Raw genomic sequence first — 115,343 nt, 5'->3', positions numbered from 1 at the left:
ACCTATTTTTCAACTGCTTGTAATGCTTGGTTATTATCCAATTGAGATTTACCAGCTTTTCCGTGCTTTTGCAAGAAGTACATTCCAAGCCACAATAATAGAACTGAAATAACCATAAAGATGCATAAGATACCAATTGAATGCCAAACCTGACCAACCCCTAATCCAGATGTCATCGCTTGACGCAATCCAAGAATTGAGTATGTCATTGGTAGGAATGGGTGAATGACATTATAGAAATTGCTTGTCATTTCCATTGGGAAGGTTCCACCAGAACCACCAAGTTGTAGCATCAAAAGTACCATTGCAAGGAAACGACCAGGGTTATCAAAGACCATTGATAGGAACATAACGATCGCCATCGAAGTCAATGAGAAAATAATCGTTACCATAAACATCTGTACTGGATGCTCTGCCTTTAATCCAGCCAACATCATTAAGAGTGGCTCAATCACTGCCATTGCAATTGCCATAATCGTTCCGATTGTCACCTTACTGAAGAACCAAGCCGTAGCTGATTGCCCCGGAGTTGAAACCTTACGAATTGGGAATGCAAAGTTAAAGACAATTGCTCCAACGAACAAAGCAAGCGACAAAACATATGGTGCCAAAGCATATCCATAGTTTGGTACTGAACTATACTTCGAATGTGATAGTTTAGCAGGTGAAACGAATTGCTTAATATTACGGTCTGTAATCTTAATACCACCCGCTTTATCAGCTCCTGCTTGAAGAGCTGAAGCTAAGGTTCCGTTTCCATCCTTCAATTGGTTCGCACCATCTAGCAAAGCGTCAGAATTATCTGCTAATTGACTCGTTCCAAGGGCTAATTGATCAACCCCAGAAGTTAGGGTTGGAATTTGAGCTTGTAATTGACTCAATCCACCATATAAGATATTGGATCCAGCAGCTAATTGACTAACACCAGACGTCAATTGTGGTACTTGTGCATTTAATTGACTCGTTCCAGTAGCTAATTGTTGTGAACCATTAGCTAGTTGGCTAACACCAGACATCAATTGTGGTACTTGTGCATTTAATTTCTTCGTACCGTCTGCCAACTGTTGTGACCCTGAAGTTAATTGACCATTGTTAGCTGTTAATTTAGCAGATCCCTTAGTTGCCTCAGAAACACCACCAGTATACTTTGCCAAACCGGCTTGTAAGGTAGCTGATCCATTAACAGCCGTTTTCAAGCCATTATTAAGTTCGTCCATACCAGCAACTAATCCCTTTGGAGCATTAAATTTTTGACTCAAAGTTTGAACTTTTGTCAACAACTCCTTAGTTTGATCAAGATTAGTTTGCATTCTGGTTAAGTCAGCAGAACTAATTTTGGAATTCATTTGAGTTTCAACACCAGTTTTAATGTTGTTCCCGACGGCTGTCCCATACGCTTGATATGATTTTTTTGATGCTGATTCAAACGCCGTTTTTTGTTCAGCTGTCAATGGATTACCAGCATCAGCCATGGCTTGCTCTACATCACTAATATACGTCGAAGATGGTGTGGCCATCACTGAGATTGCTACCAATCCGCTCAAAGTTTTGTCCAAATTAGCTAACAATGGTGTTAACTCATTTAACTTATCTTGCATAAATTGAACTTCACCTAATGAGTGATCAAAAGGAACTGCATTCAGTTCGCCCTGAATTTGCTTCAGACCATCATCCAGTTGTTGACTTCCGGCTTGTAATTTATTTGAACCATCACTTAATTCTTTTGCACCTGAGTTCAAATCACTATTATTAGCATTTAATTGGTTTAGTCCCCCATTAAGATTCGAAACACCCTTGGTGTATTCACTTAATCCTGAATTTAATTGACCCGCTCCGCCAGCCAATTGGCTCGCTCCACCAGCTAATTCACCAGTTTTACCATTTAAGGTTTGCAATCCCGCATTCAATTGACTCGCTCCGCCAGCCAATTGGCTCGCTCCACCAGCTAATGCGCCAGTTTTGCTGTTTAAGGTTTGCAACCCATTATTCAAGGTACTTGAACCACCCGTTAATTGATTAACACCACTAGCCAAAGGAGAAACCCCTAGCTTCATAGTCATAATTCCATCATTAACTTGAGCTACTCCCCCAGTATAAACATTTAACCCATCAGATAGCGCGATTGAACCATCATTTAACTTTTGGGCTCCCGTAGCTGCATCTTTAAAGCCTTTTCCAGCTTCCATCACCTGATCGAACATCACCTTCGTGTATGCTGTGGTGACAGCTTCTTTAACTTGACTATTTAATTGTGCAGCCCCAGTATCACTGACCACTGTGGCAATATAATTCAAAGAATCATTCGTCTTGTATTTGATTTCCATCTTTTTAGGATGAGCATCTAATACAGTAGCAGCGTTAGCAGAGAAGTCCTTGGGAAGGGTCACAACTGTATAATACTTTTGCTCCTTCACACCTTGATCCGCTTGCTCCTTAGAAACAAAGCGCCATCCCAATTGATGATTATTCTTCAATTGTTTGACCATATCGGCCCCGGCATGCATATTTTGACCTTGGTAGGTCACTGGCTCATCTTCATTCACCACCGCAATGGGTAAGTTTCCCGTACTTCCATACGGATTCCAAACTGAACGTAAGAAGAACACACTGTATAAAAATGGAATAAACATAATTGCAATCAGTGATATTCTAATTAATCGGTTTGCGAAGATAAATTTGAATTCATTTTTAATCATCTTCATGATTTGTTACTCTGTCCTTTCTCACACTTAAAATTGATGTTTGTTTTCATCATAATCAACAGCTTAGTCCATTTTATTCCAAAGATCAAGTGAGAATTCTATTACACTTTTTGAACTCTTCTAATTGGCAAAACGTTATACATCAACCCTTCAGCGGTCGAAAACAACCAAATTAAAACGTTTTTATTATCGAAATATTCGTAAAAATTATATTTCGATAATGGTAGCGTTTCGGTGCAAAAAACGGTGTGAATAATATTTATTAGCTAAATGAATTGATAAAAATAACAATAGATATCATTATACCGCCAAATGAACGAACTTCATATCACAAATTGATGATTGCTGATTTATCTTTCAATTAGTTTAAACTTTGAAAGAGGGCTCCTATGTCAATAATTCGGACATAAAAATACGAATAAATTTTGAAAAACGTTTTAATTATTTAACGTACTGGTAAAGTATGTGATTTATCTAAAAAAGTGCATCCTTTAATGTTTCCATGCCATTCTAAACAACCCGTCTATACTTATCGTTTTAAACGGGATATTAATATGATTTATTTGTAGCTACGCTACAAGGGAAATTCGATCACTGTTATACCAGCGAATATAGCTATCAATGCCAGCTATTGCTTCATTAATTGTCTTAAATTCTTGAAAATTAATGTATTCACGCTTCAAAATTGAGTGAAAGCTCTCAATTCTTGCGTTATCACCAGGTTGTCCTTTACGAGAATAAGAATGCTTAATCCCAAAACGAGTTAAAGTACTTTCAAATAAATCGCTTGTATACTGACTCCCCATATCGCTATGAATAATGCTTGGTTTAACAGACTTTACTGCGACTTGATTAATGACGTCGGTTGCTAATTCCTTAGTCATATGACTTCCAACTTTATAAGAAATAACCCGCCGGGTTACGGGATTGTACACACTAGCTAGATAAACCCAAGTATTTTTAACGGGAATATACGTAATATCTGTTAAAAGAATATTGGATTGATCAGGTAATCCTTTAATTAGATTTGGTCGTTGATCATATTCAGTATGTGTTTTAGGCTTATTAATTCGTTTAGTCATCCTAGACCTAATTTTTAAAGCGTACATCTGTTTATAAACCATACGCTGGCTAATTTTAATTTTTAACTGACGATTTAATAAAATTGTTAATCGCGGGTATCCATACATAGGATATTTTAACCATGCATCTAATACCTTTTGCTTAATGAAATTGCGACGAAGAAGGGTTTTACCAGGCTTCCAATGTATATAGCCATAATAAGTCGATCGTGGAATTCTGAGGACGTTCAAAATTTTAGTAATGCGGTGCCCAACCTGTAGATTGTCATTAATAATTTTTAAGGTAGGAATACGTCCTTTGATGATCAATTTTTCGCCATAAGCACCGCTGCTCGTTTTAAAATATCAAGTTCTTCTTTTAGTTGTTTATTTTCTTTAATCAATGCCCTTTCATTTGCTGACAATACTTTCGTATTGTTAGGATCGGCTTGATTAACCCATTTAGAAACCGTTGAAACACTAACGTTGTATTCTTTTGCTAATGAATTAGCTGAACGACCAACTTTATGCAAGCTTACGATCGATTCTTTAAAGTCATTTGAATATTTGATAACCATAATAAAAAGCTCCTTTATGATGTATTATATCGAACAATTTGTCCGTAATTCCATCATAGGAGCCGAGCCTTACTGATCAGACAGTTTGTAAATATATAGGAAGTAACGTACTTACTTAACCACTTAAAGTTTAAATAATTATATATTTTTATGAAAAAAACTAACGAAAAGCATGGAGTACGCTATAATGAAAAGCAAGATTTGAAAATCTAATTTCGATTTAAGGTAACAGGTGATTTTACATGACTGATGAACAATTCCAACAATTAAAACGCTACAAGGAGCTGTTGGATGTAGGCGTCCTAGCACCCAGTGAATATGAAAAATTAAAAGATCGCTTTTTGCAAGTAGAGATGATTGCTCTGGATCTAGAACAAGCTCAAAAGCCCCAGCCCATTACGGAGTCTCGTAATAAAACTCAAGCCCGCCAAAAAAAAGGGTTACCCTGGCTTAAGTGGTTGCTTTATTTATTACTACTTCTCCTTCTTTTGCTAGGTGGTTATGCGTATTTGCAATGGCATCAAGATAATGGCAAAAGACTCATCCAAAAGAATGAGCAAAATGCAGTTGCTCAAACCCAAACATCTACCAAAAAAACAACTAAAGTGGCAAGTTCAACCAAGAAAGAGTCGGCTGATACATCAAGCGCTAGTTCTACTACAGCTGATTCAACTTCGGAAACTACCGCAGTAGATGCCACAAGTGCCCAAAGTGCCTTGACTCAAAATGATACAACTGGCGTAGCCTGGACCTATCAGAGTGATACCGGTAATGGCTTTGTATTCGTCGGACCAACGAATGAAGATGGTTCATATTCCAAGGCTTTGGTCACTGATCGTGCTGACGGACAGAATGTTGAGATTCGAACTGGAACTGTTGATCCTGAAAATGGTTGGACGGTGAGTGATGATGTTACCGTACCTTGGTAGTAATTAGTTAATAAAAAAGAGTTTCTTGGCGCCCATTTTTTAGATGGTAGACCAATTGAAGCTCTTTTTTATTATCAGTAGATTCAAGGTTACTATTCGAGCACAAATTCAAATTCATGATCTTCTTCACCAGAAATTCGGTACTCTGATAGAACATCTGCCCCCCAACTATCAATTCCACCGACACCGCGTACCGCGCCTAAAATACTGAGCACCGTTTTACGTGGCAAAGGTAGTTCTTCTTGATGGGTTGCATTTTCTAATTCTGCGGCTGTATATGGTAAACAACTAAAAGCAAAGGTTTGATTCGTTTGTCGGATCTTTAGTTGGAATGGTTCAGTCAAGCGTACGACATTGTTTTTTGTGGTGGTACGTTCTATAGTCAGATCCTGCGTTTCCATGTGGACCCCATTATCTTGTGGAATCAAATACGGTGTTACCGGCAACCCTTGGATATGATAGGTTCCAAATTGACCCCTTGTTTGCGATCAGGATAAGTTTCACCTGACAAACCAGTATATGTAAAACGATTAGCTAAGGTTGGAATCAAAAATCGTACGCCAAAAACTGGTAAATCAGGTAAGCCCGGCTGACCAAAATAATGCACTTTGACGGTCAGTTGACCAGCAGTATTAACGTGATATAGAATTTCTACTGTTGTTTGGGGCTGAACTGCCAATTGGTATTCATATAAAATTGCCACTTCGTGCGCCACCTCATTACCAAAATATTGATTATTTGAGGGTGCCATTGGCAATGTAATCGCTTGTTGATCAACCCAAATGGCTTGAACCCTTCCCTGCTGAAATAAGTCAGCGCCTAACCAGGCAGCTGATTTTTGAGCAAATCCTGCTCCGCGATCATTATCTGTCGTTGCCCGCCAAAAAATAGGTTTAACCGGTTCTGATAGCCACTCTCGTTGTGCGATTCGAATCGACTCTAGCCCTTGTTTATCATAACTAAATAAATATTCATGATCCAAAGTAGATACCCCTAAACCGACATCGCCAAAAACAAGTTTTAATTTACTCTGTATATTTGCCATATTGATATGCTACCTCCTGCATAGCTGGTTTAACTCGCCGATTCGCAAATAAAAGTCCATCTGCACTAAAACCATAGTCTGACGGCCGGTCATCAAAATCACCCCCATAACGTAAGACTCTCTGTCCAGAAATTTCATCTTCTACCCATAGGGCTTGATCAATATAATCCCAAATAAATCCACCCGCATAATTATCAAACTCATCAAAGAGTTGCATATATTCTGCAAGACCGCCCAAAGAATTTCCCATATCATGCATATATTCACATAACATAAAAGCTTTTTTAGGATTTTGTTGTAAATAGGTCCGAACTTCCTTGGGACTCGCATACATTCGACTCTCAAAATCGGAAATTTGATCTTCAAATTGCCGGTCCCAAACCACTCCTTCATAGTGCACTAACCGGGTTGGATCCACTTCATGATAATAAGCTTGCATAGCCGCTAGATTGGTGCCTACAAATGATTCATTTCCAAGCGACCAGAAAAGAATCGACGGATGATTTTTGAAAATTTCATAATTTGTTTTAGCACGATCTAGCACAGCCGCTTGCCAAGCTGGTAAACTACCAGGTACGTTATATGAGGGTTCCAATTTCCCCATTTTTTGCCACGATCCATGCGATTCTAAATTAGTTTCCGCCATCATATATATTCCATATTCATCACAGAGCCGATACCAACTAAGTTGATTCGGATAATGCGAAGTTCGAACAGCATTAATATGATGCTCTTTAAATATTTTCATATCCGTTAACATATCAGCAATTGTTATTACTCGCCCGTTTTCCGCATTCCACTCATGTCGATTAACACCTAACAATTTTAAACGTTGACCATTTAATTTAAGAACTTGTTGATCAATTTCAATTTTTCGAAAACCAAAGGACGTTGTAGCAACCTCAATGAGCTGCCGCTGACTGTCTCTGATAATTAATTGCATTTGATATAGTTGAGGTGTTTTATGATTCCATAACTGCATATCGTAAAACTTGATTTCAGGTAATGTAATTTCCTGATTTAGATTGGGCTGACCTTGAAAAACAATTTCTCCTTGGGGATTAATAATTTTAATCTCTAACTGATGATTTTCAAAAGTGCCCGCCATTTTAAATTGCCCAGTTAATGTGCCACTTTGGTAATCTGTATTCACCCTTGGAGCTAAAGTCATATCGATAACATGTACTTCCGGCTGTAACAATAGCGTGACATCTCTAAAAATACCAAAAAAACGAAAAAAATCCTGATCTTCAATAAAACTTGCAGTACTGTGTTTAAACACCTGAACAATGATCTCATTTTCACCCGTTTGATCCAAATATGGGGTTAAATCAAATTCAGAGGGCGTAAAGCTATCTTCTGCATATCCAACAAAGTGACCATTTAACCAGAGATAAAAGACCCGTTCTACACCCGCAAAATTAATATGAACTCTCTGTTGCTGCCAATCCGGTGCAAGGTGAAAAAACGACGATATGTACCGACGGCATTATCTGTTGCTCGGCTAAATACTCCCGGTAATTGTTCATCCTGTTGCGTAAAAGGCGGGCGGCGATAGGTTCGAGCATCCCAGGGGTATTGTGTATTAACATACTGAATCGGTGCGTAATTAGCTAACTCAATATGCTTGGGAACCTCAATAGATTCCACAACAGTAACTTTTTCAAAGTCTGGGACCGTTAGTTGAGCTGGGAGTTGCTCCAGTTGATCCTGATAATAAAAATCCCAAGTTCCGTTTAAACTTTGCATCAGTGAACTTTGTTGTTGATGAGTTTCAATTAGGTTGCGATAAACTTGATGATCACTATGTGCTGGGAGTTGATTGACACGAAAAATTTTTGGATCATCTAACCATGCTAATTGTGGTTGCATTTCAAACCTCCATCCCGTTTCCATAAAATAAACACGTTCAATGTAAGCGCTTACCTTGCGCTAATTCCCAGTTTATCACGCTTTGATAAATTTGTATAATTTCAAGGTACTTGCGTTAATTGGATTCAAATGCCAAATTATTATACAAAAAAAGCATTGAAATACTCACGTATCCAATGCCTAATTCTTTTATCTGTTTTAATTAGTTTTCACTAGTCAAAACATCCTTTGATAGAACTTTCAAATCTTGGTCAAAATCGTAAACTAATGGTTGACCATTCGCAATCTCAACACCCAAGATATCATCATCTGAAATATTTTCAATATGCTTAACCAAGGCACGCAATGAATTACCATGTGCAGCAATCACTACATTTTTCCCGGCAGCCAAGTCCTTTGAAATATTAGTTTCCCAAAATGGCAAAACACGTTCCAAAGTAACCTTCAAATTTTCTCCAAATGGTAGTTGACCTTCTGGAACATCTGCATACCGACGATCAAAGGCAGGATAAGTCTTTCCCAAAACTTCAACAGTCTTTGTTTGCTCCGTCAAAAGAGGAGGTAATACGTCATATGAACGACGCCATTGATGCACTTGTTCATCCCCATATTTAGCTGCAGCATCAGCCTTATTCAAACCTTGAAGGGCACCATAATGCCGTTCGTTTAAACGCCAAGACTTAGTCTCTGGAATAAACATTTGCCCTGCTTCTTCCAAAGCATAGTGCAAAGTCGTGATAGCACGAGTCAAGACTGATGTATATGCTTGGTCAAATTCGATTCCTTCTTTGGCCAACATTTCCCCAGCAGCTTTAGCTTGTGCAATTCCTTTATCTGACAACTTAGTGTCAACCCATCCATTAAATAAATTCAATGCATTCCATTCTGATTGACCATGACGAATTAAAACTAATTTAGCCATTAATAAATACCCTCTTTCAAAAATTAATATGTGAACATTATAGCAAAATTTTGTGTCGAATGCGAATAATTAGATTTTATATCCATTATTTTTCGATATGCAGCTGCCCGTCTTTGATTTTAATGCTTGAAGAATGTAACACCCCTTGATGGGTTTGAAGATATTGATCAATAATTGTATTAATGGCTACAGGGGCGTCCCCAAATCCTGTTACAATTAATTCCGCTTTGTGTTCAAATTCAGCGGCATCCCCAATTGCAAAAACCCGTTCAACTGAAGTCCGCATATTTTGATCAACCACCATTTTTTGGCGAGCCATTACCGGATCAATTGACCAACCTTCAACAATTTTATTCTCAGACTGAAACCCATAGCTAACAATAATGGCATCGGTCGTTAGTTGTCTCTCTTCATGGCCGCGTGTGGTTTGTAAGTCTAATTTGAAACTTTGATCCGCTTGTCGCGCAATGCGTTGAATAGTATATGGTGTCATTTTATGCACTTTATTTTCTGCCAAAGTCACCAAAGCATGTTCCAAAGCCCGAAAATTATTCCGTCGATGAACAATGGTTACATCTTTTGCAATCGTGCTCAGTTGATTGGCCAAATCAACCGCAGAATCTCCGCCCCCAAGCACCGTGACCCGTTGATTTTTAAATTGCTGTAAATCTTGCACAAAATAATATAAACCATGATTTTCAAAATTTTGTTCTAAATCACTCGTCAATCTTCGAGGTTCAAAAGCACCTTTACCCGTCGCAACTAGGACAGCAGCCGCTTTAAAATCAATTTGTCGATCCGTTTTAACCAAGACCGCCTCAGTGAGATTTGAAACATTTGTAACGGTTGTTCCTAAATATACTTCTGGTTGTAGCTGTTCCATTTGAGCTTGGAGTTGACTCGTTAAATTAGTTCCATCTAATCCTAACCAGCCGGGTACATCCAAAATTTGTTTTTGGGGATATAAATTTTGAGGTTGTCCACCAGTAATATCAAGACTTTCAATAAGAACGACATTTAATTCTCTCAATCGGGCGTAAAATGTCGCAAACAGGCCCACGGGACCGGCACCAATGATTACTAAATCCACTTCTTTGGTCTTCACCATTTTAGCCACCTTTTCTGATTTTACATTTGATATTGATAAAAAGCTTGGAATTCACTCAAATCTAGACCAGCGATTTCTTGGGTTAAGACTACTTCACCGGTGATTTTTTCACCCAGTGTCTTGGGGAAGACGTCCTTGAAATTTGGAATTTGGTCCTTCACCTGGCCCAAGTCCGGTCCATCTAATAGTAATAAGAAACGTCCTTGTCTTCCGCCAGCTCCCTGCATCCAAAGAAGATACATTTTATCCACAATTCCCTTTGCATCATCTGCCAAGCCCATTAAATTAGCTTGTAATTTCGTTGGTACTTCGTCGGGAACCCGGATTTCAATCGCTTGATCAGTACCTGGCTCTGAATTTTCCATCATATTTTGAATGGGTTGTGGCTCACCTTGATGATATTCATAATTTTGCATTAAATATTCAATATTATCGCGACTAATTTGCAATGTCTCTTGCGAAATAAACGGATTCATGACTAAATTTTGTAAAGTAGCATCTTTTTTAAACATTTCAATAAATTGAGTAAATGGAAATTCTACCACCATAATATTCTGTTCCCAATGATCAGGATTTTTTTGATAATTTTCATTATCTGTAAAGATTGGTAAAAAATTTTCTTCATTTGGATCGATCAATGAAACAAAAGCTAGCTGTTGACCAGCTGCTAAATTCAAATTTCCCTCTGCATCAGGAACCAAATTCTCCGGAGCTTGGACTGGGACTAAAAAATGCGCATTCAAAAGGGCCAATTCAAATTGTGTTTGCAATTCAGGGGTCTGAACCGTTTTAAAATTAGCAAATGCTGTTTTTAGCTCAGTGTTATCTAAATTAATGACTGTCATAGTTGTCTCCTCGTTTTTACGTTCCTTCCCATTTTAGCATGAAAATATGAACTCATCGTATATTTAAAGCCAGAGTTGCTGTTAAAATTTTCGTAGTTCTATTCCTGAATCGTTTTTGCATTGAGTATCATCAATTCGACCATCCATGATCTTTTAAATTATTATTAACAAAAAAACAAACTCCAAAATTAAGGAATTCGTTTCATCTAAAATTAATTTAATTTGCTCAATACTATAGTCGAAAACTAATTGTACTGGTCAGCCCAAGTATGAATCGCTGACATCATTGGACGCATTGCCTCACCCCGTTCAGTTAACTGATAAGCATGGCGCGTTGATTCCGATACAGGGATTCTTTCAATAATCTGGGCTTCTTCAAGTTCCTTCAGACGTTCGACTAACACGCGGTCGGAACATGTTTCAATCGCCACAGCCAAGTCTTTAAAGCGTTTGGGTCCATCAATAAGGAGCACCTCAACAATTAAGCCGTTCCATTTACGACCTAATATTTCAAAAGTGGCAATAAACTTTGGACAAATACTAGCCGCTGTTTTAGTTTCAGCTGATGCCATTATGATTCTCCTCCTTAATGCACTCACGTTTTTAAGTTATTACAATTCACGTTTAATCCAATGTAAAGTTTTCAAGGCTTTAAAACGATCCACAACCGGATTAAAGAAATCCATCACTGCAGTTTCATCATCCACCAAATTAAGTAAAAGACTCTCCCAATAATGAGGCATTGCCCATGTGGAACCCCACATATGTTTCAAAATGATATCTTTTTCCATATTTGATAGGGGCGTTATTTTTTCAGCATTTCGCAGACTTACCCGCGGATGAATAAAAGCATGCGTTCCAAGTTCAAATTTAGTTTCACGCCAATCATAATAAAACAAATCATGTAAGATCCCAGCCCGGGCCAACGCCGTAGCATTCAAACCCAACCGAAGTCCTAAACGATAGCTCCAATATGAGACCATAATCGAATGCGTTAAACGATCCGAATGATGATGTTGTGTATAATTTGCCAACTCTTGTACGGCTGGCTGCTGTAATAAATCATCGACAATATCGCGATAAGCGCGATCACTCTGCCAGGCATCTTTTTGCACGCTTTGCCTCCTCGTTAGCAATGTTAAAAATATAACATTGTCATCTTAGACCATCCACTAGCTCAAATTAACTTCTATTAAATCATTTTAAAATTAATGCTTCAGGGTAAACATCGCTACCCCAGCTGCAACCCCTACATTCAAAGATTCAGCATGACCACTCAGTGGAATATATAAGTTTTTACTTGTCATATCTGCCAAATCATCAGCCATACCCTGACCTTCATTCCCCATCACCAGCGCAAAGTTTTGTGCTGGGATCGTTTCGAAGATATTTGCTGCTTCTGGATTTAATTGCGTTCCATATACTTGGAAATCATTCCGAACAAATTCAGGAATCCATTCGTGTAAATCACCATTTGCTAGCTGCAAGTGGAATTGTGATCCCTGCATAGCTCGAACGGCCTTAGGTGAATAAGGATCAACAGATCCTTGACCAAAGACGACTCCTGTAAATCCAGCTGCATCTGCCGTTCGGATCATTGTACCGACGTTTCCTGGATCTTGAATCGCATCCAAGAATAGCCATGCTCCTTCATGAATATACTTTGGTGCGCGATTAAAGTTTGGTAAGGAAACTTCAGCAAAAATTCCTTGCGGAGTTACTAAATCTGATAGTTTTTTAGCAATATCGTCGTAAATTACAAAAACGGGAACCCCAAGGGGAAGTTCTTCTTGATGTAATTCATACTGACTTTCGGTCGCAATAATCGCCCGAATCTTCCCATCAGCGTGAATCGCCTCTTGAACCAGGTGCCAACCATCTAACAAATAAGTTTGACTAGCTTGACGTCCTTTTTTCGTTTGTAACTTGGCCCATGCTTTAACACGGGCATTTTGATTTGAGTTTATTTTTTCCATAATCTTATTATACGCTATCCGTCGGCTAAACCCTAGGATTACTTACTTTACATCCGTTAGATCCAGATCGAAAAAACGGTTACAATGTCCCCTCTGCCCCAAAAATTATATTAAATCTACCTAATCAACTCTGACCAAACTCTTTACAAATTAAGACATATTTCCAATTTAATATTGATATTATGCTAAAATTAATTACTATAAAATACAAAAGAAAAGAGATTATCATGCCAGTTTTAGATTTAAATGATAGTGTTGCAGTTGAAAAATACCAAAATTTTATTCAAAATTCAGAATTTGGAAGAATTACCCAAGATCTTCGCTGGTCACATGTTAAAAATAATTGGGAACCACGTTATGTCTATTTAACCGATGCAACCGGAGCGATCACAGCTGCTATGTCCATGCTTTTGAGCACGGTTTCAAATGGTAAAAAGTTTGCGTATGCTTCCAAAGGACCAGTTGTAGATATTAATAATACTGAAATGCTACTAGAACTGGTTGAAGAGGCCAAAAAAGCTTTAAAAAACGATAATGTCTATCTTCTTCGCTTTGACCCTGAAGTCGACTTTTCACAAGAATTGAATGATACTTTACAAGTCCATGGCTTTGTTACACGGAACCGTAATGTTGATGCATTAGGCATGCACGGTACCATTCAACCACGTCGAAATATGGTAATTGACTTAACAGAATGGCCTGATGCTAAAGAAACCTTTGACCTCTATCCATCAAAAGTAAAAAGTAAACTCAAGCGGCCAATTCGCGATGGGGTTACCGTCCGATTTGGAAACACAGATTCTGAATTAGATGCCTTTTTCACCTCATATTCTGAAATGGCTAAACGTCATGGTATTTCATACCGCCCAAAAAGCTATTTTGAACGACTCCTCGCTTCATTTGGTGACAGTGACGTAATGCGAATTTATTTAGCTGAACGCGAAGGTGAATTATTATCAACTGGGATTGGCTTTAACTATGGTAATAGAATCTGGTATATGTACGCCGGATCTGTGGATGGAAATACTTATTATGCCCCTTATGCTGTCCAGACAGCCATGATTCAATGGGCCCTTGATGAACATTTGGCGGCTTATGATATGGGTGGAATCGGCGAGGCAGATAATTCTGATGGATTATATGCTTTCAAGCATAATTTTGTCAAAGCTGAACCACGTGAATATATTGGTGAAATTGATGTCGTCTTTGATGAAGCAACTTATCATGAGATGGGCTACTAATTGTTCGAGCTATGTAAATAAAAAAAGCTTACCAAACTGGTAAGCTTTTTTTATTATTCTGGGTTTAATAAACCTAGTTTCCACTGTAAATATGCATTCATAAACCCATCCAAATTTCCGTCCATCACACCCTGTGGATTTCCATTTTCATAATTAGTCCGATGATCTTTGACCATCCGATATGGCTGAAAAACATACGACCGAATCTGTGATCCCCAGCCATTATCCAAGTGATCACCTGATATTTCAGCGCGTTCAGCTTCTTTTTTGTCCATCTCCAATTGATAAAGTTTGGCTTTCAACATACCATAAGCTGTATCTTTATTCTGAAATTGGGAACGCTGCTGTTGTGATGCAACAACAATTCCCGTGGGCAAGTGGGTCAAACGAACCGCTGAAGAGGTTTTATTAATATGTTGACCACCAGCCCCCGACGCCCGATAAACATCCATTTTAACATCAGCTGGATTAATATCAATTTCAATCGATTCATCCAATTCTGGCATAATATCGACCGACACAAAAGAAGTGTGACGCCGTCCAGCAGAATCAAAAGGGGAAATTCGTACAAATCGATGAACTCCACGTTCAGACCGTAAATAGCCAAAAGCGTTATGCCCCGAAATCTTTAATGTCACCGAATCAATTCCTGCCACATCCCCCGGATGATAGTCTAAGATTTCCACATGGAAACGATGCTTCTCAGCCCAGCGGGTATACATCCTTTGCAAGTTTGCCCCCCAATCAGCAGACTCAGTTCCCCCTGAGCCCGGATGAATTTCTAAGATCGCATTATTAGCATCATACGGCTCGTTGAGTAGTTGTTCTAAACGGTATTGCTCTAGTTGACTTTGTAATGCTTGAAACTCAACTTCCAGCTCCGTTTCCATTTCTGGATCAGCAACTTCACTTAATAATTCAAGTGAAGTTTCCACTGATTCAATCCCGTTTTGCAACTGGAGATAATTATCTCGTCGCTGTTTCACATCGTTGTTTTCATCAATTAAAGCCTGGGCCGCCACATTATCATTCCAAAAATCTGGCTGCCCCATCAGATCTTCGTTGGCCGCAATTTGATCATTTAAGGCGTCTAAATCTAGATTTTCACCGAGATTGGTAACTTCTATTTTAATGACTTCCAGTTCATGCCGAATTTCAACTAATTCCATTCCTAAATTCCCTTCTAATTTGATCAATAAGGGGGTTGGGACACTAAATGTTCCAACCCCCTTATTTAATTTCATCAGTCTTCTTTCGTTTAATGGTTCTTTCAAACAATGCTCACTAAACGGTTAAGTTTTGCCGGATTTCCGCCTTCATAAAGAGTCGGGTAACCTCATATTCAATACTTGAGATCATTTCCTCAAACATAGCGAAGCCTTCATTTTGATACTCAATTAATGGATTTAATTGACCATACCCACGTAATTGAATGGAATCGCGCAGTTGGTTCATCGCTTCCATGTGATCAGTCCATTGTTCATCTAAGACCCGTAAAATGACAACTCGCGTAAATTGCAATAATTGTTCCTCATCTCTCAGGGCACTAACTTTATCCGCATAAACCGTCAAAGCTTGATTATTCAAGTATTCTTTCAGTTCATCTTTGGTCTTATTCTCTAATTGCTCAACATGGACCATTTCTTCCGGCATCAAAACCGCTCGCATAAATTGCGCAATGACATCTAGATCCCATTCTTTAGTAGTACCCATCGTATTAGCATCTACTACTCGATTAATAGTTCGTTCTACCATGGGTAATAACACTGCTTCCAGTGATTTATCAGCATCAATCACGGCATTTCGATCACGATAGAATACTTCTCGCTGTTGTGACATGACGTCATCATACTGTAAAACGTTCTTTCGAGCATCATAATTATTTCCTTCAACCCGTTTTTGTGCTGACTCAACTGAACGTGTAATCAAACGGTTTCGAATCACGGCGTCTTCGTCTTCCAAGTTCATTCGATCCATCATCGCTTTAATTTTTTCCCCACCAAAGCGGAGCATCAAATCATCTTCCAAAGAAAGAAAGAATTGCGAATAACCTTGATCACCTTGCCGGCCAGAACGTCCTCGTAACTGATTATCAATACGCCGCGATTCATGTCGCTCAGTACCAATGACAGCTAAACCACCTAGATCAGCCACACCAGGACCCAACTTGATATCTGTTCCACGTCCAGCCATATTTGTAGCAATTGTCACAGCACCACGTTGTCCAGCATTTGCAATAATTTCGGCTTCTTTAGCGTGATTTTTAGCATTCAAAACATTATGCGGTACATTTAGACGATTTAATAACTGCGCTAATAATTCAGATGTTTCCACCGCAACCGTACCAATCAAGATCGGTTGTCCTTTAGCATGAAGCTTTTGTACTAATTCAATCACCGCTTTAAATTTCGCTTGTAAATTAGGATAAAGTAAATCAGGCTCATCTACTCGGGCATTTGGTCGATTAGTCGGAATGCTGACAATTTCCATATTATAAATTTCGCGGAATTCTTCAGCTTCAGTCTTGGCTGTTCCCGTCATTCCAGAAAGCTTTTTATAGCGACGGAATAAATTTTGATAAGTAATCGACGCCATCGCACGATTATCCTCTTGAATTTGTACCTGCTCTTTAGCCTCTAGTGCCTGATGTAGTCCGTCTGAGAAACGGCGCCCATCTTGAATACGTCCAGAAAAGGCATCGACCAACATGACTTCGCCATTTCGCACGACATAATCTTTATTATTTTCCATCGTGTAATTGGCACGAAGCGCTTGATCTATATGGTGCGTCAATGCGATATTGTCTGAACCATACAAGTTTGGCAAATTGAAATAACGTTCAGCCTTAGTAATCCCCTCATCATGAAGTAAGACTGCCTTAGCTTCCAAGTCAACTTCAAAATCAACATCTCGAATTAAGGATTTAACAAATCGATCAGCTCGAACATATAACTGAGTTGACTCTTGGGCTGGCGCTCCTGAGATGATCAAAGGAGTTCGTGCCTCATCGATCAAAATCGAATCGGTTTCATCAACCAACGCAAAATTCAATAGCCGTTGGACCCGATCTTCACGCCGCGAAACCATGTTATCGCGCAAATAATCAAACCCGATTTCAGAATTGGTTGAATACGTAATATCCGCTTGATAGGCTGCCCGTTTTTCATCAGCGGATTGATCAGCTAAATTAATTCCAACCGTTAGACCTAACCATTGATAAAGTTCTCCCATTTCGGTTCCATCACGTTGTGAAAGATATTCATTAACTGTCACAACATGTACCCCTTTTTGTGGGAGTGCATTTAAATAAACAGCCATTGTAGCTGTTAAGGTCTTACCTTCACCAGTTTTCATTTCAGCAATGTTTCCTTGGTGCAACGCAATAGAACCCATGATTTGCACGATAAATGGATACAAACCTAAAATCCGGCGGGCCCCCTCCCGTACAACAGCAAATGCTTCTGGTAAAATTTCATCCAAACTTTTACCATTTGCTAATAATTCACGAAAATATGGCGTCTTAGCTTGTAATTCTTCATCACTTAACGCCTCCATTGCACTGGAATATGAATCAACTTTAGTTGCAATGTGTTTTAAATGGCGGAGCGTTCCCCGATCACTTTCTATCATTTGTCTTACTGGATTTGCCATTTTTTAATTCACCCTTTTATCATTATTTTTTAGTTGGTGACAATTGATACTTACGGGTTGATAACTTGTATCCAAGCCGTGCTAACCCCATAATCAGTCACTATTAATATGATCAATTGTAACACACCAACAACTACTTTAACACCACATCGGATACCACAAAAGACACCAAATTTGGACATAATTGTGCCCATTTTTAAAATCTCAAAATTTAATTCGTTAAGACTTAAATATTATGTGCTAAAATTAAAGAATAGTTTATCATCCTTACGATTTGAGAGGTTTTTGGCAATGGTCACTGAACTTAAAGCTGATATTTTACATGAGGTCATCCAAAAACGACCGGTCACAACTAATAAAACCAATTTTGGAAATATTCTTTTAATTGGTGGAAATGAACAATTTGGTGGTGCCATTTTGATGGCTGCTTCCGCAGCCGTCAGTTCGGGTGCAGGCTTAGTCACTGTGGCAACACACAATACCAACATCACCCCTTTGCATATTCGCAATCCCGAAGCTATGGCACTCGACTGGGATAATCATGGCACTGTTTTAGAACAGGTTCGCAAAAGTTCCGTTGTCTTAATCGGACCAGGACTGGGCAACTCTGAAGATGCAATTGAGTTACTCCGATCAACTATGCGCGCGATGCGGGAAAATCAAACTTTGATACTAGATGCCAGCGCGCTTGGGATCATTGCAGATAAACATGTTATGATTCCAACAAACGTCTTTACTATCGCAACACCTCATCAAGGTGAATGGGCTCAGTTATCAAGTGTCATGATTCCATACCAAGACTCGATGGAATTAAATGATTTACAACGAAAAACATTAAATATCGATGTATTAGTTCTTAAAAAGCACCACACAGTAATATTAAGCGAAAATCGTCAAATGGAGTTATTACTGGGTGGCCCATATCAAGCTACTGGTGGCATGGGCGACACTCTTGCAGGTCTGATTGCTGGTTTTGTAGGGCAATTCGCCGAACCACGCCGTGCCACTGAAGCAGCAGTGTACGCGCATAGTGCCATTGCTCAAGAATTAGCCGAACATAATTGGGTTGTCCGCCCAAGCTTCATTGCTGATTTTGTGCCTAACTATATGGCCCGCATTAATACAAATCTCCCGGAAGTCGATTAATCCCGGGTATACAATGCTAGTCAAATAACAAAAAAAGCTGAATACTAGAAGTATTCAGCTTTTTTTTGCAATTAAAAACACGCCGGTACATTGACCCGCGTGCCACTTTAGAAAATACGTGATTGATATTTTCAAGGAAGGACTATTTACCACCCTATATTCAATTGTCATTTGATAATACCAAAGGTCTAGGCTGCAGTCCTAAACACCTGTCGTTGATATTACCTAAACCAAATCTACTTCAACAAGTCCCACACTGACACATCTTAATCAAAAATAATTAAGTCATATCCGGAGCAGTTTATTATCGAAAACATATACTTACATCATTCTAGGCGTAAAGCTGTATGACTATGATGTTTGGTAATAAATCTGATTGCTAATGACATTAGGTTGACCTACTCATGGCCTGATGTTTATCTTTAAATGATACGCTATATCCTAATTCATTACTGTGATATGCTCCTGTGTAAGAATGGTTTAGTTAAAGTCGATTCAGTTGAAGTTTTAGATTCTTCCAAATTCTTTACCACCTTTCTTTGGAATATCTATATTATAGCATCCTTTGTAATCGCTTTCAATAGTTTGATCTCATTTTTGCTTCGATTTTTTAATTTATTTTTAATCAAAAAGGCAACTTTTCCAAGTTACCTTTTTGTGTTCAATTATAGGTTGCTAATTATTGTGTCATGCTCCAGTCGATACTCTTGCAAAATTCCTTCACGAACCCCTGATGATGAAAAAATCACTTTCGTCGTCCCTGTGACTTCGACAAGCTGCATTAGTGGTAACAAACCACTGATAATAATGTCAGCTCGATTCGCTTCCGCCCCCAATATGGCGGCGCGTTCCTGATGATTCATTTTACGTAAATCATCAAAGATCGTTTGCACTTGATCAACTGCCATCTGATAGCCGTGAAAACTTCCATAATCTTCATAACCTTGTCTCATCCGATCTAAACGTGCTAAGGTCCGATTAGCCCCCCCTAGTAAAATAATGGGTTGTTGATCACATTCTAGCCAAGGTAAAACATCATATTCCTGATCTATATATTGCTCAGCCTCAGTGAGAGCCACGCCATCAATGGATTCGGGACCATTAAGATTAAACCGTTCCGCTAAATTAACTGCCCCAAAGGGTAAACTAATGAAATTAACGGCCATTCGATCCTCAATCCCAACTAATTCAATACTAGCCCCGCCAGTATCCAGAAGCCAAGCATTGTTAATATGATTCAAGGCAGACATCGCTCCTAAATAATCATAGTACGCCTCTTGATCACCGGTCAGGACCCGAATTTCAAATTGGTAATTTTCTTGTAACCGTTTGACAAATTGTGCCTGATTTTTGGCCTCGCGAACGGCGGCAGTAGCTATCCCGATGATTTCTAAATCTTGATAAGTCTGCACAATTGCTTGAAATTCGGCGACCGCATCGAAAACTCTCTGCATCGCAACTTCTGTTAATCGTCCGCCGTTTTGTTCCATGCCTTCAGCCAAACGAGTGTCTCTTTTAATGCGCTCAATCTCTTGAAAAGTCCCATCCGCCTGTAATTTTTCAATTACAAAACGGGTTGAGTTTGAACCTAAATCTACAATTGCTAAATAACCCATGTTATTACCTCAAATTAAATTTAATTCCAGTATTCAATCCCCATTGCTTCACGAATTTCATGCATTGTGGTCTGTGCTGTCTGGCGCGCTCGTTTTGATCCTTCTGCCAGCATAGCTAGGACCGCTTCGCGATCTGCCGCAAATTCAGCCCGGCGTTCCCGAATTGGTGTTAGTTCAGCATCTAAAACTTCAAATAGATATTTTTTTAATTTCATATCGCCTAATCCGCCCTGTTGATATTGTGCCTTCAACTCTGCTACCTTACTAGTATCAGGATCAAAAATATCAAGATAAGTAAAGACCATATTCCCTTCAACATGACCTGGATCATCCACTTTAACATGGGTTGGATCAGTATACATTGACTTAATTTTATTCCATAATTCATCTTGAGAATCGCTCAAGTAAATAGCATTCCCTAAAGACTTAGACATCTTCACACCATCTAGTCCCGGAATCCTTCCCTGCCCCTTTGGCGGAAAAATTCCTTGCGGTTCTTTTAGAATATCAACATCGTAGGTTCGATTAAAAGTTCGAATTAATTCACGGGTTTGCTCCAACATTGGTTCCTGATCATCACCTACTGGTACCACTTCACCCTTAAAGAGCGCAATGTCGGCAGCTTGTGATACAGGATAAATAAAGAAACCTGCCGGAATTGATTCACCAAACCCTTTTTGTTGAATTTCCGTTTTAACAGTTGGATTCCGTTGTAGGCGTGCAATAGAAACTAAGTTTAAAAAATATTCCGTTAATTCAGACAGTTCTGGAATCGCAGATTGGACAAAGATCGTGGTTTTTTGTGGATCAATCCCCACAGCTAAATAATCTAATGCCACTTCCAATAAAGAATTATGAATTTTCTGTGGATCACGAGCATTATCTGTAAAGGCCTGCTTGTCAGCAATCATAATATACGGATTATATTCGCCTGAATTTTGCATTGCCACCCGATTTTTAAGCGAACCCACATAGTGTCCTATGTGTAATTTACCAGTTGGCCGGTCTCCAGTTAATAATACTTTTTGCTCAGTCATATTTTCCTACCTTCTAGACGCTCTCGTCCGTTATAAATTTTTAATAATAATATATGTTTAATCAAAGCCTAAACTAACTGCTAACGCAGTACGTACCGCAGCCATTTGAGGCTCGGCTAACCTGCCTAAACGATCCTGCAATCTTTTTTTATCAACGACCCGAATTTGTTCTATCAACAAGGTCGAATTTCGATTAATGCCCGTTCCTGTTAATTCGGCCGCTAATTTCACATGTGTTGGAAGACTTTTTTTAATTTTCTTAGTCGAAATCGGGATAACAATCGTAGTTGGGGCATATAAATTCCCCACATTATTTTGCACAATTAAAACCGGTCGAATGCCACCTTGCTCAGAACCAATGCGGCCATTTTCCAAATTAGCGTACCAAATTTCACCCCAACGAATTTCTTTGATTTTCTGCTTATTCTCCTGCATTTTATCCCTCATTTATTAATTAATCAACTAAATACCGGGGCAAGCGCACAGATAAACTCGTCGCAACTTCATACGGAATGGTGCCCAAACGATCAGCTAAGTCTTCTAACGTCACATGCTGATCGCCTGCTGATCCAATTAATGTAATCACCGTCCCAACCGGCATTTCTTGGGGTAATGCCACCATTAACTGATCCATCGCAATCCGTCCGATCACTTCCACATGACGCCCATCTGGTAAGAGAGCGTAGCCCCTTGAAGCTTACGTAAATACCCATCGGCATACCCTAATGGAACTGTCCCTATCCATGTTTTATCTTTAGTTGTATATGTCGCTCCATATGAAACCGAAATACCGGCTTCCACTTGTTTAACTTGTACTAATTTAGCTTTTAAGCTCAAAACGGGTTTTAAATCACGATGGGCTAAGTTGCCTTGTGAAGAATCGAAACCATACATTGCTGCACCAATCCGTATAACATCAGTCGAAGGATTGGAGTGCCACAAAGCTGTCCCGGAGTTTGCTAAATGGCGCCAAATCCCTTCTGGCAAATCGAGATCATCGGTTAGAACATGCCAACGTGCTAATTGCTTTTCAAAATATGCCTCATTCTTAGTATCAGCAGTTGCAAAATGCATTCCGATACTATGCAACTTCAATCGTTGATCGGCATTAATGGTTTTCAAAGTCTGATCTAATTCGACTGCCGTTCTAATTCCGATTCGAGTCATACCTGTATCTACTGCTAATGCTATCAGTAATGGGCTACCACCTACTTCGTCTGGTAACCACTTCTGTGCAGCGTTTAGCCATGCTAAATTAGCCACTGGAACAATAATTTGATGTTGTCGAGCTAACTGAACTTGTTCGGGTTCGATAATTCCTAAAACAAGAACTGGTTCTTGAACTCCAAAATGACGTAACCAAATTGCTTCATCTAAAGTCGCTACTCCAAAAGCATCAGCTCCTCCATTCCGCGCAGCTTCAACCATTTGTGGCATTCCATGTCCATAAGCATTCGCCTTTAAAATGGCCATAAAGCGTTTGGCGCCACTAATTTCTTTGACCATCTTAATATTATGGGCCACCGCCGCCTGGGAAACTTCAATCCATGCCGAACGATGGGTACTGATCGGGATTTCTGTATTTGGGAAATTTTCAAGTAATACTTCCGTTTTAACTAGATTACCGGAATGCGAAATCGAAAGGTGCACAATTAAATCATTGTGCCGGGGGTGCATTTTAAAATATGGCTTACCATGTTCATCATTTAAAACTTCTAACTGTTGCCAGTTCACCTCAGCGCCTAATCCCGTCCCAAGAGCTTTGCTGTATGCCTCTTTAGCAGCATAGCGTCCTGCTAAAAATTCTGCCTGGTGCTTTCCCGACTTATCCGCATACAAATCTATTTCAGTGGGTGTTAAAATTTTTTGAATAAAGTTTGGCTGTCTCAATGCTAATTCTTCTACTGCCGATATTTCTTGAATATCAATCCCATTACCAAATATCATGAAATTTCCCCTTATTGATCATCTTAGCGTCATCGAATCAATTGAAATTGATCAACGCTATTAATCGGATTTAATTACTCAATTTTATCATATTTTCAACGGAAGATTCGGCTAGAATTTGCTAATCAGCCCTTATTTAAATTCTCAATTATTCCACAAAAAAAGCCCTACCATCAATGTAACACATTGAAATAGTTGAGCCTCTGTTATTAGTTAATTAAAAGTTTATTTATCATTCTCGCGAATTACAAACTTACGACGTCCAACTGGGCGTGAACCACGTTGTGAACGGTCTCCTGATCCAGTCCGTGAACCACGGTCATATGACTTACGACGTTCTGAATCATGACCACCACCACGGTTACCATTTTCTTCACGACGACCACCGCGTGATCCACCACCACTACCAGAACGACGATTGCCACCACGGTAGTTACCGCGTGATCCACCACCACGTGATCCACCACGACCAAAGCGTTTGTTTGGCAATGGACGTTCACGGGTCAAATCAAATTCAGCATCAATTTCAGCGATATTAGCTGAAGCAGCCAATGCAGCTGCAGCCAAAGTACGAATATCATACTTTTCTAATAGCTCATCAACTTCTTCTGAAACTAAGTTTGCATCAACCGTTTTGACCACAGCATCCACATCTTGGACTGCAGTCTTCATTCGAGCAGCCACAGCTTCTTCATGTGAGTAAGGCTTCAAGGCCAACATCCGCTTCTTAGTAAGCTTCTCAATGTCCTTTAAGTAATCTAATTCAGAATTAGTAACAAACGTAACTGAAGTTCCGTGAGACCCAGCACGTCCTGTCCGACCAATTCGGTGAACGTATGATTCTGATTCTTGTGGAATATCAAAGTTATAAACGTGCGTTACACCAGAAACATCTAATCCACGTGCAGCAACGTCGGTTGCCACTAAGATTTGAATCTCACCAGCTTTGAAAGACTTCAAAACTTGGGTACGCTTTTGTTGCGTTAGGTCACCGTGAATTCCTGAAGCTTTAAAGCCGCGTAATTCTAGGCCACGAGTTAATTCATCAACTCGGCGCTTTGTCCGACCAAACAAAATTGCTAATTTTGGTTGTTGCACAGCCAAAATATTAGTCAAAGTATCAAACTTTTCCGGCTCGCGTACTCGAACATAGTATTGATCAACTAAGTCCGTTGTCAATTCTTTAGCAGCTACTTGAATGTGTTCAGGTTCCGTCATGAACTGAACACCAATCCGCTTGATTGCCGGTGGCATCGTTGCTGAGAACAACAAAGTTTGTCGTTCACTTGGCACAGCCTTCAAAATTGATTCAATATCTTCCAAGAATCCCATATTTAACATTTCATCAGCTTCATCCAAAACTAAAGTCCGGACATGTGAAAGGTCAATGGTTCCACGACGGATATGGTCAATTAAGCGACCAGGAGTTCCAACAACGATGTCGACTCCCCGCTTCAAACCATCAATTTGGCGGCGAATATCAGCTCCACCAAAGACAGCTTGCACGCGGACACGCTTGTCGCGTCCTAATTTAAATAATTCTTCTTGCGTTTGAATCGCTAATTCACGCGTTGGTGAAACTACCAAAGCTTGAACTTGACGACTACTATCAATCATCTCTAAAATAGGCAACCCAAACGCAGCTGTTTTACCAGTTCCGGTTTGAGCTTGACCGATGACATCCTTACCGGCTAGCGTTAAGGGAATTGTTTCGGCTTGAATTGGTGTTGCCTCGACATAGCCATGTTTTTCAATGGCTGTAAGTAGGTCTTTTGTGAGACCTAATTCTGAAAACTTCAAAATCTTCCTCCAATTGCGATAAATCTCGTATCGCGTACTAAATGAAAATGCTTTGAACAAAGAGTCAACCTGGTCACAATCCGGTGACTTAATAACGAATTGACCTTTGGCAAGGCATTTTTTACAACCTATTTAGTTTACCCTTTATAATCACAAATTACAAGGTGTTTTAATCATGACTGGCTAAATCGCAAGTAAATAAGCATGCTCATTTCGATGCATCATTGTTACATAGTATAAAAGAGATCGTTTCCAAAGAAACGACCTCTTTTTTTAAAATTTATGATTAATGCATTGGTTCATCTGACTCTTCAATCCGAATATCACCATTTAATTGCGTTATTTTTTGAATCAAACGGTCATATCCGCGCAGAATGTGCTCAGAATTTTTAATTACCGTTTGACCATCCGCCATCAAACCACCGATGACTAGTGATGCCCCTGCTCTAATCTCGGCCGCCGAAACACTATTTCCCATCAACTGAGTGCTAGGTCGAATTGCAATTAACCCATGAGAAAGATTATCAATATCCATCCCTAATTTATTCAACTCTGGAATATGCCGTGTCCGTTCTGGATAAATTTCTTCAGTGATTACACTTTCTTTATCCGCTAGGGTCAATAAAGGTGTAATGGGTTGTTGCAGATCAGTCGCAAATCCCGGGAAAGGTGTCGTTTTAATTTTAATCGCATTAAAATGGTCTGTCTTCGGAACATAAATACTATCTTCATGGACATCCAATTTCACACCAGCTTCAATCATTTTAGCAATGAAAGCCTCCAAGTGTTCTGGAATAATATTCTTTACTAAGACTCCATCGCCCTGCGCCGCTGCCATGGACAAATAGGTTCCCGCTTCGATCCGATCAGGGATCACTGTGTGAACGTTGTTTGAGATCAACTTTTCAACACCAACAATACGGATTGTATCCGTTCCAGCTCCACGAATTTTAGCTCCCATATTATTTAAGAAAGTCGCTAAATCAATAATTTCAGGTTCTTTAGCAGCGTTCTCTAGGATGGTCGTTCCCTCTGCCTTAACAGCTGCCAAAATCGTGTTGACCGTCGCTCCCACGGAAACCATATCCATATAAATACGTGTCCCATGCAATCCATTGGGTGCAGTAATACGTACTGTATCATCGTCGTATTCAACTTCAGCCCCTAATGCTTCAAATCCCTTAACGTGTTGGTCAATTGGACGTGGACCAATATTATCACCACCTGGGAACGTCACAACGGCACGTCCAAAACGTCCTAATAAAGAACCCATGAAGTAATAAGAAGCCCGAAGACTCTTAATTGCTGTTGAAGGGAGTTCTGCTTCTTCAATTGCCGTTGGGTCAATCATTAGTTCTCCATTAGCAAAACTTGATTGAACATTCATTGAGCGCATAATAATTTGAAGGTTATAAACATCCAAAATATCCGGTACACTATCAAAATTAACAACTGAGTCTGCCAAAATTGATGCCGGAATCAAAGCAACCGTTGAATTCTTTGCTCCACCAATGGTTACTTCTCCACTTAATCGGCGTCCGCCGTGAATAATTAATTTCTTCATTCCAAAACCTCAAGACATTTAAGTGACTGCTACATCAGTTAAATGGATTTATTTTAATTTTTATTGAACTAGTTAAAGTACACGCGATAATCCTTAACCATGTTGATGGTTTGATTAAATTCATGACTGGCTAATTATCAGACCAAGTAAGTTTTAAACATTACCTTAGTTTTAAGGTCCATGATTTTAAATTTATTATTTTTCATTACTGACTCTTATTTTACAATATAATTACAATAGTAACAACCTGTAACTTAAAAAGTAACATTAAAACCTTTTTTCATTTATTATTCATTCATATCAACAGTATTATATATAATTCAATTTATATTAAATAATCTTTTGATTTACTGATAGATTACTACTAATGACCCATACCTTATTAACTTGAAAAAATTCATAAAAAAGCAAGAGGCGATGTTTTAAATCACAACGCTTCTTGCTTTAAAAATTGATCGAATTAATGGTGAGCTAACGCAGCTTTTACAAAGGCTGCATAAAGTGGTTCTGGTCGATTAGGTCGTGAGATAAATTCTGGATGGTATTGTGCTGCGATGAAGAAATCATTACTTGGCAATTCAATAATTTCCATCAAACGATCATCAGGTGAAACTCCGGCAAAAACCATTCCTGCGGCTTCGAATTCAGTCCGATATTGCGTATTAAATTCAAATCGATGCCGATGCCGTTGTTGCACTTCATCCGTTCCATAAATCGCTCGCGTCTGAGTACCTTCCTTAAGTGCTGCCGGGTACAATCCCAAACGCAAGGTCCCACCACGCTTAGTAACTTCTTTTTGATTGTCCATTAAAGCAATCACCGGTGTATCAGTATTTTCATCAAGTTCAATAGAATTAGCTTGGGGATGTCCAAGTACATGACGCGCAAACTCAACTGTTGCTAGTTGCATTCCTAAACAAACGCCCAAGAATGGCACATTATTTTCACGTGCATATTGAATCGCTAAAATTTTACCTTCCGTTCCCCGCGGTCCAAAACCACCAGGAACCATAATTCCATCTGAATCACTCAAAAGCTCAGTCACATTATCAGCCGTAATTTTTTCAGAATTTAAGGCGTTAATCTCGACCTCAGTATCAACAGCATAACCACCAGCTCGCAATGCTTCATTGACAGAAATATATGCATCTTGCAAATCAGCATATTTTCCCACCAAAGTGATTTTGATATGATTTGATAGATTTTTAATATTATCAATCATTGTCGTCCAATTAGTTAAGTCAGCCGGTGCTGCTTGTAGCCCAAGATGATTTAACACAACATCATCCATACCTTGAGCTTGCATATTATTAACAATCTCATATAAAACATCAACGTCCAATGATTCAATGACTGCTTCAGGCGCTACGTCAGTGAATAATGCCAATTTTTCACGCATTTCTTGAGAAATAGGATTCTCAGTTCGAACTACTAACATATCAGGCTGAATTCCTAATGAACGCAACTCGGCAACTGAATGTTGAGTTGGCTTAGTTTTCATTTCGCCAGCTGCTCGTAAAAACGGAATCAAAGATGTATGAATATAGAAAACGTTTTCAGCACCCACTTCTCGCTTCATTTGTCGCAAAGCTTCCACGAATGGAAGTGATTCAATATCACCAACCGTTCCACCTACTTCAGTAATTACAATATCGGCGTCCGTTGTTTCGGCGGCACGCATCATTTTTTCTTTCAAAGCATTGGTAATATGCGGAATGACTTGGACAGTGGCCCCGTCATAGTCACCATTCCGTTCCTTTTCCAAAACTTCAGAATAAATTCGTCCTGAAGTAATGTTTGAATATTTGTTTAAATTAATATCAATAAATCGTTCGTAATGACCTAAATCCAAATCCGTTTCCAGGCCATCTTCTGTTACGAAGGTTTCACCGTGTTGGTACGGTGACATGGTTCCAGGATCAATATTGATATATGGATCAAATTTTTGCACCGCAATTTTAAAACCGCGATTTTTCAATAAGCGTCCTAATGATGCTGCTACAATTCCTTTTCCTAATGATGAAACCACACCACCAGTAACAAAGATATATTTCGTCGCCATAATTCCCTCCGTTTAACCCTAATTGTTACGTTCTTAATTCGTGTGTTGGGGATTTTACTCGTTAAAATAAAATAAAACTCCCATTGCTAAGTTAGCAGTGGGAGTCTGATAGTTAATTTAACCGTCCTTGTAAACAAACAAGAGCCCGGGACTTTATTATACGCAATAATTACGTAAAAGTCAAAAACTAATATTACTTTTCAATATCGCCTGAACCATAGTCGTCGTCAACATCTTTCCCAATGCCAGCAATATCATCACCGATTCCATTTGAAACTTCAAATTCGTCCTTTTCAGCAACATCATCGTCTTCATCTTCGTCTGCTTCGACTTCAACTTCATCATCCGTTGATTCAGTTTCATCAGCTGGAGTTGGCTCTTCTTCAAAGTCATCTTCTTCAGGATCATCATCCCAACCAACAACGTCGTCATCATCAGTATCAAGCAACGCGGCGGCTTTTTTGGTAGCCTTCTTTTTCTTCTTCGTTGCGGCTTCTTCTTCAAGATCCAAATGAATTTCTTCGTTAATTGAATCAAAAGGATACCATGAACGAAGTCCCCACATATTATCACCCAAAGAAATAAAAGATCCATCAATATTTAAATCTGTATAAAACTGAGGTGTTCGAATTGCGAGTTCATCGGCACTCTGCCCAATAAATTCTGATACTTGTTTCAATAAATCATAGAAATCAACAGTCTCATGACGCTCATGTAATATTTCACGTGCCACTTCAATCATCGAAAGCTCTGATTTTTTCTGATTGTCAAATTTTGATAATGCCAAATCACGCACATCCTTTCAAGGGTTTACTAACAATTAATATTACTTTATTTTCTTAAATTATTCAATGACTAATCTAAAATTTCATTCTCAATTTCAGTCAAAGCCCCATTATGAACATATCGTTGAAATTCTTGATAAACAGGTGCCATTAAATCACCCGTCGTTTGCTCCATTAACATCTCAGCTGGGAAAAAGTAGCGAGCATTACCATAACTGCGACCGGTCAAGGCTTGAACTAAGGGACTCTGAGTCGACAGCTCAGCCAAAGACCCATCAGGTTGTAACATTTCAATTTGAGTTTTTGCATGCTTCGCTGTCGGGTGATAAAGATCATAAGCAGTGTCAAAGCTATCATTTTCTGCCGTATAATACTTGATATTAAATCCAGCATCCTCAATTAAGGGACGTAATTTAGCTAAATATTGCCGCGTCTCAGGCCTAATTTCAATTGATTTAAGTGGCTTACGATCTAAGAAACGCATCGATAATTCAGCTAATACTTTATCACTTGAATGTCGCCATAAATTAATATTTTCTAAAATTGAAGCATCATCTAAATCCAAATATTGTTCAATAGATACATTGTATTCAAACAGTGGTTTTAAATCCGGTGTAACAAAGTGTTCAATTTTCAAGTGTTGTTGTTTTTGTTCTTGGAATAATTCTATCGAGCGCTTTAATAAGTGCGTCAAAATAACCTCAATTCCTCGGGCAACTGGATGAAAATACACTTGTTCATACATTTGATAGCGCGAGACAATATAATCTTCCACCGTTGCCATGCCCTTCTGCTCAAACGCAATTCCATCTTCAACCGGGCGCATTAAATGAATTATGCGTGCTAAATCAAATGTGCCATAGGTGGCACCTGAATAATAGGCATCTCGCAATAAATAATCCATGCGATCAGCATCAATCTGCGAAGAAATTAATGCAACGACTTGTTTATTGGGATATGTTTTTGCAATCACACTCGCCACTTTTTCTGGCAATTGTTCATCAAATTTTGCCAAAACCTGATGAACTTCTGTATTTTTACTTAAAATAATATCTTGAGTAAATTTTTCATGATCGGTTTTAAAAATACTTTCAAAAGTATGTGAATAGGGTCCATGTCCCAAGTCATGCAATAATGCTGCCGCTAACAAAACCTGTCGTTCGGCTACTTTCCAGCCACCATCACCAAGTTTTTGGCTTGGAAAGCGTTCTAAATGATTGGCAATCTGCCGAGCAACCTCATAGACGCCTAACGAGTGACTAAACCGAGAATGTTCGGCCGTGTGAAAAACTGTATTGGCAACTCCTAATTGTTTAATTCGACGTAACCTTTGAAACTCTCTGGTATCTATCAATTCCAAAATTAAAGGATCATTAACGTGAATAAAATTATGCACTGGATCCCGAAAAACTTTTTCTCGCACTTTCTTCACATCCTTTTCGTATATTGTCTTAATTATAACGTAAATTATCTGTATAATACCTAAATAAAAGATGATCAATTATCAAGGGCCAGTCGCCAGAGGAATTAACATGCTGCAAAAAATTACAATCATGCTCACTAACACTATTCAACAAGCTGATACTACTGAAGTTTTCACCTTTGATGAGCCAGGAACTTTATCTGTTATCAATGACCATACTTATTTACGTTTTACCGAAACGGCGCCTGTCAAAACGCCGGTTACGGTTAAAATCAATCCAGATCACACTTTAATGATTACCCGTAACGGACAAAGCAAATTACAACTAACGCTTAATCCAACTATTCCAACCGTCACTCATTATCACACCCCTTTAGGTGTTATTAATATGACTGTTCAGACTGATCAAACTATCATTCATTTAGACCAGGGCATAATCTGGGCCAGATACACTTTATATCAAGGGGACGACCTAGTCGGACAGTATACGTTTGACTTAAATTTTAAATAACAAAAAACACGATCGCAAGAGGGGGGACGCGACCGTGTTTTTGTTATAGCTATCAAAGATAACCATAATTTTAAAAAGAATCTAATTCAGAAAACCGATTCTAATTTTTCATGTACTTTGGGGAGTAATGAAATCCATTATTTCTAATGGACAATTATATTGTACACCAATTTTAACTAAAAAAAAACTTTTAATTAATGCGCTTACATTTCAGGTATAGACCGCTTCGCGTCAATCTGGATACCGGCCTTAAAAATCCATTATTTAACTATTATCGGCCGCTTTTGCCGTTAACTTAATTTCCGTCGTATTTTCATGTCCTTCACGGAAATAAGTTAGATTGATCGTATCGCCGACTTTATGAGCGTTCAAAATACCACGTAAATCACCAGTGTCACTCAATTCTTCCCCATCCGCTTTAGTAATCACATCATATTTTTTTAAACCTGCGCGTTCAGCCGGTGTACCACCGGTTACATTCGTAATTACCACGCCATTTCGATGCTCATTAGACAATTTCAAAACATCTTCTTGGTCGGCAATTGAAATTCTAGACAGATCAATCATCTTAATGCCCAAAGCTGGTCGAACGACTTTTCCATCTTTTTCCAATTGATTAATGATATTAACGACGGTATTTGACGGAATTGAGAAGCCCATTCCTTCGACACTGGTTCCACTGCTTGAATTGGTTAATTTCATTGAATTAATTCCAATTACTTGCCCACTTAAATTAATCAGCGCTCCACCAGAATTACCTGGATTAATAGCTGCATCGGTCTGAATGACGGTAGCTTTACCTAATGAATTTCCATCGTCATCAGCAGATTCAACTTCTCGCTTAGTTGCCGAAATAATCCCTTCTGTCACCGATGTTGCATAATCAGATCCTAAGGGCGAACCAATCGCTAAAACTGATTCACCAGTTTGAATTTCATTCGAATTAGCAAACTCAGCCACTTGCTTAATTTTGTCGTTCTTCACTTTTAGCACCGCCAAGTCCGATACTTTGTCCGTTCCAACAAGAGTAGCGTTCAATTTCGTCCCATCACTTAGCAGTACTTGTAAGGCTTTTGAACCAGCGACCACATGATTATTAGTAACGATAAACGCTGATTGACCGGATGATTTATAAATAACTCCTGAACCTTCAGAAGCCTTTTTTAAATCATCACTTTGGCTTGTGGTTTCAAATAAACTCCACCCCGATGATTGTTGCTGTTGCAAATTAATAACCGAAACGACCGCCGGAGCAGTTTGTTGGAAGGCCTTGGTTGCCGCGCTAGTACCCTTCACTTTCGTGTCGTTTACCTTGACAGACTTACTAGTCCCTCCAATTGCCGCGGGAATCTCATTTGAAAATTTTTGTACAAGCAACGCACCTACGACCCCACCACCTAATCCGGCAATGAGTGCTAAAACAACAATCAACCAAGGTACTGAAAAATATTTGGTTTGTTTCCGATTAAATTTCATCCTCTCTACCTCATTAATGTCTTTTTATTTCATATTTTAATTGAATTAACTTAATGACTGCTTAAATGTAAATTTTAAATTTCAGTTAATGGAGTGGCCCAGTCTGGGCTGGTATCCAATAATTTAAAATCATTTGTGACATCAAAATCATGTTCTTGCAAGATTTGTTCCACTGTTAAATGCGCGAGTGGTACTTGATTGTTCTCTTGACTCAAATGACCGAGATAAATTTGCTTAGTGTTACGACCAATCATTTTGCTTAAATTCTCAGCCCCATCCACATTTGATAAATGGCCTTCGTCACCTAAAATCCGTTGCTTCAAGCTCCATGCATAAGAACCATATCGCAACATTTCAATATCGTGATTGGCTTCCATTAAAATGGCATCTGCATTCTTGAAAACACTAGCTATTTTAGCATTCACATAGCCCGTATCTGTTAACATAGCAAACGTCTTATTATCATGATGAAAAGCATAAAATTGTGGATCCGCGGCATCATGTGAAACCGCATAGCTTTCAACATCCAAATCTCCAAATAATTGAGTACTATCTCGTTGAAAAACGTGCTTTTGTGCCGTATCTACTTTACCAATTTTGCCATCAATCGCCGCCCAAGTTTTATCATTAGCATATAAATCCATACCATACTTTCGGGCTAAAACCCCAACACCTTTTAAATGATCGGTATGTTCATGCGTGATAAATAATTTATCAACGTCCTGTAATGACTTTCCAATTGATTTCATCAATTCATCAATTTTCTTACCACTTAAGCCTGCATCAACTAAAACCTTATGTTGAGGCGTTTCGATATAGGTCACATTACCTGCACTACCTGAAGCTAACATTGAGACCTTAAAATCATCTGCCATCTTAAACCAACCTTCTTCTCTTCATCATCGACCTTGATCCATTAATTTCCCATCCAAGGCGTTCACTCTTAATAAATTATAGTCTTTTCCATTTTTAATTTGCACCAACCAAGTCGGAACTAACACTACATTATCACTAACGTGCATCAAAGAACTATAACCTAATTTTGTCCACAAAATTTTAGTATTATTTGGAATCTCGTTATATTGATACAACGTGGCCACAGCCATTTGTTCTGAAATCAACGCCGCGGGATCTCGCAATTTTTGAACTTGATTCACATACGTCTGGATATAACTAACTAAGTCCCCCGCATGATTTATTGCTAGAATTAATTTTCCATCTGCTCCAACACTCTGATCATTAGTTAATTTTTGCTGATAAACTACATACGTTGTTGCTGTCCCACCTAAATTGGCTTGTTCAGTTAATTTTTGGTCATAAATGTACTGTTTTCCTTTTAAAACATATTTTGAATCACTCACTAGTTTTTGTAACTGGCTCTGCCGTTGTTTTGGCTGCTTAGCTAAGCTCACTGGTTGCTTCAAGCGTGCTTTGAGCTGATTTTTAGAATCGTTAAACGTCACATCCACCTGTTTTAACTGATCGACCCTATTAGTAGCCCAACTCTGTAAATTAATATTTCCACCTAAATAATCACCGGTTAGCTGGTCAGTTTGCAAATTATCAAATTCAATATTGTCATCTCGCATATTTGTTACCAGCGTCTTGGGTGTGATTTGTGCTTGATTATTGCGCTTACCGTCCGTTAATTGCAGTAATAAAAATACATTAATGCCCAAAAAAAGATAGATAAAAATCGTCAAAATCTTTTTTAAGTCCATCACGTGGCCCCGCCTTCTAAATATTTATCAACCGTGATCCATTTCCCGTTTTTAATCTGAATAAACCATGCTGGTTTTAATAATGCTAAATCATTATCTTGAACAATCCACTGGTAACCAATGGTCCAATTAGTAATATCAGCGGATGCAAGGCCCGCTTTTTTTAATTTTTGCAACACTGTAGTCCAAGCCGGTAAGACAACTTTCTGATTATCTTCAATCGGCAAGGGCACCTTCAAAGAATCTGACGAAAACGTTAATTTAATATGTTGCTTCGAATATTGTTTAAACGTCACTGCCCCTAAGCCCTGTGAATTAAATACCGGTAAATTATCGACATAGGGTTGAAAATATAATTCGTGTCCTTCACCCTTAATTTGCAAATATTCAAGATTATCATCTCCCGCATAAACACCATGGATTAGCTTCGTCGCATAATCAATACGCTGATTAAAATTATTTAATTTTAAAAGACTTGGATAATAATCATAAACATATTTTTTTTGCACATCTTTTTTTACCAATCGCCGTTGATGTCCATCCGTATAAATCATCTGCTGATTGGACTGTGCATGCTGATTTTGATTATTCCCATCAAATAATCGTTCAACGATATCATCCGCTGCCTCATGGGCAACCACGTACGAACGCTGAGATAATTTTGTTGGAGCTAACCGTGTGATTTCGATATTATTGTGCTGATAACCTAATTGAATCGGAATTCGTTTCTTGGATAATTTGATTTGATGCAAAGCCTGGTCCCTTTGAATCTGTGGAAAATGATAGATGGTCCGATGCTTAGTGTCAATAAAATTGATGCCCTTTAAATGGTCATCTTGAGCGATTTGAACCCAACTAATTCCATTGGTATCTTTAATTTGAAATTGCATTCCAAATGTATCCCATAACACTTGCTTAGAAACTGGATTACCATAACCTAATAGCATCGTATTTTTTGCATATATTTTTTCTGAAAAAGACCGTTGATTGTATTTCTCAATCGTAGGCTTCCCCACTTGCCATTTTTTAACCAGTTGCGTTAACTGATTAATATCTGCCCGGTTCTCCATTACTAATTCTGCTTTCCCATCGGCATCAATCGTTACTAATTGGTTAACATTATAGTTAATTTGTTGATTTATATTTAAGTTGTTTTGACTCACATTATTGGATTGACTCGTCCCTTGATTTTGCGTTACCACCTGTTGAACTACTAGAGCAGTCAAGATTAAACTAGTCAAAACCAAAACGGTCAAAACAATGGAGCGCCAATCTTGACGAATCCGCTCAGGAATATATGATAATAATTTTCGAATACTATTCCTCATTGTCACTCCAATCATCTTCCAAATCAGCTTCTAAACTATATGGTAACGCAATTTTGAATTCAGATCCCTGTCCCTCTTTTGACTCAGCCCAAATTCTACCACCAAATGATTCGACAATTTCTTTCGCAATCGCTAGCCCCAAACCGGTCCCACCTTGAGCCCGTGAACGAGCCTTATCAACTCGGAAAAAACGATCAAAAACATGTTGTACGTCTTTTTGTGGAATCCCCAAGCCTTGATCCTTAATACTAATTACTGCCTTTTGGTCAACTAATTCCATTCGTGTCAGAATAATACCACCATCAGGGGAATATTTAATGGCATTATTCATAATATTATCAATCACCTGGGTAAACTTAGATGGATCAACTTCGACCCAAACCGGTGTTGGATCAATTTTTCGAATAATACGATAGTCCTTTTGACCAGCCTGTTTTGAAGCAATGATCATATCAAAACGATTCAAAATATATTCAAAAAGCGCACCTAAATTAACCCACTCTAATTCAAGATTACGCACCCCCCGATCCATTCTTGAAAGTTCCAATAGGTCATTTATCATATTAATCATTCGACCGGTCTCAGATTGTACCACCTCTAGGAACTGATTGGTTAATTCTGGATCCTCAATCGCTCCCTCTTGAAGTGCATCAATATATGATTTAACTGAGGTTAACGGCGTTCGCAATTCATGCGAAACGTTTGATACAAACTGACGCCGTTCTTGATTAATTCGTTGTTCTTCCGTCACGTCATGGAGCACAACTACCATTCCAGAGATAAAGCCAGATTCACGTTGGATCTGGGCACTATTAACTTTCAAAGTTAATTCATGTTCTTCGTCACCAAAATCCAATAACAGATTATCAACGTTTCCAAAAAAATTACGCAATTGATACTGATCGTCAAGTCTTAAAAGTTTCAACACATATTTCCCTAAGACCTTACTTTCATCATCAATCCCTAATAGACGTAACGCCGCCGGGTTTATTAAATTAATTGAACCCCTTCGATCTGTGGCAATTACCCCATCAGTCATGTGTTCAAGGACTGAATCAAGCCTTTGCCGTTCTAACTCTTGTGAACTAGTAGTTTCTTCAATTCGACGTGAAAGTAAATTTACATTATGAGCCAACTGACTAATCTCATCATGCCCTCGGACACTCAGTACTCCCGAATAATCGCCACTCGAAATTCGCACCGTTCGCTCACTAATATCCATGATGGGTTTTGTCAGGGTCCGTGACATAATAAATGCCATGATCACGCCTAAGAACAAAGCTACAACCGTAGCCGAAGCATAAATTAAAGCCACCTGCTTCAAACTATCGTAGACGCTCTCTAAGTTTGCTTTGACCTCCACTGCTCCCACAATTTTATTTTCACCATCAGAGGTATCAATTAAGGGTTTCACCACAATTTGATACCGTGTATGATCAACTTGTTCAATTTTATTTTTTACATAATTTTTACTGAGGGCTGCATCTCTTAAATTTTCATCAGTAGTCTTTTGACCAACTAAATCTTGCTTATTAATATCAACCGTTCCACGCACAACTCCTTTAGTATCAATAACCTGAATATCTGAAATTAAGACATTGTTAATACCGGATAACGTTGCATGCACGTCCGCATTATTTTCAGCCGAGCTATTCTCCGTTAATTGTTGCGTTAATTGATCCGAGACATAGGCTGGTAAGCCAATTTGTTGCCGAAAAGTAACTAAATTAGAGCGTTCGAGTTGTTTAATAAAAAAGACCCCAATAATTTCCAACGTCACCAATAATGTTAAGGTGAAAACAATTGCGTTCTTAAAGTAGATTGATGAAAAGAATTTTTTACCTTTTTTCAAAATGAGCTCCTCGTCCGTGGGACCATTTCACCTGTTAAAACAGGATAACAAATTCAGTCCATTATATATTAATTTAATTATACCGCCTTATTAAATAAAAATTTTGCATTTCTTTAACAATTTAATATTAAAACAATGCATTAATTTTCAAACATATAAAAAAGCTAGTTATCGCTAACTAACTTTTTCACTCTAATTAATTTTTACTCATCAGAATTTTTTAAATAATAACCCACACCACGACGAGTCATTAAAATTTTTGGATGACTAGGTGTATCTTCAATTTTTTCACGAATCCGACGAACTGTCACGTCAACTGTTCGGACATCACCAAAATAATCAAAACCCCAAACGGTTTGCAACAAATCGTCGCGAGTCATAACCTGACTAATATGCTTAGCTAAATGCGATAACAACTCAAATTCACGGTGTGTCAATTCAATATCCTTACCGTTTTTAGTTACCATATAAGCTTCCGGATGAATCATTAAGTCACCAATCTTAATATCATCAGAGTTATCTTCATCTTCACCATTATATTCTTTACTATCGCGCCGGCGCAAATTAGCCTTAACCCGTGCTAGTAACTCTCGATTTGAAAACGGCTTGGTGACATAATCATCTGCCCCCATCTCAAGCCCCAAAACCTTATCGATTTCAGAATCCTTGGCCGTCACCATAATAACCGGAATTTGTGATTTCGTGCGAATTTGCCGTAGAACTTCCATTCCATCGACTTCTGGTAACATTTGATCTAGCAACACTAAATCTGGACTCTCCGCTTCAAATTGATCGAGAGCTTCTTGCCCATCCATCGCAATAATAACATCATAGCCTTCTTTAGTTAGATTGAATTTAATAATATCTGAAATCGGTTTTTCGTCGTCCACGACTAAAATCTTACTCATCTCCACAGTCCTCCACAGAAAACATCTATGGCACTATTGTACCATATCCGCTAGTAATTCAAAAATAATGAATTAACCTCATTCACAGAACACCCCATTCTCAGGCTCCAATCCTGTGTTCCACCATCTAAAATTGATTTATCAAATAAAAAGAGACCAGGAACAAGTCCTAATCTCTTCTTTTCTACTCCACGATCAACTATGGAGGCAGAATTTAAACTTTAGTCTTCAACGACGAAAGGCATAAGTCCCATGATACGGGCCCGCTTGATAGCAGTTGTTACCTTGCGTTGGTTCTTTGCTGAAGTTCCAGTTACTCGACGAGGTAAAATCTTACCTCGTTCTGAGATGAAACGTTCCAACAATTCAGTATCCTTGTAATCCACATATTCGATATGGTTAGCTGCGATAAAGTCAACCTTACGACGACGGCGTGGTCCGCCACTACGGCGTTGTTGTTGTGCCATGTTCAATTCCTCCTGATAATGATTTCAATAATTTGAAATTAGAATGGTAGATCATCATCTGATATGTCAATTTCTTGACCACCAGCAAATGGATCATTGTTGTTGGATGCATTGGTCGAAGAATTATTATTCCCACCAAAGACATTCCCCGAATTATTCTCATTATTATTGGGCGTTCCAAACGGATTACCAGCCGGAGCAGCATTAAAGCTATTCTGGTTGCTGTTTCCATTATTACCTGCACTTGAGCGGCGAGCCTCAGATTCAGCCCGCGTTTCTAATAAGTCAAAATTCTCAACGATGACTTCAGTACGATAGACCGTTTGTCCTTGTTGATTTTGGTAACTACTAGTTTGTAAACGTCCATCAATTGCCACTCTTGAACCCTTTGAAGTAAAATTCGCAAAATTCTCAGCCGCTTTTGACCAAATCGTTGCATTGATAAAATCAGTTTCCCGTTCACCATTTTGATTAGTACGACGACGATCTACAGCAACACTAAACGATGCTACAGCCGTGCCAGATTGAGTATAGCGTAATTCAACATCGCGGACCAAACGTCCAACAAGTACTACACGATTCATACAAAGTCTCCTTTCATTCAATTCAAATTAACAGCGATGCTACTAATTACTTAGCTTCTGATTTAACTTCGCGGTTAACAACCATGTGACGTAAGATATCTTCTGAGATCTTAGCCAAACGATCAAATTCGTTAATCGCCTTGTCATCTTCAGCTGTGAAGTTAACAATATGATATGTTCCTTCGTGGTATCCCGCAATTTCATAAGCAAAACGGCGTGATGACCAATCTTTTGATTCAGCAATTGATGCTCCGTTGTCAGTCAAAATCGCGTCAAAACGCTCAACCAATGCCTTCTTAGCATCAGCATCGATATCAGGGCGAACAATATAAGTCATTTCGTACATAACATTTCCTCCTTTTGGTCTATGGCCGGTCCAAATTGCCGGCAAGAAGTTGCACTATTTGTGCTACTCACATTGGATTAGTTTAGCATTTTTACATTCCAAAAACAAGCCTTAATTATCAAGATAATCACTAGTTAACCGGACGCTTTAATATGATTAAAAAGGCGCAACAATTAAAAAACAACCCCAACATTAATTCAGCTGATGGTTGTTTAATTAAATTTATTTGCTGATTTCATTCACATTAAAACGTTTTCTAAACATTGGCGAAACTGCGCGGTTTTCATTGATGCGAACAATTGCTTCTGCCATCATATCAGCAATCGTAACTTGAACAAGCTTTGGAAATTTCTTAGATTCAGGTAAATCAATTGAGTCAGTCACAATGACTTTTTCAAAAACCGAATTTTGAAGATTGTCGACTGCCGCGGCAGAAAAGACCGCATGCGTCGCCACAACGTAGACCTCAGCAGCACCCTCATCTCTCAGCTTTTGTGCCCCCTTAGCGATAGTTCCACCCGTATCAATAATGTCATCAATCATAATGGCTCGCTTGCCTTTAACATCCCCGATGATATTCATAATTTGAGCCACATTAGCTTTCGGGCGACGTTTATCAATGATCGCGATCGGTTCACTTGAACCTAATAACTCAGCCAAGGCACGCGCTCGTGTTACCCCACCATGATCAGGGGAAACCACAATGGTGTTATCATTTGCAATGCCACTTGTGATCAAATAGTCTGCTAACTTAGCCGCTCCAGCCATATGATCTACAGGAATATCAAAGAATCCTTGAATTTGTGCCGCGTGTAGGTCCAAAGCAAGGACCCGAGTTGCACCCACCGTTTCTAGCATATTAGCGACTAATTTAGCGGTAATAGGCTCGCGCGAACGCGCCTTACGATCTTGCCTAGCGTAGCCATAATAAGGCATCACGACATTGATTGTTTTTGCACTTGCTCGTCGCAAGGCATCAATCATAATCAGCAGTTCCATCAAATTATCATTGACCGGTGCGGATGTCGATTGAATTATATAAACGTTATCACCTCGAACAGACTCTTCAATATTAATCTGAATTTCACCATCCGAAAAACGAGATATATTGATTTTTGATAGTTCTACTCCAATCGCCGCTGCCACTTTTTGGGCAAGGGGCTGATTTCCACTTAATGAAAAGACCTTCAAATGCGGATCTGCATATTTCGCCATTTTTTCCTCCAAAACCGATTATCATCGTTTTTTATCTATTCCAATTTTAGCTTTTTTTATGCTTTTTCTCAATGTGAAAATTCACTTTTTTGCAGATTTAAATTTGTTTGCGATTGGTAAGCGGTCCCAAAAATCCAACTTATTCTCTTGACGGGCTCGAGCAATTCCCATCGCGTGATCTGGAATATCATGTGTAATCGTTGACCCCGCTGCTGAGATTGTCTCAGCCCCCATTTCAACGGGAGCCACAATCTTAGTATTTGAGCCAATAAAAGCCCGATCACCAATTTTTGTATGGTGTTTGTTTTGACCATCGTAATTCACAAAGACCGTTCCAGCCCCAATGTTAACCTCAGATCCAATCGTAGCATCCCCAATATATGTCAGATGGCCAGCTTTAGTATCGGTTCCTAATTGGGCCTTCTTTAACTCCACAAAGTTCCCCACATGGGCCCGCAAGCCCACCTCGGAAGCTGGGCGCAAATGAGCATAAGGTCCAATTGTTGCTTGTGGCCCAACCACCGAAGCTTCGATGGTTGAATTCTCAATGATACTCCCCGCTTTAATTTGTGAATCAATAATTCGAGTTCCCGCTGTTAAGATCACATCACTTTCAATGACCGTTTTTCCTTTTAAAATGACATTACTTTCAATTACGGTATCAGCTTCAATTTGGACATCCACGTCGATATATGTATTTTGAGGATCAATTAATGTCACCCCATTGCGCATATGTTGAACATTGATCCTTTGGCGTAACACTTGATTTGCTTGGGCTAAGGCAATTCGATCATTCACTCCCATTGATTCATTAAAATCTTCAATCTGATAGGCTCCCACTATATGCGCTTGGTTCCGTAAAATTTCCAAAGTATCTGGTAAGTAGTACTCACCCTGGGCATTATCGTTATTCACCTGTTCTAACGCCGTAAACAAAAGTTGATTATCAAAAACGTAGACCCCAGTATTGATTTCATCAACCTTAGCCTCAGTATTATTCGCATCTTTTTGTTCAACAATTCGTAAGACAGCACCATCATGATCTCTAATAATACGTCCATAGCCAAATGGGTCTTGTGCTTTGGCCGTTAATACAGTCACCGCATTCCCACTTTGCTCATGATAAGCAAAAGCCTGTTCATACGTTGCTTGCGTGAATAATGGAGCATCTCCTGACGCAATTAAAGTTGCGCCTTTTTGTTTTGCCAAAATTGGTGCCGCCATCTGAACGGCATGCCCTGTCCCTAATTGTAATGCTTGCACCACTACTTCAGATCGATCGGCCACTTGAGCTTGTACTAATTCTGCTTCATGCCCAACAACTGTCACCACTTTTTTAACTCCAGTTGCTAAAATAGTATCCAAAACCAAATCAACCATCGTTTTACCACCAACTTGATGTAAAACCTTGGGTAATTTAGACTTCATCCGAGTTCCCTTACCAGCCGCCATAATAATGCTATATCGTTCCATCATGCTCTCACTTTCAATCTAAACCTAACTATTTTTGTGATAATTGTTGCAATTGCGCATTATCCTGATAAATTTCATCTCTAAAATTACCGGCCCGCACATCTAACAAGCCACCTTCTTTGTCCGTATTCACATGGATTAATCCGGTATACTTATCAATCACTCGGTGCTCAACCTCACCTTCAACTACTACCGCCACTCCAGCCACAGTTCCTTCAAATTCTCGAACTAATGATTCCATTCCACGAATCGTTCCGCCAGCTTTCATGAAATCATCAACAATTAGAACTCGTGATCCCATGGGGAGTGAACGCCTTGAAAGTTCCATTTTCTCTAAACGCTTAGCTTGACCCGTGACATAATTAACAGACATGGTAGGCCCCTCAGTTACTTTTGTATCATTTCTAGCGATCACAAATGGAACATTTAATGCTTCTGCAACTGACTGCGCAACAGGCACTCCTTTTGTGGCAGCTGTAATGACCGCATCTATCGGTTCTTTTATGTATTGTGTCGCAATCAAACGCCCAATTTTTTGTAAAATCCAAGTTTGTCCCAATAAGTCTGACAAGTAAACGTAGCCCCGGGCAAAACCCGAGTTTCATCACTAATTTCGTTCACCAACCCGGCAACAAAATTTTGAGCTTCCTTCTCCAACATGATTGGGGTGAATCGTGCGCCCCCCGCTGCACCCGGAATTGTCTCTAAAATTCCTGTCCCATTTTGCAAAAAAGTTCTCTTTAAAATGGCCAAATCTTCTGAAATCGATGATTTAGCAGATTCATACTGATCAGCAAATTTGGTTAATGAAATCAGCGTTCTTGGATGCTCCAATAAATAACGCGTCATATCCACCAGTCGATCACTTCGCCGTATTTTCATGATCCACTCCTTTTCATTGTTCGTGTTTTACAAATATAGATACTTTAATAATAACATGAAAAGCCGAACGTTACCGCTTAGACCTTAAACTTTCATCATAAATTCAATTACAACCAAATCAATCTGGTTCTAAGCCGCCCTTATCATGAAATTATTTGATTTTAATCTATACAAAATAAAATCCCAAGTCCCCCCGCATAATCTCAGATTAAGACTTTTTTCATTTACCCATTTGTGCATCTTGCTGTTACTAGTAATGATCTTTTATCCAAATTAACACTTCCTCTTTCAAAAAGATTGTGATGCAAATAGTTAACTATTTAATTCTATTAAATTATTCAAAACTATTTCAGATCATTCTAGCAATGTACCAGCAATAATGGCGCATTCAAACCAAATATTGTCAAAAGCAGTTTAGCACAACCTGAAAAATTGGTATACTGATGTTAATAATTATCAAGTAACTTTTATTTTTAGTTCAGAAGGAGTGTTGTATGGCAATTAAAAGACCAGAATATATTTTAGCAATTGATCAGGGTACCACCGGATCACGAGCCGTCCTATTCAACCAAAACGCGCGACGTGTTGCCAGTACCGCTATCCCTCTTACCCCAATTAACCCGCAGGTGGGGTGGGAAGAACAATCTCCAGAAGCCATCTGGCGGACCACCAAGAATGCCATTACGGATACAATGATTGAAGCTGGTATTCAAGCTCAATCAATTCAAGCGATTGGAATTGCCAGCCAACGGGAGTCCACGATCGTTTGGAATCGCCAAACAGGGCAACCAATTTATAACGCTATTATTTGGTCTTCTACCCAATCGCAAACTATCGCTGATCAAGTGAAGGCTGATGGCTATGAAGAGTTGATCCGAGAAAAAACCGGTCTCCCTTTGAGTGCCTATTTTTCAGCCACTAAAATTCGCTGGATTTTAGACCATGTCAAGGGAGCGCAGGCGGCAGCTGAAAAGGGCGACTTACTATTTGGAACTGTTGATAGCTGGTTGGTTTGGCAATTAAGTGATCGCCAAAGCCACATTACAGATATTTCAAATGCTTCGCGCACAATGCTTTTTAATATTCGCACCCGCACTTGGGACGAGGAATTATTAAAAATTTTCAATATTCCTAAAAATATGCTTCCCGAAGTGACGAAGTCAAACGGACAGATTGCGACCACTGGTCCACTTCGATTTTTTGGCGCTGAGGTACCGATTGCAGCGGTCATTGGTGACCAAAATGCCGGGCTTATCGGACAATTAGGCTTTCAAGCTGGTACTGTTAAAACCACCTATGGTTCTGGTGCTTTCCTACTATTAAATACGGGTGATCAATTAATTAACTCCAATCACGATTTAATTTCAACAATTGCCTACCAGATCAATGATAAGCCAGTCTACGCCTTAGAAGGTTCTGTCTTTACCGCTGGTTCAGCCATTCGTTGGCTCAATGATGGATTGAATTTAATTGATGAAGTCCCCGACTCCTGGGAAGCTGCTGAAAAATCCACCAGTGATGATGAACTCTATGTGGTTCCCGCCTTTGCTGGTCTTGGTGCACCATATTGGGATCCTCAAGCACGTGGATCCGTCTTTGGAATTACCCGAGGAACCAATAAGAACGACTTCATCAAGGCCACCGTCCAATCCATTGCCTATCAAATTGCAGACATTTTGCGCACCATGCGTGAAGATAGCGGTGCTCAACTAGCGGCCATTAAAGTGGATGGTTCCGTCTCAAGAAACCCATACCTAATGCAATTTCAAGCTGATATTACCGGATTGACGATCGACCGCTCAATGTATGAAGATACAACTCCTCTGGGAGCCGCCTTTTTAGCCGGTTTGGCGATCGGTTATTGGGAATCACCTGAAGCCTTAGCTGGATTATCATCTCGTGGACGTGAATTTACTCCTCAAATGTCCGTTCAACGACGAAAAGAATTAAAAAAAGGTTGGAAAACGGCGATTCAAGCTACAAGCTATTTTTCAAGTCAGAACAGCGATGAAAACGGTTAATGTAAAGATTTTACATTTTTAAAGCGCTTTCTTGAAAAATCTGTTATACTTGAAATATAGGATTCACAGTAATGGAATCGATTAATCAAAAGGAGTATTATCATGCCGCAAGAAATCACAACCCTCCTAACTTTCTTTGGTGGAACCGGGGACCTAGCCAAGCGTAAGCTGTATCCGTCCGTTTATAATCTTTATAAAAAAGGGTTCCTCAAGGAGCATTTCGCAATTGTCGGAACTTCACGAGCCGATTTAACCAGTGCCGAATTCCATGACATGGTTCGTGAATCGATTAATCATGTGGTTGAAGATGAAGATGACGCTAAGCGGTTCATCTCCCACTTCCGTTACCTCAAATTGGACGTTAATAATAAGGACGGCTATCAAGAACTCCTTCAATTGAATAATGACCTTGATACTCAATATGAATTAAAAGGAAACCGAATTTTTTATATGTCCGTCGCCCCTCGTTTCTTTGGAACGATTGCTGGTTTCTTGAAGAGTGAAAAGTTAGTTACGGATAACGGTGAATTTAATCGACTAATGATTGAAAAGCCATTTGGCGTAAGCTATGAAACTGCTTTGGAGTTAAACAACCAATTAACTGAAGTTTTCGATGAAGACCAAATTTTCCGAATTGACCATTACCTCGGAAAAGAAATGGTTCAAAACATATCTTCAATTCGTTTTGGAAATCCACTCTTTGATGCAACTTGGAATAAGGATTATATTGAAAACATTCAGATTACATTGTCTGAAGTTTTGGGAGTTGAAGAACGCGCAGGCTACTATGATGATGCCGGAGCACTACGGGACATGATCCAAAATCACACCATGCAAATTGTCGCTTGGTTGGCGATGGAAAAGCCCGCTTCTTTCACTGACAAGGATATCCGTGCGGCTAAGAATGTGGCCTTTAATTCCCTCCATATTTACAATGGGGATGAGGTTAAAGCTAATTTCGTTCGAGGTCAATATGGTGAGAACATTGATGGAAGCCAAGTTAAATATTTGGATGAAGATGGGGTTCCAGCTGATTCTCAAAATGACACTTTCGTTGCCGGCCGCTTGCAGTTCCGTTCTGCTCGTTGGGATGGGGTTCCTTTCTATATTCGAACAGGAAAGCGATTGAAATCAAAGCAAACCCGGGTTGATGTTGTCTTTAAAAAGGGCTTAAGTATCTTTGGAGATGACATTGAACTTGATAACCCTGTTCTTTCAATTTTGATCGATCCCAAGGGAAGCATTGAATTCCGAATCAATGCGAAGGATACCACCTCTGAATTTAAGACCCGCACTGATATTATGAAGTGGGAAGTTTCATATTTGGATATGGAACGTACTCCTGAACCATACGAACGCATGATTCAAGATGCCATGAATGGTGATGGTTCAAACTTTGCTGATTGGAACGGTGTATCCATCTCTTGGCAATTCGTGGATGCCATTCAAAGGGCTTGGGACAAAGAAGTAGCTCAATTCCCTAACTACATTTCAGGAACCATGGGGCCAAAAGCTTCTGACGAATTATTGGCAGAAGATGGTAATCATTGGATTTACCGATAGCTCTTAAATTTTACTGAATAAAAGCCGTACAAAAATGTACGGCTTTTTTATATGCAAAGACCACCGACGAATCGGTGGCCTTCATTCTAATTAATTATAGTTCAAATACCTGATACGTATTTAGTGCCACAATGAATTTACGGATATTCCCATACCCCATTGCGGTTAAGGCTTGCGCGTATAGATTAATTTGCCCACTATATCGTTGCTCTAACAAGGCCTGACCATCCACCCCAGGTGCAAGATAATCAGTTTTATAGTCAAAAAGCCAGATTTCATCATTAACCGGAATAAATCCATCCATAATTCCATGCACTAATACATATTCTTCATCATTGAAATCTCGATATAAATGTTTTGCATCAATTAACATGGAAAATGGAACTTCTCTTTTTACATCCGTTGCCTTAACCACCAACTGTTTACCCAATTGCGTATGTTTGAAAAATTCACTCATCGCTTGTACGGGTAATAAAAATTCTAGACTGGCTTCAATTAATTCTTCTTGAACTAATTGATGAATTAAAGCTTGCAGCTGTTCGACAGTCGGGCTTCCATCCGTCAAATCAACTTTCTGTAGGACCAAATGAGCAGCGGTTCCTCGGGCGGCCCCAGTCGGTTTGGTTTGCATTTCACTCATGAAAGCTGGCTCACTCAATTCATCACTCACCAGCCGCAACCCCGATTCCAATCCAGTTGATAAGCGTTGATCTCCCACTATTCGTCCATCGCGTAGATCCGGATCTTCAAATATGCGCTTAATTTCTGAGACCGATTGATACGCCGTCGTCCGTGTAGCGGCAAGGTGATCATATTGGTAATCAAACGCTTCGTGCAATTGATTCAATTGGGCCTCTACGACCGCAGAAGTTGCCATGGTTCCATTGTTTGCCGATTCGACTAATGGCAAATCAGGATTAGACATGTTCAAACTTGATGATACAAGATCATCGTGTTGTTGAAATGTTACCTTAAACTCAAATGAAATATCCGGATTAAATGTTGAAACTTGATCAAATTCAACTCCATAATTTTCCAACAAATCATTCGCAACGGTTTGAAAATCTGGATGACGACTAATTGCCATCCCCATTAAATCCATGAACGAATGGCCTTGCAAACGTACAGCTGGCGAAATCATAGCATGATTTGCCTCTGTGACCTGACTACGTTGCCACTGCTTGACTAATGTATCAGGCGTTTTGTACGAACCAATGAGGAACAGCTGTTGTTCTGCCCGTGTTAAGGCCACATAAAGGACCCGCAATTGCTCCGCGAAACCCGATTTAAGTAAAGCTGTATGGACATTTTCATACTGAGGCGGCGTTAACTTCAAAGCATACGGTCGATCGATATATTGCAGTCCGACTCCTGCATGACTATCAATAATTAACTGTCCCATTTGATCCTGGGTATTGAATTTTTTCGTGGTATTTAACATGAAAACCACTGGAAACTCAAGTCCTTTGGATCCGTGAATTGTCATCAATTGGATTGCATCACTGGCTTCATTAGCGTCGGCTTCTCCAATATCATCTGCCGCATTCTTTTGAAGTTGCTCAATATAATAATTAAATTGATATAATCCCGTAAAATTAGTCTGTTGATATGCTGCCGCACGTTCATATAAAGCATGTAAATTCGCTTGACGTTGAACCCCACCTGGCAAGCCGCCCACAAAATCTAACCAATCTGTGGTTTGATAGATGGCCCAAATCAAATCAACTAACTTGTTCTGCACCGCCAATGTCTTAAAATATTCTAAGTCTTTTAAGAATTGATCAATCACCTGCTGGGTCGTATGAACTAATTTTTGGTCATAATCGGCTAATTTTGAAGCGGAACATTGGTGAAAAAGTTTGACAGCCGTGTAAAAATCACCCGTCAAACTTTGGGCCCGAATTAAGGCCAAGGAATTTTCAGCTAACTGATAAATCGGCGATCGTAAAATTGCTGCCAATGGAATATCTTGGTGTGGATTATCAATTACTTTTAAGAGGGCCATCATAATTGAAACTTCCATGGTTTGAAAGTAATTACCAGCATCTTTCACCACCAGGGGTAAGTTCATTGTTTTAAACATTTCAATCACTTGTGGATTCTGAGTACGAGATGCTACTAGAATTGTTATATCTGAATATTGAAGCGGACGTTTGACTTGCGCCTCTCGATCAAATATTTCATACTTATCCGCCATGAGTGTTTGAATTTTTTGCCCCATCATTTGAATTTGCCCGGTTGCAGCATTTAAATTAAAATGACCGTCAGCTAAGCTCAAATTTTCATCGGTGACTTTGGTATCCTCATCATCCTGATGTTCATCAAAGTAAATCATAAATTCCGCATTTTTAGGTAAATCATCAGGGTAGTACTGTGCCCCCGCAACCAGTTTAGCTTTATCTACATAATTAACATCGCCCAAATCACGACTCATCAATTGTTGGAAAAGATAATTAATAAAATTGGTCACATTAGGTTGTGACCGGAAATTTTCTGCCAGAGTAATCAACTGATCTGACGTCGCACTGCTTCCATAACTTTCCATTTTATTAGCAAATAATTGGGGATCAGCTTGTCGAAACTTATAAATGGATTGTTTAATATCACCAACTTGAAATACATTATTCGTTTGTGCTAATGCCTGTACGATCGCTTCTTGCAAATTACTGGTATCTTGATACTCGTCCACCATAATCTCCGCGTATCGTTCTTTAAGTTTTTCAGCGATCTTGGGTTGTTGCACAATATCTAAAGCAAAATGTTCCAAATCATTAAAATCAAACGCTTTCCGCTGAATTTTTTCAGCGAGATAAGTTTGTCGGAATTGGTTGGTGACTGCAACCAAAGTCTTTAACGTCGCTTGAGCCCCCCCAATTGCCAAGTTCAGTCCCGCTCCATCGAGCGTAAAGAACTTTTGAGCCAATTTTTCGACCGCTTTATGTAAATCTTTCCGATCGTCACCAATTTGGCCCCAAAGCTGTTTTAACTCCGGCTCTAATCCACGCATCCCCCGACCTTTAGCGTTCCATGGTGTAGTTTTAAACTGAAACATGATAGTTCTTAAAGTTTGCCAATCAACTTGTTCGATTAATTTAGCCAACATTTGCTGGAGGTATTCATCTTCGGTAATCAAATCTTGCCGCCGATTCTGTGCTGCGTCAATTTCCATATCGGGGATTCGTGCAATTAATTGTTCATATTGCTGGTGTAAACCACCCAGTGTTTCTCGTAATTCTGGCAAAACTGCTTCGACATATAACTTCGAACCAACTAAATCCCCATTAAACTCATACATATCAGCTAGATGTGCTAACCACTCATCTGTATCAGGACGAGCCATCGCAAAATCAAATAGTTTAAAAATGGCATCCTGTAAGGGAGTATCATTTCCATTTTTATTCATAAATTGCGTTGCTAAATCTAAAAAGGCTTGATTATCTGCTTGATTATAATTTTGTTCCAAGACGTGCGCTAAAACTTGTTGCATCGCCAATTTCTTTTCAGCATTATCCGTCAAACGAAACTGCGGATCTAAATCAATGGCGTAGTGATACTGCTCAATCAGGCGCAAAGCAAAGGCATCAACAGTAGAAATATTTGCGATTTGAATTAGCCGCAGTTGTTTCATTAAATGACCCCGTTGAGGTCCATTTACCTGCTGAAGACGTGCTCTGATTTCTCGCTCTAAACGTTCTTTCATCTCGGCCGCTGCAGCTTCTGTAAACGTTACAATCAAAAACTCATCAATATTATCACCAGCCAGGAGGCGCGTCAAAACCCGTTCAACTAAAACCCTTGTTTTACCAGAGCCCGCCGAGGCTGAAACTAATATGTTTTGACCACGCGTTTCAATGGCAGCTTGCTGTTGCTTCGTTAATTGCATTATTCTCCCTCCTCTTGCTTATCTAATTGGGCCTGCATCTGCTTTAGTGCTTCCGCTGCCTTTAAGGGCTTTAAGTCGTGATATTTATTGTTCAACATTGCATCAAATTGCATGACATCGCGATAATCAGTGTACTGTAGTCCGTTTTGAGTACCTTGCCGGAATGGCGAAATTGGAAATTGACCGGCTAGAATTTTACGAGCTATTAGTTTAATTTGATATTCATTAAACCGTAAAAGCGTTGTCAAATGTTCTGATTGAATCACATCTGAATTTGCTTTAAAATTCCCATCAGCTTTCCGCTCAATGCGATAAGGGGTTTCATCATTTCGCTCTAATTGCTCAATAAAACTTTCATCAGCCTCAATCAGGCCTTGATATTTCAATTCCTGCCTAGATGCTTCTAAAGCCGTTTGTTGCTGTAATTGATAGGTTTCTTGCCCGGTTTTAGCGACTGGTTCATGTAACTCACGTTGTAATTCCATGAAGTTTGCTGCTCGCACCTTCAAAGTCCCAGTTTGATTTTGATTCATTGCCTGCCAATAGGTTAATAGTTGCAATTCAAGACCATTGAAGGCCTCCGTATAATTAAATTTACGTTGCTTCGATTTATAATCAATAATTGCCAAATAATCTTGTTGCCGTTGGGTATTATGTACTAAATCAAATCGGTCGACTTTTCCACGTAGGGTTACCAATTGATCCTGCACGCTAAATTGTAACGGCTTCAATTTACCCGCACCAAAGGTTGTCTCTGTACCCTGCGTTGTAATTCCAGCATTTAAACGCTGACCACGTTGCATATTAATCAAAGCATAGTGGACCCGTTCAGCTAAATTCTGGGTAATAAACTCAAACCGTTTACTAGTAGTGAAAATTTCAAAAGTAGGATCATTTGAAGTTAATATCTCCTGCATCGTTTGCATCTCTAATTGTTTTAAAGCATCCGGACTCAATACCCCTAATGGCTGTTGTTGCAGTTTCAGAAATACCTGTTCTAAAATCGCATGCATCAGTGAGCCTTGTTCTCCCGCGGTCAATTCCATTTCTGAACGAGGTTGTAATTTCAAACCATAATGTAAGAAAAATTCATACGGATTTTTAGCATAAGTTTCTAACCGAGATATTGATGTTTTCAGTTCTTTACCAAATAAGGCCTGCACTAATTTTGGGTCGATCGTTTGACTCTGATTTCGATAATTTAATGCGCTCAGAAGTTTTCGATATTTTTGGGTGGCACTAGCTTGAGGATGCTGTCGCTCTACCTGATCGAGCGTTAATTTGACCAATTGCCATCCTTGATCTAATGATTGTCGATTTTGTTTGGCAATCCCCGCAGCTAAAATAAATTGTGCCCGGGTACTTGCAATGGTTCCCACCAATTGATCTAACTGTAATATGTCCTGGCTAGCTCCATTTAAAAAGCCACTATGTTGCACTTGTAACTGAAAGGCCCGCTTTAAGCGTTCAATGTATGTAGCGGGTTTAAGTTTATTGCTACCATCAGGGGTTGGAAACGACCAGATAATTTTTTGACTTCCAATCATCATCGCTTGATAAATATTCAAGCTGTCTTGTGCCATCATGACATCAGTAGTATCACGTAATTGTTTGCCAAGTGGTAACTGTTTTTGTAACTTTTTACGATCAAGATCCTGTAAAAGTGCTTTCTGATGTACGGTTGCTGGTAAATTGGCACTTGTGGCACCAAAAATAATTACATTTTTGACTCCAACAATCTGGACCATTCCCGTTTCGGTAACTAAGACCTGATCCATCGCCGCCGGAATTCCCGAATATTTGGCATTGTTAAAGGCAGACATTAAGGCATCACTCAACTCGGCCACAGTTAGTGTTTGCTGATCAAAAACCATAACAGCATCATCTAAGATCGCCATTAACTGATTCCAAACTTGCTCCATTTGCTGCGCAATCGCCATATTACCCTTTTCAACGGCTTGATCACGCCATTTTAAAATTCGTTGATCAACCCCTTCGTCCTTTAAAAATTGATACAACCGTTGCACCATTTGTCGCACGTTCGCGCTCTGTGCTAACTGTGTTAAGAATGGCGCAACCTTCTGTGCCACTTGATCATGAATTAATGCCAATTGTGCATCATTTTCACTTGCACGTTTTCGTAAACTTTCTTCACTATTTTCATCAATTTGATAATCATATTGCCAAGGTTTCGGATCGATCCAACGCTGGCCAAAATAATTCTTCGATAAGGTGAAATTTTCTGTAATCGCTAATGCTTCACGATAAACATCCAATTCAACTCCTGCTGGTACTAGTAACTCCGTTTTAAGCAAATTTAAAATGGCGTTTAATTGATATTGCGGTCCTAGGTTCAAAAGTTGCTTAAGAAAAGCAATCAGGGGATGATTTGTCATCATCTGGTCATTATCTAAATATAACGGAAGATTATATTTGGCAAAGATTGCCGGTAAAATATTTTGGTATTGACCTAAATCAGGGGTCATCAAAACAAAGTCTCGATAACGCGCACGACCATTGACAATCTCGGTATGAATTTTTTGAGCAATTTGTTCGACTTCTTGATATTGTGAAGTCGCACTCCATAATTCCACAGCTGAATTAGTGGTTGGTTGCGGAATCCCATTATGTTCATATTCAATCCAAAAATCCGAAACTTGTTGTAATCCTGGGGTCATTTGCCGCGTCATTTCCAGTGATTGAACCGTGACTGGTTGCTGATAACTATGTGCAATTGCTTGTAGTTTTTGCGCTAAAAGCTTAGGTGCGAAAAATAATTCATTTTCATCTAAAGTTTGTTGCAAATGGGATGCTGAACCATACTCACCCGGTAGCGCAATGGTGACTCCCGCACTCATCGCAATTAAGGCTTCCACAACCCCAACTTCAGACGGGGTCATTTGAGAATACCCATCAATATAAAAATATTGATCTGAGAGGTCGACTTCTCCTCGCAATAAATACTGTTTGAGCACCCCTAATAAATCACTACTTAAAAATTGATTACGACGTCCTAACTCCTGATCTAAGTTCATACCAATCATAGCTAAATCTAATAGTTTACTCTGTAAGACCGGCTCATCATTTAACTGGTCAGCAATCATTTGAACTTCATCCCAAGTGAGACCAGCCTGTTTTAATTCTTGAATTTGATTAGCCATTTGACTAATGAAACCTTGCTTATTCAATAAATTACCATATAACTTCAATTCTGATCGATGTTGATTCAAAAGGCTCTGTACTAACATTACCAGGGCTTCTGGTGAAAGATTAGCACTCTGATATAGTTTTGTTTCATTCATGTAATACCAAGCTAAACGGGACAATGAAAAGACCTGGATTTGAGGCGTCACCAATGTTGATCCCCGCCTTTGATCCAAATCTGCTAAGCGTTTTAGGACGTTAATTTCCGTTTTAAATTTTATTTTATTCGGCACTAAATAAAAAAATTGTGCATCGGGATTCTCATAACGTTTTTTTTGAATCTGTTCAAGCAAACCCAATTCACGATCCTTGGTCCCATCCCCAAATAAAATTGTTAATCCCATAGTTAATTTTGATCCTCTCTTTGACGACGAGCTTTTTTAGCAGCTTTTTGCCGGATGCGAATCGCCTTGAAAAAAGCTTTCATTAATGCCGACGCTTCCGTGGCCCGAATTCCCTGGTGAACTTCAACTTGATGATTTAGCCGTTCATCTTCTAATAAATGGTACATGGAGTGAACACCTCCCGCCTTGGGATCTTCTGCCCCATAATAAACTGTCTTAATTCGCGCCTGTTGTAGTAGGCCCGCACACATAATACAAGGTTCAATCGTCACAAATAAGTGCGCATCTGGTAGGCGCCAACTTTTCTGATGACGGCTTGCCTCTAAGACGGCCTGAAATTCTGCATGTTGACTTGGATCTTCAAACCGTTCTCGGAGATTAAAACCCCGACCAATAATCTGACCGTCTAAAACGACGACGGCACCAATTGGTACTTCGCCAAGTGCGTAGGCTTTTTTCGCTTCGCCTAATGCTTCGCCCATCCAGGTATGAATTTGTGTTTCTGTTAAAATTGTCATTATTTTCATACCTCTTTTAAAAAATTAAATACTGTAAATCTCACTTATTATTTTAATTGTACTATTTCATTGCTTAACTTATAGTGAAAAATCCACTACCTATCTATTATGAAAAAAATGTAATTTGTTACCAACTCTCTCACCATCATACAATACAACCTCTTGATTGCGAATTATGCTTTTTATTACGCTAAACAATGATCGTTATGTATATTTATAAAAATAAATTGAAAGGAATCATTAGGTTACCAAAAAATCATAAACGCTAGTTGACCTACTCCTAAAATAATACGATAAATAAAATCATCCCTTTTCGAGCATTGTTAAGATTAAATATTTGTTAAAGTGCTGAATTAGCATCAATTGTAGCCGAATAAAAAACAAAAAACGCCTTAACAATTATGTCAAAGCGAACATGTCAGTCGTCAAAAAATAAATTTCAACCCACGAGCTTAAATACAAATAATTCTTAAGCTGGAACGATTTAAATAATAAAAGCCATTAACACTAGTAATAATCATATCAAGGTCAACTTAGTTTTAAACTTTTGTGCTTTCTAGAATGTAGTATCCTTTATTTTTAGTAATGATTTCCACATTGCCAAACGTTTCTGCCATTAATTTTTTTGCCGATGGTGCTCCTTGCTTTTTCTGCAAAACGACAGTTAGGGTTCCACCCACTACTAAATAATTAATGGCTTGGCTAATCATACCGTTTACTACTTCCTTACCGGCGCGAACCGGTGGATTAGTTAAAATAGCAGCATATTGATCCGTAACGTTTTTATATTGATCTGATTGAAGCGCTTGAATTTGAGCGTCCACCTGATTCTGTTGCGCATTTCTTTGAACTAACGCCACCGCTCTTTCATTAATTTCAACGGCATCAAAATGCCGTTCAGGTAAAATTTTAGCTAAGCTAATCGCTACTGGTCCATACCCAGCTCCTAAATCTAAAATTTTACCTGTGGGTATTTTCTGATAATTAAAATTTTCCAGCATTGTACGAGTTCCAAAATCCACAGTCTGTCTCGAAAAAACCCCCGAATCAGTTGTAAAAGTTAAAGTATGATCAAACATAGGAAATTTCCAAGTTTGTTCCGCATGCTCGATAGTCGGATGTTGCGTATAATAATGTTCTTGTTCTTCAGTCATAATTTTTTACTCTCATTTACTCAGTCTTTATTACTATCTAGTATAACAAAAGCAGCCCTTTTCAGTAGAAAAAAATTCACACCTAGTAGTGGAAAATAAAAAAACAAATTCACCCCAAAACAAAATTAAACTTCAGTCTTTGGGTTGAATTTGTTTTTAACAACATAGGTATAATTTAAAAATTACTCTTGAATATAATTTGAAAGGAATTTTTCAACCTGTTCTTCATACTTATTAGTTAATTGCGCGTATGATTTCACGTGCTCTGCCTTAGGAACAACTAACAATTTCTTTGGTCCTTTTTGATCATGATAATTTTCATAGACAAACTTTGTTGGCACAAACGTGTCCGACGCTCCGTGGATAAACATCATCGGCCGTTGATTCTTAGCTAAATATTGCCCGACCTCACCCTGTTGATACGAATATCCGGCAAATATTTTTGAATACAGTGAAACAATTTTTACTAATGGCTTCGCTAACCACTTCGGCAAGTGATACATCGCATTAGCTTGGAATAACAATTCTTCACTAATTGAGTGGTATCCAGCATCTTCTACATATGCCTTAACTTGCTGAGGCGGATTCATTCCTGAAAGCATCATGGTCGTAGCTCCACCTAATGAGGCGCCCATAACCACAATTTGCGAATCGATTCCATTTCGTTGCACAATTTCTCGGGTCCATTGCTTGGCATCCTTAGCCTCTAAGAAACCATAACCAATATATTGACCACCTGATTTACCGGCAGCTCGATTATCAATCAACAAGACATTGTATCCTTTTTCGTGGAACATTGTCGCATACGGCGTCATCGCCTTATGATCGACTCCAAAACCATGAATCACTAAGGCCGTTTTTGTAGTTGGTTGATCAGCCTTCACATAATAACCTTGCAATTTAGTTCCATCGTTTGCGGACATTTTCCAAGTTTTTTTATTAAATTTTTTCCACGCTTCTTGTTTTTCATATAAGGGTTCACCAGCTTTAATGGAACTACCGGTAATAAATGCTTTTTTAGAACGAACTTCCGCAACATGGAAAAAATATCCACCTGCTGCTCCCAATATAATGATAATAATTAAAATAATACTCATGATCCATCGCAAAGGATGGAATGCTTTTTTTTGCGCTTGCATAAAAGGGCTCTCTTTTCTTTTTAATTTTCAATATATTTAGATTATCGAAATAAAATATATTTTACCATTCTTAAAACAAAAATACCATCGTTTCATTAATCAAAAAAAATTACGGGTTCACTCAAAATGAAGTTCCCGTAATTTAATTAATCAAGCCATATTTATAAAATTTAGTCTTCTAGCTCAAAAATATTTATAAAATTGCAACCCTAACTCTCGACATAAAGCTTCAAAAGAACTGGCAAATTTATTTCGATCATCATAATTTTTAAATACTAATTTAAAACCACTATCATTGGGATTACAACTAATCCGATATGCTCGGCTATCGTGGATTCTCCCCAGATAAATTACACCATTTTGGTGTTCGATCGCGCATATCGCACAAATTATATCATTAGTTAATTGCTCTGAAATCACATTAGCACGTTGAAATAATTGATATATTTCTCCTTTAATTCTTAGCGTGTTCTCTCGGTACTGCCCTTCGTTTCCTGCCATGACGTCCTCCAAAACTGATTGTTTGATTCATTTCTGTTTCATCATCATAACATTAATACTAGGTTTAACCTTAGTTTTTGCGGACCAATTTTTTTTAATCATCGTTGTTACATCATTGATTGAATCTGCCAAAAGCCAACAACACCAACAATTAAAGGTGACATCAATACCCGATTCGAAAAATCGTTATTGCAAAAAATTCTATGAATTAATTCATCTAAACTGAACTTATTTTTAGTAAATTATATTATCTCAATTATATTTATATAAATCTTTTATATTACTATTTTGAATTAATCCGACCAAACGTAGTCATTTACATAAATTTTGTATAAAAAGGATTACAGTCCATAGACCGTAATCCTATTTCTGAATTAGATTTTTTATATGATTGACGTTTACACTCCTTAAAAGCTCCCCCACAGATCAATTGATCTAGCTTTACAAGGTAGTAAAATCAATCACCTTACGACCAGTAATTGAACCTTGTTTCATTTCATCAATCACGGCGTTAATTTCTGAGAAAGGTACTGTTTCAACAATTGGATGAACCTTTCCTTCTGCACCAAACTGGAAAGCTTCTTTCAAATCAGCACGGGTCCCTACTAGTGATCCACGGACTTCAATTCCATCTAGAACGGTTTTAGCAATGTTTAATGCCATATCACCTTGAGGTAGGGCCACAGCCACCAACTTACCCATTGGGCGTAAAACATTGACTGCCTGTGAAAAGGCTGCATCATTAACTGCTGTGACTTGCGCATTATGAACTCCACCAGTTAATTCATTGACTCGCGCAACGACATCTTCCTTCTTTCGATTCACTAAGACTTCTGCCCCGTTTTGACGAGCCGCCTCTAATTTATCATCGTTCCCATCAATAACAGCGACATGAGCACCAAAAACATTATGTGCATACTGTACAGCTAAGTTTCCAAGCCCCCAGCACCGTGAACAGAAACCCATTGTCCGGGTTTAGTTTCTCCAACTTTCAATGACTTATACATCGTAACTCCTGCACAAGTAATTGATGTTGCTTGGACTGGATCTAGACCTTCTGGGACCTTAACGGCATATTTCGCGTTAACAACACATTGTTGAGCCATTGCACCGTCAACCGTATAACCTGAATTTCGGACATTTCGACAAAATGTTTCATTACCAGATACACAATAATCACAAACTCCACATGCGTCATAGAACCAAGCAATCGAAACGCGATCACCCAGCTTCAAGTAATCACCGGCGCCTTCGCCCAACTTAGCTACGCGCCCTACCCCTTCATGTCCAATCACCCGACGGAATTTACCATTTGTTGTTCCCATTTTATTTGGATCACCAAAATCACCAGCAGCAACGTGTAAGTCAGTATGACAAATTCCCACATATTCAACATCAACCAGCGCCTCTCCAAATGAAAGGGCACGTGGTTCCCAATCATCAATCAAATCGACATATCCATCATTGTTCTCACGCACTACTGCTGCTTTCATCTTTATTTCTCCTGTTTCTTGAGTAATATTTATTATTTATGTGAATGTTTTTACATATATAATTGTAATCGTTTTCTTTAGCTTTGTAAACGTTTTTATAAAAGAATAAGTATCGCCGTAAAAGATTTTCATACTACTGTATATGCATTTGTTCACTTACTTATAAAATATTTCATTATCACAAGATAGCCACCAATCATCTTTTAAACACAAAAAAAACCTCGCAAATTATTAAACGCGACCCCACATGGGGCCATTCAACCTAGACTAAGCTAGTGCCACCATCATAACGGTTTATGTTTAATAATTTGGAGATTTTAAAGGATGTTTATCGATTTTGGTCCTAACTAATTAGTCAACCAATTCCAAGATAACCATTTGTGCAGCGTCTCCACGACGTTGTACAGTCTTTAAGATACGAGTGTATCCACCCGCGCGGCCTTCAAAACGAGGTGCAACTTGATTGAACAAGTATTGCAAAGCGTTTTCAACCTTAACCTTGTCGTCTTCTGTAGTTTGTACATCAGCGACAACATTACGCAAGAAAGCAGCAGCCTTACGACGTGAAGCCAAGTCTCCGTGCTTTCCCAACGTAATCATCTTTTCAGCAGTCTTACGAACTTCCTTGGCGCGAGCCTCAGTTGTTTGAATACGACCATTGATCAACAATGATGTTGTTAAGTCACGTAACAAAGCCTTACGTTGTGAGCTTGTACGTCCCAACTTACGGTATGACATGAGTCATTCCTCCTTCTTTGGTATTATCTATCTAATTAATCTTCCTTACGGAATCCAAGGCCCATCAAAACAAGTTTATCTTGGATTTCGTCAAGTGACTTCCGACCGAGGTTACGAACAGACATCATCTGTGTTTCTGTCCGGTCAACTAACTCTTGAACAGAGTTAATTCCGGCCCGTTTGAGACAATTATATGAACGAACTGATAAGTCAAGCTCTTCGATTGGCATCTCAGTATGCTTAGGCGCAACAGTTTCTTCCTTGTCGACCATCACTTGAGCCTTCACTGCACGTTCCGACATTTCAACGAAAGCGTTTAAATGTGATGAAAGAACTTGTGCAGCTAAAGAAACAGCTTCTGTTGGAGTCAATGAACCATCGGTCCAGACATCCAAAGTGAGTTTGTCAAAATCATCACGTTGACCAACACGAGTGCTTTCAACTTGATAATTTACCCGCTCGATGGGGGTGAAAATAGAGTCAATTGCAAGAACGCCAATTGGCAAATCATCATGCAATTCTTTATTTTGATCTGCCGAAACATAACCGCGACCACGTTCAGCAGTCAATGTCATGTGTAAGGTAGACCCCGCCGCAACAGTTGCAATGTATAGATCATCATTTAAGACGGTTACATCACTATCTCCAGTAATATCGCCAGCAGTTACCGTTGCCGGTCCAGCAATATTAATTTCAAGTGTTTTTTCCTCATCACTTTCGATCTGTAATGAAACTTTTTTCAAGTTCAAAATAATTTGCGTAACATCTTCAACAACTCCTTCGACCGTTGAAAATTCATGCAAAACAGAATCGATTTGTACAGAATTGATCGCTGCTCCTGGCAATGAAGATAACAATACACGACGCAAAGAATTACCAAGCGTTGTTCCATAGCCGCGCTCTAAAGGCTCAACTACAAATTTACCGTAATTGTTACTATCTTCAACAAGAGTGATCTTTGGGTTTTCGAATTCAAGCATATTGTTTGTTACCCCTTTCATCAAAGCTTAGCTGTGAGCTAGTTGCAAAGCAATTAGACACGACGACGCTTTGGTGGCCGAGAACCGTTGTGTGGTACTGGAGTTACGTCTTTAATAGAAGAAACTTCCAATCCTGCAGCGGCCAAAGCACGGATAGCAGATTCACGCCCTGAACCAGGACCCTTAACAGTTACTTCAACTGTCTTCATACCATTTTCCATTGCTCCCTTGGCAGCAGCTTCAGATGCCATTTGCGCAGCAAACGGCGTTGACTTACGGCTACCTTTGAAACCAAGAGCACCAGCAGATGACCAGGCAACAGCGTTACCTTGAACATCGGTGATCATTACGATCGTATTGTTAAATGTTGCGTGAATGTGTGCTACACCACTTTCAATATTCTTTTTAATACGACGCTTACGATTATTACGACCTGCCATGAATACTTAACTCCTTTCTACAGATATTAATTACTTCTTCTTACCTGCAATTGCAACAGCTGGGCCTTTGCTCGTCCGGGCGTTGTTCTTGGTATTTTGACCATGAACAGGCAATCCCTTACGGTGGCGAATTCCACGGTATGATGCGATTTCTTGTAACTTCTTAATGTTCAATGATACTTCACGACGTAAGTCACCTTCCACTTTGATCCCATCCGCGATTGCGCGGATTGCATCCTCTTGGTCTGGTGTCAAGTCACGAACACGTACGTCTTCAGAAACTCCAGCTTCTGCTAAAATATTCTTAGCAGTAGTGTTACCGATTCCGTATACATATGTCAATGCGATCACGATACGCTTATCGCGAGGCAAATCGATTCCTGCAATACGAGCCATTACTCTTACCTCCTATAATTTTTATAATTGATTGTCAAAGCTTAATAAATTAAGCACCTTGACGTTGTTTGTGCTTGGGATTTGTGCAAATCACCATCACACGTCCGTTACGGCGGATAACTTTACAGTTATCACACATAGGCTTTACTGATGGACGAACCTTCATTGTATTTACCTCCAAAATAATTTTACGACTTGCTTACTTGAAACGGAATGTAATCCGTCCCTTCGTCAAATCATATGGCGACATCTCAACTTTAACATGATCTCCAGGTAGGATTCGAATAAAGTTCTTTCGAATTTTTCCTGAAACATGCGCAAGAATTTCGGCGCCGTTCTCTAATTCAACGGTAAACATGGCATTTGGTAAAGTATCCTTTACCACACCAGAAATTTCAATAACATCGTTGGCCACGTTTATGCCTCCTTCGTTGTCAGAATGAAGAACGTAACATCTAATTATAACACTTCAATCATATTTGATCGATGAATTGCAACTAGGCGTCCTTCAAATTATCAAGCAACTCTTTTACGTCGGCAAAAATCATTTCGAGTTCACGTGCACCATCAATCTTATGCAAAACACCTTGTTCCGCATAATAATTGGCAATTGGTGCTGTTAATTCTCCATTAACCGCCAAACGATTTTTAATCACTTCAGGAGTGTCATCTGCACGACCACGTGCCATCATCCGATCAACTAAAACAGCTTCATCAGCAGTAAAGTATAATACAGCGTCTAACTTGCGGCCTTGCTTAGACAACATTTCGTCTAAAGCTGTTGCTTGGTCTAAGTTCCGAGGAAATCCATCTAAGATGAATCCCCCTTTGGTATCGTCTTCAGATAAACGTTCTTCGACGATTCCATTTGTAACCTCATCGGGAACTAAATTACCAGCGTCCATAAATGACTTGGCCTTTAACCCCAACTCAGTTTCATTTGCCATAGCAGCACGGAACATATCTCCCGTACTGATGTGTGGCAAATGATAAGTCTCCACGATCATCTCAGCTTGAGTCCCTTTACCAACACCTGGTAGGCCCAACAACATGATATTTAAACTCATTATGATTTAACTCCTTCGTGAATAAAACCGACATATGCTTTCTTCATCATTAAACCTTCAAGTTGGCGAATCAAGTCAATTGCCACCCCAATCACGATTAATAATGATGTTCCAGACATACCTAGGTTACTATCTAAGCCAAACAAATGTGTGGCTAAGATAGGTGCCAATGCAATTGCTCCTAAGAAGATTGAACCCACAGATGACAAACGCATCAATAGACCCGACATCCACTTTTCAGTATCATGACCTGGGCGAACCCCAACAATGTAACTAGCTTGCTTTTGTAAATTCTCAGCCACTTTTTCAGGATTAACCTGCACAAAGGCATAGAAGAACGTAAACAAGACAATTAACAATGTGTAGAGTAACCCACCCTGCAAGGTTTGCATTGAGAACCACGTTGTCGCAGTAGTATACCAACCTTGACCACTAAACTTACCAGCAAAAGCTTGTAAAATTGTTTGTGGTGTAACCAATAATGACGAAGCGAAAATCACTGGAATCACTCCAGCAACGTTCACCTTCAAAGGTAGATACGACGAGCTACCAGAACCAACTGATCGTCGCGTATATTGCATTGGAATTTTACGAATAGCCTGATTGAACCAGGTAACAAATGAAATTGCAATTACTAACAAGAGCAATAATCCAACAAATAATGCCAAACCTTGTGCCTTATTTGAATTTTGCAAAACATTTTCTTTGATTAATTGATAGATCCCCGCTGGAACTCGCGCGATAATTCCCGCAAAGATCAGCATCGAAACACCTTGTCCCAAACCATATTGGGTAATCATCTCACCTAGCCAAACCGCAAACATTGTTCCAATAGTCAAAATCATCCCAATCATCAGATAAGTTCTAATATCGGGCGTTTTAACCAATTGAACTTGACTAAGTTGATTAAACCCAGCCGTAATTCCAATTGATTGTGCAAAAGCCAGGATAATAGTCAAATACCGTGTAACTTGGTTTAAATGACGACGACCAACTTCACCTTGTTTTGACCATTCGACAAACCGGGGCACAATGTCCATTTGTAACAATTGAACCACAATTTGAGCAGTGACGTAAGGCGAGACTCCCATTGCAAACAATGAATAGTTCGTCAAACCACCACCACTAAACATATTTAAAATGCTTCCGAGCCCAGAATTAGCAACCTCAGTTAGTGCTTTAGGGTTAATCCCTGGTACAGTAATGTACGCACCAATCCGGTAAACAATTAAAATTCCTAGAGTGAAGAACAACTTTTTACGGATGTCCTTTTCTTTTAGTGAATTGAGCACGGTTTGTAGCATTAGATCACCTCAGTTTTACCACCAGCTGCTTCGATTGCAGTTACTGCTGATGCTGAGAACTTGTTAGCCTTAACAGTCAAAGCCTTATCAAGTTGACCGTTAGCCAAAATCTTGATTCCAGCCATTTCGTTTTTAACGATTCCTGATTCAACCAACAATGCTGGTGAAATTTCAGTTCCGTTTTCAAACTTATTAAGTTGGTCCAAATTAACAACCGCAAATTCTTTACGATTGATATTTGTAAATCCACGCTTTGGAATACGACGGAACAAAGGCATTTGACCACCTTCGAATCCTAGACGTACCTTACTACGTGCCTTTTGACCTTTTTGACCACGTCCTGCAGTCTTACCATTACCTGAAGACTCACCACGTCCAACACGGTTGCGGACTTTGCGAGAACCTTCGGCAATTTCAAGCTCATTAAGCTTCATTAGGTTTTTCCTCCTTCAGAGCAATTTGTACTTACTTAACTACTTCAACAGTAACTAAGTGAGCAATCTTGAATACAGCGCCACGCGTTTGCACATTATCAGGCAATACAACTGATGAAGAAACCTTGTTTAATCCAAGGGCCTTAACAATTGCACGTTGCTTTGGCAAACGGTGGGCAGCACTCTTAACAAGAGTTACTTTAACTTGTTCAGCCATGTTCTGCCTCCTTATTCTGCCAAGTGCTCGAGTGAGACCTGACGCAAATCTGCGACTTCTTCAGCATTCTTTAATTCTGAAATTGCTTCAAAAGTAGCGCGTACAACGTTGATTGGAGTTGCTGATCCCAATGACTTTGCAGTCACGTCAGCAATTCCAGCCAATTCCAAAACGGCACGAGCAGCACCACCGGCGGCTACTCCAGATCCTTCAGCGGCTGGCTTAACTAACACGCGACCACCACCGAAGATACCCAATGCAGAGTGAGGAAGAGTTGTACCAACAGTTGGTACGGCAACGATGTTACGATTGGCAGCTTCAACAGCCTTACGGATCGCTTCAGGAACTTCCTGAGCTTTACCTGTTCCAAATCCAACGTGACCGTTACGATCACCAACAACAACCAAAGCGGCAAAACGCAAACGACGACCACCCTTAACAACCTTAGTAACACGGTTGATAGCTACGACGTTTTCTTCTAACTCACCAAGAGTCTTTGGATCGATATATGCCATGATTATTTCCTCCTTCCCTTAGAACTTCAAACCAGCTTCACGAGCTGATTCAGCTAATGCACGAACGCGACCATGATACAAGTATCCACCACGATCAAAGATTACTTCTTCAATTCCGGCAGCCTTGGCACGGTCGGCGATTAATGCACCAACTTTTGTAGCTTGTTCAGTCTTTGGTGCATCCGCAATGTTTGCATCCAAAGTTGAGGCACTAGCAAGCGTCACACCCGCTACGTCATCAATTAATTGAGCGTAGATGTTTTTGTTAGAACGGAAAACGTTCAAGCGTGGGCGCTCTGCAGTACCAGAAATCTTTCCACGAACGCGAGTGTGTCGATGTTGACGCACTTTATTCTTGTCTGACTTCGTAATCATGTTCGTAACCTCTTTTATTCTTGTTTGAAAGATATACGTAATAAGTAATATTGAGACGTTGCTCTCAATTTTAAGCAATGAGCTTAAGCTTACTTACCAGTCTTACCTTCCTTACGTGCAACGTATTCATTTTCGTAACGAATTCCCTTACCCTTATAAGGTTCAGGAGAACGTACGGCCCGGATCTCAGCGGCGAAATCTCCAACCTTTTGCTTTGAAATACCTGAAATTACAACAGTAACTGAATCAGGAACTTCCACCGTCATTTCGGTGCGGTCTTCAAATTCAACTGGGTGTGAGTAACCAACGTTCAACACAAGCTTGTTTCCTTGCTTGGCTGCACGGTACCCAACACCGACAAGCTTCAAAGTCTTTTTGAAGCCTTCTGAGACACCCTCAACCATGTTGGCGACGTTTGCACGAGTAGTTCCATGCAAAGCCTTGATCTTACCATCATCTGATGAACGAGTGAAGTTCACATCGTTTCCTTCGATAGTAAAAGCAATTTCTGAAGAAACTTCGCGTGATAACTCACCCTTTGGTCCCTTAACAGTAACAACGTCACCTTCGCGTGACAATTCAACGCCAGCAGGCAAAGTTAAAGTCTTATTACCAATACGACTCATTGTAGGATACCTCCTTTATTAGATTTTATTATTACCAAACGTATGCCAATACCTCGCCACCAATGTTTTTGGCGCGAGCTTCCTTATCGGTGATAACACCTTCAGAAGTTGAGATGATAGCAATTCCTAAACCATTCAAAACCTTTGGTAATGAATCGGCCTTAACGTATGAACGCAATCCAGGCTTTGAAATACGCTTCAAACCTGAAATAACGCGTTGCTTATCAGCACCATACTTAAGGAACACACGGATTACGCCTTGCTTGTCATCATCAATGTATTCAACGTCCCGGACAAAGCCTTCGTTCTTCAAGATCTCAGCGATGTCTTTTTTGATCTTAGATGCAGGAACTTCAACTGAATCGTGACGCACCATGTTGGCGTTACGAATGCGAGTCAAGAAATCTGCAATTGGGTCAGTCATTGACATTGATGTTGCCTCCTATAAATTTCTTACTGATTTAACAGTCTATTCTTCATTATTTAGTGAAAGGCATACCCAATTGAGTAAGCATCTCACGTGACTCTTCATCAGAGTTAGCAGTTGTTACGATTACAATATCCAAACCACGAACGCGGTTAACTGCATCGTAATCAATTTCAGGGAAAATAAGTTGCTCACGGATTCCCAAAGTGTAGTTTCCACGACCGTCAAAGGCCTTTGGTGAAACTCCACGGAAGTCACGAACACGTGGTAATGAAATGTTGATCAACTTATCTAAGAAGTCATACATCCGTTCTCCACGCAACGTAACCTTAGTTCCGATTGCCATTCCCTCACGCAAACGGAAGCCAGCGATTGACTTCTTTGCACGAGTAATTACTGGCTTTTGACCAGCAATTAATTCTAATTCTGCAACAGCTTCATCCAAGTTCTTTGAGTTGGATACAGCATCACCAACCCCCATGTTCAAAACGATCTTTTCGATCTTTGGAGTTTGCATGATTGAGCTGTAGTTAAACTTTTCGATCAATGAAGGTTGAACTTCATTAACATACTTTTCTTTCAAGCGATTTGCCATGATAATGATTTCCTCCTTTCACCTAAATTATAAAGCCGTTCCAGACTTCTTTGATACGCGTACCTTCTTACCATCTTCAATCTTGATACCAAAACGAGCTGGTTCATTAGTTGAAGGGTCAAGCAATTGTACGTTTGATACGTGGATTGGAGCTTCTTGCTCGATAATTCCACCTTGTGGGTATTGGTTACTTGGCTTTTGGTGCTTCTTCATCATGTTAACACCTTCAACCAAGACACGGTCTGAAGCAGCGATAGTCTTAACGATTACGCCCTCTTTACCTTTGTCCTTACCGGCGATAACCTTAACCTTGTCACCTGTCTTTACAAACATGCTAGGCTTCCTCCTTGATTTATTGATGGCGCTAATTACAATACTTCAGGTGCCAATGACACAATACGCATGTAATCGTTGTCACGTAATTCACGTGCAACAGGGCCGAAGATACGAGTTCCAACAGGACTCTTATCATCCTTAACGATAACTGCAGCGTTCTCATCAAACTTGATGTATGAACCATCTGCACGGTGTGATGATGAAACGGTACGAACGATAACTGCCTTAACGACATCACCCTTCTTTACAGTTCCACCAGGAATTGCTTGCTTTACGGTTGCAACGATCATGTCACCGATTCCGGCGAACTTACGACCAGATCCACCCAAAACCTTAATAGTTAAGATTTCACGTGCTCCAGAATTATCAGCAACATTCAAACGACTTTCTTGTTGAATCACGATTTTGTCCTCCTTCCGTTATTGGTAAAATTCGAGATTAAAACGATTAGATAATAACGGCCTTCTCGACGATTTCTACCAAACGGAAGCGCTTTGTAGCTGAAGTTGGACGTGTCTCCATGATACGTACCATATCTCCTGCTTTAGCTTCGTTGTTTTCATCGTGAGCCTTAAACTTCTTCGTGTACTTAACACGCTTTCCATAAACTGGGTGGTTCTTATAAGTTTCAATGGCAACAGAAATTGTCTTATCCATCTTATCTGAAACCACGCGGCCTGTGTAAACCTTACGTGCATTACGAGCTTCAGTCATCTCGGTCTCCTCTCCTTACTACTTGTTCAATTCTTGTTGACGAATCACAGTCTTAATACGAGCAATTTGCTTACGTACTTCTGACAAACGAGCCGTGTTCTCAAGTTGACCAGTAGCTAGTTGGAAACGCAAGTTAAACAACTCTTCCTTGTAGCTTTTTTCCTTAGCCACTAATTCAGCTGTACTGAGGCCCTTGATTTCGTTTTTTAAATCTTTGGTCTTCATTATTCACCCTCCACTTGGCGAGCTAAGATCTTAGTCTTAACTGGCAACTTGTTAGCGGCAAGGCGCAAAGCCTCACGGGCAACTTCTTCAGGAACACCGCCGACTTCAAACATTACCTTACCACGCTTGACTGGGGCAACCCAACCAACTGGGGCACCCTTACCATTACCCATACGTACTCCAACACCTTTAGAAGTGTATGACAAGTGTGGGAAAATTTTAATCCAAACCTTACCACCACGCTTCATATAACGAGTCATAGCAATACGAGCAGCTTCGATTTGACGATTTGAAACCCAGTGTGAAGTAGTTGCTTGCAATCCGAAATCACCGAAAGCAACTGACTTACCACCTTTAGCTTCACCGCGCATGTGTCCACGATGTGGCTTACGGTACTTAACACGCTTTGGAACTAGCATGATTACTTGGCCTCCTTGCTCTTAGACTTTTTTTCAGGCAAGATATCTCCACGGTAAATCCAAGTTTTGATTCCTAATTTACCGTAAGTTGTAGCTGCCTCATCCCAAGAGTAGTCGATATCTGCACGCAAAGTGTGCAAAGGAACTGTACCCTCAGTGTATTGCTCGATACGAGCAATGTCTGCTCCGTTCAAACGTCCAGAAACTTGTGTTTTGATACCCTTGGCACCAGAACGCATAGCTCGTTGGATCGCTCCACGCATTGAACGACGGAAAGCCACACGGCGTTCCAAGTCTTGTGCAATTTGTGAACCGACCAAGTGGGCGTCCAAATCAGGCTTCTTAATCTCAATGATGTTGATGTGAACACGTTCACCCTTAGTCACCAAACGTGACAATTCGTTACGCAATGCATCAACTTCTGATCCACCCTTACCAATAACCATTCCAGGCTTAGCAGTGTGGATTGAGATGTTAACACGGTTAGCTGTCCGCTCAATTTCAATACGTGAAACTGAGGCTTCAGCCAACTTAGTCTCGATATACTTACGCAACTTCATGTCTTCTAACAAAACATTAGCGTAGTCCTTCTTGTTTGCGTACCATTTAGCATCCCAATCGCGGATGATTCCGACACGGAAACCAGTTGGGTTAATCTTTTGACCCATGACTCAATCCTCCTTACTTTTCTGTTACCACAACAGTAATGTGGCTTGTGCGCTTATTGATTGGTGAAGCTGAACCCTTGGCACGTGGACGGAAACGCTTTAACGTTGGTCCTTCGTTGGCAAAGGCTTCTGCAACTACCAAATCTTCGCGATCTAGTGAGTAATTGTTCTCAGCATTAGCAACTGCTGAGTTCAATACCTTATATACATCTTCTGATGAGTGGTTTGGCAAGAATTGCAAGATTGCAAATGCCTCAGCCACTCGCTTTCCACGAATTTGGTCAAGCACAAGGCGGACCTTACGTGGTGCGACACGAACGATTTTCGCTGTGGCGCGTGCTGATGTGATTTCTTCAGCCATTGTATTGTCCTCCTTAATTAGCTACGCTTCGTTTTCTTATCATCCGCTGCGTGTCCATGGAATGTACGCGTAGGGACAAATTCACCAAGCTTGTGTCCGACCATGTCTTCTTGTACCAACACTGGTACGTGCTTACGACCATCGTAAACGGCAAATGTCAAACCGATAAAACTTGGAAAAATCGTTGAACGACGTGACCATGTCTTGATGACAACTTGTTTTTCAGAAGCATTAGCTGCTTCAACCTTCTTTAACAAGTGTGCGTCAGCGAATGGTCCCTTCTTCAGGCTGCGACCCATAATGAAGTCTCCTCTCGTATGCTTTTATTTAGATCTAATTGGAATATTAGACTACTTGCTCTTACGTCCACGAACGATAAACTTGCTTGAACGCGCGTTAACGTCACGTGTCTTCTTACCAGCAGTCTTCTTACCCCATGGTGACATTGGAGATGGACGTCCAACGGGCGCTTTACCTTCTCCTCCACCATGCGGGTGATCGTTAGGGTTCATAACAGATCCACGAACGTGTGGACGTTGACCCTTCCAACGACGACGACCAGCCTTACCCCAGTTGATCAATGAGTGTTGTTCATTTCCAACAACTCCAACTGTGGCACGGTTAACGGCAAGAATCATACGTACTTCACCAGATTGAAGACGAACAAGGACGTACTTTCCTTCCTTACCCAACAATTGTGCAGATGCACCAGCTGAACGAGCAAGTTGTCCACCCTTACCAGGCTTCAATTCGATGTTGTGGATTTGAGTTCCATCAGGAATGTTTGCCAATGGCAAAGCGTTTCCGACTTTGATATCGGCATCAGGACCAGATTGAACGGTCATGCCAACTTCTAATCCCTTAGGCGCCAAGATGTATGCCTTTGTACCATCAGTATATTGTAACAAAGCGATGTTTGCTGTCCGGTTTGGATCGTATTCAATCGCAGTAACCTTTGCAGTAACTTCATCCTTAGTACGCTTGAAGTCGATGATACGGTATTGACGCTTATGTCCACCACCACGGTGACGAACAGTCATGTGTCCGTAAGAATTACGGGCACCAGTGTTTGACTTTGATTCCAACAAGCTCTTTTCAGGCGTCGTCTTTGTGATCTCAGCAAAATCTGAGCTCGTCATGTTACGACGTCCGTTAGAGGTTGGCTTGTATTTCTTGATAGCCACGCTGCTTTCCTCCTAATTAGTTTTCGTTGAACAATTGAATGTCCTTAGAAGCAGCAGTCAATTTAACAATTGCCTTCTTACGCTTCTTAGTGTAACCAGCGAAACGTCCTTGACGCTTCAACTTACCACGTACATTTGCAGTATTGATCTTTTCGATTTTAACATCGAAAATTTCTTCAATAGCGCTCTTGATTTGTGGCTTAGTAGCACGAACATCAACTTCAAACGTGTAACGTTTTTCATCCAAAACGCTCATCGTTTGTTCAGTGATGATCGGGCGCAAAATGATATCACGTGCGTCCATTATGCCAAAACCTCCTCAACTTGTGACAAAGCTGATTGTACAACAACCAACTTATCGTTGTTGATAACGTCCAACACATTTACACCCTTAGCAGTCATAACCGTGATATTCTCAAGATTACGAGCAGCTAATGCGGCGTTAGTGTTGTTGTCATCCAAAACAACCAATGTCTTTTCGTTAACATTCAAGTTGTTCAAAACAGCCTTGAATTCCTTTGTCTTTGGTGCATCAAATGACAAACCATCAACGATTACCAATGATGAATCCAAAACCTTTTGTGACAACACTGACTTCAAAGCCAAACGATATGCCTTCTTAGGCATCTTGTAGGCATATGAGTGTGGAGTAGGTCCGAAGACAATTCCTCCACCACGCCATTGTGGGCTACGGATTGACCCTTGACGGGCACGTCCAGTTCCCTTTTGACGCCAAGGCTTACGACCACCACCACGAACAGCAGAGCGGTTCTTAACGGCGTGAGTCCCTTGACGCATTGATGCACGTTGCATCAAAACGGCATCAGTGATGACGTTATTATTAGGTTCGATACCAAAAATTGCGTCGTTCAACTCAACTTCACCGGCATTTGAACCATCTTGCTTAAATAAAGCAACCTTAGTCATGTTTAAATCCTCCCTTCGTCCTTATTACTTAGCTTTAACAGAGTTCTTAACAGTAACAAGTGACTTGTTTGCTCCAGGGACATTACCCTTGACCAAGATTACGTTGTTTTCAACGTCTACCCGTACGACTTGCAAGTTTTGAACCGTGCGCTTGTGGTTACCCATCCGTCCAGGCAATTTCTTACCCTTGAAGACACGATTGATAACGGCTCCCAATGAACCTGGACGACGGTGGTAACGAGAACCGTGCGCCATAGGACCACGAGATTGTCCATCTTTCTTAATGTTACCTTGGTAACCATGACCCTTTGTGATTCCAGTAACGTCAACGACTTCACCTTCAGCGAATACATCAACCTTTACTTCATCCCCAACGTTTAATTCACCCTCAGCGTCGCGGATTTCACGAATGTAGCGCTTAGGGGTCGTGTTTGCTTTAGCAACGTGACCTTGTTCAGGTTTGTTAGATAAAACAGTACGCTTATCAGAGAAACCTAATTGAATCGCATTGTAACCATCGTTTTCAAGTGTTTTAACTTGAAGAACAACGTTAGGTGTTGATTCAATCACAGTAACTGGAATAAGTTCACCGTTATCAGTGAAAACCTGAGTCATGCCGATTTTACGGCCTAAGATACCCTTAGTTGTCATGACTATCTCCTTTTTTGATAAAAATATTTTTAATCAGTTTTAATGCTTAATCAGGCAAAGTTTGAATTCAAATTTTAAATTACAACTTGATTTCGATGTTGACACCGCTTGGTAATTCAAGCTTTGATAATGCATCAACAGTTTGAGCAGTTGGATTTACGATATCGATCAAACGCTTGTGTGTGCGCATTTCGAATTGTTCACGTGAATCCTTGTGCTTGTGTGGTGAACGCAAAACAGTGTACAAAGTACGTTCAGTAGGCAATGGGATTGGTCCTGAAATTTCAGCACCAGTACGCTTTGCCGTCTCAACGATCTTCTCCGCTGATGCGTCGATGATTGTATGTTCGTATGCCTTTAAGCGGATACGGATCTTCTTGTTTGCCATGATTGACTCCTTCCTTCGTCCATATTGGAATATGAGACTAACTCCGTGAGAAAAACCAACACGCCGCTCTGAAATCCATGGCAATGGTTTCAGTGACAATGTTGCCGGGTGTGTCGCAACCTCTCACATCATCGCTCGTTATTGTCATTACTTCATTTGGAACAGTATTTCGCCATTCCAGAAATAACGTACTTGAATATAATAACCCAGGACATTAGACTTTGCAAGCTTTTTATCATCTTTTTTATTTTTAAAAAATTTTTAAAAACTGTTTTTTTGCCAAACTTTTTTAAATAATTTACATTTATGACTTGAATTTATTTTTTATTAAATTAATCTGACCATGTTAAATTCAATTGTTACAAATAAAAAGGCCTCCATAAAATCGGAGGTCTTATATAATTACTTCTTATAGTAAATAAAAATTATTTCTGATTATTTTCGACTCCAGGAACTTTAAATTCTATTTCTGGTGATAAATAATCAAAATCTAAGCCCGGCTTTGCATTTAAATCCCAACCGGCGCGTTTGCCATGCCGATATGCAATATCACCAGCTGCCCCAATCATGGCTGCATTATCACCAGCTAGTTCCAGCGGTACCTTTACCAATTTGATCTGTTCAAATTCAGCCGACAGTTGATCTAAGCCGTCCCGCAGACCTTGATTAGCAGCGACACCTCCTGCCACGATAAACATTTTCACTGGGTACTTTTCTAGGGCTAATCGTGTTTTAGTCAATAGGATTTCTAATACTGCGGACTGAAAACTAGTTGCAAGATTAGTCAGATCTAACGTCTCGCTCCGTTGATCTGCATTGTGCTTTAAATTAATTACCGCGCTCTTAAGTCCTGAAAAACTAAAATCTAATTTCCCATCATTCATCAAAGCTCGCGGTAATTGGTAAGTGGATTCCCCTTGATGCGCCATTTGATCAATCGTTTTACCTGCCGGATAAGACAACCCCATCGTTCGGCCAACTTTATCATACGATTCGCCGACTGCATCATCACGTGTATCCCCAACGACAACATAATCATTCTCAGAATTCATCAGCACAAATTCTGTATGCCCCCCTGAAACCATCAGAGCTAAAGCAGGATATTGGATGGGTTCAACAAATTGGGCCGCAGAAATATGTCCAGCCATGTGTACCACTGGTACTAATGGTAAGTTGTGCGCCCACGCAATGGTTTTTGCCGCCGTAATTCCAATCAAAAGCGCACCTACTAATCCTGGACCATACGTTACTGCCACTGCAGTTAAATCATCATACGTCAATTGGGCATCTGATAGCGCCGCTTCAACTAATAAGGTGATTTGTTCTATATGGTGACGGCTAGCTACTTCTGGAACAATCCCCCCAAAACGCTGATGACTCTTAATTTGTGTTGCAATTTCTAAACTCAAAATCTCATTTCCATTTTTGATAATTGCGACACTCGTTTCATCGGCACTTGATTCAAAAGCCAAGATAATTCGATCAGTCATCATTCATTCTCCCATTCATTAATTTTTAAATCCATTAAATACGCCGCTTCGACCGGGTTTTGATAATATTTTTGCCGGACGTAATAGGTTTCAAAGCCGATTTTTTGATACAATTTTTGCGCTTTTTCATTCGAGACGCGTACCTCTAACAACACACGTACAGGGGACGCAAAACGAGCGAGCCATGTGGTTAACAGCGCTTCCCCCACTCCTTGGTGCTGCCACGCTGGATCTACTGCGACATTCGTAATCGATAATTCATTCAAGACTAAACTAGCGCTCACATACGCAATCAATTTTCCAGCCACGCGCCCGCCAAAATAGCATGCCGTTGGCTGAGCTAAATCAGTCATAAAAACCGCTTCTGACCAGCCTCCTCCCGAATAACTCCGTTGCGTCAGATCAAAAAGTTCATGTGCTTGAACTTGATCACTCCAGACGATGTCGCAATTCATGAGGCACTACCGCCAACTTTAACCATCATCTCCAACGCCGGTTCATGATCTTCATAATAGTCAGGATGCTGTCTGATCATCTTAAAATTTAATTGTTGATACAATTTTTGCGCTGCAACATTATCTTCGCGGACTTCCAAGGTGACACGTTCAAAGCGATGTTGTACAGATAAAGACATCACGTAAGCTAGTAAAGCTTTGGCTAATCCTCGTCGTTGCCACTGGGGGTGCACCGCAATATTAGTAATATGTGCCGTTTTCTTACCGGCTGCAAAGCTAGCACCAATATAAGCCAGGACCGAACCCGTTTCTTGCGCCCGCAGGACTAGATAGAGTCGTTCATTCGTCCGGTCAACTTCATCTTCAAAAACTTCGAGTGGCCAAGGTGTCATTCCTTGATAAGCTGCTTCTTCAATTTCAAACATATCGACAGCATCAGTATGCTGCGCGACCATCAAACTATATTCTTGTCCCTCAATCATCATGGTTTGGACAAAATTCTGGACCTCAGCAGGCAAAGCTGAACTTTGCGTGCGTGTCCACCATTTATTTAATTTTTTCAACATAATCATGATTCTCTGCATTCGGGTTTAAGGCTTGCCAATCAGCTTCAGCTTGAGTGACGCGTAAGTATTTTGGATTAAAATTATGTACAGCAGCTGGCGCCTGAATAGCCGTAGCTGTACGACTCACATTCAGCATTGTAGCTGCATGTGGGAAATTATCTTCCGCAAATTGCGCTTGCGGTACGTTTTTTTTGAGCATATCTTGAAATTTTTGATACTCTCCAACGTAGACCACCGCTTGAGCACCAACTGCTAATGGAAGATCATGAATCGAAGTATGTTGATCCGCTTTGACTGTGACTAATTCACCCGCTTGCCAACGATATTGACCAGCGTAAACATTATCATTTCGCGCATCCATCATTGGGATAATCAAAGTATCTTCATTTAATACATTGGCGGCCAGTAGTGCTAGCCCGGAAATTCCAATCAATTCCAGTCCCAAAGTAAACGCCAACGTTTTAGCCGTGGTCACAGCTAAGCGCAACCCAGTATATGAACCTGGTCCTTGACTAACAATGACTTGATTGAGATCCTGTGGCTGCCAACCTTGATTTTGTAATAAATGGTCAATGGTGGGTAATAATTGTTCTGAGTGATTCCGTGGTGAATTCGTCTCAAACTGTTCTAATAAATTTCCGTCTTGAAAAACAGCAGCCGATAAAGGCTGATTGGAAGTATCAAAAGCAATGGTTTTCAATCTCTTTCTCCTAACTATTTTTGCACTGACTTAGTTCCACCGGCATCTCCATTGGCACCCTCTTCAGTTCCTGGGTTAAACCAATCAGCTCGGGCATTGGTATTTTGAACTTTTAAATTAAAGTACCCCACCATTTTATTTGGCGCAGACTGCCATGAATAGGTCTTTTTTAAAGTCGCTTGCGTTATAATCCGCTTACTTGTATCTGGAAACAAACAGCTAACAATGGTTAATTGCGCTTGATCAGTAGGTGCCAAAACCTCTGAGTCCGTTTCTTCTTTAGTGACTTGATTAGTAATTTTATAATCATAAATACCAGTTTGATTGGCCAAATACACATCTTGACCATTCAACCAATCAGATTCGCCTAATTTACCATTAATTAAATAGGGAGCATTTGCATTTAAATCTTTTTGGAGACCACTAAAACCGGTTTTACCATCATTAAAATTATGTGCTGCTAGGCCATAATTCCCCTGACCCATGACAGGAATATTTTTTCCGGTCGGATCTTCAGGATAGCGATTTGCATAATCCGCTCCCAAGTTAAGTCCGGCTACCGAATAAGCATCATTATAAATCGGCAGTAAAATCGATTGTGATGGAATAGCGACAAATCCAACTTTTTCAAATTGATCTTGTGTATTTTGATCACGCATCACCATTTTTTGGATTTGCTGGCGATTTACATGTAGAGTCGCTTTCTTTTGCACTTGTTGGGCGACATACTGATTCCGATACTGTGCTACTAAAGCCTGGACGTTGAATAGATTTGCAGTATACGCAGTCAGCCCTAAACTACCAATCACAATTAAAATGGCTGTAATTAAAACAAAAGTCGTTTTCTTATGTAACAATTTTTGAATCAGACTAATTATAAGGGCAATCAGCACTGCCACACCTAAAATAATGATTAATGGTAGGATTAAATCGGTCCAATTAGACTGTGTATTTGCGATCGCTTGGCTCATCTTCTGAATCTCCATAATTTTCCACTAGAATAAAAAACTATTCTTATTATATCTTTATCGTTAATAACTTACAAACCATTTTGTCACCCCATCATCCACTCTCACATAACATAAAAAACGCTAAGATCAGTTGAACTGATTTTAGCGTTTTAATGAATTTAATATTAGATTTCTTGTTCAAAGTCAGAAGGCTTGTATAGCTTAACATACTTAGTCAAGATAAAGTCCACCACAAACCCAACTACAATTGGTACAACGAAGAATACGATAATTGAAATCATTGGATTAACATAATGTGTAATCCATTGCGCATCTGCCGCGTCCTTAGCAACTGATTGAATTGGTGTAACTAATCCGATCCACCCAAATCCAGCAGATGTTGGCGTTCCTTGAACGTTAAACAAGGCAACCGGAATTCCAGAAATTGCAGCCGTAATTAAGAATGAAATCATGGTTACTGGCTTGGCAAAGACGGATGGCATCATCCCCTTCATTGCTCCCAAGAAGATCGCAACTGAAGTTCCCTTTTTATTCACCTTAATTGAGTTAATCAACAAAATAACTGTGGTTGCAATCACTCCAACTCCGGCTGCTCCAGATCCCAAACCAGCTAATGAAATTGCTAAGGCAATTCCAACCGTTGAAATTGGTGTGATAATGATAATTGCGAAGGCCATCGCAATCAACATTGACATTGGAACTGGCTGCAAGGTCGTAAACGTTTCAACCATTTTTCCAATCCAAGTTGTCACGTCCCCAACGTAAGGGGCGATTTCTTTTCCAATCAATCCAACCCCACCACCAACAATAATTGGTGTCAAAATAATAGCAACTGATCCAAAACCACCAAGGTACTTAGCAATCAACCAAATTACTAAGACTCCAATCGCCGCCACGATCATAGCGTTAATCACATCTCCGGCTCCGGCAGTCATATAAACTGTGGCAGGTGCTTTTGAAGCAATCCCAGTCACAGGATTAATGAAACCTTTCGGTGCCGTAGCCCACTTTGTTGCTCCTGAGGCAGCTGCGACAGCAATCCCCATCGTTCCAACATCTAATGGTTTCATGTTGAATTGCAATGCGATACATACCCCAATTAAAAGCGGGATAAATGATGTAAACAAGACCAAAATTGCATTCAGGTCACTGGCCCAATTAGTAACACCTGGTGTGATAAATAACTTCAAAAGATACTTCAAAACAGCGGATGGAAGTACCCCAATTAAGATTCCTTGGGCTGATCCACTCAAAATTTTAAAGAAAAAATCTTTAGCTTTTAATTGATAATTCCCATCAAAATAATTCATAATCCTATTCTCCAATATAAAAAGACGCCGAGACTCCATAATCATAACAGATTCGATTGCAACAATTCAGTTATCTATCAATTCAGTCAGAACGGACGGCTAAGCGTCTTATTAGTATCTACAAATTCTAAAGTGTAATCTTAGTATTCTACAGCGATGCTAGGCTTTTCACCATTGATGAAATCTAAGCTAGCTGAAAGTGATTGTGTAACCATTTCATAAACAGCCTTAGTTGTGTAGAAGGCCGTGTGTGGTGTTACCAACACGTTTTCACGTGAAATCAAATCAGCAATGCGAGCATCGGGGAATTCTTTGTTTTCCCAATCTTCATTAAACAATCCAACTTCATTTTCATAAACGTCGATTGCCAAATCAGAAATCTTTCCTGAATCCAAACCAGCAATAACCGCATCCGTGTCAATCAAGTTTCCACGTGAGCAGTTGACAATTACAACGCCATCTTTCATCTTAGCAATTGATTCAGCATTGATCATTTTGTCGTTGGCTGGTACACCAGGAACATACAATGAAATAACATCAGCTTGTGCGTACAATTCGTCCAAAGTATCAACATACAAACCTTGTGCTTCAACTTCGTCGTTCTTATACAAATCGTATGCCACAACCTTGGCCCCAAAACCTTGAGCAATCTTCATTGCTACCCGACCAATGTGACCAGTTCCGATAATACCAACGGTTTGCATCCGCATTTCACGACCAATTGTTGGAGCCCAACGCAAGTCATGCTTAGCAATCTTAGCATCCAATGCCTTCGTCCGACGGAGCAAACGTGACATTTGAATCATTGAGTGCTCAGCGATCGCATTTGGTGAATAAACAGGAACATTTGAAATGCTGAAATCAAATTCACGAGCGGCATCCAAATCGATATTATCGATTCCAACGTTACGTAATGACATCTTGTTGATTCCAACTTCATGCAAAGCAGTTAAAGTTTCGCGAGTATAGTCTAATTGTTGATAGACATTAACTGCATCATATCCTTCTGCTAATTTAGCAGTTTCTGGATCCAATAGTTGATCAGTAAAGTCAACTGTTACCTCTGGGTTAGCTTCGCGCCATTGGTTTAAAGCTGGAATTTCATCATCACGAATTCCGTATGCAAAAATCTTTGCCATAATTCTTATATCCCCTTTTAATCTAAATTTAAAATAAAGCAACTTTGTTCTGAAAAGGACATGTGAAATTACATACACTCTCCTACACAATAATTTTAACGCATCTGTACATTTTATTCAATTCATATTAGCAATTTCAGTAATATTTTTACATTATTTTTGATGAAATCTGAAAATTCATTGCACAATTCAATCGTTCTTTTCCAAAGTAATGTTTAACATCTCTAGAATTTCACAGCTTGTTCGGGTATTTGCCCTTGATAGTATGCAAGTCCGGCATCAAGAGATTGTTCCACCATTTCTTCAGACGCCGTCCAAGTATAGAAAGCTGTGTGAGGCGAGACCAAAACATTATCACGTGTAATCAAGTCGGCAACCCGGGCATCGGGGAAATCTTGACCAGACCAATCAACGTTGAACAATCCCCCTCATCCTCGTAGGTATCCATCGCAAACCCATCAATCTTGCCTTGATCCAAACCAGCAATCACTGCATCCGTATCAACTAGATTCCCTCGACCGGCGTTGACAATCACAACATGATCCCGCATTTTAGCAATTGAATCAGCATTAATCATATGATGATTTTCAGGTAAACCAGGGACGTGTAATGAAATTCCATCCGCTTGGGCAAATAATTCGTCCAAAGTATCGACATATAAGCCGGCTGCTTCGACTTCCGGATTTTTAAACTTATCATACGCAATTACCTTAGCGCCGAACCCCTGTGCAATTTGAATGGCAACCCGACCAATATTTCCAGTCCCAATAATTCCAATCGTTTGTTTCCGAACTTCTCGTCCAATTGTCGGCGCCCAGGCTAAGTTATGTTGATAGACTTTCAGATCCATTTGTTTCATGTGCCGGAAGAGTCGTGACATCTGGATCATCGCATGTTCTGCAATCGCATTAGGTGAGTAACGTGGCACATTGGAAACTCTAAATTGATATTTCTTTAAGACATCAAAATCCAAATCATCTGTTCCGACATTCCGCAACGTTAGGGTGTTAATCCCTAATGCATGTAATTGGTTCAATGTAGCTTCACCAACGGGGATCCCGGCTTGTAAAATATTAACAACATCGTACCCTTGCGCCATTTTGGCTGTCTCTGGAGTTAATAATTTATTTGTTGTGTCCACTTGTACATCTGGATGCTGCTTCATCCAGGCATCCACTGCCACTTGTTCATCTGACCGAATTCCAAAAGCAATAATCTTCATAATATTAAGCTCCTTTATCTTGTACTAAATGCAATAAACCTTCTTATATTAATCTTAACAGATTATCCTAATTTCATCTGGTTTCTAAAAAATAGCTTCACTTTCAAGATTGAAATTTTTTCATCATTTTCATCAAATTCAACAATAAAAAACGCTAAACCAATTTTGGGATAGCGTCGCAATGCATTGATTAAAAGGGAGGGGCCATCAAGCAATTCATTTCGCAATGCTCGCAGTCATTGTTACTTCTCGAATTAAATATTCAACTGTCGTCGTTCTGTTCGCCATTGATCAACCAACATTAAATCCTCAGTTGTTGCTTCCTTTAAAATGAATTGTTTTGTTTTATTTCGATCGTTTAAATAATTAACTTGTTGTCGATGACGCGCACGGTATCGCTGATTAGCAATCCTTTGGGCCTCCTTGGGATCATCATATTTCCTTGGTCGTCCCCGATGTTTAACTTCACTCACCATAAAATTACCCTTCCTAAACCTAGTTAATTTTTATATATTCATAACTCTACATATTTATTTTACTTTTTTTACAAATTAATTCTCACCAATAAATACACCAAATTATTAAAAAATAAAATGCATTTACGTGACATTTAGCACGCCCCGAATTTAGATATATAAAATAAAAGATCATTTAGTTCGTTTTCACCGAACTAAATGATCTTTTTAATTTAAAATTTAAGCTTCTGGCTGAATTAAATCAGCTCCAAAATAAGGACGAAGAGCTGCTGGTACGGTCACCGTTCCATCTGCATTTTGATAATTTTCTAAAATAGCTGCCACTGTCCGTCCAACTGCCAATCCTGAACCATTAAGAGTATGGACATATTGAAGTTTACCATCTTCATCACGGTATTGAATCTTAGCTCGGCGCGCTTGGAACGCTTCCGTATTTGACACAGATGAAATTTCTCGGTACAAGTTTTGTTCCGGCATCCATACTTCCAAGTCGTGAGTCTTGGCTGCTGCAAATCCCATATCACCTGTAGAAAGCGTTAGAACGTGATACGGCAATTCTAATTTACGAAGAATGTTTTCTGCATTTTGTGTCATTGTATCCAAGGCTTGATAAGATTGCTCTGGCTTAGTAAATTTAACCATCTCAACTTTATTAAATTGATGCATACGGATCAAGCCACGTGTATCACGTCCAGCAGAACCCGCTTCTTGCCTAAATGAAGGTGACAGAGCCGTTACAGAAATCGGTAATTTCGAAGCATCCAGTACTTCTTCTCGATAGTAATTAGTGAGTGGAACTTCTGCCGTTGGGATCAAAGTCATCTCAGCATTGGTTCCAACCCGGTAGGCATCATCTTGAAACTTAGGATACTGCCCGGTTCCAAACATTGCTTCGTCCTTAACCATATATGGCGTCATCATCTCAACATAGCCTTCTTTTTGATGCTCATCCAACATAAAGTTATAGACTGCCCGTTCCAACCGTGCTCCTTGCCCAACGTAATAGACAAATCGTGCACCAGAAACCTTGGCTCCTCGCTCCCAATCTAAGATTCCCAGGGCTTCTCCAATTTCATAATGTGCTTTCGGCGTAAAATCAAATTTCGGAATTTGGCCCCATTTCGATTCTTCACGATTAGCTGCTTCATCGGGACCCACTGGAATTGATACTTCTGGTAAATTCGGAAAACGCAGTGCTCGATCATTTAACTCCAATTCAATAGCTTGAACTTGTTCATCTAGTTCTTTAATTGCTTTTGAAACTTCTTGCATCTCAGCAATGACCGCACTAGCATCCTCTTTAGCTCGTTTCTTTTGACCAATTTCATCAGAAACTGTATTGCGACGTGCCTTCAAATCTTCTGTTTGGACTAACAATTCACGTCGTTTAACATCTGCTGCTAGATAAGCATCAACGTCTTCACCAGCGACACCACGACCAGCTAATCGTTCCTTAGCTTCGCTCGTATTATTCCTTAAATATTTAATATCTAACATATCTTAATCCTCGACTTTTAACAGCTTAATTTCATTATCAATGAGTTGAAAAACTTGTTCTAAATCTCCTGGATGCTCCACAAAATCCAATGTATCTCCATCAATCATCAATTTTGGCGAAGCTGAATATTGATCAAACCAAGCCGTATAGCGCTTTGTTAACTCTTGATAGTATTCAAATAATGATGGATCTTGGTCAATTTGTTCAAACGAACGTCCCCGTTTTTGGATTCGACTTAACATCGTTTCAAAGGAAACCTTTACATAAATTAACAAATCTGGATTCTTCACAACGGCATGCTCTGAAGTATCAACTTGTTCCATCATGTTATGGAGCAAATCACGATAAATCTCTGATTCGGTTTGGGTGGCGCGCTCTAAATCAGCATTTAATTGAAATAGTAATTGATCTTCAAAAATAGACCGATCAATCACATTCAGTCGTGAACCTTGAGCATCTTTAATATTTTCTAGACGCTTATTTAAAAAATAATTTTGTAGCAAAAAACCATACTTTTGTGGATTTTCATAAAATAATGGCAAGATTGGATTGTCATCAACCGATTCATAATAAGCTTGTGAACCTAAATGTTCAGCCAAAAGCGTTGCCAGGCTAGTTTTACCTGCCCCAATAGTTCCTGATAATACAATCATAATTTTAGCTCATCCTCTACTTTTTTCTATCATTAATCTTACCAAAAACTGACATAATATGCGAACGTAAAACGAACAAATTTTTACTCAAAATATGATTTAAATTTGTAATAATAGATCAGTTCAACCCTCTTTTTAAATTCACTACCATCGATTCAAACATCACTTCTACCTGTTCCTAACTGATCAAATCAACATTTGACCCTATAAAAAAACGTCGATCCATTAGCGGACCAACGTTTTTTAAACTTGATGACGTAATAACAAACATCATCATTTTTTCATCTGACTAGCGTTATTGCACCGAAGCAGCATGGATTCTAGTTACAGCACGCCGCAAAGCTAATTGCGCACGCTTAACTTCATGCTCATCTTCAGTTGATTGCAAAACGCGCTCAGCACGTTCACGGGCTGATTCTGCTCGAGCAACGTCAATGTTAGCAGCTCGTTCAGCCGAATCAGCAACAATCGTCAGCATATTATCTGAAAATTCTGCAAATCCACCATTCACGGCCAAACGTTCACGTTTACCTGATTCATCATCTCTAACCCGAATCTCACTGATCTCCAATGAGGCAACAACTGGAACGTGATTTGCCATGATACCTAACTCACCGCCGGTTGTGTGTAACACAACAAGTGTGGCGGTATCATATTCAAAGACCACGCCATTTGGTGTCACGATGGATACCTTAAAGCTGTGTTCATTCATGGCAACACCCCATTAATCCAATGTCTTGGCTTTTTCAACTGCCATTTCAACGGCTCCGACATTTCGGAAGGCTTCTTCAGGAAGGTCATCATACTTTCCATCTAAGATCGCCTTGAAACTACGAACAGTTTCTTCAACAGGAACATATTGTCCCGCCAAACCAGTAAAGGTTTCAGCCACTGAGAATGGTTGTGACAAGAAGAATTGGATCCGACGAGCACGGTTAACCGTAGTCTTCTCTTCATCTGAAAGTTCATCCATTCCCAAAATTGAAATGATATCTTGCAATTCGCGATAACGTTGCAAAGTTTGTTGAACTTCAGTCGCTACTCGGTAGTGCTCTTGTCCAACAATTTCAGGCGTCAAAGCGGTTGACGTTGATGCCAATGGATCAACGGCAGGATAGATTCCTTGTTGCGTTAATGAACGCTCCAAGTTGGTTGTCGCATCCAAGTGCGCGAAAGTCGTGGCAGGTGCAGGGTCAGTATAATCATCGGCTGGCACATAAACCGCCTGAATTGATGTAACTGATCCCTTTTGCGTTGACGTAATTCGCTCTTGAAGTTGTCCCATTTCAGTTGCCAAAGTTGGTTGATATCCAACGGCAGATGGAATTCGACCCAAAAGGGCAGAAACTTCAGATCCAGCTTGTGTGAATCGGAAAATATTGTCAATAAACAACAAAACATCTTGACCGTTAACATCACGGAAGTGTTCCGCAATTGTCAATCCAGTTAAGGCAACCCGCATCCGGGCTCCAGGTGGCTCATTCATTTGTCCATAAACCATGGCGGTTTGCTTCAAAACTCCTGAATCCATCATTTCGTGATACATGTCATTACCTTCACGGGTACGTTCCCCAACTCCAGTAAAGACAGAAATACCATTGTGTCCTTGCGCGATATTGTGAATCAACTCTTGAATTAAGACCGTCTTACCAACTCCGGCTCCCCGAACAACCCAATCTTTCCTCCACGAACATATGGAGCAAGTAGGTCGATCACTTTGATTCCCGTTTCCAAGATCTCAGTTGATGTTTTTAATTGGTCATAAGCTGGTGATGCCCTATGGATTGGATCACGTTGCACATCCGCCCCAATTTCTTCACCGTTATCAATTGTGTCACCCAACACGTTAAAGACACGACCCAACGTAACTTCACCGACAGGGACTGAGATTGGTTTCTCAGTATCCTCCACTGCCATACCACGTTGTAAGCCGTCAGATGAGTCCATGGCAATCGTCCGAACAACTCCGTCACCAAGAGCCAAAGATACCTCAACAGTCAAACTACCTGCTTCACCACGATCGATGATTAAGGCGTTATTGATGTCAGGAATCTGGCTATCTAATGGGAATTGAACGTCAACGACTGGTCCAATGACTTGTACAACTCGTCCGGTACTCATTGTCGTTATCCTTCCTTTTTCTAAACAAATTCGATAGTGGAGGTCCCCTATTCAAGGGCAGCCATTCCACCAGTAATTTCAGTAATTTCAGTCGTAATTGCACTCTGACGCGCACGATTAAATTGTAAGTCTAACTTATCAATAATATCCTTCGCGTTATCAGTGGCTGAAGACATTGCTGTTGATGATGCCGCATGCTCAGCTGTCTTAGCATCGAGGATTGCTCCATAGACAAGACTTTGGGCGTACTGTGGCAAAATAACTTGCAAAATGGCTTCAGCTGATGGTTCCACGTCATATTCAGCGTGGTATTCGGTTGTTTCATTTGGATCAACCATTCCATCAGTTGTCACTGGTAACATTTTTTCAGCTCGGAATTCATTTGAAATCCGAGTAACGAAGTGATTATAGACTACAGTTAGCTCATCAAAGACAGCATTATCATACATTTCGGTTACTGTCGTTACAATATCTCTAACTCCGTTAAAAGTTGGAACATCTGCAACATTATTATATTCATAAGCTAACTTATAACCCCGCTTCTTTAGGAAATCAGCCCCATTACTTCCCACAACTAAGAACTCGATTTGATCGGGTTTTAAGTTACGTTCTTTAATGATAGACATCAATCCTTTCAGCAGGATCGAATTATAACCGCCAACTAAACCACGATCAGACGTGATTACTAAGAAACCGACTTTCTTAACTTCACGTTGTTCCAACAAGGTCCCCGCTGGATTAGCCAAATTAGCTTGTGCGATATGGGCAACCATATCATGTAAGCGATCAGAGTAATCATGATATGATCCACCCTGACGTTGAATTTGGCTTAATTTAGCCGTCGAAACCATTTGCATCGCTGATGTAATTTGGCGCGTCTTTTTCGTTGAGGCAATGCGGCGTTGAATGTCTTGCAAAGAAGCTGCCATTTCGCCCCTCCTCTACTTATTTAGCTGCATCATCGCTGGCGCTAAAAGTTGCCTTGAAGTTTTCAATCGCTGCATTCATTGCATCGGTATCAGGCAAATTCTTAGTTTCAACAACGGTTTGCAACAATTCATTATTCGTTGAACGAACCGCTTGAATCAATTCTGTTTCAAAACGCATAATATCATCCACTGCGACATCGTCCATGTAACCATGGGCTAGGGCGTAAAGTGACAAAACTTGTTCTTCAACAGGCATTGGTTGATGCAAAGGTTGCTTCAACAATTCAACCGTACGGCGTCCACGAGCCAACTTAGATTGCGTTGAGGCATCCAAGTCAGATCCGAACTGAGAGAAGGCTTCCAATTCCTTATATGATGAAAGATCCAAACGCAAAGTTCCGGCAACCTTCTTCATGGCCTTAATTTGCGCGTCTCCTCCGACACGAGAAACCGAAGTTCCAGCATCAATCGCAGGACGATTACCAGAATAGAATTGATCAGAATCCAAGAAGATCTGTCCATCTGTAATTGAGATAACGTTCGTTGGGATATAAGCTGAAACGTCTCCAGCTTGAGTCTCAATGATTGGCAAAGCCGTCATTGATCCGCCACCCAATTCGTCACTCAACTTGGCTGCACGTTCAAGCAAACGTGAGTGCAAGTAGAAGACATCACCAGGATATGCTTCACGTCCAGGCGGACGACGAAGAATCAATGACAGCTCACGGTATGCCGTTGCTTGCTTTGATAGATCATCATAAACAACCAAGACATGCTTGCCGTTGTACATAAATTCTTCACCCATTGCCGCTCCAGCATAAGGAGCTAAGTACAATAGGGGCGCTGGTTCTGATGGTCCAGCAGTAACCACGATCGTATAATCCAAGGCACCCATTGCACGCAATGTTTCCACTTGAGTTCGAACGGTTGAGTCCTTTTGACCAATCGCAACGTATACGACGATAATATCTTGATCCTTTTGGTTCAAAATCGTATCAATCGCAACAGATGTCTTACCAGTCTTACGATCTCCAATGATCAATTCTCGTTGTCCACGTCCGATTGGCACTAACGCATCGACTGACTTCAACCCAGTTTGAAGGGGTTCAAAGACAGACTTACGTTCCATAACACCGGGTGCTTTAACTTCAATAGGGCGCGTCTTGTTTGTGTTAATTGGGCCCATTCCATCAACGGGTTGTCCCAATGCATTAACAACACGGCCAATCATTTCCTCACCAACTGGCACTTCCATGATCTTACCCGTACGCTTGACGATGTCGCCTTCACGGATTCCATCAAATTCACCTAAAATCACGATACCAACATCGTTTGATTCCAAGTTTTGTGCCATTCCAAACACACCATTTGCGAATTCAACCAATTCACCGGCCATTGCGTTTTCCAAACCAGTAACTCGGGCGATTCCATCACCAACATAAGTTACAGTTCCTGTTTCTTGGACTGTCAATTCTGATTCGTAATTAGCGAGTTGGGCTTTGATGAGTGAACTGATTTCTTCAGCTTTAATGCTCATTTCAGCAGTTCCTCTTTCTTACGTTTGTGCAGTTGCACTGAATATTATTTGATACTAATGGACGATACTTTGGCGAATAGCAGCTAATTTAGTTGCTAATGACCCGTCCACAATTTGGTTGTTAGCCGAAATAATTACCCCACCTAATAATGAGGGATCAATGATTTGCTTCAATTCAACCGTCTTCGCACCAAAGCGTTTAACGATTACTTGCTTCAAACGATCGATCTGATTGGCATCTAACTCCACCACTGTCTTCACTTCAGCGGTCATATGACCAACGGAATGATGAACAAGGATTTGATATTCTTGCACAATCTGTGGTAATAAATCAAACCTTTGATAGTCAAATGTCATATTAATCAAATTCGTTACTAATTGGGAAGCAGACTCAGTTAAGGTCTTTAAAACTTCCTTTTTAGTCGATTCATTAATATTTTTAGCATTGATTACCTTTACCAAATTAGGATTAGATTGTAATACTTTAGTGAGTTCTTGCAATTCAGCAAGTGTCTCAGTATCACTATTTTGGTCATGAGATAATTCGAACAAAGCAGTCGCATATCGTTGCGCGATAATCGCGTGATTTAATGCCATTACTTTGCCTCTAACTCTCCGATGTAAGCATCAATTAATGCTTTTTGATCATCTAATTTCAGTTCTTTTTGAATAATTTTTTGTGCGATTGTCACTGACAATTCAGCAACATCATTTTTAACGCTTGCCATTGCTTCAGTACGCTCTTGCGCAATTTCAGCATTAGCTTTGACTTTTAATGAACTAGCGTTTTCACGCGCTTCATCCAGAATCTCATCACTGCGTTTTGAAGCAGTGTCTTTAGCACTATTAATGATTGTTGTTGCTTGTGATTGTGTGGCCTGTAATTCTTCAGTTCGTTGTGACATCAACTTTGCAGCTTCAGTCTTATCGTTTTCTGCAGAATCAAGGTCGTTTGCAATCTTGTCAGCACGATCTTGCATCATCTTTGTTACAGGCTTCCAAGCAAATTTTCCTACACAAAGTAGCAAAACAATGAAAGTTAGCAGAACAAAGACCAAATTACCCAAAGCCAACTGCTCACTGGCATTAACCAGTAAAATTCCATTTAACATGTGGTTGGCTCCTCTCTCCTTTTGCCGCTAAAATTACTTTGAAAGCAACATCAATGAGATAACGAACGCCAAGATCGGAACGGCTTCGATCAAAGCAACTCCAACGAACATGTTTGTACGTAACTTTCCTTCTAGTTCAGGTTGACGTGATGTTCCTTCGATCATCGCAGCAATAACACGTCCGTTACCAATACCAGTACCGATAGCGGCACCAGCTGCAGCAATACCTGCACCAATAGTAGCAATATGACCAGTCATAGTATAAATTCCTCCGAATTAATAAAATAAAACAAAATATTTATTCAGCGATTGCATGTTCAGACGTATAGATCGACAACAATGTGACGAAGATAAAGGCCTGAATTGCCCCGATGAATAATGAGAACGCTTGCCAAATCATTGACAAGATAAATGCAGGAACTATAGTGAGTCCCAGGTGGGATGGATTACCAAAATTGGTAATCAACATCAAGAGCATTTCACCGGCCATGATATTACCATACAAACGTAATGCCAAAGTCAAATAATTAGTGAATTGCTCAAAGATATTAATTGGAAGCAATGCCGGCATTGGGCTCAAGAAAGTTGTCTTAAAGTAACCCTTGAAGCCTAGCTTATTTACTCCGACAAAGTTTGCTAAACCAATAACAAGCAATGCCAATCCCATCGTAACAATTGGGTTGGCGGTTGGTGACTTCACATACGTGACATCCCCAAAGGCAACCTGAATTGCTAGACCCATTTCGTTTGAAACAAAAATAAATAGAAATAGCGTGAACGCTATTAATTTAAGTTCATTTCCAATTGAACGGGGCAAAGAACTGTCCACAATTCCATTTGTAAAGTCGATCATCCATTCCAGCACGTTTTGCTTCTTACCCGGTTTCATTGTCAAACGTCTTGACAAGAAGAAAACCAAGAAGAAAACCATAAGTGCTGCCACCAATGTTGAAATTACAACAGGCCAATCAAAAGTTAAGCCCAGCATTTGAAATGTGGTAGACTTTTCGTCCAAAAAACTCACCTCTTTCCTTTCATAATTTTTCGGTTACTGCAGGGGAGCAATACCGTTTTTAATATTTACCCTTTCATTTTACTCTATTCAAACCATTTTTCAACGGAAAATAATTGTAAAATTCAATGTAAATTATTTAATTCTTTTCCTATGTAAATAAAAATTCTAAAATTCACCACTCATCCCTGTCACAGCAAGCCTTAATACAAATGGGAGAGACTTTGTAATTATCTCAATGCTAAATATATTGGAAATTATGAACTAACTGGCTTAAGTTTGTTGAATTTATTTGTGTTAAAGAAAAAAGCTGTCTAACAACAAAGTTAACAGCTTTTAGCTTTAAATATTAAATAAATTGGCTCCTAACTAACGAGTTCCAAATAACCGATCTCCCGCATCACCCAGACCAGGTACAATGTACCCTTCATCGTTAAGATAGTCATCTAAGCCCGCTGTAAAGATATCAACATCAGGATGGGCAGCTTGGACATTTTCAACACCAATTGGCGCAGAAACAATGGTAATCAACTTAATCGTTTTTGCCCCACGTTTCTTTAAGGCATCAATAGCCATAATAGCTGAGCCACCTGTTGCCAACATTGGATCAACAACCAATACTTCACGTTGATCAATATCTTCTGGTAACTTTACAAAATATTCAACAGGTTCCAATGATTTTTCATCTCGATACATCCCAATGTGACCAATTCGCGCGGCTGGAACTAGTTTCATAATTCCATCGACCATCCCTAAACCAGCACGCAAAATTGGTACAATCGCTAATTTCTTACCTGCTAAAGTTTTCTTTGTGGTTTTGGCTACGGGCGTTTCAACCTCAATGTCCATCGTAGGCAAATCCCGCGTTACTTCGTAAGCCATTAATGATGCAATTTCATCCACAATTTCTCGAAATTCTTTCGTTCCAATCCGTTTGTCGCGAATAATCGTCAACTTATGTTGAATTAAAGGATGATCAAATACAGTTAATTTACTCATTGTTGGCCTCTTTTTCTTCTCTAAATTTCAAAATATTAATTTTTATCACTAACCATTATAAACAATCTGACCAAGTTTGGGGAATATTAATTTGTATACTCAATTTGATCAAGCGGAAAACGATTGGTCAGCTTACGAACATCTTGAGCCACCGCAGCCAAGTTATCTTCATTGTGTGGCTGGTCCAACACCCGTAAAATTAACTGTGCCACTTGTTGCGCATCAGCTTCTTTAAATCCTCTGGTCGTTATCGCAGGGGTTCCAATCCGAATTCCAGAAGTAACAAAGGGGCTTCGCGGTTCATTTGGAATGGCTTCTTTGTTAACCGTAATCGCCACGGCATCTAAAATATTTTGAGCTTCTTTTCCGCTCAGACCACTCGCCGTCAAATCAAGGTTGAAAAGATGATTATCAGTACCGCCAGAGACCACACGTACCAAATTAGATGCTTTGAAGATCTCCACCATCGCCTGCGCATTTTTTACAATTTGTTGACCATATTCTTTAAAACTAGGTTGTAAATCTTCATAGAATGCAACTGCTTTTCCAGCAATCACATGTTCTAACGGACCACCTTGTGTCCCAGGGAAAATCGCAGAATTTAGTTTCTTACCTAATTCAGCTTTCGCTAAAATCATCCCACCCCGTGGCCCTCGTAATGTTTTATGGGTTGTCGTGGTAACCACGTCTGCAATCCCGATGGGGCTCGGATGCACACCTGCCGCAATTAAGCCTGCAATATGGGCCATATCCACCATCATATACGCACCAACAGAATCAGCAATTGCGCGAAAACGTTCAAAATCAATAAAGCGCGAATACGCAGAAGCTCCTGTTACAATTAATTTTGGTTGAAATTCTTGCGCCAGTTGTTCAACCTGATCATAATCAATCAACTCATTTTCATCAAGGCCATAGGCATGAAAATGATAAGTTTTTCCCGAAAAATTAACATTGGAACCATGCGTCAAATGTCCACCTTCATTTAGGCCCAAACCTAGAACATGATCACCATGTTCTAAGAGTGCCATATAAACACCTGCATTGGCCTGTGAACCGGAATGTGGTTGAACATTGGCATACTCCGCCCCAAACAATTCCTTGGCTCGATCAATAGCTAACTGTTCAACTTGATCAATATACTCAGTTCCACCGTAATAACGTTTTCCCGGGTAGCCCTCCGCATATTTATTAGTCAAAACACTCCCTTGAGCCGCTCGAACACCAGCTGAAACAATGTTTTCTGAAGCAATTAGCTCAATGTTATGTTCTTGACGAGCTTCTTCACGATCAATCGCCGACCATAATTCTGGATCAAATTCACGATAATTCATACGTAGCCTCCTTGATAAATATTACAGTATTGAATGATTTTTAAATAATCAACTTTGGCGTCCTAACTTCATTAGAATTCCATCATCTCTTGTGCATCAAAATATTGCTGACCCGCTGCTTTGGCTAAACGGTTATTATAGGCCGCATTAGCTGCCTCGTGGGACATTTCAGCAACTAAAATTATTTTAACATCCTTTTGATCATCAAAATTTCTTAACCCCGAAAATAATTTAGTAGCTGCACTAACCCCGTTTGGTCCTAAGGGCCATACAAAGTCCATTCCAGCCAATTGATGTTGCTCAATCATTTGATCAGATAACATCAAACCTACCGGCTCTAACTGACTTTGCGCCCAGATAATCGCCTGTGTCCAATCTTCATCTTTCACCATATATACCGCCTTGTCAGGCGCATAATGCCGATATTTCATACCTGGAGCTTTAGGGGCTTCATCTGCTGCGACATGATGTTCACTGGTGTCCACATTCTCACCTAGGACCGTCTCCAACTGACTCGCTGTAATTTTGCCCGGTCTCAAGATTGCTGCCTGGGATGTTGAGAGGTCTAAGACGGTTGATTCAACCCCAATCTGTGTTGCGCCATCGTCCACAACGCCAGCAATTTTACCATGCAAATCGTGATAGACATGCGTAGCAATCGTTGGGCTGGGTTTGCCCGAAGTATTGGCTGAAGGACCAACTAAAGGTGAACCAACTTGGTCAATCAGTTCACGTGTTAAAGCATTATCTGGCATACGTGACGCAACCGTCTGCAATCCCCCAGTTACTTTTTCCGATAATTGACCAGGTTTCACTGGCAAGATAATGGTAAGTGGTCCCGGCCAAAAAGCATCCATTAGTTTTTGCGCCCGCGGACTAACTTGGGCGTAGTTTTGCACCGCTTGAGGGTGGGCGACGTGGACAATTAAGGGATTATCGGAAGGTCGTCCTTTCGCTGTATAGACCTTACTAACCGCTTTTTCATTTAGGGCATCTGCCCCTAGTCCATAAACGGTTTCAGTGGGAAAAGCTACCAACTGCCCCTTTTTCAAAACCTTAGCCGCTTCAGCCAATTCCGTTTTTTTCCAAATTTTTGTTTCCATCTCAAATTGCCTTCTAACTTTTAATCTTTATCTTTTAAGCTTTTTAAATTCAAAACCTAGCAAATTCAGTCTTGCTTTTAATTTGCTATAACTAAAGCTAATCTGTACGCCGTACCCTAATCATTCGATCATGACCACTTAAATCAGGGCGTAGTTCGACAACTACATCTGGTAACTTCTCAAATAATTCAACTAATGCTGGCCCCTGTAAGTAACCAATTTCAAAGTAAGCACTTCCCTGCGGAGCTAAATATTCCAACAGAGCTGCGGCCATTTTTTTATACAAAGCTAACCCATCATCCGCAGCAAAAAGTGCTAGATCCGGTTCATACATCAAAACTGAATCATCCATAACAAACTTCTCTTGTTCAGCAATATAAGGTGGATTTGAAACGATGACATCGAATTGATTTTCTGGGCTAAATTGATCAAAGAGATCACTTTCGATGAGTTGAACTGCCACATGATGTTGAATTTGATTGCTGTCTGCCACAATTAAAGCATCTTTTGAAATATCGCTCGCTGTAACCTTCCAAGCTGGACGTTCAGCTTGAAGTGTAACGGCAATCGCTCCCGAACCAGTTCCAATATCTAAGATATTAACGGCTGACTGCTTTTCATCTTTTAAGATCCAATCAACTAATTCTTCAGTTTCTGGACGCGGAATCAAAACCCGTCGATCCACATTAAACTCACGACCATAAAATGGAGCATGCCCCAAGGCATATTGTACGGGTTGTCCACCCTTAATGGCACGAACAGCGACCATAAAACGAATCCGTTTTTCATCTTCAATTACGGTATTGAGATTATTTTGTAACTGTCCATAATTCCAGTCCATCATACCCGTTAATAAATAATCAATTTGGGCCATTCGTTCCGTTTGATCTTGGATATATGGCTCTAACTGCCAATCGCCCCATTCACGTAGCGCTTCAAACGTCATTTCTAATTCAAACATAAATTAATTCTTCAATTCTTCTAATTTTGCAGCTTGGTCTGCAATCACTAATGCATCAATGACATCTTCTAGTTCACCGTTCATGATTCGGTCCAATTTATTCAAAGATAAACCAATCCGATGATCTGTCACTCGATTTTGCGGATAGTTATAGGTCCGAATCCGTTCGGAACGGTCCCCAGTTCCCACCGCTGTCTTACGCATTTCTGAATACTCGGCCTCATTTTGTGAGGCGTAGTAATTATAGACACGCGTCTTTAAAATTTCCATCGCCTTAGCCCGATTTTGCTGCTGTGATCGTTGATCTTGCATCGCCACCACGACTCCAGTTGGTAAATGGGTCATTCGAACCGCAGATGAAGTCTTATTGATATGCTGTCCACCGGCCCCAGATGAACGATAAACATCAACCCGTAGGTCCTTATCCTCAATTTTGATGTCAACATCTTCATATTCAGGCATTACTCCGACAGTCGCTGTTGAAGTATGCACCCGTCCAGCTGATTCAGTTTCTGGTACACGTTGAACTCGATGAGCTCCATTTTCAAATTTCAACTTTGAATAGACATTATCGCCTTGAATCATCAAGACTAATTCTTTATATCCTCCAATTTCAGTACGATTTTCATCAATAATTTGAATCGTCCAGCCCTGTTTTTCTGCATAACGTGAATACATTTCATAGAGATTCCCTGCAAATAAGGCTGCTTCATCGCCTCCAGCGGCCCCATGAATTTCCATGATAATGTTCTTATCGTCGTTAGGGTCCTTAGGTAATAACATGATCTTCAATTGATCTTCAAATTCAGCTTTTTGGTTCGTTAAATCCTTGATCTCTTCCTTGGTCAATTCTTCCATATCCGCATCAAGTTTTTCTTTTAACATTTCTTTATCGTCTTCTAAATTGGCGATAACAGCCTGGTACCTTTTAAAGGTATCAACCGTTTCACGCAATGATCCCTCTTCTTTTGAGAGTGCCATAAAACGTTTCGTGTCACCAATTACGGCCGGGTCACTTAGCATTTCGCTCACTTCTTCATAGCGATCAACTAGTGTTTGTACTTTTTCAAAAATTTCATCCATCCGTCTTATTCCCCTTTTGCAGCATTAATATGTTTTTTAATCATTGCCAAATCTGGTTTTTGATAATGACGCCGACAAACTGGCATATATGCCTCGTCACCCCCAATTTGAATTTGTGCGCCTGAATAAACGGGGTGTCCATTGGCAATTCGCAAATTCATAATGGCTTTCCGAGTACAGAATGAACACAAAGTCTTCATCTCTTCAATTTTATCCGCATAAATCAGCAAAGCTTCTGACCCCGGGAAGAGTTGATTAAAAGCATCTTGTTTTAATCCAAATGCCAAAACCGGGATATTTAATTCATCAACAATTTGCGTCAGTTGTAAGACTTGATCCCGCGTTAAAAACTGGGCTTCATCAATTAGTACCGCTGAAAAATCTTCCGTTGGTTCGACAATGGTAAAAATGTCATCGTCAGCTTTGATTGCCCGAGCCTGACGTTGCAATCCAATCCGTGATTCAATTGCCCCAATTTCAGTACGACTGTCCAAGACACTGGTTAAGAGCAGCACTTTACGCCCCTGACTCTCATAATTATGTGCGACTTTAAGAATTTCAATGCTCTTACCACTTGCCATTGCACCATACCGAAAAAATAATTGTGCCATTGTTGTCACCCCTTTTAAATTCTGTAACTTTTATTATACACGAAAACGATCATGGATCAGCTTAACTTTCACTGAGATCTTTGCCAATTAAGCTTGTTGGTTTGACTTTGCGACCCTTCCATTCTATTCAGCATCATTGCACCCTTTTCAACAAAGAAAAAGTCAGACTGGTTTGTTTTTATCAAAACAAAGGCAATCCGACTATTCAAATCAATATGTTTTGCGAACAAATCGCTTAAAAACTTTCGGGCTCAATTTTAGTAATTTGTGAAGCCCAATCTACCGCTGGATACTTTCGCTCCAGTGCAATTTGTAAAATACGTAGTGCTAAATTTCCATTTCGAGTCAACACCGGACCATGAAAATAAGTCCCAAAGACATTTTTATAAATTAAGCCTTCGCCACCATCCTCACCATTATTACCGTTTCCTTGAATGATAGTTCCCAATGGGCGCTCATCATCGGCAATAAAGGTCCGACCCTGGTGATTTTCAAATCCATTATAAATTTGTCCAGTTTCTTCATTTTTAATCTGAACATTTCCCGTAAAGCGACTATGTGGCTGATTTAATGTATAGTGATGCATCGCTGAAATCCCTTCAACTCGGGTTCCATCAGCCAACAAGAAGTATTCACCCAGTAGTTGAAAACCTCCACAAACTCCAAGAAAAGGCCCATCAGCTTCAATATATTGCTTAATTGCGGTTGCTTTAGTTGGTAAATCAGCAGCAACCACTTGCTCCTCATAGTCCTGCCCCCCACCAAATAACACAAAATCGTAAGCGTCTGCATCAAATTGATCCCCAATTGAAACGGTGGTTGTTTGAAAGGCGACCCCCATCTGTTTGGCATAATAACGTAAGGCAACTAAATTACCATAATCTCCATAGGTATTCATTAAGTCAGCATATAGATGTGCGGTATTCAATTGAAATTCTGCCATTATGCATCCCCCATTTTCTTATTTCTAATAAATCCTTTTTGTGCTAATTTAGTTCGTAATTGTAACATGGCGGTATAGGTTGCCATAACATAAACCCGTTTAGTTGGCATCTTCTGAATGGCGTCGACAACTTGATTGAGATCAGGATAATAAGGATGATCCCCAAAGCCGGCCATCTTCAAACGAACATATAGATCTCGATAACGTTCTCCACCAGTTGCAATAGCTTGCACATTCATATCCATTAGGTCTTCAAACTCCGCATCCCATATCCAACTGGTATCAATTCCATCGGCATAATTAGCATTTAAAAGTCCTAGAATTGAGATGGGTTCAGGGTCTGTTTTCATCATATCAATTACCTGATTGGCTCCCACGGGATTTTTAATCAACACAATGGTTACTTCCTTATCACCAACGTGAATCAATTCTTGCCGGCCAAAAATTTGGGCGTTCGACTCAAAGGCATGATGAATTTGGTCGTTGGTAACCCCTAACCACCGACCGACCGCATATGCGGCTAACGCATTATAAATATTATAGAGTCCCCCAATTTCAATTTGGTAAGTTTCCCCATCCAAATCGAAATTAGAAAAACGCGGCGTTAATTGATTGATTTTTGTGACTGCATAATCTAGCTCCGGCCGCTTAAAATCATCTGTTTTCGAGAAATAAAAACCTTGGTTCGCATAAGTACGAAAATGATACGATAAAATACTATCATCAGTTGGTGACAAAATACCATCCGTATTCAAAGGAGCTCGCTGATCTTCAGTCGCTGGGACGTGATTAAATCCAAAATTAATAATTGGATTGGGTAACTTTTCCCGCAAAAAAATTGGTGAATCCGCATTCAACAATACCGTAGCCTCTGGAAACTTACGAATCCCACGTAAAATTTTATCGTAAGTTGTATAGATCTCACCGTAACGATCTAATTGATCACGGAAAATATTAGTTAACACAAAAGCTTGAGGCTTCAGTTGCAGACTGACCATTTCGACGTTAGCTTCATCGACTTCCAAGACGACCAACACTTTTTCGCCCTTTTTGGGTTGTTTGGCGGCTAAGATCGTTCCGGCAATTCCTTGAATCATATTTGATCCTGATGGATTAGTAATTACACGATCGTATTTTTCACGTAAAACTCTCGTTATTAAGGCCGTCGTTAGTGTCTTCCCGTTAGTTCCCGTCACCAAGACCACTTCATAGCGATCCGAGAGAGTTTGCAAAACGTTAGGATCAATTTTGGTGGCTACCATTCCGGGTAATGATGTTCCCCCGCGATGTAGGACCTTAGTTAAACTTAAATAAGTCAAGCGACCAGTCCAAGTCGCCAATGCACTTCTAAATGTCATAATGTGCTCCCCTTCGTTTATAAATCTTCATTTTACTCATTTTACAAATTGTTCTATCGGATGTAAAGCAGATTAAAAATCACCGAATGATCTAACAATTTGCCCCTGCATGGGAAATGGTCCCCCGTGCCCCCGCAGTCTTAAACTGGCTGAGATAGAGCCAATCAGTCTTCCTGAATTTACCTAAGCGTCCCGCTTATTCGTTCCCGTTTAGAGAAACTCAAGTGATAACTTTAAATACTCATCAATGTCTGCTTGAATCTGGGCAACGCCCGCTTCAAAAAAGGCCGGTTGCGTTAAATCAACTCCCAAATGTTTCTGTGCCAAATCTTCCGTTGACATCGCAGCCGTGTCGCGTAACAAATCAACATAAGCTGCTTCAAAGTTGGGCTGATTCTGCGCCCACGCATAAATCCCGGCACTAAATAGATAGCCAAATGTATAGGGAAAATTATAGAAGGGGACATCATCTGCATAAAAGTGTAATTTAGAAGCCCAAAAATGGGGGTGCCATTCAGACAATCCATTATCAAACGCTATTTTTTGTGCCTTTTCCATCATCTGATTTAATTGGACCGCTGGCACATATCCAGCTTGTCTAGCTTGATAAAATTCATTCTCAAAAAGATAGCGAGCATGGATATTTAAAAACATTGCCACAGGATTAGCCAATTTTGCATCCAATAACATTAAACGTTCTGCATCACTTTGAGCGTTCCGCACATTTGCATCATTCACAATTAATTCTGCAAAGGTTGACGCTGTTTCAGCGACATTCATCGCGTAATCATTACGCAGATATGGTAGATCTTGTAAGACACTCGTGTGGAAACCATGCCCCAGTTCGTGCGCAATTGTGGCAGCATCGTTAGGAGATCCAGTGAACGTTAAGAAAATGCGTGACTCCTTGATATCTGGCACACTCTCCATCCATCCCCCAGGTTGTTTACCGGGGCGGTCCTCGGCCTCAATCCACCCATTTTCAAACGCATGTTGCGCAAAAGTCGCCATTTTAGGTGAGTACTTGGCAAAATTATCAATAATTAATTGAGCCGCCTCATCATAAGTAACCGTTTGAGGCCGATAAGTCCCAAGTTTGGTTAGCGGCGCTGTTTGATCTTGCCACCCTAACTGCTCCACCCCCATTAGTTGAGCACGGCGAGCTAGATATGGTTTAAAGATATCTTTATGGGCATCTACCACCGCCCACATCGTCTGAAGCGTTGCTCTAGACATCCGATTTAAGGCCAAGGGTTCTTCCAAATAGTCTGCATAACCCCGGGCTGCTTGCTCAGTTAAACGGGCGCCTGCCAAATGGTTCAATGTATCAGCCACTAAATCTTCAACCGTCGTCCACATTTTCTCATAGGCCTGCATAATGGCGTGGCGAACTTTAGGATCCGGATAGCCGTCAATTTGATTCAGTGCTTGACCAGCCGAAATAGTCTGTTGCTGACCCTTTTCATCCTCAAAACTCAAAGTCAACCCAGCGACTAACGTTTCATAATGTTGGGACCAACCGTTGAGACTGTCTAAACGTAATTGATCTAAAATATTTTCTGTTGTTGGCTCTAATAAATAGTGAGCTTTTTGCCGTTGTTCCTTCAGATTGAATTGTAAATTTCTAAATGCAGGTTGGTCTAATAGCTCCGCAAATTCAGTAGCGGATAATTGCGCCAAAAAACTTTGGAGTTGCTTCTCTGGCTGTGCTAATTGTGCCCCCAACTGCGCGATTTTATTTTGCATTGGTCGAAAAGCCGGATTCGTATAATCATCAGCTGCCCATGCGTTTACAAATAAATCGACAGTTAAATAACCAGCCAAAATATTTTGGTAAAGCTCAAAGAGGTTGCTCATTTGTACCACTTGATGTTGTTGCACAAGGTTTTTTAAACGTATTTTAAATTCAGCGATTTGATGTTCTAAGACATCCATTTTTGCCTTAAACTCCATTCCTGCAACGCCACCTTTAAATATTGTTTCCAGATTCCAGTTTAACGAATATTTCATAACTTTTCTGCTTCTTTCTAATTGTACTTTGACTTTATTTTACTCTAATTTAAAACGGACTCCAATCATTTCCAACCCGCTATAAAAAAGTTGATTGATATGGGCACAAAAGTTCCCATTACCAATCAACTCAAACTGTCATTTTAAATTCCGCCCGCTTCCAATTCATTTTTAGGTTAGAGCGGGTTTAACGTGACTCTCGTATTTTATGTTTCATTCCGTATGCAAAATAGACGATAAGCCCCAAAACAAACCAACCAAGCATCATCAATTTTGCATCAATTCCCAAACCTAGCAAAACAAACAAAGCAAATAACGCCGCCACCATCGGCAAAATTGGATACAAAGGCATTTTGAACGCCGGATCCGTTAAATCATGACCTTCACGAGGACGTAGGCGATAAATTCCTAAAGCCACGAAAATAAAGGCAAACAACGTCCCAGCCGAAATTAATTGCGCCAATTGCGAAAATTCAAAGAAGGCCGTAATAACAATCGCCACAATTGCTACGGTCCAAAGCCCCACATTTGGTAACTGCGCCTGATTTAAATGGCCTAATGATTTGGGCAAAAGTCCATCTCGTCCAAACGAGTAAACTAATCGAGAACCTGCCATACTCATTCCAATTAAAGCACTTAACATCCCCACAACGGCAATCATTGCTACTATGGCCGCAACTACTGGATGACCAGCTTGACGTAAGGCCCAAGCAACTGGTTCCGCGTTTCCTGCGTAAGCACTAGCTTTAAACATACCGACTAACACCAATGAAACGGCCGAAAACAAAACGACGGCAATTAACAATGAACCTAGAATCCCCCGTGGCATCGTTTTACCTGGATTCTTTGCTTCGGCTGAATTTGCCGCAATCGCGTCAAACCCAATATATGACAAGAAAATACCCGATACTCCTGCCCAAATTCCCTGCCAACCACCATAAGGACCTGGTTTAATACTAGGGTCATATTGAGGAATGAACGGGTGTAAATTACTGGCATGAAAAGCGGTTAGGCCAACCACAATAAATAGTAAAATGGCAAAAACTTTAGCAATCACTAAAAACAACTCAACTCGGGTCGCATTTTTCACGCCACGGCTCAAAAGGATCGTCACCATTAGAATTGACACAATTGAAATCAGATCACCAAACCCACCATCGACAATCGGTGTTACAAAGGCTTTTGGCACCTGAAGTCCAAATTCTGCCAATAGCCCTCGCAAATTTGCGGACAATCCTGCCCCCACAAACGCCAAAGCAATAAAATATTCCGCTAACAACGCCCAGCCGACTAACCAACCTAAAAATTCGCCAAATAAAACATTAATCCATGAATAAGCTGAACCAGCAAAGGGCATTGCTGAAGCCATTTCCGCATAGGCAAATGCAATTAATCCGGCCACTAAAGCCGCTAAAATAAAGGAAATTACTACTCCTGGTCCTGCATGACTCGCTGCAATCACTCCCGGCAAGGTAAAAATCGATGCCGAAACAATCGTTCCAACTCCCAAGGCCAAAAAATCTTTTACTCCTAATACCCGCTGCAAGCGCGCATCTTTATCTTCGTAATTTGCGGCTGATTCCTTTTGCCACATTTGCTCCCAAATTTTCATATTATTCCACCTAATTCATTGATCCTTTTTCACATAATTATTTAATAATAGCTTAATCATCTAAGTGAAACAAGTCTTTTTTATTTACTTAACACGATATAACTTCTCATCAATTAAATCAAAACTTCCAAACTTTTGATTATATGTATCAATTGGTGTTAGGTCAGCCGTCTGCCAAAAGGCAGGTGAATTAGTGGCGCCATTGTCCTCTCCAATTAATAAAAACTCCCCCTGAAAATGCTCACGAACCCATGTTAGGATCGATAGGTCTACTGGATCTGCGTCAGGCGACCAGCTCACCAACAACACCTCAAACTCATTACCATAGTGCGCTAAGGCGGATAACGCATCCATTTTTTCGACTAATGGTTGCGGTTTAAGCGCACTTTGATTCGGCTGAAATTGCCAACTTTCATTATCAACCGCATGAATCCATTGATCCGGTTGTAAGGATTTTAATCCCGCCGACAAATAGCCATAGCCTGCCATCAACTCCAACGTTTTCCGACCAGTTAAATAATTCGATAACTCAGTGACCGCTGGTGTTGAAACATATCCATACATTTTATATCTTTGAATTAATTCATCCCGAAAATCATGTAATAATTGATCCAATCCCATTAATGCTTCAACTTGTTGACCCCAAATTTTATTTCCAAGGATTGGTTGGTTCGGATATTGTCCAACGATTCGCCGTTGGACTGCTTCAATCATTGCTTCATTAATTTCTAAAAATGGAAGTTGTGGCGGAAGCTGTCCCGCTTGCAATGCCATCTCAACTTCCAAAATTTGTGCCAAGTAGTCCATAATCAAAGGAATTTGCTTAAATTGGCGTTGATAGTCTTTAATTTGTTGAAAATACGCACTGTCGGCTAATTTGATTGCTGGAGAAATTTTTACTTGCTGCATATTCGGTCCCCTTTTTTAGATTGAAAAAAGACTGACTCAAAAATGTGCCAGCCTCGTGTTTATTTAATATTGATAATTAAAATCGATCTTAGAATAAATCACCCTGTTGATTGACCATTGGTTGATCATTATTGCCAAAAATACTATTTTTTTCCGCAAAATGACGATTAATGATCTGAAAAATGTCAAAGCGTTCCTGATCAGTTAAGGCTTTTCCATTGAAATCAATTTCTTTTCCGGATAGGAACAACAAAGACAAATCAGTAGTTTCATCACTGGCTCGTCCCACTAGAAAATCCATGGTCACTTCAAAGAAATCCGCTAATTTACGGACCTCTAAATATGAAGGTGAACGGTCTCCACGTTCCCAGTTTCCAATTTGTGCCGCGGTGTTTGCTTTTTGCCCCGGATCTAATTGTTTGTTTAGCGTTTCTGCTAACATTTCTAACGTAATATTACGACTTTTGCGTAATTCTCGTAAGCGTTCTGGAAACATGTCGCCCCATTCCTCCCTTCATCTTCAATCCATACTTTATAATTTTAACGAAAACAAATCAATTTTACCATATAAATATTATTTTGGCTCATTTATCGTTGTTAGAATCTGAATATCAACTGTTACGAAAGGGAGTGGCGTTTGTTCTGCGGCAGCCTGGGACTCAGGTCGTGCGCCCCAGTGCAAAGGAGTCATGTGTAACAAATCAATCCATAAATTATCTGGGATAGCCCATTGATAGGTTACATCAGTAATTTCTGCATTAGGATATTGATCTATAAAACGATCTACGACCTTTTGATTGTCGTACGTGTGATTAACAGAATCCACAGGATACAGCATTTCTCTTAACTCAGATAAATAATGGGCATTCGGAACAACTTTAACGATCCGGCCTCCGGGTTTTAAGACCCGATTAAACTCTTGGTAGGCGCTTGGTGAAAAAAACTCAACAATACTATCAAAACTTTCATCATTGAACGGTAATTGGGCCAAATCAGCCACGGTAAAAAAAGCGTTACTATCCAGCTGAGTTGCTAAATTGATCCCAGCTTTACTGATATCAAACCCAATCGTAGTATCCAGACCTGACCGTTGTTCCAGCAGACGCACCAAGGGCGTTCCCTCTCCGGTTCCAACATCGAGAATTGTTTGCGCCATACTAGGTAAACTATCAGCTACACCAGTAATGATTCCATCAAAAAGACCAGCACTCAGAACTCTACGACGCGCAGCTAACATCTGATCGTCATATTCCGTATTGACCGCATGATTTAAAAAGACTAAGCTTCCTTTTTTATTTAAATCTAATTGATGCTGATTGGGACAAATCAAGCTGTTTCCACGAACCCATTCGTATGGTTCATGACAGACATTACAGCGAAATAATTGGCGATTTTTAGTAATAAATTCTTGACCACGTTCAATTTTTTTCATGCTTTTAATTCACTCATTTCGTGTGCTTTTGCTTGTTAATATAGTAATAGTATACTGGAATACCGACCAAAACCATAATAATTGAAGTCAGCGCCCCTAAAAAGTCGCTAAATAAAGTTGACCCCACAACAAAGGCCCCCCCGCAAATCCCCACCAACGGTGTGATCGGATATAATGGGGTCTTAAAATCGATTATCATGGTTAGCTTCTTTTGCCGGCGCCGTAAGATAAAGACACCAATAAAAGCTAAAACGTAAAAAATCCAAATCGTAAAAATAGCTAGGTTCGATAGTAAATCAGCCGAATCAGTAAATGCAGCAATTCCAGTCGCCATTAAGGCCACTGTGATCGTAGCTGGAGCGGGAACAATCGTTTTGGGACTTAATTTTTTAAGATACGCGGGAAAGAGACCATCTTTAGCCATCGCATAAGCCATTCGAGGAAAGGCAACCATTTTACCATTCATGGTCCCTAACATTGAAATAATAATGATTAATGACATAATACGTCCACCAACCAAGCCAAAAGCCGATTTAACTACTGCAAAAACAGCATTATCCTCTAAACTGACAATTTCTTGGGCTGGCAAGACACGATAGACTCCATAAGTTACTCCCAAATACGACAATAAAATTAATAAGACCCCAAAAACAATTGAAAAAGGAAGATCACGCTTCGGATTTTTCATCTCGTCCCGAATATTGGCGACCAAGACCCATCCATCATATGCAAATAACGTAGCCAAAACCGCCATTCCAAAATTACCGCCCGGCGTTGCTGCAACTTGAGTAACTGTCTGTCCTAAAGCGTCTACTCGGCCAAAAAACAAGCCGTAACCAATTAAAATCACAATGGGAACCATCTTAACTGCCGTGGTTAAAACTGCAAAACCGGCCGCAATGCGATTTTCTAATAGATTTAAACCCATCACAAAAAAGATATACCCAATCCCAATAAGCCGGGACCAACCTAAATCGATTCCCAAAAAATTAGCCGTCAAATGCGCTGCGTAACCCCCAATTGAAGCAATTACGGCCGGTGCATATACAACTACCTGTGACCAACCTGTTAAAAATCCCATGAGATGTCCATAAATTCCATCAATGTAACTATAGAGCCCTCCCGCCTTAGGAATCCGCGAACCAACTTCAGCAATGGTCAAGCCCGCTGCTAAAGTGATAACACCACCTAAGCCCCAAGCTAATAAACCTTGTGTTTGTCCGCCGGCCATCTCCAAAACACTCGCTTGTTTGAAAAAAATTCCCGATCCAATCACGGTTCCAACAACCAGTGATAAACCAGAAATAATTCCTAAATCACGCTTCAAATTAACACTTGATTTTGTTTGCATATTATTACTCCCTACCCTCTTCAACATCCCCCAAAAAGACTTTTTTCCACCATATCACACATTTTTTACGGTTACAATTTAAATCCGGATGAAATTATGATGTTTTTGTGAAATTTATTAAAAATACAATTATAAAAAGTATTAACCTATTAAATAGGTATTAATTCACGAACACTAAATGTTTTTTATAACAAATTTTTATAACAAAAAAGATCGATCTCAAGAGAAAGCGATCTTTAAACGATTAATTAAAATTAGAACTTAAGCCTCATCATACCAACTATAGTGATACATTTGACCAGCCGGTTGATCGACTCGTTCATAGGTGTGGGCTCCAAAGTAATCCCGTTGAGCTTGAATTAAGTTGGCAGGCAAAACAGCTGAACGATATGAATCATAGTAAGCCACTGCCGCAGAAAGGGATGGTGCTGGAATTCCAGCTTCCACTGCCAAAGCGACTACACGCCGAGCTGCCCCTTGGTACTTCTCAGCAATGGTCTTAAAGTATTCATTCAACAATAGGTTATGTAAAGCCGGATCAGCATCAAAGGCGTCTGTAATGCGTTGCAAGAAACGAGCTCGGATAATCGCCCCTGCCCGCCATAGTTGCGCTAATTCACCAAATGGCAGATCCCAATCATAGTGATCCGAAGCCATGCGTAACTGATCAAACCCTTGAGCATAAGACATGATCTTTCCAAAATACAAAGCTTGACGTAGATCCTCCACGGTTGCTCCTAAATCACCATTAAATTGATATTGCGGACCATGTAATTCCTCAGATGCAGCCACCCGATCATCCTTCATCGCTGAAATATATCGAGAATATACGGATTCAGTAATCAAAGATTGTGGAGCTCCAACTGCAAGTGCCGATTGTGACGACCATTTTCCAGTCCCTTTATTCCCAGCACGATCCAAAATCATATCAACCATTGGCTTGTCACTACCCAAATCATCTTTACGCGTTAAAATATCCGCCGTAATCTCAATTAAGTACGAATCAAGCTCGCCCGCATTCCACTCTTTAAAGGTCTGTGCTAAGTCCGTCTGAGACAATCCTACAACACGCTTCAAAATATCATATGATTCAGCAATTAATTGCATATCACCATACTCAATTCCATTATGCACCATCTTTACATAATGTCCGGCACCATTCGGACCAATATAAGCAACTGTTGGCTTACCATCTTCTGGCGCCTTCGCCGCAATTTCATGCAAAATGGGTTCCACCAAATCATAAGCCTCTTTTTGCCCGCCAGGCATCATTGAAGGACCCTCCAAGGCTCCTAATTCACCTCCAGAAACACCCATTCCAATGAAATTGATGCCTGAGGCTGCTAAATACTCTGAGCGCCGTATCGTATCCTCAAAGAAAGTATTTCCCCCATCAATTAAAATATCATTTTTTTCCAAGAATGGTAGTAATTCTTCAATCACCGCATCAGTTCCCGCTCCAGCCTTAACCATTAATAAAATTCGCCGAGGCCGTTCAATTGATTTCACAAAATCTTCGACGGTATAACTTGGAACAAAGTGCTTTTCAGCATGCTTTGCTACCAAATCATCTGTCCTAGAACGTGAACGATTATATACGGCCACCGTGTAACCCCTTGATTCAACATTCAAGGCTAGATTCCGCCCCATGACTGCTAAACCAATTACGCCAAAATTAGCTTGTTCCATGCTAATACCTCCCATAAATACATTAATTATATACAACTCAATTATACTTTATTTTTGTCTGTATGGTAACGTCATTGTGAAAAACTTATTATATATCACAACAAATCGTCTGCCATGTCTAAACGGAAACTTTTATTTAAACAAAAAAATCCCACACGCATATCTGCGAAATAGGATCGTTTTCACTTCAGTTAACAAGTAAATGCTTACTTGTTTTCAAGTTCTGCTTTACCCTTAGCCCAAGCTTGGATATTAACAGTCGTTGCTTGGCGAGCTTTCTTGTTAGCATCGTGGCTAACAGGACGCTTGCTTGCCCATGAATTATATGGTGAATGAACAGCCATTGTTATTTACCTCCGTTTTGTTATCGATAACTTTATAAGTTTAGCTAAAATTAATGTAAAAGTCAATTAGGGATTATGTTTATCGTTTAAAAAATCCGCGACGCCATAAAATAATCACCGTTATCATCATTAAAATAATCGTAATAATAATCGTTGCCAACCAACTTTCGTGAGCTTGTGCGAAGGGGAGCCATCGGACATTTTGACCATAAAAACCACTGACAATTGTGGGGATAGTTAGAACAACCGTCACTAAAGTTAACATTTTCATCGTCCAATTTAGACTATTGTTAGCAATCGATGCATAGGAATCTTCGACTTGATTAGTCACCAATTGAGCTAATTCCCCAGTATCTTGGGCCTGTTGCAATTCAACTTGAATGTCCTCTAATTTCTCAATTTGGAGCAAGGTCAATTTCAATATTTTTTGATTTTTTAAATTATTAATTAATTCATTGTCACTGTGCAAAGAATTTAAAAGATAAATTAAATCAGTCTGTAAATTCATTAACTCATCAATCTTGCCCTGCACAGCCTTTGACTCCCGCAAAGCACGCTGAATCGGATTACGCCGACGGTTAATTTCTAAAATAACGGTTTGAAATTTACTTGATAGGATTCGTAAAGTATCGATTAAAATATCAACCGGCTGAAAGTGTACTAAATTTTGCTGTGATTGATCCAAAATTTTGTCGATGTATTTGATAATGTATTTTGTCTCATTACGCGTAAACGTCATTAAAAATTTTTGTTCTTGATTGGTAATAAAGCTTACCGGTTCAGTTGTAGCAATATCTGAAGTAGGTGTCACGATATCAAAGATCGTTAATACGTTATTACCATCAATTTCGTTTCGTGCACTTTCATACGGATCTAAGGCATAATTAATCATTTCATTGGCTATTTGATATTTATGATTTAGAGTTTCTCGTTCCTGTGGTTGCATATCATGCACCCGAATCCAGGTCCAATCAATTACTTTTTGTTCCTCAATCATTCTATTTCTCCCTAAGTTTAATCAATTAAAAACGCCAAATTATACCCACCGAATCTATTTACAAGATTGGAGCTTAATTTAGCGCTGAATGATATTTATTTTAAATGTAACTTATGAGCAATCATTTGCGCTCGCATTCCAAAAATATTTTGACCTAAATGGGACTTTAAAGTGACCGCACCATAGATAAAGATCCCGACACCAACACCAACGCCTAGCACCATGGATTGTTGCAAACGAGTTTCGGCTACGAAAGTTTCCATCCAAATAACGACTGGTGTCACCACAGCAAACATGATTAAGCTCCAAAAAAGAATAGTCATTAATGAATAATTAAATTTTGCCCAGTTAATCGGGTATTGTTTCAAAAGTTTGATTAAAGCCCAAATTAATCCAATCAAGAAGGCCATTCCGGTCGCAATCAGCGGTCCCATCCCTTGGAAGAAGTAAATTGCTGGATATTGGAGAACCATTTTTAATATTAAAATTAAGAATGTCCACCAAACCGTGAAACGTAACTGACCTAGTCCCTGATTAATCGCTAGAATAACCATATAAACCCCAAAGAGCAAACCAATATAACCTGAGAATTGAAGTATCAATACCCCATTTTGTACATCAGCTGCGCCATAGAATAAAATATAAAGGGGTTTAGCAACCGCGACCACTCCCAAGGAAGCGGGAACCATTACAAAAGCTAATAATTTCAAAATATAATTAATTTGCTGACCGGTTGCCACTGCATCATTTTTAGCATGTGCGCGGGCCAACATTGGCAAAGCCGTTTCAGACATCGCAATGGCCAAAGAAACGACTAGCATAACTAATTTATTAGAGTTGAAAGAAAATTGTGCAAACATTTGATTTAAATCAGTTTGATTAACCGACGTAAAATCATGCATCAATCGAAAGAAACTGAATTGATCCATTAATTGAACCAATGAAATAGCTGATCCAGCAAAAACCACTGGAATTGCTTGCCACATCATTTTACCAATCAAATTTCCGGCTGGAACATTGGATTCTCGTGAATGAACCACGAATTTACTAGCAAAATAACCTCTTCTTAAGAAAATGCCGATCAAGACAACCAAAATTCCGGCTAACGCCCCCCAGAAGGCCGCAAAGGTAGACTGAACCGTCGCATCAACCCAACTTCCATGATGTCCTAACATGATCCAGGCAGTCATCCCTAGCATGTAAAGTACTCGCACCACCTGCTCGACGACTTGTGACAATGCCGAAATACCCATTAGTTCAAAACCCTGTACATATCCCCGCAACATCGATAAGACCGGAATAACTAACACAGCCGGGGCCAATGAATAAAGCACCGGTACCACATGTTCATTCCCTTGTGACAGTGGTTCAGCTAAAATATACAAGATGAGCGCTGCCACAGCTCCCATCACAAGGCCTAAGATCAAAGATTGTCGTAAGACACTTTTCACTCGCCCAAACTGCTTCTTCTCCGCAAATTCAGCGACTAAACGTGCTAGAACATTCGGAAGCCCTGCCGTAGCCACTAATAGCGCGACTGAGTAGATCTGATACCCTTGTGCATACAGACCATTCGCTGAAGTCGTATAAGCGACTCCAATCATCATTGACCACGGAATAATATATAGCGCTCCCAAAAGTCGTGAAACCAAATTACCAATGGTCATCCAAAGAGAACCACGTAACATTTTACTCTGATCAGATAAACTTTCACTGGGCTCAGACACCACGTTACTAGCTTTACTAGCTGATGGTTTCGTTGCTGGTTGCGTTTTGAGCGGCTTAATTTGCGGCTGACCTTTCAAACTACTCGTATTCGACTTGATCGGTTCCAGTTTTTCATAGTGGTATGAATCGGCCACTTCCGTTACTTGAATGGCGTGCTGACTGGTAGTTGCTCCATTCATGACTTCATTTTCTGGAAAAGAAATCTTTTTCCGATGGCTAGGTTTAATATAAACCTTTTGCGAACCTCTCACTAATTTACCGGAACGGTTTAAAGCCCTTTTAGAAACTTCACCGGGTGTTTTTTTAGATGCGTTAGTGTCGACTGCTTCGGTTCGTTGTTGTTGCTGATGCAGTAAATTCTGCACTTCTTGGTACGTCATTTCTCGCCGAATTTTTTTATCATTTTGCGTTTCAGCCGTCATGCAATCACCCTGTGACCTTTCGTTCAATTTAAAATCAATGACGTTACACAGACTCGAACTGTGATCTAAGACTTAGGAGGTCCTTGTTCTATCCCGTTGAACTATAACGCCGATAACTCACATTGATTTATTATACACGATATTAAATTTTATGTGAGAATCTCAACTCTTCATTAATAAAAATTAAAAGACTTTTTCAAACCATGCCACGACTGGCCGAAAAATCATAACAATCGGATTTGCAACTTTAACTTTATTCACCGTTTGGTAACGTAAGCTGGGTTGTTCTCCTAAATAATCATTTAAAGCTTCATTTTTAAATAAAACCCGTTGTATTGCTAACCATTGATGCCGATTGAAGGGTGCCTCAGCTTGTTCACTATTAACCTTAAAAGTTTGCTTAGTAGCTAATTGGCGTTCTTTGGCAAAAACAGTGATCGCCTTTTGCGGTTCCAACTCAACTAAGCCTTGTTTATTTTTAGCATTTTTGATATAAATTTGTTGCCGAGCGGTCACCTTCACCAAATTCGTCTGATTCTTAATTTGATCTAACATATTCTCAGTTTCCGTGAAATTTTGACCCTCAGCTGCATTCAAAACTACGGTTAACACGGGAATCTTATCAAGCTGAGTATATCCCACCACATTTTGGCCATCATGAACCGTAGTTCCAGTTTTCAACCCCTTAAATTGATATTTAGAACTCCATAAGAGTTCATTAGTATTTTTCATGGTTTGATTACTGTTATCTGGTTTTGGAAATTCGGCCTCTTTTTGATTTGTTAATTTAAAAATCTGCGGATAATCCCGAACTAGATGCCAAGCGATCATTGCCACTTCACGTGCTGAAAGTTTATTTTCTAAGCTAGCGTCCAACTTTTGATTACGGAAACTACCCATATCATTCTCACTCAACCCCGAAGCTGAAATAATATTGGCATTTTTAATACCCCAACTCGTCAATAATTGATTAGCGACTTGATAAAATTTATCCTGACTTCCACAAACTTGATCAGCCAAAGCCATCGCTGCTCCATTAGCAGACGCGACCAAGGCAGCGCTCTCCAATTGTTCAATGGTATAGGTTCGTTCAGCTGACAACTCAACGTTAGCAACACCACTATCTTGACTAAACGCGGCAATTTTAGCGGGAACTTTAACTTTCGTAGTATGCGTAAATTGTCCCGATTGAATTGCTTGTTCCACCAAATAGATCACAATCAATTTGGAAACCGAAGCGATGGGGAGACGCTCTTGATCATTTTTACTCGCAATAACTTGCCCGGAATTCACATCAACAGTGATTTCAGCAGGCGCTGCACTAGTGGGAGTGATTGCGGCAGCTTGAGCAAATGATTGTCCTAGAATGAGACCCAATAGCAGGACTGTGACTCCTTTTAAAATTTTTATTTTCATGATCCTACCTATTTTTATTATTAATTTATTTTAATTCTTGATATTACAACCAGTATATAATAAATTGCGACAATCACATACGGAAATCCAATAATTTAGTATTTTAAACATTTTTCAGAGCTCTTTTTTAATAAACGAACCTACATAAAGAGGCTATTGTATAAATTCCGTCGAATTTATACAATAGCCTCTTACTTTATTTGTTTAATGCCGTCTGTATGTCAGACACCTTACATGACAACACTCACTAGCTTACCAGATACAGCGATCACCTTTTTAGGAGTTTGACCATCTAGGGTCCGTTGTACACCTTCATTCGCTAAGGCAGCCGCGATCATCGCTTCTTTCGTGCTATCCTTATCCATTTGCGCTTTACCACGTAATTTACCATTCACTTGGAAAACAATTTCAACAGTACTCTCTACTAACTTATTTTCGTCATATGTAGGCCATGTCGTCGTTTGAATTGACTCATTTGGGTGGAAGTAACTCCAAAGTTCCTCACTAATGTGTGGTGCAACTGGTGACAATAGTTGAATGAAACCTTCTACATATTCAGCTGGTAAATTATCAACTTTATAGGCCTCATTCACAAAGACCATCAACTGTGAAATACCAGTATTGAAACGCATATTGGCGAAATGTTCAGTGACCTTCTTAACTGTTTCGTGATAGACCTTATCTAATTTATGATCATTGACCGTCGTAATATGGTCGCGAAGATTATTTTCATCATCAATTATCAAGCGCCAAACACGATCCAGCCAACGGCGCGAACCAGAAAGACCTTCTTCAGACCACGCAATCGATTGTTCTAAAGGCCCCATGAACATCTCATAAAGTCGCAAAGTATCTGCGCCATATTGAGCTACCACATCATCTGGATTAACTACATTTCCCTTAGACTTTGACATCTTTTCGTGATTTGAACCTAAGATCATTCCCTGATTAGCTAACTTTTGGAACGGTTCTTTGGTCGTCACCACTCCTAGATCATACAAGACCTTGTGCCAGAAACGTGCATACAACAAATGCAAAACTGCATGTTCAGCCCCACCAACATATAGGTCCACATTTTGCCAATATTGTTCTAGTTCCGGATCAACCATCATTTCATCATTATGGGGATCCATGTAACGTAGATAATACCAAGATGATCCAGCCCATTGTGGCATGGTATTAGTTTCCCTTCGGCCGTGTCGACCTTGTTCATCAGTAACATTGACCCAGTCATCAATATTGGCTAGAGGCGATTCACCCGTTCCCGTTGGCAAAATATTTTCTGCTTCGGGTAACCGCAATGGCAATTGATCTTCAGGCACTAAGGTTTTAGTCCCATCATCCCAATTGATCACAGGAATTGGCTCTCCCCAGTAGCGTTGCCGTGAGAAAATCCAATCACGCAACCGATAATTAACCTTCTTGGCCCCCACTTGGTTTTCAGTCAACCACGATAACATTCGTTCTATTGCCGCTTCTTTTTCCAAACCATCAAGAAAATCAGAATTAACATGAACTCCATCGCCCGTATACACGGCCATTTTGATATCACCACCTGCCACGACTTCTAGCTTAGGCAAATCGTACTTAGTCGCAAACTCATAATCTCTTGCATCATGGGCTGGGACAGCCATCACTGCGCCAGTTCCGTACGAAGCTAAGACATAATCACCAATCCAAATCGGTAGCTTAGCCCCATTAACCGGATTAATCGCAAACGATCCTGTAAAGATTCCAGACTTATCTTTATTTAGATCCGTTCGCTCCAAATCGGATTTCGAAGCCAAATTCGTCCTGAACGTCTCCACGGCCGCCTTTTGCGCAGGCGTGGTGATTTGGTCCACTAACTCATGTTCAGGCGCCAAAACAACATACGATGCACCAAATAATGTATCCGGGCGGGTCGTAAAGACTTCAATAGTTTGGTCCCCATGATCGGCTACCTCAAAATCAATGGCTGCTCCCGTGGA

Annotated in this window: 109 protein-coding genes, 1 tRNA gene and 6 pseudogenes (1 of these 116 cut by a window edge); 6 read left to right on the top strand and 110 right to left on the bottom strand. The window is 40.0% G+C overall.

All coding sequences use genetic code 11. The features are described 5' to 3' along the window. Nucleotides 1–2: 2 nt before the first annotated feature. Together G7084_RS02435 and G7084_RS02430 are read right to left on the bottom strand one after the other, a co-directional pair. Nucleotides 3–2,702, bottom strand: a complete 2,700-nt coding sequence (locus G7084_RS02435; protein WP_166009733.1) for a YhgE/Pip domain-containing protein — start codon at nt 2,700–2,702, stop codon at nt 3–5. Nucleotides 2,703–3,271: 569 nt separating this feature from the next. Continuing rightward, nucleotides 3,272–4,341 (bottom strand): IS3 family transposase gene (locus G7084_RS02430; RefSeq protein WP_166009179.1). Its coding sequence is split into 2 segments (ribosomal slippage): nt 3,272–4,125 and nt 4,125–4,341, totalling 1,071 coding nucleotides; the frame shifts between segments, so codons are not numbered across the junction. Nucleotides 4,342–4,583: 242 nt separating this feature from the next. Between G7084_RS02430 and G7084_RS02425 the strand changes: the two genes are divergently transcribed. Next, nucleotides 4,584–5,270 carry a hypothetical protein gene (locus tag G7084_RS02425; RefSeq protein WP_166009731.1) on the top strand — a complete coding sequence of 229 codons (687 nt, stop codon included), beginning with the start codon at nt 4,584–4,586 and terminating at the stop codon, nt 5,268–5,270. A 92-nt stretch (nt 5,271–5,362) separates the two neighbouring features. Here the strand turns inward: G7084_RS02425 and G7084_RS02420 are convergent. The 8 genes and pseudogenes from G7084_RS02420 to G7084_RS02385 form a co-directional block, all read right to left on the bottom strand. Next, a pseudogene (locus G7084_RS02420) lies at nt 5,363–6,315 on the bottom strand (beta-galactosidase small subunit). After that, nucleotides 6,296–8,187: pseudogene (locus G7084_RS02415) on the bottom strand (glycoside hydrolase family 2 TIM barrel-domain containing protein). Before G7084_RS02415 ends, G7084_RS02420 begins: the two co-directional pseudogenes overlap by 20 nt. A gap of 202 nt (nt 8,188–8,389) precedes the next feature. Next, nucleotides 8,390–9,109, bottom strand: a complete 720-nt coding sequence (gene gpmA, locus G7084_RS02410) for a 2,3-diphosphoglycerate-dependent phosphoglycerate mutase (RefSeq protein WP_166009729.1) — start codon at nt 9,107–9,109, stop codon at nt 8,390–8,392. 85 nt (nt 9,110–9,194) lie between these two features. After that, complete coding sequence (locus tag G7084_RS02405) at nt 9,195–10,217, bottom strand: NAD(P)/FAD-dependent oxidoreductase (RefSeq protein ID WP_166009727.1); 1,023 nt, start codon at nt 10,215–10,217, stop codon at nt 9,195–9,197. Nucleotides 10,218–10,237: 20 nt separating this feature from the next. Then, a complete protein-coding gene (locus G7084_RS02400) occupies nt 10,238–11,062 on the bottom strand; it encodes an SseB family protein (protein ID WP_166009725.1) in 825 nt (274 codons plus the stop codon). 245 nt (nt 11,063–11,307) lie between these two features. Continuing rightward, nucleotides 11,308–11,634: a winged helix-turn-helix transcriptional regulator gene (locus G7084_RS02395; protein WP_166009723.1), complete on the bottom strand. Its 327-nt coding sequence runs from the start codon at nt 11,632–11,634 to the stop codon at nt 11,308–11,310. A gap of 39 nt (nt 11,635–11,673) precedes the next feature. Then, nucleotides 11,674–12,177: an HD domain-containing protein gene (locus G7084_RS02390; RefSeq protein ID WP_166009721.1), complete on the bottom strand. Its 504-nt coding sequence runs from the start codon at nt 12,175–12,177 to the stop codon at nt 11,674–11,676. A 93-nt stretch (nt 12,178–12,270) separates the two neighbouring features. After that, on the bottom strand, nt 12,271–13,038 hold the full coding sequence (locus G7084_RS02385; protein ID WP_166009719.1) for a TrmH family RNA methyltransferase: 768 nt from the start codon (nt 13,036–13,038) through the stop codon (nt 12,271–12,273). 227 nt (nt 13,039–13,265) lie between these two features. Here G7084_RS02385 and femX point away from each other — a divergent pair, with 227 nt between their 5' ends. Continuing rightward, a complete protein-coding gene (gene femX, locus G7084_RS02380) occupies nt 13,266–14,279 on the top strand; it encodes a UDP-N-acetylmuramoylpentapeptide-lysine N(6)-alanyltransferase (RefSeq protein WP_166009717.1) in 1,014 nt (337 codons plus the stop codon). 53 nt (nt 14,280–14,332) lie between these two features. On the opposite strand, the gene prfB is transcribed toward femX, so the two are convergent. Both prfB and secA read right to left on the bottom strand, forming a co-directional pair. After that, nucleotides 14,333–15,448, bottom strand: a complete 1,116-nt coding sequence (gene prfB, locus G7084_RS02375) for a peptide chain release factor 2 (protein ID WP_166011668.1) — start codon at nt 15,446–15,448, stop codon at nt 14,333–14,335. A gap of 115 nt (nt 15,449–15,563) precedes the next feature. Next, nucleotides 15,564–17,930 (bottom strand): preprotein translocase subunit SecA, encoded by a 2,367-nt coding sequence (secA, locus tag G7084_RS02370; RefSeq protein ID WP_166009715.1) that lies wholly within the window; start codon nt 17,928–17,930, stop codon nt 15,564–15,566. 291 nt (nt 17,931–18,221) lie between these two features. Between secA and G7084_RS02365 the strand changes: the two genes are divergently transcribed. Next, nucleotides 18,222–19,076, top strand: a complete 855-nt coding sequence (locus G7084_RS02365; protein ID WP_166009713.1) for an NAD(P)H-hydrate dehydratase — start codon at nt 18,222–18,224, stop codon at nt 19,074–19,076. A 665-nt stretch (nt 19,077–19,741) separates the two neighbouring features. On the opposite strand, the gene G7084_RS02360 is transcribed toward G7084_RS02365, so the two are convergent. The 10 genes from G7084_RS02360 to G7084_RS02320 all read right to left on the bottom strand — a co-directional run bounded on the left by G7084_RS02360 (nt 19,742) and on the right by G7084_RS02320 (nt 31,319). Continuing rightward, a complete protein-coding gene (locus tag G7084_RS02360; RefSeq protein ID WP_166009711.1) occupies nt 19,742–20,692 on the bottom strand; it encodes a Ppx/GppA phosphatase family protein in 951 nt (316 codons plus the stop codon). Between the two features lie 20 nt (nt 20,693–20,712). Next, nucleotides 20,713–21,729 (bottom strand): tryptophan--tRNA ligase, encoded by a 1,017-nt coding sequence (gene trpS / locus G7084_RS02355; protein WP_166009709.1) that lies wholly within the window; start codon nt 21,727–21,729, stop codon nt 20,713–20,715. Between the two features lie 57 nt (nt 21,730–21,786). Continuing rightward, on the bottom strand, nt 21,787–22,164 hold the full coding sequence (locus G7084_RS02350; RefSeq protein WP_166009708.1) for a type II toxin-antitoxin system PemK/MazF family toxin: 378 nt from the start codon (nt 22,162–22,164) through the stop codon (nt 21,787–21,789). 19 nt (nt 22,165–22,183) lie between these two features. Then, nucleotides 22,184–22,363 carry an alanine racemase C-terminal domain-containing protein gene (locus G7084_RS08340; RefSeq protein WP_281346940.1) on the bottom strand — a complete coding sequence of 60 codons (180 nt, stop codon included), beginning with the start codon at nt 22,361–22,363 and terminating at the stop codon, nt 22,184–22,186. 14 nt (nt 22,364–22,377) lie between these two features. Beyond that, nucleotides 22,378–23,676 (bottom strand): alanine racemase, encoded by a 1,299-nt coding sequence (gene alr / locus G7084_RS02345; RefSeq protein ID WP_281346939.1) that lies wholly within the window; start codon nt 23,674–23,676, stop codon nt 22,378–22,380. Between the two features lie 225 nt (nt 23,677–23,901). Continuing rightward, on the bottom strand, nt 23,902–25,476 hold the full coding sequence (cshA, locus tag G7084_RS02340; protein ID WP_166009706.1) for a degradosome RNA helicase CshA: 1,575 nt from the start codon (nt 25,474–25,476) through the stop codon (nt 23,902–23,904). 286 nt (nt 25,477–25,762) lie between these two features. Continuing rightward, complete coding sequence (locus G7084_RS02335; protein ID WP_166009704.1) at nt 25,763–27,040, bottom strand: UDP-N-acetylglucosamine 1-carboxyvinyltransferase; 1,278 nt, start codon at nt 27,038–27,040, stop codon at nt 25,763–25,765. 460 nt (nt 27,041–27,500) lie between these two features. Further along, complete coding sequence (pyrG, locus tag G7084_RS02330; RefSeq protein ID WP_166009702.1) at nt 27,501–29,102, bottom strand: CTP synthase; 1,602 nt, start codon at nt 29,100–29,102, stop codon at nt 27,501–27,503. A gap of 193 nt (nt 29,103–29,295) precedes the next feature. Further along, nucleotides 29,296–29,889: a DNA-directed RNA polymerase subunit delta gene (gene rpoE / locus G7084_RS02325; RefSeq protein WP_166009700.1), complete on the bottom strand. Its 594-nt coding sequence runs from the start codon at nt 29,887–29,889 to the stop codon at nt 29,296–29,298. Nucleotides 29,890–29,957: 68 nt separating this feature from the next. After that, nucleotides 29,958–31,319: an HD domain-containing protein gene (locus G7084_RS02320; protein WP_281346938.1), complete on the bottom strand. Its 1,362-nt coding sequence runs from the start codon at nt 31,317–31,319 to the stop codon at nt 29,958–29,960. Between the two features lie 100 nt (nt 31,320–31,419). Here G7084_RS02320 and G7084_RS02315 point away from each other — a divergent pair, with 100 nt between their 5' ends. After that, nucleotides 31,420–31,821, top strand: a complete 402-nt coding sequence (locus G7084_RS02315; protein WP_166009696.1) for a YwiB family protein — start codon at nt 31,420–31,422, stop codon at nt 31,819–31,821. A gap of 264 nt (nt 31,822–32,085) precedes the next feature. Here the strand turns inward: G7084_RS02315 and G7084_RS02310 are convergent, their stop codons facing one another. From G7084_RS02310 to purR, 12 genes and pseudogenes are all read right to left on the bottom strand, one after another. Then, a complete protein-coding gene (locus G7084_RS02310; RefSeq protein WP_166009694.1) occupies nt 32,086–33,297 on the bottom strand; it encodes a S1C family serine protease in 1,212 nt (403 codons plus the stop codon). Nucleotides 33,298–33,371: 74 nt separating this feature from the next. Beyond that, complete coding sequence (locus tag G7084_RS02305) at nt 33,372–34,172, bottom strand: MBL fold metallo-hydrolase (RefSeq protein WP_166009692.1); 801 nt, start codon at nt 34,170–34,172, stop codon at nt 33,372–33,374. 24 nt (nt 34,173–34,196) lie between these two features. Further along, the gene (locus G7084_RS02300; protein ID WP_166009690.1) at nt 34,197–35,018 is read right to left on the bottom strand and encodes a two-component system regulatory protein YycI; all 822 of its coding nucleotides are present in this window, start codon (nt 35,016–35,018) and stop codon (nt 34,197–34,199) included. Further along, nucleotides 35,018–36,346 carry a two-component system activity regulator YycH gene (gene yycH, locus G7084_RS02295; protein ID WP_166009688.1) on the bottom strand — a complete coding sequence of 443 codons (1,329 nt, stop codon included), beginning with the start codon at nt 36,344–36,346 and terminating at the stop codon, nt 35,018–35,020. Before yycH ends, G7084_RS02300 begins: the two co-directional genes overlap by 1 nt. Next, nucleotides 36,336–38,198, bottom strand: coding sequence for a cell wall metabolism sensor histidine kinase WalK (gene walK / locus G7084_RS02290; protein WP_166009686.1), 1,863 nt, complete (start codon nt 38,196–38,198; stop codon nt 36,336–36,338). Before walK ends, yycH begins: the two co-directional genes overlap by 11 nt. A gap of 203 nt (nt 38,199–38,401) precedes the next feature. Beyond that, nucleotides 38,402–39,106, bottom strand: a complete 705-nt coding sequence (gene yycF, locus G7084_RS02285; protein WP_166009684.1) for a response regulator YycF — start codon at nt 39,104–39,106, stop codon at nt 38,402–38,404. Between the two features lie 221 nt (nt 39,107–39,327). After that, a complete protein-coding gene (gene rpsR, locus G7084_RS02280) occupies nt 39,328–39,573 on the bottom strand; it encodes a 30S ribosomal protein S18 (RefSeq protein ID WP_006845931.1) in 246 nt (81 codons plus the stop codon). A gap of 38 nt (nt 39,574–39,611) precedes the next feature. Next, nucleotides 39,612–40,157, bottom strand: coding sequence for a single-stranded DNA-binding protein (gene ssb / locus G7084_RS02275; protein ID WP_166009682.1), 546 nt, complete (start codon nt 40,155–40,157; stop codon nt 39,612–39,614). A gap of 46 nt (nt 40,158–40,203) precedes the next feature. Further along, the gene (gene rpsF / locus G7084_RS02270) at nt 40,204–40,503 is read right to left on the bottom strand and encodes a 30S ribosomal protein S6 (RefSeq protein WP_166009680.1); all 300 of its coding nucleotides are present in this window, start codon (nt 40,501–40,503) and stop codon (nt 40,204–40,206) included. 222 nt (nt 40,504–40,725) lie between these two features. Beyond that, complete coding sequence (locus tag G7084_RS02265; protein WP_166009678.1) at nt 40,726–41,718, bottom strand: ribose-phosphate diphosphokinase; 993 nt, start codon at nt 41,716–41,718, stop codon at nt 40,726–40,728. Nucleotides 41,719–41,799: 81 nt separating this feature from the next. Further along, on the bottom strand, nt 41,800–43,191 hold the full coding sequence (glmU, locus tag G7084_RS02260; protein WP_281346947.1) for a bifunctional UDP-N-acetylglucosamine diphosphorylase/glucosamine-1-phosphate N-acetyltransferase GlmU: 1,392 nt from the start codon (nt 43,189–43,191) through the stop codon (nt 41,800–41,802). A 28-nt stretch (nt 43,192–43,219) separates the two neighbouring features. Continuing rightward, nucleotides 43,220–44,073: pseudogene (gene purR, locus G7084_RS02255) on the bottom strand (pur operon repressor). 494 nt (nt 44,074–44,567) lie between these two features. On the opposite strand from purR, the gene glpK reads away from it, so the two are divergent. Both glpK and zwf read left to right on the top strand, forming a co-directional pair. Beyond that, a complete protein-coding gene (gene glpK, locus G7084_RS02250) occupies nt 44,568–46,094 on the top strand; it encodes a glycerol kinase GlpK (protein WP_166009674.1) in 1,527 nt (508 codons plus the stop codon). A 102-nt stretch (nt 46,095–46,196) separates the two neighbouring features. After that, on the top strand, nt 46,197–47,657 hold the full coding sequence (zwf, locus tag G7084_RS02245; protein ID WP_166009672.1) for a glucose-6-phosphate dehydrogenase: 1,461 nt from the start codon (nt 46,197–46,199) through the stop codon (nt 47,655–47,657). Between the two features lie 94 nt (nt 47,658–47,751). On the opposite strand, the gene addA is transcribed toward zwf, so the two are convergent. From addA to leuS, 76 genes and pseudogenes are all read right to left on the bottom strand, one after another. Then, complete coding sequence (gene addA, locus G7084_RS02240; protein ID WP_166009670.1) at nt 47,752–51,540, bottom strand: helicase-exonuclease AddAB subunit AddA; 3,789 nt, start codon at nt 51,538–51,540, stop codon at nt 47,752–47,754. Next, nucleotides 51,540–55,088 carry a PD-(D/E)XK nuclease family protein gene (locus G7084_RS02235; protein WP_166009668.1) on the bottom strand — a complete coding sequence of 1,183 codons (3,549 nt, stop codon included), beginning with the start codon at nt 55,086–55,088 and terminating at the stop codon, nt 51,540–51,542. The genes addA and G7084_RS02235 overlap by 1 nt, the downstream gene beginning before the upstream one ends. A gap of 2 nt (nt 55,089–55,090) precedes the next feature. Further along, nucleotides 55,091–55,606, bottom strand: a complete 516-nt coding sequence (gene tadA / locus G7084_RS02230; RefSeq protein ID WP_206212047.1) for a tRNA adenosine(34) deaminase TadA — start codon at nt 55,604–55,606, stop codon at nt 55,091–55,093. A 539-nt stretch (nt 55,607–56,145) separates the two neighbouring features. Next, on the bottom strand, nt 56,146–56,760 hold the full coding sequence (locus tag G7084_RS02225; RefSeq protein WP_166009666.1) for a class I SAM-dependent methyltransferase: 615 nt from the start codon (nt 56,758–56,760) through the stop codon (nt 56,146–56,148). 182 nt (nt 56,761–56,942) lie between these two features. Further along, nucleotides 56,943–57,899, bottom strand: coding sequence for an alpha/beta hydrolase (locus tag G7084_RS02220; protein ID WP_166009664.1), 957 nt, complete (start codon nt 57,897–57,899; stop codon nt 56,943–56,945). A gap of 183 nt (nt 57,900–58,082) precedes the next feature. Continuing rightward, the gene (locus tag G7084_RS02215; RefSeq protein WP_166009662.1) at nt 58,083–58,400 is read right to left on the bottom strand and encodes a hypothetical protein; all 318 of its coding nucleotides are present in this window, start codon (nt 58,398–58,400) and stop codon (nt 58,083–58,085) included. A 441-nt stretch (nt 58,401–58,841) separates the two neighbouring features. Then, nucleotides 58,842–59,893 (bottom strand): annotated as a pseudogene (gene adhP / locus G7084_RS02210) (alcohol dehydrogenase AdhP). Nucleotides 59,894–60,244: 351 nt separating this feature from the next. Then, a complete protein-coding gene (rplQ, locus tag G7084_RS02205) occupies nt 60,245–60,631 on the bottom strand; it encodes a 50S ribosomal protein L17 (RefSeq protein ID WP_166009660.1) in 387 nt (128 codons plus the stop codon). Between the two features lie 35 nt (nt 60,632–60,666). Continuing rightward, nucleotides 60,667–61,611, bottom strand: coding sequence for a DNA-directed RNA polymerase subunit alpha (locus tag G7084_RS02200; protein ID WP_166009658.1), 945 nt, complete (start codon nt 61,609–61,611; stop codon nt 60,667–60,669). A gap of 53 nt (nt 61,612–61,664) precedes the next feature. After that, complete coding sequence (rpsK, locus tag G7084_RS02195) at nt 61,665–62,051, bottom strand: 30S ribosomal protein S11 (protein WP_166009656.1); 387 nt, start codon at nt 62,049–62,051, stop codon at nt 61,665–61,667. A gap of 30 nt (nt 62,052–62,081) precedes the next feature. Then, nucleotides 62,082–62,447, bottom strand: coding sequence for a 30S ribosomal protein S13 (gene rpsM, locus G7084_RS02190; protein ID WP_166009654.1), 366 nt, complete (start codon nt 62,445–62,447; stop codon nt 62,082–62,084). A 49-nt stretch (nt 62,448–62,496) separates the two neighbouring features. Then, nucleotides 62,497–62,613 (bottom strand): 50S ribosomal protein L36, encoded by a 117-nt coding sequence (gene rpmJ, locus G7084_RS02185; protein ID WP_013989368.1) that lies wholly within the window; start codon nt 62,611–62,613, stop codon nt 62,497–62,499. Between the two features lie 33 nt (nt 62,614–62,646). After that, a complete protein-coding gene (gene infA, locus G7084_RS02180) occupies nt 62,647–62,862 on the bottom strand; it encodes a translation initiation factor IF-1 (RefSeq protein WP_013989369.1) in 216 nt (71 codons plus the stop codon). Nucleotides 62,863–62,944: 82 nt separating this feature from the next. Next, on the bottom strand, nt 62,945–63,514 hold the full coding sequence (locus tag G7084_RS02175) for an adenylate kinase (protein WP_166009652.1): 570 nt from the start codon (nt 63,512–63,514) through the stop codon (nt 62,945–62,947). Next, on the bottom strand, nt 63,514–64,818 hold the full coding sequence (secY, locus tag G7084_RS02170; RefSeq protein WP_166009650.1) for a preprotein translocase subunit SecY: 1,305 nt from the start codon (nt 64,816–64,818) through the stop codon (nt 63,514–63,516). Before secY ends, G7084_RS02175 begins: the two co-directional genes overlap by 1 nt. Then, a complete protein-coding gene (gene rplO / locus G7084_RS02165) occupies nt 64,818–65,252 on the bottom strand; it encodes a 50S ribosomal protein L15 (protein ID WP_166009648.1) in 435 nt (144 codons plus the stop codon). The genes secY and rplO overlap by 1 nt, the downstream gene beginning before the upstream one ends. A 31-nt stretch (nt 65,253–65,283) precedes the next feature. Then, complete coding sequence (rpmD, locus tag G7084_RS02160) at nt 65,284–65,469, bottom strand: 50S ribosomal protein L30 (protein WP_006845959.1); 186 nt, start codon at nt 65,467–65,469, stop codon at nt 65,284–65,286. An 11-nt stretch (nt 65,470–65,480) separates the two neighbouring features. Then, entirely contained in the window at nt 65,481–65,984 is a 504-nt protein-coding gene (rpsE, locus tag G7084_RS02155; protein ID WP_425508986.1) for a 30S ribosomal protein S5, read from the bottom strand. A gap of 18 nt (nt 65,985–66,002) precedes the next feature. Further along, nucleotides 66,003–66,359, bottom strand: a complete 357-nt coding sequence (gene rplR / locus G7084_RS02150; RefSeq protein ID WP_166009646.1) for a 50S ribosomal protein L18 — start codon at nt 66,357–66,359, stop codon at nt 66,003–66,005. Between the two features lie 89 nt (nt 66,360–66,448). Next, nucleotides 66,449–66,985, bottom strand: a complete 537-nt coding sequence (rplF, locus tag G7084_RS02145; RefSeq protein WP_166009643.1) for a 50S ribosomal protein L6 — start codon at nt 66,983–66,985, stop codon at nt 66,449–66,451. Between the two features lie 31 nt (nt 66,986–67,016). Continuing rightward, a complete protein-coding gene (rpsH, locus tag G7084_RS02140; protein WP_006845963.1) occupies nt 67,017–67,415 on the bottom strand; it encodes a 30S ribosomal protein S8 in 399 nt (132 codons plus the stop codon). 49 nt (nt 67,416–67,464) lie between these two features. After that, nucleotides 67,465–68,007 carry a 50S ribosomal protein L5 gene (gene rplE / locus G7084_RS02135; protein WP_166009641.1) on the bottom strand — a complete coding sequence of 181 codons (543 nt, stop codon included), beginning with the start codon at nt 68,005–68,007 and terminating at the stop codon, nt 67,465–67,467. A 27-nt stretch (nt 68,008–68,034) separates the two neighbouring features. Continuing rightward, nucleotides 68,035–68,340: a 50S ribosomal protein L24 gene (rplX, locus tag G7084_RS02130; protein ID WP_166009639.1), complete on the bottom strand. Its 306-nt coding sequence runs from the start codon at nt 68,338–68,340 to the stop codon at nt 68,035–68,037. A gap of 35 nt (nt 68,341–68,375) precedes the next feature. Continuing rightward, a complete protein-coding gene (gene rplN, locus G7084_RS02125) occupies nt 68,376–68,744 on the bottom strand; it encodes a 50S ribosomal protein L14 (protein ID WP_006845966.1) in 369 nt (122 codons plus the stop codon). Between the two features lie 46 nt (nt 68,745–68,790). Then, nucleotides 68,791–69,057 (bottom strand): 30S ribosomal protein S17, encoded by a 267-nt coding sequence (gene rpsQ / locus G7084_RS02120; protein WP_006845967.1) that lies wholly within the window; start codon nt 69,055–69,057, stop codon nt 68,791–68,793. Nucleotides 69,058–69,075: 18 nt separating this feature from the next. Further along, nucleotides 69,076–69,282, bottom strand: coding sequence for a 50S ribosomal protein L29 (gene rpmC / locus G7084_RS02115; protein ID WP_006845968.1), 207 nt, complete (start codon nt 69,280–69,282; stop codon nt 69,076–69,078). Beyond that, entirely contained in the window at nt 69,282–69,701 is a 420-nt protein-coding gene (rplP, locus tag G7084_RS02110; RefSeq protein ID WP_166009637.1) for a 50S ribosomal protein L16, read from the bottom strand. The genes rpmC and rplP overlap by 1 nt, the downstream gene beginning before the upstream one ends. A gap of 2 nt (nt 69,702–69,703) precedes the next feature. Then, complete coding sequence (gene rpsC, locus G7084_RS02105; RefSeq protein WP_166009607.1) at nt 69,704–70,369, bottom strand: 30S ribosomal protein S3; 666 nt, start codon at nt 70,367–70,369, stop codon at nt 69,704–69,706. Nucleotides 70,370–70,382: 13 nt separating this feature from the next. Next, the gene (gene rplV, locus G7084_RS02100) at nt 70,383–70,730 is read right to left on the bottom strand and encodes a 50S ribosomal protein L22 (protein WP_006845971.1); all 348 of its coding nucleotides are present in this window, start codon (nt 70,728–70,730) and stop codon (nt 70,383–70,385) included. Between the two features lie 17 nt (nt 70,731–70,747). Then, nucleotides 70,748–71,029, bottom strand: coding sequence for a 30S ribosomal protein S19 (rpsS, locus tag G7084_RS02095; protein ID WP_006845972.1), 282 nt, complete (start codon nt 71,027–71,029; stop codon nt 70,748–70,750). Between the two features lie 51 nt (nt 71,030–71,080). Continuing rightward, nucleotides 71,081–71,914 carry a 50S ribosomal protein L2 gene (gene rplB, locus G7084_RS02090; RefSeq protein ID WP_166009605.1) on the bottom strand — a complete coding sequence of 278 codons (834 nt, stop codon included), beginning with the start codon at nt 71,912–71,914 and terminating at the stop codon, nt 71,081–71,083. 16 nt (nt 71,915–71,930) lie between these two features. Beyond that, nucleotides 71,931–72,218 carry a 50S ribosomal protein L23 gene (gene rplW / locus G7084_RS02085; protein WP_166009604.1) on the bottom strand — a complete coding sequence of 96 codons (288 nt, stop codon included), beginning with the start codon at nt 72,216–72,218 and terminating at the stop codon, nt 71,931–71,933. Next, entirely contained in the window at nt 72,218–72,841 is a 624-nt protein-coding gene (rplD, locus tag G7084_RS02080; protein WP_166009603.1) for a 50S ribosomal protein L4, read from the bottom strand. The genes rplW and rplD overlap by 1 nt, the downstream gene beginning before the upstream one ends. Before the next feature lie 24 nt (nt 72,842–72,865). Beyond that, nucleotides 72,866–73,492 carry a 50S ribosomal protein L3 gene (rplC, locus tag G7084_RS02075; RefSeq protein WP_166009601.1) on the bottom strand — a complete coding sequence of 209 codons (627 nt, stop codon included), beginning with the start codon at nt 73,490–73,492 and terminating at the stop codon, nt 72,866–72,868. A 79-nt stretch (nt 73,493–73,571) separates the two neighbouring features. Further along, a complete protein-coding gene (rpsJ, locus tag G7084_RS02070; RefSeq protein ID WP_166009599.1) occupies nt 73,572–73,880 on the bottom strand; it encodes a 30S ribosomal protein S10 in 309 nt (102 codons plus the stop codon). Between the two features lie 425 nt (nt 73,881–74,305). Further along, nucleotides 74,306–75,370 (bottom strand): tRNA (adenosine(37)-N6)-threonylcarbamoyltransferase complex transferase subunit TsaD, encoded by a 1,065-nt coding sequence (gene tsaD, locus G7084_RS02065; RefSeq protein ID WP_166009597.1) that lies wholly within the window; start codon nt 75,368–75,370, stop codon nt 74,306–74,308. Beyond that, nucleotides 75,370–75,825, bottom strand: coding sequence for a ribosomal protein S18-alanine N-acetyltransferase (gene rimI, locus G7084_RS02060; RefSeq protein WP_166009595.1), 456 nt, complete (start codon nt 75,823–75,825; stop codon nt 75,370–75,372). Before rimI (G7084_RS02060) ends, tsaD begins: the two co-directional genes overlap by 1 nt. Then, nucleotides 75,822–76,409, bottom strand: coding sequence for a ribosomal protein S18-alanine N-acetyltransferase (gene rimI, locus G7084_RS02055; RefSeq protein ID WP_246163841.1), 588 nt, complete (start codon nt 76,407–76,409; stop codon nt 75,822–75,824). The genes rimI (G7084_RS02060) and rimI (G7084_RS02055) overlap by 4 nt, the downstream gene beginning before the upstream one ends. Further along, nucleotides 76,372–77,091 (bottom strand): tRNA (adenosine(37)-N6)-threonylcarbamoyltransferase complex dimerization subunit type 1 TsaB, encoded by a 720-nt coding sequence (gene tsaB, locus G7084_RS02050; protein ID WP_166009591.1) that lies wholly within the window; start codon nt 77,089–77,091, stop codon nt 76,372–76,374. The genes rimI (G7084_RS02055) and tsaB overlap by 38 nt, the downstream gene beginning before the upstream one ends. A 14-nt stretch (nt 77,092–77,105) precedes the next feature. Continuing rightward, complete coding sequence (locus tag G7084_RS02045) at nt 77,106–78,077, bottom strand: class A sortase (protein ID WP_246163839.1); 972 nt, start codon at nt 78,075–78,077, stop codon at nt 77,106–77,108. A 149-nt stretch (nt 78,078–78,226) separates the two neighbouring features. After that, the gene (locus tag G7084_RS02040) at nt 78,227–79,372 is read right to left on the bottom strand and encodes a PTS sugar transporter subunit IIC (protein WP_166009589.1); all 1,146 of its coding nucleotides are present in this window, start codon (nt 79,370–79,372) and stop codon (nt 78,227–78,229) included. A 140-nt stretch (nt 79,373–79,512) separates the two neighbouring features. Continuing rightward, entirely contained in the window at nt 79,513–80,511 is a 999-nt protein-coding gene (locus G7084_RS02035) for a D-2-hydroxyacid dehydrogenase (RefSeq protein WP_166009587.1), read from the bottom strand. A 224-nt stretch (nt 80,512–80,735) separates the two neighbouring features. Beyond that, nucleotides 80,736–81,733, bottom strand: a pseudogene (locus tag G7084_RS02030) (NAD(P)-dependent oxidoreductase). Nucleotides 81,734–81,795: 62 nt separating this feature from the next. Next, nucleotides 81,796–81,960 carry a hypothetical protein gene (locus G7084_RS08115; protein ID WP_206212046.1) on the bottom strand — a complete coding sequence of 55 codons (165 nt, stop codon included), beginning with the start codon at nt 81,958–81,960 and terminating at the stop codon, nt 81,796–81,798. A 27-nt stretch (nt 81,961–81,987) separates the two neighbouring features. Continuing rightward, a complete protein-coding gene (locus tag G7084_RS02025) occupies nt 81,988–82,209 on the bottom strand; it encodes a hypothetical protein (protein WP_166009585.1) in 222 nt (73 codons plus the stop codon). 219 nt (nt 82,210–82,428) lie between these two features. Next, entirely contained in the window at nt 82,429–83,706 is a 1,278-nt protein-coding gene (gene serS, locus G7084_RS02020) for a serine--tRNA ligase (protein WP_166009583.1), read from the bottom strand. A 3-nt stretch (nt 83,707–83,709) separates the two neighbouring features. Then, nucleotides 83,710–84,360: a deoxynucleoside kinase gene (locus G7084_RS02015; protein ID WP_166009581.1), complete on the bottom strand. Its 651-nt coding sequence runs from the start codon at nt 84,358–84,360 to the stop codon at nt 83,710–83,712. A gap of 295 nt (nt 84,361–84,655) precedes the next feature. Next, a complete protein-coding gene (locus G7084_RS02010; RefSeq protein ID WP_166009579.1) occupies nt 84,656–85,072 on the bottom strand; it encodes a F0F1 ATP synthase subunit epsilon in 417 nt (138 codons plus the stop codon). Between the two features lie 12 nt (nt 85,073–85,084). Continuing rightward, nucleotides 85,085–86,481: pseudogene (gene atpD, locus G7084_RS02005) on the bottom strand (F0F1 ATP synthase subunit beta). 47 nt (nt 86,482–86,528) lie between these two features. Continuing rightward, nucleotides 86,529–87,410: a F0F1 ATP synthase subunit gamma gene (locus tag G7084_RS02000; protein WP_166009577.1), complete on the bottom strand. Its 882-nt coding sequence runs from the start codon at nt 87,408–87,410 to the stop codon at nt 86,529–86,531. A 16-nt stretch (nt 87,411–87,426) separates the two neighbouring features. Beyond that, a complete protein-coding gene (atpA, locus tag G7084_RS01995) occupies nt 87,427–88,947 on the bottom strand; it encodes a F0F1 ATP synthase subunit alpha (protein ID WP_166009575.1) in 1,521 nt (506 codons plus the stop codon). A gap of 54 nt (nt 88,948–89,001) precedes the next feature. After that, entirely contained in the window at nt 89,002–89,544 is a 543-nt protein-coding gene (atpH, locus tag G7084_RS01990) for an ATP synthase F1 subunit delta (RefSeq protein ID WP_166009573.1), read from the bottom strand. Further along, nucleotides 89,544–90,059 (bottom strand): F0F1 ATP synthase subunit B, encoded by a 516-nt coding sequence (gene atpF / locus G7084_RS01985; protein ID WP_166009571.1) that lies wholly within the window; start codon nt 90,057–90,059, stop codon nt 89,544–89,546. The genes atpH and atpF overlap by 1 nt, the downstream gene beginning before the upstream one ends. Before the next feature lie 33 nt (nt 90,060–90,092). Further along, nucleotides 90,093–90,305, bottom strand: coding sequence for a F0F1 ATP synthase subunit C (gene atpE / locus G7084_RS01980; protein ID WP_269961283.1), 213 nt, complete (start codon nt 90,303–90,305; stop codon nt 90,093–90,095). A gap of 52 nt (nt 90,306–90,357) precedes the next feature. After that, entirely contained in the window at nt 90,358–91,074 is a 717-nt protein-coding gene (gene atpB, locus G7084_RS01975; RefSeq protein WP_166009569.1) for a F0F1 ATP synthase subunit A, read from the bottom strand. Nucleotides 91,075–91,440: 366 nt separating this feature from the next. Next, nucleotides 91,441–92,070: a uracil phosphoribosyltransferase gene (gene upp, locus G7084_RS01970; RefSeq protein ID WP_166009567.1), complete on the bottom strand. Its 630-nt coding sequence runs from the start codon at nt 92,068–92,070 to the stop codon at nt 91,441–91,443. Between the two features lie 86 nt (nt 92,071–92,156). After that, complete coding sequence (gene glyA / locus G7084_RS01965; protein ID WP_166009565.1) at nt 92,157–93,404, bottom strand: serine hydroxymethyltransferase; 1,248 nt, start codon at nt 93,402–93,404, stop codon at nt 92,157–92,159. A 71-nt stretch (nt 93,405–93,475) separates the two neighbouring features. Then, nucleotides 93,476–94,507, bottom strand: a complete 1,032-nt coding sequence (locus G7084_RS01960) for an L-threonylcarbamoyladenylate synthase (protein ID WP_166009563.1) — start codon at nt 94,505–94,507, stop codon at nt 93,476–93,478. Nucleotides 94,508–94,604: 97 nt separating this feature from the next. Beyond that, a complete protein-coding gene (gene prmC, locus G7084_RS01955; protein ID WP_166009561.1) occupies nt 94,605–95,468 on the bottom strand; it encodes a peptide chain release factor N(5)-glutamine methyltransferase in 864 nt (287 codons plus the stop codon). A gap of 3 nt (nt 95,469–95,471) precedes the next feature. Then, nucleotides 95,472–96,551 (bottom strand): peptide chain release factor 1, encoded by a 1,080-nt coding sequence (gene prfA, locus G7084_RS01950; RefSeq protein ID WP_166009559.1) that lies wholly within the window; start codon nt 96,549–96,551, stop codon nt 95,472–95,474. A gap of 5 nt (nt 96,552–96,556) precedes the next feature. Beyond that, nucleotides 96,557–97,162: a thymidine kinase gene (locus G7084_RS01945; RefSeq protein ID WP_166009557.1), complete on the bottom strand. Its 606-nt coding sequence runs from the start codon at nt 97,160–97,162 to the stop codon at nt 96,557–96,559. Nucleotides 97,163–97,397: 235 nt separating this feature from the next. After that, a complete protein-coding gene (locus tag G7084_RS01940; RefSeq protein ID WP_166009555.1) occupies nt 97,398–98,105 on the bottom strand; it encodes a type 1 glutamine amidotransferase in 708 nt (235 codons plus the stop codon). Then, nucleotides 98,105–99,463, bottom strand: a complete 1,359-nt coding sequence (locus tag G7084_RS01935; RefSeq protein WP_166009553.1) for a Mur ligase family protein — start codon at nt 99,461–99,463, stop codon at nt 98,105–98,107. Before G7084_RS01935 ends, G7084_RS01940 begins: the two co-directional genes overlap by 1 nt. Nucleotides 99,464–99,673: 210 nt before the next feature. After that, the gene (locus tag G7084_RS01930) at nt 99,674–101,473 is read right to left on the bottom strand and encodes a M3 family oligoendopeptidase (protein ID WP_166009551.1); all 1,800 of its coding nucleotides are present in this window, start codon (nt 101,471–101,473) and stop codon (nt 99,674–99,676) included. Nucleotides 101,474–101,660: 187 nt separating this feature from the next. Continuing rightward, nucleotides 101,661–103,085: an APC family permease gene (locus G7084_RS01925; RefSeq protein WP_166009550.1), complete on the bottom strand. Its 1,425-nt coding sequence runs from the start codon at nt 103,083–103,085 to the stop codon at nt 101,661–101,663. 84 nt (nt 103,086–103,169) lie between these two features. Beyond that, on the bottom strand, nt 103,170–103,994 hold the full coding sequence (locus G7084_RS01920; RefSeq protein WP_166009548.1) for a hypothetical protein: 825 nt from the start codon (nt 103,992–103,994) through the stop codon (nt 103,170–103,172). 88 nt (nt 103,995–104,082) lie between these two features. Continuing rightward, nucleotides 104,083–104,490 (bottom strand): helix-turn-helix domain-containing protein, encoded by a 408-nt coding sequence (locus G7084_RS01915; protein ID WP_166009546.1) that lies wholly within the window; start codon nt 104,488–104,490, stop codon nt 104,083–104,085. A gap of 78 nt (nt 104,491–104,568) precedes the next feature. Then, complete coding sequence (locus tag G7084_RS01910) at nt 104,569–105,426, bottom strand: methyltransferase domain-containing protein (RefSeq protein WP_166009544.1); 858 nt, start codon at nt 105,424–105,426, stop codon at nt 104,569–104,571. Nucleotides 105,427–105,439: 13 nt separating this feature from the next. Next, complete coding sequence (locus G7084_RS01905) at nt 105,440–106,777, bottom strand: APC family permease (RefSeq protein WP_166009542.1); 1,338 nt, start codon at nt 106,775–106,777, stop codon at nt 105,440–105,442. Between the two features lie 261 nt (nt 106,778–107,038). Then, complete coding sequence (gene gndA / locus G7084_RS01900) at nt 107,039–108,466, bottom strand: NADP-dependent phosphogluconate dehydrogenase (RefSeq protein ID WP_166009540.1); 1,428 nt, start codon at nt 108,464–108,466, stop codon at nt 107,039–107,041. A 206-nt stretch (nt 108,467–108,672) separates the two neighbouring features. Beyond that, a complete protein-coding gene (locus G7084_RS01895) occupies nt 108,673–108,810 on the bottom strand; it encodes a hypothetical protein (protein ID WP_166009538.1) in 138 nt (45 codons plus the stop codon). 79 nt (nt 108,811–108,889) lie between these two features. Next, nucleotides 108,890–109,807, bottom strand: a complete 918-nt coding sequence (locus G7084_RS01890; protein ID WP_166009536.1) for a magnesium transporter CorA family protein — start codon at nt 109,805–109,807, stop codon at nt 108,890–108,892. A gap of 95 nt (nt 109,808–109,902) precedes the next feature. Continuing rightward, nucleotides 109,903–111,957: a putative polysaccharide biosynthesis protein gene (locus tag G7084_RS01885; protein WP_166009534.1), complete on the bottom strand. Its 2,055-nt coding sequence runs from the start codon at nt 111,955–111,957 to the stop codon at nt 109,903–109,905. Between the two features lie 38 nt (nt 111,958–111,995). Beyond that, a tRNA-Arg gene (locus G7084_RS01880) sits at nt 111,996–112,068 on the bottom strand. Nucleotides 112,069–112,140: 72 nt separating this feature from the next. Then, nucleotides 112,141–113,373 carry a D-alanyl-D-alanine carboxypeptidase family protein gene (locus tag G7084_RS01875; RefSeq protein WP_166009532.1) on the bottom strand — a complete coding sequence of 411 codons (1,233 nt, stop codon included), beginning with the start codon at nt 113,371–113,373 and terminating at the stop codon, nt 112,141–112,143. Nucleotides 113,374–113,603: 230 nt separating this feature from the next. Further along, nucleotides 113,604–115,343: the 3' portion of a leucine--tRNA ligase gene (gene leuS / locus G7084_RS01870; RefSeq protein ID WP_166009530.1), read on the bottom strand. 678 nt of this gene lie beyond the right edge of the window; the window shows 1,740 of its 2,418 coding nt (coding positions 679–2,418); the start codon falls outside the window, past its right edge — the gene reads right to left on this strand; the stop codon is at nt 113,604–113,606.

It is taken from the genome of Weissella coleopterorum, from assembly GCF_011304355.1.
GTDB lineage: Bacteria > Bacillota > Bacilli > Lactobacillales > Lactobacillaceae > Weissella > Weissella coleopterorum.
The sequence above is the reverse complement of the archived record's forward strand: the minus strand, read 5'-3'. Positions and strand labels throughout refer to the sequence as shown.

Bases quoted from the DNA above. Each gene is read 5' to 3' on its own strand.
- G7084_RS02435 (WP_166009733.1), bottom strand. From the start codon at position 2,702: ATGAAGATGATTAAAAATGAATTCAAATTTATCTTCGCAAACCGATTA.
- G7084_RS02425 (WP_166009731.1), top strand. From the start codon at position 4,584: ATGACTGATGAACAATTCCAACAATTAAAACGCTACAAGGAGCTGTTG.
- gpmA (WP_166009729.1), bottom strand. From the start codon at position 9,109: ATGGCTAAATTAGTTTTAATTCGTCATGGTCAATCAGAATGGAATGCA.
- G7084_RS02405 (WP_166009727.1), bottom strand. From the start codon at position 10,217: ATGGTGAAGACCAAAGAAGTGGATTTAGTAATCATTGGTGCCGGTCCC.
- G7084_RS02400 (WP_166009725.1), bottom strand. From the start codon at position 11,062: ATGACAGTCATTAATTTAGATAACACTGAGCTAAAAACAGCATTTGCT.
- G7084_RS02395 (WP_166009723.1), bottom strand. From the start codon at position 11,634: ATGGCATCAGCTGAAACTAAAACAGCGGCTAGTATTTGTCCAAAGTTT.
- G7084_RS02385 (WP_166009719.1), bottom strand. From the start codon at position 13,038: ATGGAAAAAATAAACTCAAATCAAAATGCCCGTGTTAAAGCATGGGCC.
- femX (WP_166009717.1), top strand. From the start codon at position 13,266: ATGCCAGTTTTAGATTTAAATGATAGTGTTGCAGTTGAAAAATACCAA.
- prfB (WP_166011668.1), bottom strand. From the start codon at position 15,448: ATGGAATTAGTTGAAATTCGGCATGAACTGGAAGTCATTAAAATAGAA.
- secA (WP_166009715.1), bottom strand. From the start codon at position 17,930: ATGGCAAATCCAGTAAGACAAATGATAGAAAGTGATCGGGGAACGCTC.
- G7084_RS02365 (WP_166009713.1), top strand. From the start codon at position 18,222: ATGGTCACTGAACTTAAAGCTGATATTTTACATGAGGTCATCCAAAAA.
- G7084_RS02360 (WP_166009711.1), bottom strand. From the start codon at position 20,692: ATGGGTTATTTAGCAATTGTAGATTTAGGTTCAAACTCAACCCGTTTT.
- trpS (WP_166009709.1), bottom strand. From the start codon at position 21,729: ATGACTGAGCAAAAAGTATTATTAACTGGAGACCGGCCAACTGGTAAA.
- G7084_RS02350 (WP_166009708.1), bottom strand. From the start codon at position 22,164: ATGCAGGAGAATAAGCAGAAAATCAAAGAAATTCGTTGGGGTGAAATT.
- G7084_RS08340 (WP_281346940.1), bottom strand. From the start codon at position 22,363: ATGGATCAGTTAATGGTGGCATTACCCCAAGAAATGCCGGTTGGGACG.
- alr (WP_281346939.1), bottom strand. From the start codon at position 23,676: ATGATATTTGGTAATGGGATTGATATTCAAGAAATATCGGCAGTAGAA.
- G7084_RS02335 (WP_166009704.1), bottom strand. From the start codon at position 27,040: ATGAAGAAATTAATTATTCACGGCGGACGCCGATTAAGTGGAGAAGTA.
- pyrG (WP_166009702.1), bottom strand. From the start codon at position 29,102: ATGGCGACGAAATATATCTTTGTTACTGGTGGTGTGGTTTCATCATTA.
- G7084_RS02315 (WP_166009696.1), top strand. From the start codon at position 31,420: ATGCTGCAAAAAATTACAATCATGCTCACTAACACTATTCAACAAGCT.
- G7084_RS02310 (WP_166009694.1), bottom strand. From the start codon at position 33,297: ATGAAATTTAATCGGAAACAAACCAAATATTTTTCAGTACCTTGGTTG.
- G7084_RS02305 (WP_166009692.1), bottom strand. From the start codon at position 34,172: ATGGCAGATGATTTTAAGGTCTCAATGTTAGCTTCAGGTAGTGCAGGT.
- G7084_RS02300 (WP_166009690.1), bottom strand. From the start codon at position 35,018: ATGGACTTAAAAAAGATTTTGACGATTTTTATCTATCTTTTTTTGGGC.
- yycH (WP_166009688.1), bottom strand. From the start codon at position 36,346: ATGAGGAATAGTATTCGAAAATTATTATCATATATTCCTGAGCGGATT.
- yycF (WP_166009684.1), bottom strand. From the start codon at position 39,106: ATGAGTAAGATTTTAGTCGTGGACGACGAAAAACCGATTTCAGATATT.
- rpsR (WP_006845931.1), bottom strand. From the start codon at position 39,573: ATGGCACAACAACAACGCCGTAGTGGCGGACCACGCCGTCGTCGTAAG.
- ssb (WP_166009682.1), bottom strand. From the start codon at position 40,157: ATGAATCGTGTAGTACTTGTTGGACGTTTGGTCCGCGATGTTGAATTA.
- rpsF (WP_166009680.1), bottom strand. From the start codon at position 40,503: ATGTACGAAATGACTTATATTGTTCGCCCTGATATCGATGCTGATGCT.
- G7084_RS02265 (WP_166009678.1), bottom strand. From the start codon at position 41,718: ATGGCGAAATATGCAGATCCGCATTTGAAGGTCTTTTCATTAAGTGGA.
- glmU (WP_281346947.1), bottom strand. From the start codon at position 43,191: ATGGAACGATATAGCATTATTATGGCGGCTGGTAAGGGAACTCGGATG.
- glpK (WP_166009674.1), top strand. From the start codon at position 44,568: ATGGCAATTAAAAGACCAGAATATATTTTAGCAATTGATCAGGGTACC.
- zwf (WP_166009672.1), top strand. From the start codon at position 46,197: ATGCCGCAAGAAATCACAACCCTCCTAACTTTCTTTGGTGGAACCGGG.
- addA (WP_166009670.1), bottom strand. From the start codon at position 51,540: ATGCAATTAACGAAGCAACAGCAAGCTGCCATTGAAACGCGTGGTCAA.
- G7084_RS02235 (WP_166009668.1), bottom strand. From the start codon at position 55,088: ATGGGATTAACAATTTTATTTGGGGATGGGACCAAGGATCGTGAATTG.
- tadA (WP_206212047.1), bottom strand. From the start codon at position 55,606: ATGACAATTTTAACAGAAACACAAATTCATACCTGGATGGGCGAAGCA.
- G7084_RS02225 (WP_166009666.1), bottom strand. From the start codon at position 56,760: ATGACTGAAGAACAAGAACATTATTATACGCAACATCCGACTATCGAG.
- G7084_RS02220 (WP_166009664.1), bottom strand. From the start codon at position 57,899: ATGCAAGCGCAAAAAAAAGCATTCCATCCTTTGCGATGGATCATGAGT.
- G7084_RS02215 (WP_166009662.1), bottom strand. From the start codon at position 58,400: ATGGCAGGAAACGAAGGGCAGTACCGAGAGAACACGCTAAGAATTAAA.
- rplQ (WP_166009660.1), bottom strand. From the start codon at position 60,631: ATGTCATACCGTAAGTTGGGACGTACAAGCTCACAACGTAAGGCTTTG.
- G7084_RS02200 (WP_166009658.1), bottom strand. From the start codon at position 61,611: ATGCTTGAATTCGAAAACCCAAAGATCACTCTTGTTGAAGATAGTAAC.
- rpsK (WP_166009656.1), bottom strand. From the start codon at position 62,051: ATGGCAGGTCGTAATAATCGTAAGCGTCGTATTAAAAAGAATATTGAA.
- rpsM (WP_166009654.1), bottom strand. From the start codon at position 62,447: ATGGCTCGTATTGCAGGAATCGATTTGCCTCGCGATAAGCGTATCGTG.
- rpmJ (WP_013989368.1), bottom strand. From the start codon at position 62,613: ATGAAGGTTCGTCCATCAGTAAAGCCTATGTGTGATAACTGTAAAGTT.
- G7084_RS02175 (WP_166009652.1), bottom strand. From the start codon at position 63,514: ATGAGTTTAAATATCATGTTGTTGGGCCTACCAGGTGTTGGTAAAGGG.
- secY (WP_166009650.1), bottom strand. From the start codon at position 64,818: ATGCTACAAACCGTGCTCAATTCACTAAAAGAAAAGGACATCCGTAAA.
- rplO (WP_166009648.1), bottom strand. From the start codon at position 65,252: ATGAAGCTTAATGAGCTTGAAATTGCCGAAGGTTCTCGCAAAGTCCGC.
- rpmD (WP_006845959.1), bottom strand. From the start codon at position 65,469: ATGGCTGAACAAGTTAAAGTAACTCTTGTTAAGAGTGCTGCCCACCGT.
- rpsE (WP_425508986.1), bottom strand. From the start codon at position 65,984: ATGGCATATATCGATCCAAAGACTCTTGGTGAGTTAGAAGAAAACGTC.
- rplR (WP_166009646.1), bottom strand. From the start codon at position 66,359: ATGATTACGAAGTCAGACAAGAATAAAGTGCGTCAACATCGACACACT.
- rplF (WP_166009643.1), bottom strand. From the start codon at position 66,985: ATGAGTCGTATTGGTAATAAGACTTTAACTTTGCCTGCTGGCGTTGAA.
- rpsH (WP_006845963.1), bottom strand. From the start codon at position 67,415: ATGTCAATGACTGACCCAATTGCAGATTTCTTGACTCGCATTCGTAAC.
- rplE (WP_166009641.1), bottom strand. From the start codon at position 68,007: ATGGCAAATCGCTTGAAAGAAAAGTATGTTAATGAAGTTCAACCTTCA.
- rplX (WP_166009639.1), bottom strand. From the start codon at position 68,340: ATGTTTGTAAAGACAGGTGACAAGGTTAAGGTTATCGCCGGTAAGGAC.
- rpsQ (WP_006845967.1), bottom strand. From the start codon at position 69,057: ATGACTGAAGCTCGTAATGCACGTAAGGTTTACACAGGCCGCGTGGTT.
- rpmC (WP_006845968.1), bottom strand. From the start codon at position 69,282: ATGAAGACCAAAGATTTAAAAAACGAAATCAAGGGCCTCAGTACAGCT.
- rplP (WP_166009637.1), bottom strand. From the start codon at position 69,701: ATGCTAGTTCCAAAGCGTGTTAAGTACCGTAAGCCACATCGTGGACAC.
- rpsC (WP_166009607.1), bottom strand. From the start codon at position 70,369: ATGGGTCAAAAGATTAACCCAACTGGTTTCCGTGTCGGAATCATCCGC.
- rplV (WP_006845971.1), bottom strand. From the start codon at position 70,730: ATGGCTGAAGAAATCACATCAGCACGCGCCACAGCGAAAATCGTTCGT.
- rpsS (WP_006845972.1), bottom strand. From the start codon at position 71,029: ATGGGTCGCAGCCTGAAGAAGGGACCATTCGCTGACGCACACTTGTTA.
- rplW (WP_166009604.1), bottom strand. From the start codon at position 72,218: ATGGACGCACGTGATATCATTTTGCGCCCGATCATCACTGAACAAACG.
- rplD (WP_166009603.1), bottom strand. From the start codon at position 72,841: ATGACTAAGGTTGCTTTATTTAAGCAAGATGGTTCAAATGCCGGTGAA.
- rplC (WP_166009601.1), bottom strand. From the start codon at position 73,492: ATGACAACTAAGGGTATCTTAGGCCGTAAAATCGGCATGACTCAGGTT.
- rpsJ (WP_166009599.1), bottom strand. From the start codon at position 73,880: ATGGCAAACAAGAAGATCCGTATCCGCTTAAAGGCATACGAACATACA.
- tsaD (WP_166009597.1), bottom strand. From the start codon at position 75,370: ATGACTGATCGAATTATCTTGGCTTTTGAATCAAGTGCCGATGAAACG.
- rimI (WP_166009595.1), bottom strand. From the start codon at position 75,825: ATGAATTGCGACATCGTCTGGAGTGATCAAGTTCAAGCACATGAACTT.
- rimI (WP_246163841.1), bottom strand. From the start codon at position 76,409: ATGCAGAGAATCATGATTATGTTGAAAAAATTAAATAAATGGTGGACA.
- G7084_RS02045 (WP_246163839.1), bottom strand. From the start codon at position 78,077: ATGGAGATTCAGAAGATGAGCCAAGCGATCGCAAATACACAGTCTAAT.
- G7084_RS02040 (WP_166009589.1), bottom strand. From the start codon at position 79,372: ATGAATTATTTTGATGGGAATTATCAATTAAAAGCTAAAGATTTTTTC.
- G7084_RS02035 (WP_166009587.1), bottom strand. From the start codon at position 80,511: ATGGCAAAGATTTTTGCATACGGAATTCGTGATGATGAAATTCCAGCT.
- G7084_RS02025 (WP_166009585.1), bottom strand. From the start codon at position 82,209: ATGGTGAGTGAAGTTAAACATCGGGGACGACCAAGGAAATATGATGAT.
- serS (WP_166009583.1), bottom strand. From the start codon at position 83,706: ATGTTAGATATTAAATATTTAAGGAATAATACGAGCGAAGCTAAGGAA.
- G7084_RS02015 (WP_166009581.1), bottom strand. From the start codon at position 84,360: ATGATTGTATTATCAGGAACTATTGGGGCAGGTAAAACTAGCCTGGCA.
- G7084_RS02010 (WP_166009579.1), bottom strand. From the start codon at position 85,072: ATGAATGAACACAGCTTTAAGGTATCCATCGTGACACCAAATGGCGTG.
- G7084_RS02000 (WP_166009577.1), bottom strand. From the start codon at position 87,410: ATGGCAGCTTCTTTGCAAGACATTCAACGCCGCATTGCCTCAACGAAA.
- atpA (WP_166009575.1), bottom strand. From the start codon at position 88,947: ATGAGCATTAAAGCTGAAGAAATCAGTTCACTCATCAAAGCCCAACTC.
- atpH (WP_166009573.1), bottom strand. From the start codon at position 89,544: ATGGCATTAAATCACGCGATTATCGCGCAACGATATGCGACTGCTTTG.
- atpF (WP_166009571.1), bottom strand. From the start codon at position 90,059: ATGTTAAATGGAATTTTACTGGTTAATGCCAGTGAGCAGTTGGCTTTG.
- upp (WP_166009567.1), bottom strand. From the start codon at position 92,070: ATGAGTAAATTAACTGTATTTGATCATCCTTTAATTCAACATAAGTTG.
- glyA (WP_166009565.1), bottom strand. From the start codon at position 93,404: ATGAATTATCGTGAATTTGATCCAGAATTATGGTCGGCGATTGATCGT.
- G7084_RS01960 (WP_166009563.1), bottom strand. From the start codon at position 94,507: ATGGAAACAAAAATTTGGAAAAAAACGGAATTGGCTGAAGCGGCTAAG.
- prmC (WP_166009561.1), bottom strand. From the start codon at position 95,468: ATGTTTGAATTAGAAATGACGTTTGAAGCGCTACGTGAATGGGGCGAT.
- prfA (WP_166009559.1), bottom strand. From the start codon at position 96,551: ATGGATGAAATTTTTGAAAAAGTACAAACACTAGTTGATCGCTATGAA.
- G7084_RS01945 (WP_166009557.1), bottom strand. From the start codon at position 97,162: ATGGCACAATTATTTTTTCGGTATGGTGCAATGGCAAGTGGTAAGAGC.
- G7084_RS01940 (WP_166009555.1), bottom strand. From the start codon at position 98,105: ATGGCAGAATTTCAATTGAATACCGCACATCTATATGCTGACTTAATG.
- G7084_RS01935 (WP_166009553.1), bottom strand. From the start codon at position 99,463: ATGACATTTAGAAGTGCATTGGCGACTTGGACTGGTCGCTTGACTTAT.
- G7084_RS01930 (WP_166009551.1), bottom strand. From the start codon at position 101,473: ATGAAATATTCGTTAAACTGGAATCTGGAAACAATATTTAAAGGTGGC.
- G7084_RS01925 (WP_166009550.1), bottom strand. From the start codon at position 103,085: ATGAAAATTTGGGAGCAAATGTGGCAAAAGGAATCAGCCGCAAATTAC.
- G7084_RS01920 (WP_166009548.1), bottom strand. From the start codon at position 103,994: ATGCAGCAAGTAAAAATTTCTCCAGCAATCAAATTAGCCGACAGTGCG.
- G7084_RS01915 (WP_166009546.1), bottom strand. From the start codon at position 104,490: ATGTTTCCAGAACGCTTACGAGAATTACGCAAAAGTCGTAATATTACG.
- G7084_RS01910 (WP_166009544.1), bottom strand. From the start codon at position 105,426: ATGAAAAAAATTGAACGTGGTCAAGAATTTATTACTAAAAATCGCCAA.
- G7084_RS01905 (WP_166009542.1), bottom strand. From the start codon at position 106,777: ATGCAAACAAAATCAAGTGTTAATTTGAAGCGTGATTTAGGAATTATT.
- gndA (WP_166009540.1), bottom strand. From the start codon at position 108,466: ATGGAACAAGCTAATTTTGGCGTAATTGGTTTAGCAGTCATGGGGCGG.
- G7084_RS01895 (WP_166009538.1), bottom strand. From the start codon at position 108,810: ATGGCTGTTCATTCACCATATAATTCATGGGCAAGCAAGCGTCCTGTT.
- G7084_RS01890 (WP_166009536.1), bottom strand. From the start codon at position 109,807: ATGATTGAGGAACAAAAAGTAATTGATTGGACCTGGATTCGGGTGCAT.
- G7084_RS01885 (WP_166009534.1), bottom strand. From the start codon at position 111,957: ATGACGGCTGAAACGCAAAATGATAAAAAAATTCGGCGAGAAATGACG.
- G7084_RS01875 (WP_166009532.1), bottom strand. From the start codon at position 113,373: ATGAAAATAAAAATTTTAAAAGGAGTCACAGTCCTGCTATTGGGTCTC.